Here is a 115,343-nt window from a genome sequence, read left to right as displayed (position 1 = left end):
TCCACAAAATGAACGTTGATGATGGATTCCAGCTCAACCAGGATGGCGCGGGCGGCAGCTTCCTGCTGAACCGTCATCACGGTGCGGCCCTGCGCGGCGATGGCGGTGGCATAATTGGCGTTGTTGGGGGTGGTGGCGTCAAAGCTGTAGGTGATGTTCAGCTGACCGCCGGACGTCGTCACACCGGGCATGCCGACCAGCCATTGGCTATTACCGACGCGAAGGGCGGCGATGTCGTTGCTTAACATGGGGCAAATCCGGCAGCAGGTGAATGTCTCAGCCTGCCAGAAAAGCATTAATAAATGCCACCGGCAAGCGGAAGATAGCGATGGCGGCGGCGCAAGAGCTCTGCTACCCACGGGGCATGACAGCAGCGTTTGACCATGATGTGTTGATTCTGGGTGCCGGGGCGGCGGGGATGATGTGCGCCCTGACGGCAGGGCAGCGCGGCAAACGCGTGCTGCTTTTGGACCATGCGGCCAAGGTGGGGGAGAAGATACGGATCTCCGGCGGGGGGCGGTGCAATTTCACCAATATCCATGCCACGCCGCAGCATTTCCTGTCGGAAAACCCGCATTTCTGCGTTTCCGCGCTTAAGCGCTATACACCGCAGGATTTTTGTCGGATGGTGGAAAAGCACGGCATTGCCTACCATGAAAAGACGTTGGGGCAGTTGTTCTGCGATGGTTCCTCACAGCAGATCATCGACATGCTGCTGGCGGAATGCGCGGCGGGCAAGGTGGAAATACGGCGCCATGCCGCTGTGGCCTCCATCCGCAAAACCGAGAGCGGTTTTGAGCTTGAAACCAACCAGGGGCAGTTTACCGGCAGGGCGCTGGTGGTGGCCACGGGGGGCAAATCCATTCCCAAAATGGGGGCAACGGGTTTTGGGTTTGAGGTTGCCAGACAGTTCGGCCTCAAGGTGACGGAAACGCGCGCGGCGCTAGTGCCGGTGACCTTTGAAGGCGCCATGCTGGATTATGTGCAGGGGCTGGCTGGCGTGGCGGTGCCGGTGGCCACGGCCCGCATGGGGAAAACCGAATTCCGGGAGGCGGTGCTGTTTACCCACCGCGGCATGAGCGGGCCGGCCATTCTCCAAATTTCTTCCTACTGGAAAGAGGGGGAGGCCATAAGCCTTGACCTGTTGCCGGATGAGGACCTGAGCGCCTTGCTGAAAGCGGCCAAACAGGGCAACCCGAAGCAGGAACCCGCCACCGTGCTTGCCCAGCATCTGCCGAAGCGGCTGGCGCAGCGCAAGGTGGCGGATGAGGGAATGGAGGGGGCCAGGCTTGCCGATCTTTCGCATGCGGCATTGCAGAAACTGGCCGACAGGGTTCAACGCTGGGAGCTATACCCTAATGGAACCGAGGGGTATCGCACAGCGGAGGTCACGCTGGGTGGGGTGGATACAAGCGGGCTTTCCTCGCAGACTATGGAAAGCAAACAGGTGCCGGGGCTTTATTTCATCGGCGAAGTGGTGGATGTGACCGGCCATCTGGGCGGGTTTAACTTCCAATGGGCCTGGGCTTCCGGGCGCGCCTCTGGGCAGAGCGTTTAGCGCCGGCTGGTTTTTTAGCCGGGCCGGCCGCTTTTTTCCTGAGGGGGTTCTTATCCAGGATAACGTTGGGAATGTTGGTGTCGCTTCGGCCGTGCTTCAGGCGGTTTCTGGCATGTTCGGCGATATCCTCATAGCGTTCATGCAGCGCTTCCAGTTCCTTTTCGTTTAACTCCTCCAGGTCCAGCAGGACTGTGTGCGCACCTCTCGTGGCGCGGATCAGTTCATCCAGCTTCAGTTGGATGGCGACGCTATCGCGGTTCTGGGTGTTTTGAATGAGGAACACCATCAGAAAGGTGATGATGGTGGTGCCGGTGTTGATGACCAGCTGCCAGGTGTCGGAAAAGCCGAATACCGGGCCGGAAACTACCCATGTCACGATGGTGCCAAAGGCAAGGGCGAAGGCATAAGGGCTGCCTGTCCAGCTGGCGGTTCGTTTGGCGAAACGCTGAAACCAGCCATGATTTTTAGCCATATATCACCCCGCCTTGCGGTGTTCGCCCATTTGGGGAGGTGTATCGGTGATTTTGGCTTTTGCCAAATGAAACAATTGCACCATGGTGCTGGAGGGGGCGTCCCAGTATTCCGCCAGGTGGGCGTCGAATTTCAGCAGGGCGAGGTCGGGATCGCTCTTGCCTTCGGGAAACCAGGCTTCCACGAACATGTTCCAGAATTCATCCATCAGGGCTTTATCGCGGATGATTTCCGCCGTGCCGGAAAGGGAGATATAGGATTCGTTCGCCACATCGGCATAGCTGATGGAAACCTGGTTGTATTTGGCGATTTCCTGCGCTTTACCATGGGTGGCGGAGGTAAAATAATAAAGCGAGCCGTTATCGAACTGCTTGTTGACGTGCTGCATGGGGCGGGAATGGACGAAGGTGCCGTTCCAGGTGGTGAGCATACCCGTTTTGATGGGCTTGATGAGGGACCAGAGTTTTTCTTTTTCCTGTTGGCTTAGCATGGTTATCTCCTGAATAAATCCTGCATCAAGCTTCAGGAAAAGCGGATTAATTTTCTATGCGAATTTAATAGACAAGATCCCAGCCCACGGCTTTGGGGCCTTTGACCGGCGGAGCTTTGTAGATGCCATCATAATAGGCATTCAAGCCTTTGAGGAAGCGCTGCTCGTAAGCGGGCATCATGCCGGGCGTCAGGCGATGGGTGTTGTCGTGAATGGCATCGAACAGGTAATTCACCACCTTGTCAGGGTGATAGTGAACGGGGTCGTAGTAATTGGCGAGGTCGGTGGTGATCCATTGCACATCGTCAAAGCCGAACAGGCGGGCGTTTTCGTAATGCGACAGGCGCTCGACGAAGCAGCGTTCATAGCCGATCTGGATTTCATAGAAATCCTTCTTGAACTTTGCCTGTGCCTTGTCGCGCCGGAGGGACTGAACGGCATAGGCGTAGGGCGGAAAGAGCATGTCCACTTTTGTGCCACGTGCCTGCATGGTTCTGACGAATTGTTCTACGCGGTCGAGCTCGGTTTTATAATCCGTGCAATCCACCTTGGGCGGGGTGAAGGTGAGGTGTGGGTGTTGTTGGATGAAGGCGGCGATGCCGGCGATGTTTTCCGGCGAATTGAAGCGGCGGTAGCCGGATTCGCGATAGCGGTATTGTTTTTCCGGGTAGGCGCTGCTGCGCACCCATAATTTGCCGCTGGTGAGGAGGTAATAGCTGCCGGTGAGTGCCTCGGTGGAATACCAGTAACGGTAATCATCCCACAGGGAATGGTTGTAGAGAAAATCCGTAAAGCGTTTGCGGAGCGTGGTTTCACGGCTGGGAAAGGTGAGATCGAGCGAGAGGTAGACATAGCTTGGCTGCCCGGCGTTTTCCATGGCATCCATGAGTTTGGAAAGCTCGCCGAAAGTAATGCCGTTCATGGAGAAATTGCGCACGGGCACATCACCATAGGCCCGTTGAAAATGTTCCGGCCGGAAGATGATGTTATTGCTGGCGCCGAGCGCCCATACGGCGCCGGGTTTATCGTAAGCGGCGTTCCAGAAAAGGTAGGAGACATTGTGGATGAGTCCGGGCTTCAGCCATTGGTAGGACGCGCGCCAATGGTAGAGGTTAAAGGGATCCAGCCAGATGGTGCCCGCACCCCAGACACCGAGCAGCAGTAGCGGAATGGCATAGCATAACGCGATGCAGAGGCGAAGCTTGCTGGCGGTTGGTTTTGCCGGTTTGGTCATCAGAAGGCGAAATAGATGAAGGGTGAGGTTTCGTGCATGAAGACGCCCGCCATGCCGAGGAAAATCAACAGACCCGCCAGGATGGCCGCGCGCAATGAGCCGACGGCGAAGAATGGGCGAAGGCGCGGATACAGCCATTGCTGCACGCGGTTGTGGGCCTCCAGCGGCATGTAGGCCGTCAGCTGCAGCGCATGGGGCAGCATGTGCAGGCACAGCAGCAGGGCGGCGATGAGCGCACCGTTTTCCAGCATGGCAAGGAAGTGGGTGGAGGTGCCGAGCGCCACCGGATCAAGCCAGGTGTCATAGGGCACGCGTTCGAAAAAATAACCGTCGCGGCTGGGCAGGATGGCGTATTTGCCCATCATGGATTGCAGGATGTTGCCCGCACGGCCAAGGCTATGGGCGCGGAAAAAGACGCAGGCGATGTTGAAGCTCAAGAGCGTCAGCGCATGGGCCAGCAGGTAGGGCAGGCGAAAGCCGATGCGCTTCCAGAGCATCACCCACAGCACACCGCCGCCGTTGAACAGGCCGAAGATAATGGCTTTCAGGCTGCCCTCGTGCCAGAGCCCGATGGTGGTGAACATGACGGCGGTGATGGGGATGGAAAGCAGGAAATGAATATCCGCCGGTTTCATGCCGCGTTTGGAAAGCGGGGCGAACCAGCGGCGGAAAATCCAGAAAGAAAGCGGTGTGAAGAGATAATCGCGGAACCAGCCGGTCATGGTCATGTGCCATCGGCTCCAGAAGCCGACCATATCGCGCGCAATCATCGGGGAATTGAAGTTGATGGGCAGGTGGATGTTGAACATCAGCCCCACGCCGACGGCCATTTCGGAATAACCGGCAAAATCGAAATAAAGCTGAAACGTGTAGCAGAGAGAGCCGACCCAGGCCTCCAGCATGCTTGCATCGGGGCCGTAGTCGAAAAAGAAATCCGCATAGGTGGCGAGGCTGTCGGCGATGATGGATTTTTTAAACAGGCCGATGGCGAAAATGATCAAACCCTGATGGACGTGGTTCCATTTGATGAAATGGTTACGCGGGCTGGCGAATTGCGGAATGATCTGCTTATGGTTGACCAGCGGCCCGGCAAGCAGGTGAGGGAAGAAGGTGACGAAAATGACGTAATTGATGAATTTATATTCATGCGCCTTGTTCTGAAAGCTGTCGATCAGGTAGGCCAGCTGCTGGAAGGTGAAGAAGGAGATGCCGAGCGGGAAAGCCAGCTTCAGCAGGGTGAAATTGGTGCTGATGCTGTGATTGAGGAAATCCAGAAAGGGATCGGTGTATTTGTAAAGTGACAGCAGGCCCAGATTAACCAGGATGGCGCCGATGAAGAGGGTTTTGCGGATGCGCCCTTCCGTTTTTTTCATGCCATGCACGGCAGTGAAGTTGAACAGGATGGAGCCGAGCATCAAGGGCAGAAAGGTGAGATCGGAAATGGCATAGAAGGTGATGTTGGCCAGGCAGAGCCAAAGGCGTGCTGCTTGACTGAGGCGGAGCTTGTAGAACAGAAAATAGCCCGCCACCGCAATGGGAACGAACAGGAAGATATAGGAAGCAGAACTAAACAGCATGTTTCAATGCAGGCGTTGCGGCGCCGTTATCGACATCGATAAAGGTCTTGTGTGGCGTATAGGCATCGGTTTGCAGGTGGTAATGCCCGGCGGGTTTTTCGGTGGGGGCATCGGCCCAGAGTTTGGGGTAGAAATCCTTCACCAGGCCGTTACGCTCGGTGGGAAGGTATATGCCGTCGATGCTCTCGGCGCCTTCCGCACGGGCGGCGGCGATGAGCTCGTTCATGATGGTGTGTTCCACGCCGCGTTCCAGCACCCGGCAGGACATGACCCAGCTGTCGATCTCCCAGTGTTTTTTATCCTTGCGGGCGATGACGACGCCGATCATGCCGTGGTCGCCGAAGGCGTCGCTCAGGCGCACCTGCCAGCCGAGGATGTTTTTGTCCTGCATGAAGGCGGTGATCTGGTCTTCGTTGTAACGGCGGGTGGTGAGGTTGAACTGGTTGGATTTGTTGATGAGCTGCGCGATGCGCGGGCGGCCGATCTCGTCAAAGGGGCGGATGGTCATTTTCATCTGCAGGGAGGCGAGGTAGTCGTCGTAATTCTCGACCCTGGATTTGATCTCGGCGCGTTTGGCTTCGGCCTGATAGGCTTCGGCGCGTTTGAGGTCGTCGTTATTCAGCGGCAGATGCTCGAAATAACCGGCCATGGCGAGGATGCTGGCGAAGTTGGCGGCATTCTCGCCGACTTCCGGCACCTGCACCTGCGGGAATTCCTGCCGCACGCGGGCGCGTTCGGCCGGGTTGTCGTCGACGAAGACGAGGGATTCGAGGCCGAGGCTGAGCTGCTCGGCTATGGCCTGGATGTTGGTGGCCTTGTCCTGCCAATTCGCTTGGAAGACGGCGATATGATCCAGCTTCAGGAGCATGTCGGGGTGTTTTTCGAACGGTTCGCGGGCAATGTGGTCGGTATTTTTGGAGCAGACGGCCAGCACCACACCACGGCGGCGGTATTCCAGCGCCAGCTGGTGGAGCGCGGCATGGGCCTCCCCGGTGGCGGAGCCGCTGCCGATGGCGATGCCTTCCACACCGTCGTCACCGATGACGCCGCCCCATAGGGTGTTGTCGAGATCCAGCACCAGCGCACGCGAGGCCTTGCCGAACATGGCGGCGAGCAGGCGGCAGAGATGGTCGGCCACCACGGGGGAGAGTTCCAGCGCGAAGGGGGTTTTGGCCTGGTAGAAGCGCGTCATGTCGAACCAGTTGCGCGTGCCAATTTCGCTGGCGAGGGTGGCGACGTCCCAGACGATCCATTCTCCTTTCGCGCCCGCCTGATGGATCAGACGGTTGACGGCGTGGATGAAATGCAATGTGCTGCCCGCCATGCCGCCATCCACGGATGTGACGGAATGAATGGGCGGCACCGGCAGGGTGGCCATGATGACGGGCGCCTTGGTCTGGGCTTTTATGCCCTCGGCCAGGCGCAGGAGGAATTCCTCCGCACGGGCGGTGGCGGCCTCGGCTGCCTCAATATCCAGCAATGCAGCGGGAGAAAGAAAGGCGGCGATGTCGAGCATCAGCAGGGTGGCATCCACCGCTTCGCCATCGAAGGCGTTGCCACGGCCCATAGCGAGCGCGGCTGCGGAATCGTAGGGGGCTTCAATGCAATCCACCATCAGGCCGCGGGCTGGGGCGGCGGCGCGGAGTGCATTGGCAAGATAGCTAAGGGTACGGTTGCCCGCCATGCCGAGCTTGACGGGGCGTAGCGAGCCGAAGTTTTTGCGCTGGGGCCAGAGCCTGGCCATGAGCTGTTCCAGCTTGATCTGCTGGAACATGTCCAGCCGTGCGTTGGCCAAGCGGCGAAGGTCCAGCGCCAGCAGCTTGCCCTGCTCAGGCGTGATGTCGGATTTGGCGGCATCCGCCACGTTGTTCAGGCGGGTTTGCCAGTCTTCGGAAGGCAGGGGACGCCATGGGAAATACGTCATGCTTACCTTGACCTGAAGTTAAGCCGCCTTGCGGGTTTTGCTTTCAATCAGCTTAACCAGCGCGCCGACATTTTTGAGATCGCTGAGTTCGGCGGCGGTGAAGCTGATGCCGAAGCTTTGCTCAATCATCACAATCAGCTGCACGTGGGAGAGGCTGTCCCACTGGCCGACGGATTCGGCGGTGAGCTGCTCGTTCACCGGGCCGGTATATTCGTCGAACATGACGCGGAAGATTTCGGTCAGTTTATCAAAAATCTGTTGCTGGCTCATGCTTGTGGCTTTCTGGCGATGACGACGGTTGAGATGGTGAATTTGAGGGCGCGGGCACGCTCCAGCGTGGAACCGATGACGGGGGCCATGAGGACGTCTTCCACTTCCAGCCCGACGGATTTCACCATGTCGATGAATTCCTCCGGCGTGTTGAAGAGGTAGATATGGTCCGGCGCGGGGGAGTTGATAGGGGCGTTGATGAAGAGCCTTCCGCCGGGTGCGGTGAGGTTGGCGAGGATCTTCAGCGCTTCGACCGGTTGTTCCAGGTGCTCCAGCACTTCGGAGAAGACGATGGAATCGAACTCGCCCACAGGATTTGCAAAAAGGTTTTTCAGTTCCAGAGTGATGGGACGTTGCACGCCCATGGCCTTCAGCGTGGCTTCGGTCATTTTCATGCTGGTTTCGCTCACGTCCCAGCCGGCGATGCTGGCGGCGCGTGGATCTTTGGCGGCGCGGTACAGCAGCAGCCCGTGGCCGGGGCCGACTTCCAGATGGCGGTAGCCCTGCTTGTTGCCGGGCAGGAAGGTCTCGATCAAATACTGAATGACCTGGGTGTGGTTGGACCAGAAGAGATGGCTCAACAGCACGCCATGCATGTATCTGGTCATGAAGTCCTTGTTCGCGTAGACCTCTTTCTCGGCCTGCTCGAAGGTGGCGATGCGGTAGCGGCCGTGGCGGCGGAAATAGAGTTCTTCTTCCAGCATGCGGTCGGTCAGCCATTTATAATCTTCGCAATAGGTGCGGAGCGTGGCGTCATTGCCTGCAATGGCGAGGATATTGGCGGAGAGTTCCTCGATCACCGCGCGTTCGGCGGCGGGGGCCTGCATGCGCTTTTCCACCTGGGGGGCATGGGCGGGGAATATTTCCAGCAGCGTTTTGGAAATCTGTTCAAACGGGCTGCCGGTTACGGGCAACGAGGCGGTGGCGGGCTGAGGCAAGAGACATATCCTTTTGTGAAGCATCCCGATTAGGGCAAAGGTAAGGAAATGACAAGAAAATTGATGGAAATGGACGGGTTTGCAGGCCTTATAATCCGCTCGCTTTTGGGTTTGGAATGGGTGTAGATTGCGGCATCGCATTCATGATGAAAGGTGAGGTGGATGGACTACCGTCAGCTCGGCCGCAGCGGCCTGAAAGTTCCCGTTCTCAGCTTTGGCACCGGCACGTTCGGCGGGTCCAACGAGTTTTTCCAGAAATGGGGCGATACGGATGTGAAAGAGGCCACCCGGCTGGTGGATGTGTGCCTGGAGCATGGCGTCAATTTCTTCGATACGGCGGATATCTATTCCGAGGGGGCATCGGAGGAGATTCTCGGCAAGGCCATCAAAGGCAAAAAGCGCGACGAACTGCTGATTTCCACCAAGGCGACATTTGCCATGAGTGCTAGGCCTAATGATGTTGGGTCCTCTCGCTATCATCTTATCAAGGCATGCGAAGCCAGCCTTAAGCGGCTGGGGACGGACCATATCGATGTGTATTTCATGCACGGGTTTGATGCGTTGACGCCGGTGGAGGAAACCTTAAGCGCGCTGGATAATCTGATCATCAGCGGCAAGGTGCGCTATATCGGCTGCTCCAATTTCTCCGGCTGGCATGTGATGAAGTCGCTGGCGACGTCCGAGAAATACGGGCTTGGGCGGTATGTGGCCTATCAGGGCTATTATTCGCTGGTGGGGCGCGATTATGAGTGGGAACTGATGCCGCTTGGCCTTGATCAGGGGCTGGGGCTGATGGTGTGGAGCCCGCTTGGCTGGGGACGCCTGACCGGCAAGATACGTCGCGGGCAGCCGCCGAAGGAAGGACGCCTGGCACAGGGCGGCGATGTGGGCGGGCCGCAGGTGGAAGAGGAGTATCTCTACAATGTCGTGGATGCGCTGGATGAGGTGGCCAAAGAGACCGGCAAAACGGTTTCCCAGGTGGCGCTGAACTGGCTGCTGCAACGCCCGAGCGTGTGTAACATCGTGGTGGGCGCGCGCAATGAAGAGCAGCTGAAGCAGAATCTCGGCGCAATCGGCTGGAACCTGACGCTTGCGCAGGTGGCCAGGCTGGATGCCGCCAGCCATAAGCACCCCGCCTATCCTTATTGGCACCAGATGGGTTTTGATTCCCGCAATCCCAAGCCCGTAGCCTGGTAGGAGACATTATGCCGCATTACCACACGACCTCCTTGATGCTGCAATATTACAAGCTGATGCTTCAGATGCAGCATATGGGCCTGCAAGCGGCGGAGGTGATTTTTTACCGCAGCAACATGATGGCAGAGAGCATGCAGCACCCACATGAAGTGCCTTCCGCCCGGCACATGAACGAGATGCAGCTGATGTGGACGGAAAAGGCGCAAAGCTTTTGGGAGGCCTATTGGCAATCCGCCTCCAGCCTTCAGCAGTCCCAGCTGAAATGGATGGGGCAGGCATTCAATGGCAAGACGTTGCATGGGGAAGAATGGGCTGAGATGACATCCCACCTGATGGATGCGTTCAGCGCGGGCATGAAACCCATTCACCGGGCGGCGCAGTTGAATGCCAGCCGGTTGCGGAAGGATTTCTGATCAGAGGATGGAGCTTTGGGTGTCGGCATTGCGCCACGGGTCGTAGCTGCCGAAGCTCCAGACATAGCCTTCCGGATCGCGGCAGGTATAGCCGCGGCCGCCGTAGCTTTCATCCTTGATGTCGATGATGATTTCCGCCCCGGCTTCCTTGGCGCGGGCGTAATGCGCGTCCACTTCCGGCACGATGATATAGGCCGTCTGGGTATTTTTAGCTCCCGCCTGTGAAGGCGTGGCGGTGAATTTGGCGTAGTCGCCCTGTTTCATGTCCGAGCCGAGCATGATCATGCCGCGTCCGTGGTCGGCGCTTTTGTAGCTAAGCTCGGCATGCAGTATCATGCCATCCTCGCCTTCATACACGGCATGGCGCTGAAAGCCGAAGGCGGCCTCAAGCCAGTCGATCGCGGCGGGTGCGTCCTTGTAACGCAGGCAGGGGATGATGCAGCTTGTCATAGGAGCCTCCTATGGATCGTTGCACATAAAGAATCACGTATTTTCCGGCGTATTTCACCAGATAGTAGAGGGCGAAAATCATATCAGCCCCCCATGCTTAATAGGTGGTGGGCGCATCGCTTGCGGGAAAACTCTCGTCAACCATTTCGTCGACTTGTTTTTCACTCAAGCGATTGCGCATTTTACGCTCCGCCGAAACCAGACGGCTGGGCGTTTTTTGCAGGTTACTGGGATGGCTGCGCCAGCCATCCATGAAGGCGCTGAAACATGACGTGATGAAGGCCATGGGTATCTCCTTGTTGTTTATGCCGCAGGCAAGGGTTTTGCCTGCATTTCATAAACCATAGGGTGACAGCCCATAAAAACGCACCGGGAGAGGGAGTGCTGCGATGTAAAGCTTTGCTAAGGAGGCGTGATTGGGGGGAGCTCCCGTAATCAGGCCGTAATCAGGCCGTAATCAGGATTCTTCCTGCATTTTAGCGAGTTTGAGCTCGTTGATGCGGCTGCCGTCCATGCCCAGCACGGTGATGATGTAGCCCGCATGTTCCAGCGTGGCGCCGCTGGAGGGGATTTCTCCCAGCAGGTGCATCACCAGGCCCGCGAGCGTGTGGAAATCTCCGTCGATTTCGGGGGTGAAGCCGGTGGCGGTTTCCAGGGTCGGCAAGTCGGTGGTGCCATCCACGCGGTAGCTGCCGTCTTTTTGCGGGATGACCAGCGGCTCCTCCTGCTTGTCGGCCTCGGGCATGTCGCCGGCGATGGCTTCCAGAATGTCGGTGGCAGTTACCAGCCCTTCGAAGGTGCCGTATTCATCCACCACCAGGGCCATGTGCGCCTTGTGCTTGCGCATCTGCTCGATGGCGTCCAGCGCGGTGACGTTTTCCGGCAGGTAGAGCGCCTCGCGGGTGATTTCCTTCCAGTTCAGCGCCTTGCCTTTTTTGCCGCCGACGATGGCGGAGAGCACGTATTTTTTGTTGATGATGCCGAGCGGGTTGTCGATGTCGCCATTTTCCACCGCAATCAGGCGGGAATAGGGGGATTTGCACATCTCATCGAGAATGAGGGTATCGTTTTCCGCCACATCCACCCAGGCGACCTCGTGCCGGGGCGTCATGAGGCTGCGGACGGAGCGTTCGCCCAGTTTCAGCACGCCATGGATCATGCTGCGCTCGGTGGCGTCGAACAGCGGCTGTTCGGCATCCTCGTGCACCATGTCGGCGATGGTGTCGCCCACGACAGCGGGTTCCACCCGGCCACCCAGGATGCGGAGCACGGCATCGGCCGTGCGGTCACGCAATGGGCGCTCACCGGCGAAGAAGCGGCGGCGATTGAAGCGGGCCACCTGGTTCAACATCTCGATGAGGATGGAAAAGCCGATGGCGGCGTAGAGATAGCCCTTGGGAATGTGGAAGCCGAAACCGTCCGCCACGAGACTGAAGCCGATCATCAGCAGGAAGCCGAGGCAAAGGATCACCACCGTGGGGTGGCTGTTGACGAACCGGGTGAGCGGTTTGCTGGCCAGCATCATGATGCCGACGGCGATAATCACGGCCATGATCATCAGCGGCAGCTGGTTGACCATGCCGATGGCGGTGATGACCGAATCGATGGAGAAAACGGCATCGAGGATGACGATCTGGAGGATGATGGCCGAAAAACTGGCGTAGACGCGCTGGCCGCCGCTGCCGTGATGGTCGGACTGCTCGCCCTCCAGCCGGTCGTGCAGTTCCATGGTGGCTTTAAAGAGCAGGAAACCGCCGCCGAGCAGCATGATGAGATCCCGCGCGGAGAAGCTGAATTCCTTGTAGGTGAAGAACGGTTCGGTGAGGGTGACCAGCCATGACATGCTGGCCAGCAGAAGGATGCGCATCACCAGCGCCAGGGCGAGGCCGGTGATGCGGCCCTTATCGCGCTGATTAGGGGGGAGTTTGTCCGCCAGAATGGCGACGAAGACCAGATTGTCGATGCCGAGCACCACTTCCAGCACAATCAGCGTCAACAGGCCTACCAGGGCGGTGGGGTCCGTCAGGTGATGCAGCCAGTCTATGGTCATCTCCATTGTCAGGCAGCCTGTGCCAGGGCGTATTTCCGGAGGATATCCTGCATGGCGTCACGCAGGTCGGGGCGCTCCAGCGCATAGGCGATGTTGGCTTCCAGAAAGCCTTCCTTGCTGCCGCAATCGTAGCGGATGCCGTCGAAGCGGAAGCCGAAAAGCGGGCTGCCGGGCAGCATGGCGCGGATGGCATCCGTCAGCTGGATTTCGCCACCGGCGCCTTTTTCATGCTTATCCAGGTAATCAAAAATATCTGGTTGAAGGATATAACGGCCGATCACCGCCAGGGTGGAGGGGGCGTTATCGGGTTTTGGTTTCTCCACCATGTCATATGCGCTGACGAGCTGGGGCTTTTCATCTTTCGTGGCCAGAATGCCGTAGCGGCTGGTATGCTCGCGGGAGACGTTCTGAACAGCCACTAGGTTGCCATCGCCCTTGAGCCCGGCATAGGCTTCCACCATCTGTTTCAGGCAGGGTTTCTGCGGGGCCAGCACCATGTCGTCGGCCAAAAGCACGGCGAATGGCTCATCGCCAATCAGATGGCGGGCGCACCAGACGGCATGGCCGAGGCCGAGCGGCTGCTGCTGGCGGGTGAAGATAAGGTTGCCCGCTTCCGGCAGCCAGCCGATGGTCTGTTCCAGCTCCTGACGCTTGTTTTTCTCACCCAGAATGGTCTGGAGTTCGTAGGCATTGTCGAAATGATTGCTGATAGCGTTCTTGTTGCGGCCCATGATGAAAATGAACTGCTCGATGCCAGCGTCGCGCGCTTCCTCAAAGGCATATTGCACCAGGGGTTTATCCACCACGGGCAGCATTTCCTTGGCCAGCGTTTTGGTGGCGGGTAAAAAGCGCGTGCCCAGCCCGCCCACGGGAAAGACAGCCTTACGAATTTTTTTCATGCGACTTGCTCCGGAATGTAGCCGTGTTGGGTGAAGGCATCGTGCAAGATAGCATCCGCCAGCGCTTTGCCAAGGGCTTTGCCCTGTGCGATGGGTGCAACCTGCCTGCGGCGCACAAGCCAGGCGCCGCTAGGGGCGGCCAGGAGGCCTTCCAGCACCAGCTCATTGGATGCCAGCCGCGTGGCAAAAACCCCAAGCGGGGTGGTGCAACTGCCGTTCATGGCGGCAAGGAAGGCGCGTTCCGCTTCGATGGCCAGGCCTGTTTCGACATCGTGAAGAGGCCCTAGCAACCGGCGTGTGGCGTCGTCGGATGCGCGAATCTCGATGGCAATGGCGCCCTGGCCGCCGCAGGGAAGCATGGTTTGCTTGTCCACGGCCTCGGTCACCCTATCGGCCAGGCCGAGGCGCTTAAGGCCCGCCATGGCCAGAATGATGGCGTCCAGCCCTTCTTCCTCCAGTTTCCTGAGGCGGGTGTCCACATTGCCGCGCAAAGGGACGATTTGCAAATCCGGGCGTAGATACAGCAATTGCGCGGCCCTTCGCGGAGAAGAGCTGCCAATTGTGGCACCCTGCGGCAATTCCCCGAGGGAGGCGTGTTTATGGGAAATGAAGGCGTCGCGGGCATCCTCACGCGGGAGGGTGCAGGTGATTTCCATACCAGGGGGGATAAAGGCGGGCACATCCTTGCAGGAATGGACGGCCAGGTCGATGCGGCCATCCGCCAGCGCTTCTTCCAGCTCCTTGACGAAGAGGGCCTTGCCGCCGATGGCATAAAGCGGGGTTTTTGTGTTGGCATCGCCACTGGTTTTGATGATGACCAGCTGAACAGAAAGGCCCGGCCAGTGTGATTCCAGCCGAGCCTTGACCATGTTCGCCTGAGTCAATGCAAGCGCGCTGCCACGTGTGCCGAGGCGAACGGAAGCGGGCGTGCTGGATGGGCCGGGCGACACCGAAGCCTACTATGACTTCAGTTTTTCTTCCTTGAATTCCACGTGCTTGCGGATCACGGGGTCATATTTGCGGAAGGAGAGCTTTTCCGTCAGTTTGCGCGGGTTTTTCTTTTTCACGTAGAAAAAGCCCGTGCCAGCCGTGCTGGTAAGCTTGAGGTTGATGGTGTTCTTCTTGGCCATGGTAATTCCCCGAGGCAGATACGTAAACTTATAGAATTGAGGGAGGCTTTATCACCACAAGTCGGCCAACTTGTCAAGCGGGGCATCGCCTGAGGAGGGGAATTTGTTAAAAAACGGCAAAAACGAATGACTTTCTTATGCGCCGGAATTTACCAAATCCGGGTGTTCCGCGGAACCTACATAAAAGTTTCACACAAAAAACCATTGCCTGCCGGAGATTGTTCCGTTATAGGAATTAACACTTTTTTAATATAGAAGAGGAATCGCCATGCCTGTTACCGTTAACCAAGCCCTGATCAACGCCGTATTCGGCGCAGGCGCACCCTATAATCTTATTGGCGGGACCGCCGGTAACGATTCCCTGTCCGGCTTGATGAACGGCAAGAACAACTACATGGACGGCGGCGCGGGCAATGACGTGTTCTACGTCAACTCCGCCAAAGCAGCCATCGTGCTGGGCGGCGCAGGCAACGACCTGATGTGGGGCAATGCCGGCAATGATTACTTCGCCGGTGACATCGGTAACGACACCATCCACGGTGGCGACGGCCGCGACACCATCTATGGCGGCGACGGCAACGACTGGCTGGATGGCAACGAAGGCGATGACTACATCGATGCCGGCAATGGCAATGACTATATCAACGGCAGCTTCTTCGGTTGCGACACGCTGATCGGCGGTTGCGGCAATGACACGATTTATGCCGGTGGCGACGGTGACTCCGTCAGCGGCGGCTCTGGTTCCGACCTTATCACCGGTGATGACGGCAACGACACCATCATGGCTGGCGCCGACAATGACTGGGTGTTCGCCGGTAAAGACAATGACAAGGTCTGGGGTGAAGACGGTAACGATTATATTGAAGGTGAAAGCGGCAGCGATACATTGTATGGCGGCAATGGCGATGACACCATTTATGGCGGTTCCGAAAACGACACCATTTTCGGTGACGCGGGCCATGATTACCTGAACGGTGGCAATGGCAACGATGCCCTCGTCGGCGGTGACGGCAACGACACGATCGATGGCTTCAGTGGCAACGACACCATCTGGGGCGGTAACGGCAACGATAATATCTATGGTGGCGATGGCGCGGATAAGATCTCCGCTGATGCTGGCCATGATTATGTTGAAGGCGGCGCTGGCAACGATACGATTTTCGGCAATGCCGGTAACGATACCGTATGGGCCGGTGCTGATAATGACTGGGTGGAAGGCGGCGCCGATAATGACTCCCTCTCCGGTGAAGCCGGCAACGACACGCTGTATGGCCAGGATGGCAATGACTTCATGCAGGGCGGCGACGGTGACGACAAGATCTATGGCGGCATCGGCAATGACGAAGCCCATGGCAACCAAGGCAATGACTATATCCTTGGTGAAGACGGCAACGACCTGCTGAACGGCTGCGCCGGCGACGACACCATTTATGGCGGCAACGGCGACGATACCATTTACGGCGGCACGGAAAACGACCGCCTGTATGGTAATTGCGGCACCGACCTCATCACGGGTGACGAAGGCAATGACTTTATCCACGGCAACGAGGATAATGACAATCTCTTCGGCGGTACCGGCAAGGACATCATTTATGGTGATACCGGCAACGACTGGATCGAAGGTAACGAAAACAACGACACGCTCAATGGCGGTTCCGACTGCGACACGCTGGTCGGCGGTACCGACGACGGCAGCTTCACGGTTGCTTCCTGCGGTTGCGCCAGCAAAAACACCATCGTCATCGGCGATGTGGTCTCCGGCGGCGCTGGCGACGATATCTTCAACTTCGCCAAAGGCGATGGTGTGGATCTCATCAGCGATTTCACCACGAACCACGAAAAAATCTACCTGGATGGCTATGCAGCCGCCGATATCAAAGGCCTGGGCACTTCCACGGTTTACTTCTGGAACGACCATGCCGGCAAATACGAAGCCATCACCTCGCATGGTTCCGTTTCCTACACGGATGCCGACGGCGCTCATACCGTTACCGGCAACGACCATGTCTGGACGCTCAACGACTTCGTGTTCGTCTAAGCTTCCCACTATGGGTACGAAAGGGCGCCTCCGGGCGCCCTTTTTTGTTGGGCAGCCGGGATAGAAAGGCGCTGCCGTTAAGCCTATATAAAGACAGATTTCAAGTTTTCTTCATGCTTTCGGCGTAATTCTGCGGCATGGAGAGAAATCTATGCCTTATCGGGCAGGAAAATTGTTAAAAGGCGTTTCGGGCGTGCTGGCCGCCCTTTTGCTGCTTGGGGCGATAGGCGGCAGCACGGCCAATGCGCCCGCACCGCCCAAACCGGTGAAATGGGTGGTGTATTACGGACAGAAGGCGCTTTCCACCGCGTTCAATCCCTATCAGATGATTGTGCTGGAAACGGTGCGCAACCTGCCGGTGCGCGATTACGTGAATAATAACAAGACCGTGCTTGGTTATGTAAGCCTGGGCGAGGTGCATGAAACCCGCTGGTATTTTGCCGATGCTGAAAAGGCAGGCATGCTGCTTGCGCCGAACGCCAACTGGCCCGAAAGCCGCCTGGTGGATATGCGTAATGCCGACTGGCCGCGTCTGGTGGTGGAGGAGATTATTCCCGAGGTGCTGTTTCGCGGTGTGAACGGCATTTTCATCGATACGATGGATAATGCCAGCTACCTGGAACAGAGGGAGCCTGCGAAATACAAGGGCATGAAAGAAGCGGCCGTGCGGCTGATCCACACGATCAGGCTGCATTATCCGCAGATATTCATTTTGATGAACCGGGGTTTTGATGTGTTGCCTGAAGTGGCGGGCGATATTAACGGCGTGCTGGGTGAGAGCCTCTACACGACCTATGATTTCAAGACCAAGACCTACAGCAAGGTGCCCGCGGCGGAATATCAACAGCGGGTGAGTTACTTGAAGGCCGTGCAGGCGCGTTATCCACACCTGAAGATATTCACGCTGGATTACTGGGACCCCGCTCAACCGGCGGGTATCCGCGAAATTTATGCGGCGCACCGGGCACAGGGGTTCCATCCGTATGTCGCCACGGTTGAGCTTAACCGCATTATACCGGAACCACCGGAAACCCCCGTGGCGCAGCAGGCCGTGCCCGTGAAAGCGGAGGGTAAGCCATGATAAAGCGGCTGCTGATCATTTTCTGCGCGTTTATCATGTTGAATGCCGCGCTTTCGCCCGTGGCGGAAGCAGCCAAGCATGCCAAACAGAAAGCCGTGGTGAAAACGGCGGCTCCGGTAACGCCGGTGCATGCCAAGGCCATGGAGCTGCCGCCCGGCAAGCCGCTGCCACGCACGATTGTGACGCTTTACACGAGTACCGCCAACCCCGACCTGGCGGAGACCTATACCCACCGCATGGCGGAAATGCCGATGAACCACCTCGGCCTGATCGTCAAATATTTCGATATTGAGCATGGGCTGCCGGATTTAAACACGATCGACGGGGTGAGGGGGGTGTTTTTATGGTTCGACCCGGCCTCCCGCGTGCCGGATGCCGAGGCCTATCTGAAATGGATCGAGGCGGCGGCGGATAAGGGGATTCCCATCGTCAGTTTTGGCCATTCCTTTCTGTTCGAAGACAGGAAGGGCAATAAGCCGACGCTTCCGCGTATCAATGCGCTGCTTAACAAGCTCGGTATCAATGTGCGCGACCGCTGGGTGACCGTGACCTACGACGTGAAAGTGGTGCATGAGGACCGGCGGGTATTCGGCTTTGAGCGTCAATTGCCGCCAGTCATCAAATCCTATCAGGGGGTGGATGTGACCGAGGCCGATAGCCAGGTCTACCTGGCCGTGGACAGCAAAGAAGCCACCGACAAGCGAAGCACGCTGGTGATGCAGAATGACCGCTTCAGCTATGTGGCGGAAGGGTATGAAGTATTCTCAGAACTGGAGCAGACCAAGGACGAGGACGAGGTGAAGGCATTCCGCCAGTGGTATGTGAACCCGTTTGAGTTTTTCCGCCGCGCCTACCACACGGATGAATTGCCCAAGCCCGATACTACCACCCAGGCAGGGCGGCGGATTTTCTACCACCATATTGACGGCGACGGCTGGAATAACCTGAGCGACGTGCCCGCCTACAAGGACAGGCATGCGTATGCCGCGCGGGTGGTGCTTGAGGAAATTATCAAAAAATACAATGACCTGCCGGTGACGGTGGCGGCCATCGCGGCCGACCTGGACCCGGCATGGGTGGGAAAACGGGAAAGCCAGGAAGTAGCGCGGGAGATCTATGCCCAGCCTAACGTGGAGCCTGCCTCGCATACCTACAGCCACCCGTTCTATTGGGACTTCTTCGCCAAATACGACCCCAATATCGAGCGGCAGTATTTCAAGAATTACAGCTCCGGCCACTGGGCGGATAATTTTGCCAGCAAGCTGTTCAAGCAGGTGACCTCCATCGGCAATGACCATGACGACCACAATGTGAACATGCAATGCGAGATCGATAACAAGGCGCAGAGCGAGCTGACCGACGTGCCGGGGGCCAAGTCCATTCCCGGGCGTTATTACATTCCGCGCGCTTATGCCAATATGCCCTTTAACCTCGACCAGGAAATGTGCGGCGCAGCCTTTTACATTCAGCAGTTCGTGCCCAAGGGCAAGCAAATCGGCCTGGTGCAGTGGAGCGGTAACACGCGCCCGTTTGAGGCCGCCATTCGCAAGGCGCGCAACCAGGGACTTTTGAACCTGAATGGCGGGGATACACGGTTTGACCCGGAATTTCCTTCCTACGTATGGGTTGCGCCGATCGGCCGTTTGGTGGGAGGGGAGCGACAGATCTACTCATCCAGCAGTAACGAGATCACCTATACGGGGGACTGGTCGGGGCGCTATTACGGCTATAAATACCTGTACCGCACGGTGATGAATACCGAGATGCCGGTGCGGGTGAAGCCGTTCAATATCTATTACCATATGTTCTCCGGCCAGAAGCTGGCCAGCCTGAACGCGGTAAAGGAAAACCTTAATTTTGCACGCCGCAGTCTTATCCATCCCGTGACGGCCACCAATTATTCCAGAATCGCCAACGGGTTTTATACCACCCAGATTATTCCCGACGGTCTAGACCAATGGTTGATAAAAGAGCGCGGTGACCTCCAAACTATCCGGTTCGACAGGGCAGGTGGTAAAACTGTAGATTATCAGCATTCCCGAGGTGTGGTGGGGCACAGTTATCTGCAAGGTTCGCTCTATATTTATCTGGATGCGGCGGTGGAAGAACCGGTCATAAAGTTAACAAAGCTTGATTTATATGGTGAATATGCGTATGCACATTTACCTTATTTAATTAACTCTCGTTGGAAAGTGTGGGGAATTCATAATTCTGAAACAGAGCTAGTGTTTTATGCCCAAGGATTCGGACTCGGAACAATGCGCTGGCGACTGCCAAAAAATGGCAAAGCTACCGTAAGTAGCGAGGGAGGAAAGGTCCTTAATCCTTTAATGGACAACGGATTTTTTACTTTCTCACTGCAAGCTCCAACGAACCAAGCTGTAAAAGTTACCATAACTTACTAAGGCCTTATGAAGCAGTACATCATCATCCTACTCATCTGTCTGGCCGGTTTAGGGCTCGTGTTCTTTCTTCTTCCGCAGGAAAAGGAACTCGCCCTGATGCACATGAAGGACAAGGATTACGACACTGCGAAAAAAGGGTTCGAGCAGATCGCCAAGACGCGCGGTCTGGACACCACCACGGTGGGCACGCTGGCGCAGCTTTACCTGCAGAACGGCGAAGTGAACAAAGCCATTGAGGTGATGGAAGCCTACGTTAAGGAAAATCCTAACAGCGTGGATGCGCGCATCCGCCTGGGGCAATATTACCAATATGCCCAGCGCCCGGAAGATTACCTGCGCAACCTCGAGCAGCTCTCCAAAATGGACAGCCAGAAAACCTACCTGGCCGAATTGTCGCGTATTTATAATTACAATGCCAGCTACCAGCAGCAGATCGACGTGCTTTCCAAACTCGCCGACGGCGGCAAGGAAGCCGAGCCGCAACTGCTGACGCTGGTGCAACTGCTGGCGTCGATGGACCAGAAGTCCGACGCGCTGGCCTATATGAAGCTTTACAAGAGCCGTTACCCGCAATCCATGGGCCGTGACCAGACGCAGCTTCTCTTCAGCCTGCTGGTGGACAATAACCAGGTGGATGAAGCGGTGAAGCTGGCCCAGGATTGGGCTGCCAAGACGAAAGATCCGTCGACCCTGGCTTATTATGCCGCGGCCATCTCGACGCTCGGCCATACGGAAGAAGCCATTGCAATGCTGAAGCCGCACATGGACCAGTTTGACCAATATCCGGATTTGCTGGTTGCCTATATCAACCTGCACCGCGCCATTGCGCATAATGCCGAAGCCTATAAGATTCTGGGCGATTTCTACCGCAAAGGTACGTTGCCGCAGCAATTGCTTCCGACCTATCTCGAACTCGCCGTTGCATTCGGCGATGAAGACATGGTGATGGAGCTGGCCGAGAAAATCGATGTGGAGCAGCTGAACAAGCCGCTCGTGCTGAACATGGTGGATCTGAGCTTCAACGAGCGTCACCAGCTGCTTCGCACTTTCCTGCGCAAAAAGCTCAGCAATGAATATCTTGCCCGCAACCAGGTGATCCATATGGGCCTGCTGGCTGCCTCCGGCGACCGTGCAGGCGCGCAAAAAGTCGCAGCCGGTATCAATACCGACAAGATGGAATATTTCGAGCGCGCGCATTTTGCCGTGTTTCTGGCACGCGTTGGCATGAATGACCGCGCCGTGGCCGTGCTGCGCAGCCTTGATGTGAATAACGAAGCGGTGGACCCGCTGATGCCGCGCGTGGCCAATGCCTATATTCTGGCCGGCGCTCAGAAAGAGGGCCTCACGTTTGCCGAGAATGTGCGCAACAAGCGCATGGAGCTGAACAAGGTGACCACGCCGGTGAATGTCGGCTGGCTGTTGCTTTCCGCCGCCAATGGCCGCGAGAAGGAAGTGTTCGCCTTCCTCGACAAGGAGCCGACCGCGACCAGCAACCGCATTCTGCTTGATCTGTATTATGTTTCCTCCGCCGCCAACCAGCCGCATTTCATGGTGGCCGTGGCCGAGCGTTACCATGCGGCTTACCCGCAGGATGAAATTGGCCTGACCAACCTGATGCAGGCCTATCTGCGTGCAGGTGAGGCGGGCAAGACGATCGCGCTGCTGGAAGGCAAGTATAATTCCGAGCAGCTGGCGAAAAACGATATCTATTTCGCCGCACTCCAGAAAGTGGTGCGCGCGGGACCGAAATCCCCCGGCTATGCCGCTGCGCGTGAGAAATATATCCAGCTGCTTATCGCCCGTTACAACGACCCCAAGCTGGACCAGGATGACCGCGAGGTTGCCATGAACAACCTGCTGGAAATGGGCGCTTACAACGTGGCCCTGCCGATGGTGAAACAGCTGGCTTACAAAAACCCGGCCAAATACGGCCCGCTTTATGTGAACTACGCGCTGAAGGCCAAGCAGACCAAGGATGTGGTGGCCTTCACGGAATTCGCCCTCAAAAGCCCGAGCGTGAGCCAGAACGACAAGAACGGCTATATCGGTTTGCTCATCAAGCATGGCGATGCGTCCAAGGCGCTGCCATATCTCGAATCCCTGGCTGTGAACCAGGGCGGCAACTGGCTGTTTGCCTATGAAGACGCGCTGAAGAAGCGTGGCATCAAGAAAGACCTGGTGCCGCTGTGGAAAGCCCGTGCCGCCAAAACGACCAACGATGCCGAAATGCGCGTGCTGGCTTATAAGCTTTCCGATGCGGGCGAGAAGACCGAGGCTTCCAGGCTCTTCTTTAAACTGGCGCAGAAAGCCCCGAAAAACCAGCCGAACAATAAGGACGTGCAGCAGACTGTGTTTCTTTGGGGCCAGCAACCCCCGGCGGAAGGCGTGAACTGGCTGCTGGCCAATGCCAATGGCAGCGAAGGCAAAGCCCGCGCCGGCTGGCTGAAGCACCTGGTGAGCGTTCGCCGCAACGACCTGGTGGCCGACGTGATGCAAGGGCGTGACCTGACCCGCGAAAGCGAAGAGACGGTGGATATGTACATCACCGCGCTGCAGAACCAGAAAAACAAAGCCGTGCTGGAGCCGATCCTCCGTCAGGCGATGGAACGCGAGAAAAACCCCGAGCGCGTGGCGTTCTATGCCAATGCCGCCAACAGCGCAGGCCTGATGAAGCTGGCGCGCGAGGGTTTCGAGCGCGTGCTGAATACGGATGCGTTTGCGCCGTATATGCTGAAGGAGCTCGGCAATATCTCCTTCTTTGAAGGCGATTTCGACGCAGCCAAAAGCTATTACAACCGTTACCTGAAAGAGACGTCGGATAAAGCAGGCGAGGGCGATTACATCGACCCGGATTACCTGGTGCATCTGCGCCTCGGCATCATCTATCTGCGCAGCGAAGAGCATGAGAATGCCAAAAAGCATCTTGTGCGCACGCTGGAGCTGATCGAAAATGCCCAGGAAAAAGACCGCAACATCTGGCTGGCGGAAGCCAAGGCCCGTTACCTGCTGGGCCGCGAAGGCGAAGCGCTTGAGATTTACAAGTGGCTCAACAGCCAGAACCCCGATGATTACGAAGTTGCGGGTGACTATGCGGAAGTGCTGATCAAGCAGCAGAAATACAATGAAGCCGAAAGGCTCATCAACAGCCTGGCGCCGCTGCCCGATGGGCAGGAGCCGGTGCAACTGCTCGGCGATGATTATGAGCAAGGTGGCAGCGCCATCGGTTCCCAGAAGCTGCGCATCGAACTGCTGCGCGCCGAGCTGATGGTGGGCCGCGGCCAGACCCAGCAGGCGCTTGCCAAATACAAGGCGCTGGAAGCGGAATATCCCGACAGTCCCTATCCGAAAATCGGCCAGGCAAGCATCTACAACTACATGGGCTTCCAGCAGCAGGCGTTGCGCAGCCTGGATGACGCCACCGCCGTTGCGCCGGAGAACAAGGACCTTGCCCGCGTTCGCAAGCGGATTTACGACCGCCAGCGCACGCAGCTGACCGCCGGTGCGGAATGGCGCCAGACGCAGGATGCCGAAGAAGGTATCATGACGACGGTGAAAGGCCACAAGCTGCTGAAAAATTACGACAAGATCGGTTTCGTCTACGACCATTTCTTCTACAAGATGGACAATGCCTATAATCTCGACGGCACGGTCAGCAATGTGGATGACAATGCCTGGATGGCGGAGCTTTACTACCATCACATTTTCGATAACGGGAATGTGGGCGAGCTCGGCGTTATCGGCAGCAACAGCGGCGCCGGTGTGGAAGGTGCTTACAGCGTGCCCGGTTTCCTCGGCGCCCTGCGATTCTTCGGCGAGTATAACAAGCCGTTCTGGATCCTCGGCCAGGGTATCGTGAGCGAAGCCAACCGCGACCGTTACGGCGTGTATCAGGATATGCGCTATGGCGAAAACTGGTTCGGCGGCGTAGGCACCAACTATGTGCGTTATACCGTGGATAGCGGCGACGACGAAGTGGCCGACGGTATGGGCGTGAACGCGCTGGTGGGGTATCGCCTGCCGCAGTTCACCAAGCCCGAGCTTCGCGTGGTTTACGGTTTCGACGGGGAATACCTGTTTGACGATTCCGAGTTCTACAACCGTGGTGGCGCGCGCTTCCGTCCGCTGCCGATCTTCAGCCGTGAGATTCACTCCCTCGCCCTGAACGTGCGCGACGATATCAGCCACGAGAATTTCTGGTGGGAAGCCTATGGCGGTTATGCCTATGACCGACTGGGCGGCCACGGGCCGTTCGCCGGGGGCGAGCTCAATTATCTGCTGACCGATGAATGGCTCGCCACGCTTCGCGGCAGCAGCACCCTCAGCTCCAATGCGACCGGTGACCGTGTCGATCGCGTCGGCGCCTACATCACCAAACGTTTCTAACCCTTATTTCAGACGAAAACCTAAGGAAGACGATCATGAGCAACAGCTTTTCCAACAAACCGGGTTCCGCGCAGTCCAGCTCGGTCTTCCCCGCGGATTTTGGGGCGAACCGCAAGGTTCACTTCCAGTCCAACCAGGCGGAGGAAGAACTGCCCCAGAAGGATCTGCCGCGCATATTCGGCTTCCGTACCTCGGCGGTGATTGAGATCGCGATCTTCTTCGTGCTCGCGCTGATCATCGACTTTTTCTGGCATGGCAACCGATTCGCCGATGTGAACCCGCACCCGTTCTTCATCATCGTGGTGATGATCGCCACGCAATATGGCAGCAGCGAGGGTTTGCTGGCCGCCACGATTGCAACGCTTGCCTTCCTGATCGGCAACCTGCCGGCCAAGACGCTGGACATGACGGATTACGACTTTTTGCTGGCCATGACCAAGTTGCCGATCCTCTGGTTCGTCAGCGCGCTGCTGCTGGGTGAATTGCGCCTGCGCCAGATCCGCGAGCGCGACCTGCTGCGTGAATTCTACGAGAAAGCCAAAGAGCGCGAGGAATTCATCAGCCAGTCCTTCCGCCAGCTTGAGAAGGTGAAGAACAACCTCGAAGTGCAGATGGCTTCCCAGATGAAGAGCGGTCTGTCGCTTTATACCGCCGCCAACAAGCTGGAAAAGCTCGAGCCGCGCGATGTGGTGATGGCGGTGGGCGAGTTCGTGCAGGCATTGATGCATGCCGAGAAATTCTCGCTGTATCTGCTGAACAATAACAAGCTGGAAGTGGTGATCTCCCAGAACTGGGAAGATGACGACCTTTATCAGCCGGTAATCAACAACACGAACCCGCTGTTTGAAGCCGTTGTTTCCAAGCGCGAATTCCTGACCGTCATCAATGATGACCAGCGCGACATTCTGGGCCATGAAGGCCTGATCGCCGGGCCGGTTCTGAACAAGGACACCGGTGAGGTGATCGGCATGCTGAAAGTGGAGAAATGCCACTTCCTTGATATCAACCTGACCACGGTGGAAACCTTCCGTATGCTGTGCGAATGGGTGGGCGCGACCTACACCAACGCACGCCGTTATCAGGATGCGAAGAAGGAAAGCCTCATCAACCCGTCGCTCCAGCTGCTGTCGCAGTCCTTCCTGCGCCGCCAGAGCGATTTCCTTTCCGCCCTTGGCAAACGTGCCGGTTTTGACGTGAGCATGGTGCTGGTGCGTGTGGAAAACGTGGATGAACTGGACCGCGAAGGCCAGCAGCAGGCCGCTGTTGCCCTGGGCGAGGCCGTTCGCTCCAACCTCCGCGCGGTGGACCAGGCGTTTGAATATAACGACAATCACTGGAACTATGCGGTGCTGCTGCCCTATACCCCGGCGCAGAATGCGCATGTAGTGGTGGACAAAATCCAGAAAGCCCTTGGCAAAAAAGCCACCGGCCGCAAAGGCTCCAAGCCGCGCTTCGCCCATGAGGTGCGCAGCCTTTACCGCCATGCTCCCCGCCAGGTCGCTTAACGCATAAAAGAGAATATCCCCATGACGAAGCGTCACGAACAGTTTTTCACCAAGCAGGATGATGATGACACCATCATGATCGTGCCCGAAGGTGGCCCCGGCATCAGCACCCTGCTGCTGTCCGTCATCGCCTTCGTGGTCGAGTTCATCCTTTTTGTCTGGGCCGTAAAGGGTACGTTCCCGTTGCTGTTCGTGCTACTGCTGCATATTGCGGTGACGGCCGTGGCCGCCTTCATGGCGCGCGGCGGCGTGGCACTGGGCCGTCTGTCCCAGGGGCCAATTCTGCTGGCGATGGTGATTGGCGTGATGGGACCGTTCGGTGCCGCGGGCATGGTGATGGCCTCGCTGATCCGCACCGTGATGCGTCCGCGCACGTTCAATGAGTGGTTTGCCTACATGTTCCCGGAAGACCTGGTGACGGAAGGCGAGAAGCTGGCCGATTACCTGGAGCGCTACCAGCAGGACGCGCTGCCGGAATATACGGTGGTGCCGTTCCGTGAGATTCTCCAACTCGGCACCGTGCGCCAGAAACAGGACATGCTCGGCATTCTCGGCCGCCATTTTCAGCCGTCCTTCATGCCCGCGCTGAAGCTTGCGCTGAAGGATGAGAACAACTCCGTGCGCATTCAGGCCGCCACCGCCATGGCGAGTATCGAAAATCGCTTCATGCAGCGCCTGATGTTCCTTAAGGATATCGAGAAAACCCACCCGAATGACCCGCGCCTGCATTATGCGCTGGCACAATTGCATGACGAACATGCCTATGCGGGTCTGACCTCGGTGGATTCCGAGGCGGAAAGCCGCAAGGAAGCCCTGAAACATTACCAACGCTACCTGGAGCGCGAACCCAATGATGCGGGCGCCGTGCTGGCCGTTGGCCGCCTTTATGCCCGCAGCGGGCAGGATGACAAGGCCATCGAGTGGCTGGAATCCGCCATGCAACGCGGCACCTACAACCCCGCGCTGGTGCTGTGGCTGATGGAAAGCTATTTCCGCAAAGGCCGCTTCAAGGCGCTGGGTGAACTCGCCCGCCGCCATGTGGCCTCGATCGAGGCGATCGACACGCTGCCGATGGTGGTGAAGGAAACGGTGCGCAGCTGGGCTGCCATCATCATTGATAACCGTAAGGAGAAGGTCGCATGAGCTCGCGCCCTCAGTCCGATGTCTGTCTGATTCTGGAAGGTACCTACCCGTATGTGGTGGGCGGTGTTTCCGCCTGGGTGCATGACCTGATCCTGAGCCTGCCGGATACGAAATTCTCGCTGCTTTGCATCCAGCCGAAGGATGACGAGCTGGCACGTAAATACGTGCTGCCGAAAAACGTGGTGGATATCGTGGATGTGCGCCTTCAGGTGCTGCCAAAAGGCGCCGAAAAAGTGCCGACCGACCTGTTCGCCCGCATGAAGCCGCATGTGGACGCCATGTTCACCGGCCAGGGCCATATGGACAATCTGCGTGCGATGATCGACCTTATCCGCGCTTATCCGGGCATTGGCTCTCATGTATTGCTCGATTCCGAGGCAAGCTGGGAAATGATGACCGAGATTTACGAAGAGCACCATGCGGAGAGCTCCTTCCTGGACTTTTTCTGGTCCTGGCGCTCGCTGATGGGTGGGTTGTTCTCGCTGCTTCTGGCCGATGCGCCGAAGGCCAAGGTGTATCATGCGCTGTCCACGGGTTTCGCCGGCATCATGGCCGCGCGTCTGGCCCATGAAACGGGCGGCCGCTGCGCGCTGACCGAGCATGGTATTTATACCAACGAACGCCGCATCGAGATCAACATGGCCGACTGGATCGGCGATGAATCCCCGATTCACCTGGGTATGGACCGCCCCATCAAGGACCTGCGCCAGATGTGGATGGATGCTTTCATGAGCTATGCGAACATCTGCTATGAGGCGGCCGATCCGATCGTGACGCTGTTCCAAGGGAATCAGCGCGCGCAGATCGAAGGCGGCGCGGACCCGCGCAAGCTTCAGGTCATCCCGAACGGGATCGATTTCCAGCGTTACAGCAGCCTGGGCCACAGCCCGGCGGAACGCCCCACCGTGGCCTTCATCGGCCGTGTGGTGCCGATTAAGGACGTGAAGACCTTCATCCGCGCCTGCGCGGTGGTGAAGCAGCATATCCCGAACCTGGATGCCTATATCCTCGGCCCGACGGACGAGGACCCCGAATATTTCGAGGAGTGCAAACAGCTCGTCGCCCACCTTATGCTGGAAGGCAACATCACCTTCACCGGCAAGGTGGAAGTGGAAAAATACCTCCCGATGGTCGACCTGATGGTCATGACCAGCATTTCCGAAGCCCAGCCGCTGGTGCTGCTGGAAGCCGGCGCAGCCGGTATCCCCTCCGTGGTGACGGATGTGGGCGCCTGCCGCGAGCTGGTGATGGGCACGGAAGACGAAGACCCCGCATTAGGCGCCGGTGGCGCCGTGACGGGTCTGGCTTCCTCCCAGGAGACGGCGCAGGCCATCATCAGCCTGCTGACGGATGCCGACCGCTACAATGAAGCGAGCAAGGCCATCCGCCGCCGCGTGCAGACCTATTACCGCAAGGATATGCAGATCGAGGCTTACAAAAAGCTCTACAGCGATCTGGTAAGCAAACCGACTATCAGGAAAGTGGCGTAACATGGCTGGTATTGGCTTCGTACTCCGTAAACTGACCCGCAAGGATGACCTTATGGGTGTGGCGCAGGCCTATACCCATGCGGCCATCGCTTCCGCCGGTCCGTGGCTGATGACGGTATTCGCCCTGTATGGCGCCTATTACCTCAGCTCCGATTTCGATTACCTGCCGGGTGTGGAGACGTTCCGTCTCATCATCATTTACAATTTCGCCTTCTCGGTGCTGTTTACCGGGCCGATCTACATGACGGTGACGCGGTATCTGGCGGATTGTATTCACGACAAGAACCTCGACACGCTATCGGGCTCCATGATCGGGGCGTTGTTGCTTGCCTATGCCATCCAGCTACCCATTGTGATCTTTTTCTATGGGTTTTACTGGGATTTTGAGACGCCGGTGCGCATCCTGGCCATCATCAATTACATGCTGGTTTCCAGCATGTGGGTGGTGTGCGTGTTCATCGCCTCGCTGAAGGATTACTGGTCCATCAGCTTCTGGTATTTCGTGGGCATGGCGCTGGCCGTGCTGCTGATGCCCTGGCTCGGCCATACATATGGCGTGGCGGGCATGGTGGCGTCTTTCACCATCGGTCTGACGGTGATCGTGTTTCCGCTCACCGCACTGGTGTTCATGCAATATGGCGCGCCGAACAATGAGCTGTTCGCCTTCACGCCATATTTCCGCCGTTACTGGGAGCTGGCCGCGAGCGGTTTCCTCTACAATTACGGCATCTGGATCGATAAATGGATCATGTGGTTTGCTCCGGATCGCGGTGTGCACCCGAGCGGGATGATCTATCACCAGGCCTATGACGTGGGCATGTTCCTTGCTTACTTCACCATTCTGCCGTCGTTGGCGCTGTTCGTGTTCAGCGTGGAGACCAGCTTCTTCAAAAAGTATCTGCGCTATTTCCGCGATATGCTGCAGCATGCCAACCTGGCGCGTATCAAGCAAAACCAGGAGCAGGTGAAAGCTCACGTGTTCAACAACACGCGCGGGTTCATCGTGCTTCAGGGCAGCATCTGCTTCCTCTGCTTCGTGATGGCGCCGAAGATATTCGAATGGCTGAACCTGGATTACATGGTGATTGGTATCTTCCGCGTGGGTACGCTCGGTACCTTCTTCATGATCCTGTCGGTGTTCCTGATGATCGTGCTCAGCTATTTCGACGACCGTAAGACGGTGGTGATGTTGCAGCTGCTGTTCGCGATTGCCAACACGCTGCTGACGATCATCTCCATGCATATGGGCTTCACTTATTACGGCGTGGGCTTCTTCCTCGCCAGCGTGCTGTCCTTCGGCGTGAGCGCATTCGTGGTGGTGAATTACCTGAAGCGCGTGACGTTCCATGCGTTTGTGACGAACAATCCCGCATTAACAGCGAAACTTTAGTTTCGCTGTTAATGCTCCTTTGAGTGGCCATGCGAAGCATGGCATCACGCGCCAATAAGGCGCGCCCCGTCGCGCGTAGCGCGCTCCGACTTTTGTTTTGTTTCCTGCTCACGGAGTTCGCAATGAAACAGCGCCGTACGCGGTGCGCTCACGGCTGTGACTTTTGTTTTGTTTCCTGCTCACGGTGTTCGCAATGAGACAGCGCCGTATGCGGCGCGCTCACGGCTGTGACTTTTGTTTTGTTTCCTGCTCACGGAGTTCGCAATGAAACAGCGCCGTACGCGGCGCGCTCACGGCTGTGACTTTTGTTTTGTTTCCTGCTCACGGTGTTCGCAATGAGACAGCGCCGTATGCGGCGCGCTCACGGCTGTTTCTTTAAATGGATAAAAGTAGTTAGCTGAATTCCGCGGCGGATTCGGCGGCGACCATGAGGGCTTTGGCTTTGTTGTAGCTTTCCTGGTATTCGCCGTCTGGCGTGCTGTCGGCCACGATGCCGCCGCCTGCCTGGACGTGGATTTTTCCGTCTTTGATGAGGGCGGTGCGCAGCGTGATGCAGCTGTCCATGCTGCCGTCGGCGGCGAAATAGCCGACACCACCGGCGTAGAAGCCGCGTTTTTGCGGTTCCAGCTCGTGGATGATTTCCATGGCGCGGATTTTGGGGGCGCCGCTGACGGTGCCTGCGGGGAAGCCTGCCAGCAGGGCGTCCAGCGCATCGCATTCCGGGCGGATGTCGCCTTCCACGTTGGAGACCACGTGCATGACGTGGGAGTAGCGCTCGATGATCATGCGCTGGGTCACCTGCACGGTGCCGCCTTTGGAGACTTTTCCGGCATCGTTGCGGCCGAGGTCCAGCAGCATGCGGTGTTCGGCGCATTCTTTCTCATCGGCCAAAAGTTCCTCGGCCAGGCGGTTATCCTCTTCCGTGGTTTTGCCGCGGGGCCGGGTGCCAGCGATGGGGCGGACGGTGACCTTGCCATCGCGCAGGCGAACAAGAATTTCGGGGCTGGAGCCGACCAGCTGGAAGCCGCCCATGTTCAGCAGGAACAGGAAGGGCGAGGGGTTGAGGTGGCGAAGCGCCCGGTAGAAGGCGAAGGGGGATTGCTTGAAAGGCGCGGTGAAGCGCTGGCTCAGCACCACCTGGAAGATGTCGCCCGCGCGGATATATTCCTTGGCGCGTTCGACCATATGGTAAAACCCGGCGCGGCTGATGTTGGAGGTGAAGGAATCACTCGCTTTCGGTGTCGGCTTGACGGCGCGAGGGCGGGTGGCGGGCAGGGGAGTGGAGAGCAGCTCGGCCATGGCTTCCAGCCGTTGTTTGGCATCCACATAGGCCTGCTCGGCCAGCACATTCTTGCTGGGGCGCACCACGCGGCCCAGCACCATGGTGCCTTTGACGGCATCGAACACCAGCATGGATTGCGGGCGCATGAGCAGGGCATCAGGGATGTCCTCACCGTCTTTTGGCTCAGGCATTTTTTCCGCCAGGCCGGTCATTTCATAGCCCAGATAGCCGACCATGGCGGTGGGCAATGGGGGCAGGCCGGGGGTGGTTTCCAGGCGGGATTCGTTGAGGAAATGGCGAAGGTCTTCCAGCGCGGTGCGGTCGGACTTTACCCAGTCGGGGGCTTTGTTCGCTTCCAGCACGGCATGTTCGGCCAGTTTGCCGTTGCAACGCCAGAGCAGGTCGGGGTCCATGCCGAGCAGGGAGTAACGCCCACGGGTTTCGCCGCCATGGACGGATTCAAGCAGGAAGCCGTAGCCGTCCTTCGGAAGCAATTTCAGCGCGGCGCTGACCGGGGTTTCTGTGTCCGCGTGCAGTTCCGCCCAGATGACCTGGGGTTTGCCCGCATCGTAGGTCTGGCTGAAGCTATAATGGTCCGGCTGGATATGCATCAGCTATCCTGACCGGCTTCATCCTGCTGCGGTTTGGCCATCTCCGGCAGGTTGATGGTGACATTGTGATGCTGACGGAGGCTTTTTTCGTAATAGGCCAGCACATCCTGATAGAGCGTCGGCAGCATCTGGTTGCCTGCGTTCTGGATTTCCCCCTGCGGAATGTTCTGCGGCACAGTCTGCTTCAGCAGCTTGGCAACCACCCAGTCGCCTTTGGGCGTGGGCTGAGGCTGGGTAACGCCGCCGGTTTTCAGCTCCACGGCCTGGCCCTGGACGGATTGCGGCACGGATTTATCCGGTTCCTTGCGGGTGATGGCGATGACCTGTGGGGTGGTGAGGTCGTATTTGGCGGCGATGTTGCCGATGCCGTTTTCACTGGCCCATTCCTTGGCGATTTTCGCGGCTTTCTCCTGTGCGACTTCGGCGGCGCGGGAGGTTTTCCACGCCGTCACCAGCTTGTCCTTGATCTCGTCCATCGGCGGGATTTTGCTTGCCACCTTGTTGGTGACCTCGATGGCGGCATAGCTGCCGTCATCCAGAGCGACAATGAAACCGCCCTGTGACGGGTCCACGCTCATCACCTTGCCGAGCACGGGCTTGAGTTTGGCCGGAACGTCGGCATCCTTGCCTTCGGGCGTTTTGCCATCGGCATTGACGGCGGCTACGTGATCCAGCTTGAAGCCCAGTTTTTTGGCTTGTTCGGCAAGTTTGGCGCCGCCGCCGAAGCCGTCGTCGAACTTGTTGGCGATGGCGCGCAGCGTGTCGTCATTTTTGAGGTCGCCCAGTTCTTCACGAATACGGCCGCGCACGGCATCCAGCGGCTCCAGCTTGCCATTGTCGTCCTGGAACAGGTCCTTGTGCTCGTCATAATAATGGGCGATGGCTTTTTCATCCACATCGGGGGCGGATTTCACGGCATCGTGGGTGATGAAGCTGACATCAAAGGCGCGGTATTCGCCGGTGGCGAAGCCTTCCTTGTTCTTATCGTAGAAGGCCTTAAGCTGCTCGGCCGTGGGGTCCGCCACGGTGCTGGCCACACCATGGGGAATGGTGATGACGGCAAGTTCGTGTTTGGTGTTCAGAAACTGCTGATAATACATGCCGTGCTGTGGCAGCGGGATGGGGGTGCCGGTCATGTTGCCGATGAACATGCGGGAGAGCATTTCCTGCTTCAGCATAGAGAGGTATTTGGCTTCGCTCAGGTTCACGTTGTTCAGCGCGGCGACGTATTTTTGCGGGCTGTATTTGCCGTTTTCCTGAAAGGCTTCGTCCTTTTGAATGTTTTCCACCACCTGCTGATCGGTCACGGCGATGCCCAGGCGCTCTGCTTCCTGCGAGATGAGGTTTTGCTGCACAAAGCGGCCGATGATGTTCTGCGCCATCATGGGTTGCAGATTGTCCGGGGTTTTCTGACCGGGGAACATCTGCTGGAAGCGGCGCATCTCGTCGTTCAGGGCCATTTGAAACTCGCCCTGGCTCATGCGTGCCTTACCCACCGACGCCACGCTGCCCATGCCGCCCTTGAACACATCGCCAATGCCCCAGAAGGCGAAGCTGCCGATGAGGACAATCAGCAACAGCTTAACAACAAAGGACTGGGAGGCATCGCGCATGAAATTGAGCATGGGGAATCCTTAATGCGAATAAACACATGTTGGTTTTAGCGGCTGCATAGTAGCGCGGGGGATGCCTGCTTCAATGGAAAATTGCAGAGCCAAAAGGATTCTGGCCAGATGCGGGACCGTGTGCTACAAGCGCCGCTTGTTTTAACGCCGGGCCGGTTCCATGCTGATTGTCGCCAATTGGAAAATGTACGGAAGCGCCGCGATGATCGCGGAATTCGCCAGGGCCACCCCTCCCTACATGCCTGCCGTCACCCGCGTGGTATGCCCACCTTCCATCTGGTTGGCTGAATTGCGCAGCAAGCTGGCGCATACGGATATTCGCCTTGGCGGGCAGGATTGCCATGAGAAGCCCGAAGGCGCCTATACGGGTGATGTGGCGGCCGCCATGCTGCGCGAACTGGGTGCAGGCTATGTGATCGTCGGCCATTCGGAGCGTCGGCAATATCACGGTGAGACGGATGCGGTGGTGGCGCAGAAGATGCAGGCCGCCATGCAGGCCGGGTTGAATCCCATTGTTTGCGTGGGTGAAAGCCGCGCCCAGCGGGAAGATGGAAGGGCCTGGGAGGTGGTTAAGGCATCGCTTGAGGCATTGGCGGCCGCCAGACCGGCAAAAAGCTTCGTGATTGCCTATGAGCCCGTGTGGGCCATCGGTACCGGGTTGATCCCGACCCTTGAGGATGTGGCGGATATGCATGGCAGGATAGCGGCTTATGCAAAAAGTGCTGGTCTGGATGTGGCCGTGCTTTATGGCGGTTCCGTCAAGCCTGACAATGCGTTGGGCCTTGCCGGGGTGGAGCATGTGGACGGTTTTTTAATTGGCGGTGCCAGCTTGCAGGCGGCGTCGTTTCAGGCTATTGCTCAGATAAGTTCGGAAGCGGCGGTCCCTGTTCCGTCGCCCATTTCATGATGATTCGTTAGGATTTACCCATGCATACATTCTTGTTGGTGGTTCAAGCTTTGTTGGCGCTCGCCATTGTCGGGCTGGTGCTGATCCAGCGCAGCGACAGCGACGGTTTCGGCCTGAGCGGCGGTGGCGGTAACTTCCTGAGCGGCCGCGCCAAGGCGAATTTGCTGACACGCGCCACGGCCGTCATCGCGGGGCTGTTTTTCATCAACAGCCTGGTGCTCACCATGGTGGTGCATCACGGCGGCGGCAGTTCCATTGCCGACCAGCTTCGTCAGGAAGCGCCCGCGGATGCTGCGGCCCCGGCCATGATTCCCGCCAATGAAAACAAACCGGCAGCCGATGCGAAGCCTGCCGAAGCGCCTGCCGCCGATGTTCAGAAGCCCGCGGCGAAGGCAGAAGCGCCCGCAGCCCAGGATAAGCCTGCTTCTGAAGCGGATAAAGGTAAGGCGGCTCCCGCTTCCAGCGTGCCGTTGGCAGAGTAGGAAAGCGACGGCATCTATGGCACGGTTCATTTTCATTACGGGCGGCGTGGTTTCATCCTTAGGCAAGGGGCTAGCATCCGCATCCCTTGGCGCATTGCTTCAGGCGCGTGGTTTCAAGGTGCGTCTGCGCAAGCTGGACCCTTACCTGAACGTCGACCCCGGCACGATGAGCCCGACGCAGCATGGCGAGGTGTTCGTGACCGATGACGGCGCGGAGACGGACCTGGACCTGGGCCATTATGAGCGTTTTACCGGCGTGGATGCCAAGAAGTCCGACAATGTGACGACGGGCAAGATCTATTCCGAACTGCTGACCAAGGAACGCCGCGGGGATTACCTGGGCGGAACGGTGCAGGTGATCCCGCATGTGACGGACCTGATCAAGGAATTCATCCTGCGCGATACGGAAAAAGAGGATTTCGTGCTGTGCGAGATCGGCGGGACGGTCGGCGATATCGAAGGGTTGCCCTATTTCGAGGCGATCCGCCAGCTTGGCTATGAGATGGGGCGCGACAAGGTGTGTTTCATGCACCTGACGCTGGTGCCTTACATTGCCGCGGCCGGTGAGCTGAAGACCAAGCCGACGCAGCATTCGGTGAAAGAACTGCGCTCCATTGGTATTCAGCCTGACATCCTGCTGTGCCGCGCGGAACTGCCGATTCCCGTTTCGCAGCGCCAGAAGATTGCGCTTTTCTGTAATCTGCCTGAGCATCGGGTGATTCAGGCCATCGACCTGCCGAGCATCTATGACGCACCGCAGGCCTATCATAAAGAAGGGCTGGATCGTCAGGTGCTGGAATATTTCGGCATTCCTACCAACATGGCGATCGACCTCAAGCGCTGGGAAGATATCTGCGAACGTCACCATAACCCGGCGGGTGAGGTGAATGTGGCCATCGTCGGCAAATACACGACGCTTGCAGATGCGTATAAATCCCTAACTGAGGCGCTTGGCCACGCGGGCATGGCGCACCGGCTCAAGGTGAAGGTGCATTGGGTGAATGCCCGGGCCTTCACGGGTGAGGACAGCGACGTGAAGCTGTCGCAGATGGATGCCATCCTGGTGCCGGGCGGTTTTGGCGAAGGCGGCGTGGAAGGCAAGATCGCCGCGGCGCAATATGCGCGTGAGAATAATATTCCCTATCTCGGCATCTGCTTCGGTATGCAGGTGGCGGTGATCGAGGCGGCGCGCAACCTGCTTGGGCTGAAAGAGGCATCCTCCAGCGAATTCGGCGAGACGAGCGAGCCGGTGGTTGGCCTGATGACCGAATGGCAGCAGGACGGACAGGCGCAGAAGCGCAAAAAAGGCGGCGACCTTGGCGGCACCATGCGTCTGGGCGCTTATGCGTGCGAAGTGGTCAAAGGCACCCGCGCGCATGATGCCTATGCGCAGGACCATATCAGCGAGCGCCATCGCCACCGTTATGAGGTGAATATCGGCTATCGCGACCGTCTGGAAAGCAAGGGCATGGTGTTTTCCGGTCTTTCGCCGGATGGCAGGCTGCCGGAGATGGTGGAATATAAGAACCATCCCTGGTTTGTGGGTGTGCAGTTCCACCCAGAATTCAAATCCCGTCCGTTTGCTCCGCACCCGTTGTTTGCAGCCTATGTGAAGGCGGCGGCGGAATATGCGTCGGGCAAGAACAAGCGTAAGAAAGCCGCGTAACATGGTGAAGACTGTCAGCATCGGCACATGGACCATTGCCAATAATAAGCCGTTTGCGCTGATTGCCGGGCCGTGTCAGATGGAAAACCGTGACCATGCAATGATGGTGGCGGAGCGGCTGGTAAAGATGACCGAGAAGCTCGGCATTCCGCTGATTTTTAAGACCTCGTTCGACAAGGCCAACCGCACTTCTGCCAAGGCGGAACGCGGTATCGGCCTGGCGGGGGCGCAGCCCGTATTCGCCGAGATCCGCAAGGCGTTCGGCATTCCGGTGCTGACGGATGTGCATCTGCCCGAGCATTGCGCCGAGCTGAAAGAGGTGGTGGATGTGCTGCAGATTCCGGCATTCCTGTGCCGCCAGACGGACCTGCTGCTGGCCGCGGGCAATACGGGCCTGGCCATCAATGTGAAGAAGGGGCAGTTTCTCGCCCCGTGGGACATGGTGAACGTGGCGGCCAAGATCGCTTCCACCGGCAATGAACGCATTCTGCTGACGGACCGTGGCGCGAGCTTTGGCTATAACACGCTGGTGAGCGACATGCGCGCGCTGCCCATCATGGCGCAGACGGGCTATCCGGTGGTGTTTGACGCCACCCATTCCGTGCAGCAGCCGGGCGGACTTGGCGGTGCGAGCGGCGGGCAGCGGGAATTTGTGCCCGTGCTGGCGCGCGCGGCGGTGGCCGTGGGCGTGGCCGCGCTGTTCATGGAAACGCATGACGACCCGGACCAAGCACCGAGCGATGGACCCTGCATGGTGAAGCTGGATGCGATGGAAGAGCTGCTGAAGCAGTTGCAGGCTTACGATAATATTACCAAAGGCCTTTAAGCCTTTTTCTTGCCTATACGCAAACGCGGCTTGGGATCCTCCACGGGGGGAGTGCCGCCGCTGAGGAGCACGGCGAGTGCGTTGGAGCGAAATTCGCGCCGGTAGATGACCCACATGACCCAGCCAAGCGTGGCGATGAAGACCAGCGGGTGCAGGAACCAGCTGAGCGTGGCAAGGCCGTAATAGTAGGAACGCAGGCCGACATTGAAGTGACGCGCGGCGTTCATGGAAAGTTCGGCGATTTTATGGGCAAAGGCATTGTGGGTTTCCGGCTTGTCGTCCGGCGCGGGGGCGGCGCCTACCATGATGCAGGTGTAATGGTGCGTGCGCAGCGACCAGGTGTATTTGAAGAAAGCGTGCGTGAAAATCAGGATGAGGATCAGCAGCTTGAGTTCCCACATGAAGGCATCGGTCTTCACGGCAAAGGGAAGCCGGTCGATGATGGAGACGGCGACATCGATATGCGTTAGCGCGCCCACCAGACCGGCGACGATGAGGATGGAGGTGGAAGCGAAGAAGGTGATGCTTTTGATGAGGTTGCCAAGGATAGCGGCATCTACCATGCGGTTTTCGCGCTTCAGCATCTGGCGCATCCATTCCAGCCGGTAGCTGTTCATCACCGGGATGATGCTCTGGTGAGAGCCGGCTTTAAACTGCTGGCTGTAAAGTGAATAGCCCAGCACGCAGACGAAAAGCCAGGCGAGCGCGGCGGCATCCAGCAGCAGCATGGGATTGCCAAACAGCGTGATGGTGCGATCGGCGATCATGCCGCTTCTCCCAGCAGCAGGCGGGTGGCCTTGGTGACATTGTCCTGCTGCATCAGGCTTTCGCCGACGAGGAAGGCATGCACGTCGTGCTGTTTCATGAAGGCGATGTCGCCATGCGTGTGGATGCCGCTTTCGCAGATCACCGTGTAATCCTTGCCGATGAGAGGGCGGAGCTGGGTGGTGGTTTCCAGTGAGATGTCGAGCGTTTTCAGGTTGCGGTTGTTGATGCCGATGAGGCGGGATTTCATGGAGAGCGCGCGGGCGAGTTCCTTATGGTCATGCACTTCGAGCAGCACATCCATGCCCAGCGAAAGGGCGACGCTTTCAAGCTCCTCGGCTTCCTCCTGCTTCAACGCGGCGAGGATGAGCAGCACGCAATCTGCGCCCAGCACACGGGATTCAACAATTTGGTAGGGATCGATCATGAAATCCTTGCGGAGCACGGGCAGCTGGCTGGCATTGCGGGCGGCCTGGAGGAATTCATCGCTGCCCTGGAAATAGGGGATATCCGTCAGCACGGAAAGGCAGGTGGCGCCGCCCATCTCATAGGCCTTGGCGAGGGCGGGGGGGTAGAAATCCTTGCGGATGACGCCCTTGCTGGGGGAGGCTTTTTTGAGTTCGGCAATCAAAGCAGGGCGACCGGTGGCGACCGTGGTTTCAATGGCCTTCAGGAAGCCGCGCGGGGCGGAGGCCTTGGGCAGGAGCTGGCGAAGATCGTTTAAGGAAATGCGCGCCTTGTTGCGCTCCACGTGCTGGCGCTTCTGGTCGCAGATTTGCGTGAGGATGTCTTTCTTTTCGGCGGTGGTGGTCATAACGTCCCTGTTGCCTGAACCAGCTCAATTAATGCCGCTTTTGCCGCGCCGCTGTCAATGGCGGCGGCGGCGAGGTTCCATGCATTTGCCCAGTCCTGTGTTGTTTCCGCCACAAGCAGGCAAGCGGCAGCGTTCAGCAGCACGGCATCACGGTAGGCACCGGTTTCGCCATCCAGCAGGCGGGTGAGGGCGGCTGCGTTGAAGGCGGCATCGCCGCCTTCCAGTGCGTTGGCGGCGGGTGGGGTGATGTTGAGTTGGGCGGGGCTGAATTCCACCTCAAGGATGCGGCCCTGTTTCAGTTCCACCAGTCTGGAAGGGCCGTTGGTGCTGAGTTCGTCCAGCCCGCCATGGCCATGGACGATGAGGGCATGCTGGCAGCCGAGCATCCGCAGGGCTTCGGCCATGGGCAGCATGACCTGCTCGCTGTAGGTGCCGATAAGCTGGCGTGTGACGCCGGCAGGGTTGCAGATGGGGCCGAGCAGGTTGAAGATGGTGCGGAAGCCGAGCTGCTTGCGGATGGCGGCGACTCGCTTCAGCGAAGGATGATGTTCCGGCGCGAACATGAAGCAGATGCCCGCCTGTTTGATGATGTGCGTCAATTGATATGGCGAGGCGATGAGGCGGATGCCGAGGGCTTCCAGCACATCGGCGGAGCCGGAGCGTGAGGTGATGGAACGGTTGCCGTGCTTGGCCACCGGCACGCCCGTGCCCGCCACGACGAAGGCGGCGGCGGTGGAGATGTTCAGGCTATGGCTGCCGTCGCCGCCGGTGCCGCAATTGTCGATGGCATTGGCGGGGGCCTGGACGGGGACCATGCGGGCACGCATGGCCTGTGCCGCGCCGGCAAGCTGAGGGGCGGTGATGGGGTGTTCGAAGCTGGCGGTCAGGTAGTCGGCAATGCGGCTGTCATCCCATGCGCCGTCGAGGATGGCGCCCATATCGGCGCAAGCCTGTGCCTGCTCGCTCAAGCCGCATGCTCCCGGCAGAGGGTGAGGAAGTTGCCGAGCATCTGGTGGCCGTGCTCGGAGGCGATGCTTTCCGGATGGAACTGCACGCCATGCACGGGATGCTCCTTATGCTGAAGGCCCATGATGGTGCCGTCAGCCGTTTCGGCGGTGACTTCCAGGCAGGCGGGGAGGGTGGAGCGATCCACGATCAGAGAGTGGTAGCGCGTCGCATTAAAAGGGGATGGGATGTTTTTGAAAATACCAATATTTTTATGCGTGAGTGCGCTGATTTTTCCATGCATCGGGCTGGCGCCGCGCACAACCTTGCCGCCATAGACCTGACCAATGGCCTGATGGCCAAGGCAGACACCGAAAATGGGGATGGTGGGGCCGAGTTCACGGATTACGGCTTCACTGATGCCAGCATCTTCAGGGCGGCCGGGGCCGGGGGAGATGACGATGCCGTCATAGCCTGCCTTGGCTATGTCCACCGTGGTCAGGGCATCGTTGCGCTTTACCTCTACCTCCGCGCCCAGTTCCTGCAGGTAATGGACGAGGTTGTAAGTGAAGCTGTCGTAATTATCGATGAGGAGAATGCGCGTCATGCGCGCACTATAGCCATTTGTTGTTTGCCCGCAACCTGTCTGGGGCGCAACTATTCCGGGAGCGTTTCAGGCTTGTGCAGCGCAGCAAAACAGGGTAGTTTACAGGCCCTTTGACTATCCGGAGATGCGCGATGAAGCTGCTCATGGTGGCCGACCAGCAGAATTCGCCCACGACCTATACCTACCTGAAGAAGCTGGCCCGTCAGCTGGACAAGGCGGGCATCAAGGTGAAAAGCCACACGGAAAAGCTTGGCGATATCGAGCAAACGCTCAAGGGCAGAAAATTTGATCTGGTGCATGTCCATTACCATCCGCATGCACGGAAAATCCGCCATGTAATGCGCGTGTGCGAGGCGGAAGGAATACCCGTTGTCGTGACGTTTCATGAAGTGCTGCGTGTGCCGCCGGAGCGCGTGGACCATGTGCGCAAATGCATCGAACGCGCGCGTTATGCCTATTTCCTGAATGAAGATGATCGCCAGCATGCGCTTGGGCTGAACCCGCGCCTGACGGATGCCAGCGAAGTGGTGCGCATTCCCGCGCCGAATGATCTTGGGCCAGAATTCACTGCCACCAAAGAGCAACTGCTGGGCGATTTCGGTCAATCACAGGGCATTGGCACCGTATTATACCTCACAGCCGTTGAGCCGGAGCAGGGGATTGAAGAGGTGATGGAGCTTTCCGCCAGCCTGCCGGATGGCGTGACGCTGCGGGTGATGGGCACGGTGCCGCCGGGGCAGGGGAGCTATGCGAAATACCTGAAAGCCAAGGCGCATTTCAGCCATTATCCGGTAACCCTGGAGATATCCAAGCGGCGCATCGGCAAGAAGCAACTGTGCGACGCGCTGCAGGATGTGCTGTTTGCCTATCTGCCGGAGGGGATTCCCGGAAGCCCGGGCTATTCCGGCATATCGGAGCATTCGATGCAGGTGCCGTTTCTGAACGTGGCGCAGACGCTGGTATTCGCCCATGCGGGGGAGCATACGTCGCCCGCCATGAAGCACGTGACGCATATCCTGAAAAAACCGGAGGACCTGGCCAAGGCTCTGGTGCATTACCGTCAGCACCCGCAATTGCTGCGCGACAAGCTGCTGAACGCCGCGCATTATGCCAGCGCCTTCACATGGGGGGACCTTGCCCGCCAGTCCATTGCGTCTTATAAGCTGATTACGCAATAGGCCCGTTGGTTTTCATTCATGCTGTTCATTCTCTCCCCCGCCAAAACGCTGGACGGCAACCCGCCGAAGCCGGCAATGCCGCCCACCCAGCCGGAATTTTTGAAGGAAGCCGAGGCATTGGTGAAGATTTTGCGCAAAAAAAGCGCGGCGCAGCTGGGCAGGCTGATGGATATCAGCCCCAAGCTGGCGGAGCTGAACCATGCCCGGTACCAGCGGTTTTCCACGCCATTTACTACGGAAAATGCCCAGGCGGCGCTGACGCTGTTCAAGGGCGATGTGTATCAGGGTATGGAGGTGAAGGATTACGGCAAGAAGGACTGGGCCTTCGCGCAGGCGCATGGGCGGATTCTATCAGGCCTTTACGGGTTGTTGCGTCCGCTGGACCTGATGCAGCCCTACCGGCTGGAGATGGGCACGGCGCTGGCTAGCCCGAAAGGGGAGAATTTGTATGATTTCTGGAAAAAGGCGGTGACGGCCAAGCTGGCCTCGGAACTGGGCGATGCCAAGCAACATCCGGAGCCGGTGCTGCTGAACCTGGCCAGCCAGGAATATGCCGGGGCGGTGGATGCGAAGGCGCTGGCGAAAAAGGGCATCCGCGTGATTGAGGTGCAGTTCAAGGAAGAAAAGAACGGCAAGCTGGCGACCATCGGGCTGCTGGCCAAGCGGGCGCGGGGCATGATGGCCAACCATATCATCCGTGGGCAGATCAATGAACCGGAGGCGTTGAAGCGCTTTACCGAGGGCGGGTACCGCTTCCGTAAGGAACTGTCCGACGAAGCACATATGATTTTTACGAGGAAGGCAGGAAAATCATGATTGCTTCCTGCTCGGGCCTGCTTGCCCTCGCAATGAAGCGTGCTCAAGGCTGTGGCGCGACGTACTGTCGCGCATGGGAAATGTGAGGGTTAGGGTATCTATGTTTTATGAGCATCATGCATTCGTCTGCACCAATGAGCGCCCGGAAGGGCACAAGCGCGGTTCCTGCGCGCGCAAGGGCAGCGAGGATATTCGTAACTATATGAAATCACTCACAAAAGAGCTTGGGTTGAAGGGCGATGTGCGCATCAATGGCGCGGGTTGCCTGGACCGGTGTGAGCTGGGGCCGGTGGTGGTGGTTTACCCTGAAGGGATATGGTACCGCGTGCCTGACCGCAAGGCGGCGGACCGGATTGTGCGCGAGCATTTACTTGAAGGAAAAATTATTAAGGAATTTCAATTAGCTGACTCCGACCGGTAGGTGGTGGAAGCATTGTTATAAACTAACACTATCGCCAATGGGCGGATTGGCATAAAATACAAGGACGGTTAACGAATGAGCAGCCCGGCATTGGCCAACCCCTCTATCAGCCAGACAAACAAGGCAATGGATAAGAAGAAAATCCATATCAAGACCTATGGCTGCCAGATGAATTTCTACGATTCGTCCCGCATGGCGGAACTGATGAAGCCGCTTGGCTACGAGCTGAGCGAAAAACCGGACGATGCCGACATGGTGGTGCTTAACACCTGCCATATCCGCGAAAAGGCCTCCGAAAAAATGTATTCCGACCTTGGGCGCATCAAGCGGGCCAAGCAGAAGCTCGGCAAAAACGGCAAGCGCATGCTGGTGGCCGTGGCCGGGTGCGTGGCGCAGGCGGAGGGCGAGGAGATTACCAGGCGCGCGCCTTATGTGGATATTGTGGTGGGGCCTCAGACCTTCCAGCGGTTGCCGGACCTGGTAGCCAAGAGTTTGCGTGACCACGCGATAAAGGGTGGGGGCGAGAAGATCCATGAGCTGGATTTCGCGGTGGAAGAGAAGTTTGATAAACTCGCTATCCAACCGCCGGAAGGGGCGACGCAGGCGTTTTTGACCATTCAGGAAGGGTGCGACAAATTCTGCACCTTTTGCGTGGTGCCCTATACGCGGGGCGGGGAATATTCACGCCCGGTGAATGACGTGCTGGCAGAGGCGCGGACGATGGCGGCGGGCGGCGTGGTGGAAGTGACCTTGCTCGGGCAGAATGTGAATGCGTATCACGGCATGGCTGGGGGCGGGGAGTGGAACCTGGCGAAGCTGTGCCATGCATTGGCCGAGATTCCAGGGATTACGCGTATCCGTTACACCACCTCGCACCCGCGCGATATGGATGATGCACTGATTCAGGCGCATGCGGATTTGCCGCAATTGATGCCCTATCTGCACCTGCCGGTGCAATCTGGATCGGACAGGATCCTGGCGGCGATGAACCGCAAGCATACGGCGAAACATTACCTGAATATCATTGAGAAACTGCGCAAGGCGCGGCCGGATATCGCCTTGTCCACCGATATCATTGTCGGGTTTCCCGGTGAGACGGATGAGGATTTCGAGGCGACCATGCAGCTGGTGCGCAAGGTGGGCTATGCGCAGAGCTATTCCTTCAAATACAGTATCCGCCCCGGCACGCCTGCGGCGAGCGTGGAGGAGCAGGTGCCCGAAGAGGTAAAGGATGCGCGGCTGCAGGCGCTGCAGGCATTGCTGAACCAGCAGCTGATTGATTTCAATCAATCCATGGTCGGGCAACGTATGGAAATATTGATTGAGAAGCCGGGCAAGCATGCGGGGCAGATGGTCGGGCGCAGCCCCTACCTGCAATCGGTGCATGTGGATGATTGCGATCTCAAGCCGGGGCAACTGGCTGAGGTCATCGTGACCGGCACGACGCATTTCGGGCTCCGTGCCGTGCTGGCGGAAACCATGCCTAACCCACTCTCTCAGGAGGATACGCACCTTGGCCACGCATGAATTCACCGCTGAGAACCCGCTTTATCTGTCGTTTGACAATAACCGGCTCCTGCCGAGCCTGTATGGCGATTGCGACCGGCACCTGGAGGCGATCGAAAAGCATATTCATGTGAAGGCGGCGTCACGCGGGAATATGGTGGCGATTCTCGGCAAGAAAAAGGATGCTGAACGGGCACGCATCGTGCTGGAGCATCTGTATCAGCAGCTGGAACAAGGCGTAAGCGTAACCGACAAGGAAGTGGAGGCGGCCATTCGCATGGTATCAGAAAAACAGGGCATGACGGCGGACGATCAACGGCGTTTGCTGGATGATAACGGGCGTCTGGAGATCAAAACGCGCAAAAAGGCCATTCACCCGTACACCAACCGTCAGGCGGATTATGCCAAGCAATTGCGTGACCATGATGTGTGTTTTGCCGTCGGCCCGGCCGGTACGGGCAAAACCTACATGGCGGTGGCCATTGCGGTGGCGCTGTTCCTGGAAGGAAAAGTGAACCGTATCGTGCTGACGCGCCCGGCGGTGGAAGCGGGGGAAAAGCTTGGCTTTCTACCCGGTGACCTGAAAGAGAAGATCGACCCCTATCTGCGCCCGCTTTACGATGCGCTGCAGGAAATGCTGCCCGCCGAAAAAGTGATGGAATATATGGAGAACGGCACGTTTGAGGTGGCGCCGCTGGCCTTCATGCGCGGGCGCACGCTGAGCTCGGCTTTTGTAATCCTAGATGAGGCGCAAAACACCACGCCGACACAGATGAAGATGTTTCTGACGCGTCTGGGCGAGAACTCCCGCATGGCGATCACGGGTGACGTGTCGCAGACGGATTTGCCCGCAGGCATGCTGTCCGGCCTGACGGATGCCATCACGCGGCTGGAAGGGATCGACGGCATTGCCATCACCCGCTTCCTGGATACGGATGTGGTGCGTCATCCGCTGGCCGCACGCATCATCCAGGCCTATGACAAGGCGGATAAAGCCAAGGCCAAAGCCGCGAAAAAGCCGGAATAACCCATGGCCCATTGCACCACCCAGCTTGAGATTGCGCATGGGGCCTGGGCGGGCGCCATGGCAGGCTGGCCACGCGATATCGGCGCGGTGGTGAAAGAGGCGTGGGAAGCGCTGGAGAAAAAGCATAAGCTGAAAGTGGATGTGGAAGTGTCCGTCGCGTTGATCGCTGACCGCGCCATGCAGGCGCTCAACCGGCAGCACCGCAAGAAGAACAAGCCGACCAATGTGCTGTCCTTCCCGATGTATGAAGGCATCGACGCTATCAAGGAAGCCGTGGAGCCGCCGCCGCTGATGCTGGGCGATATCAGCATGGCCTATGAGACGCTGGTCAAGGAAGCGGATGAGCAGGGCAAGAGCCTTTATGCCCATACGGCGCACATGCTGGTGCATGGGGTGCTGCATCTGGCCGGATACGACCATGAAGACGATGCCGATGCCGAGGCCATGGAGGCATTCGAAACAGAGATTCTCTCAACCTTATCCATCGATAATCCATATGAAGCCGTCACCTGAACCTAAAAAGGGATCTGACATGTCCGTCAACGCACCGCAACTGGCGCCCGCCAACGACGCTAAAGAGGACGCGCCCGTAAGCGAGGGCCGATCTAGGAAGAATGGCGACCAACCGTCGCTGTTCAAAGGATTGAAGGAATGGGTGAAGGACAGTTTCGGCATGCGCGGGCGGGAGCATTTCCGCGCGGCAGTGGAAGAGGTGCTGGACCAGAATGAGGACGACCCCGCGCTGACGAGTGAAGAGCGCAGCATGTTTTTAAACCTGCTGGATTTCGGCGATCTCAGCGTGAGCGATATCATGGTCAACCGCACGGGTGTGGTGGCGGTACCGTCTGACACGAGCCTGGAGCATCTGCGTCAGACCATCATCACCAGCGCGCACAGCCGGGTGCTGGTGTTTGAGAACACGCTGGATATGATCATCGGCATGGTGCATGCGAAGGATCTGGTGCAGTTTCTGAACCAGGAATACGGATTTTCGCTGAATAAGGTGTTGCGCCCGGTATTCGCCGTGCCGCCGAGCATGAAGGCCATCAACCTGCTTGCCAACATGCGCTCCAACGGGATGCATCTGGCCGTGGTGGTGGATGAATATGGCGGCACCGACGGACTGGTGACGCTGGAGGATGTGTTTGAGCGCATTGTCGGTGATATCCAGGACGAGCATGACGAAGGGGAAACAAAGGATGAAAGCTTTGTGTGGCTGACGCCACGCCAGGCTGTGGCCGATGCGAAAATCGACATGGAAGCGCTGGAAGAGCACCTCAAGCTTGTGCTGCGCAGCCCGGGTGATGAGGAGCACTACGACACGCTCGGCGGGTTTTTGATGCAGCAGTTCGGCCATGTGCCCGCCAAGGGCGAAAAATTGGTGGCCCAGCAGGTGCTGTTTGAGATCATCGAAGCCGATGCGCGGCGCATATTGGAAGTGCGCATGACCCTGCCGGATGAAGATTAGGGCCGACGCGCCGTTCTTTCACGCAAGCATATGCACATCCCGCTTTCGCGGGAATGGCGATGGTTTATAGTCTGCCCGAAGTTTCTTAAGAGTTCGGTATGAGATTCCTCAAGAACATTATTGACCGCTGGCGCCAGCCGCGTGGGCGTGACCAATGGGTTGCGGGTGCGCTGGCGGTGCTGGCCCTGCCACCGTTTTTCTTCTGGCCGGTGTTGCCTTTCAGCCTTGGCATGCTGTGGAATGGCGTGCGTCAGGCGGTGAACCGCAAGCAATTGTTCGTGCAGGGCTGGTGGTGGGGTTTCGGCTATTTCATGGCGGGGCTTTACTGGTTTGCCTGTGCGTTGTTGACGGATGCGGCGCAGTTCGGCTGGCTGATACCGTTTGCGCTTACCATCATTCCCGCCGTGCTTGCCATCTATACCGGGATCACCTGCCTGCTGGCCGGGTGGTTTAAGCCGCGCGGGGTGGCTGGTACGGTGTGTTTCGCCGCAAGCTGGGTGCTGCTGGAGTGGCTGCGCGGCATGTTGTTTACCGGTTTTCCCTGGAACCTTATCGGCTACAGCCTGAGCGGCACGCTGGCCACCCTGCAGCTGGCCAGCCTGGGCGGCGTGTGGGGAATGGGGTTTGCGGCCGTGTTCCTTTCCCTGCTGCCATGGCTGGGCAGCAGGGAAGAAGGATGGCGGAAAGGCAAAGGGCTTGGCACGGCATTGGCCGTGCTGGCGCTGTTGATGGCCGGTGGCCAGGCCCGGCTGGCGCAGCACCCGTTAAAGCAGGATGGGCCGGTGGTGCGCATTGTGCAGCCTAACATCCAGCAGCACATGAAATGGTCGCCGGAGATGCGGGCCAAGGCGGTGTTTGAGCAGATGCGCATGAGCCGCATGGGGGAGAATGAACAGCCGAGCCATATTCCCAGGCTGGTGGTATGGCCTGAGACGGCGGTGCCTTATATCTGGTCGGAAGGATTCTTCTTGAGACCGGTATTGGCGCAAGCCGTGCCGCCGAACGGAGGCGCGCTGCTGACGGGCATCATCCGCGAGGCGCATGAGGACCTGTATAACGCCATGCTGGTGTTGAAGCAGGATGCGCGGCTAGAGGGAAGTTATGAAAAGCGGCATCTGGTGCCGTTTGGCGAGTTCGTGCCGTTTAGGAACATCCTGCCGCTGGTGGCGATGGTTTATGGCGGAAAGGATTTCAGCCGGGGCGAGGGGGGCGCGGTGCTGACGCTGCCCGGCATCCCGCCGGTGAGGCCGTTGATCTGCTATGAGGCTATTTTTCCCGAAGACATCTGGGATGGTCAAGGAACAAGGCCTGAATGGCTGGTCAATATCACCAACGATGCCTGGTTTGGCGACAGTACGGGACCACACCAGCATTTTGAGGCGGCACGTCTGCGCGCGGTGGAGCAGGGGGTGCCGCTGGTGCGGGCGGCCAATACCGGCATCAGCGCGGTGGTGGACGGGAACGGGCGAATCGTCCGGATGCTGTCCATTGGGGTTAAAGGAACCATTACCGAAAGCATGCCTGCCATGCTTGAGGCGCCTCTTTACGCCCGCCATTCCTACCTTATAATTAATCTTATCGTCATCTTACTGACAGGTAGTCTCTGCTATCTTTATCGGGCTGATTTAAAGACAATATAAAATTAACAGCCAAGAGTAAAAATTAGGACACTTGCGGTTCGCTAATTTGTCTCTAAATAGAACAGATGTCATGCCAGTGACATTGAAACTGCATGATTTTGTAACAAGCACCTGTCATATCGACGCCATTATCAACGGATAGAATATTCAGAAAGCGGCATATGCCTCATCCAGTAGACGCCCATGTAGGTAAACGGCTTCGTCAACGCCGGAACTTGCTTAATGTCAGCCAGCAGGACCTGGCCGAGCAGGTGGGCATCACCTTTCAGCAGGTGCAGAAATACGAGCATGGGGTGAACCGTGTAAGCTCCAGCCGTTTGTACGAATTCGCCAAGGTGCTGGCGGTGGATATTCCTTATTTCTTTGAAGGGCTGCCTTCCACGGTGCAGGAAATGCATTATGGTGTTTCCGATCAGGATCAGGCAGGGTTTTCAGGGCCGGATCATCTAATTACCGACGAGCACGACCTGGTGGCGGCCTATCGCCGCATCAAGGACAAGGGATTGCGGGAGCATGTGCTTGAGCTGGTGAAAAATCTCGCGCCGACCGGTAGCAAAAAATAATCCGTCCGCGCGGATTGGCCGCATCCGTCTTGTAAAATTATTTTTGCTGCATCCGGATGGCGCTTGCGCTAATCCATAGAGCCTGATGTTTTTTTGACAAAAAGGCCGTTATGCAGCAAGCAGCTCTCCGCAAGACCTTATCCAACCGCCCCCCGCTTCCTTTGCTCGACAAGAATCATTTTCTGTTCACCAGCGAGTCGGTGTCCGAAGGGCATCCCGATAAAATCTGCGATCAGATTTCCGATCATATTGTCGATGCGTTTTTGCGCGAAGACCCCTATGCCCGCACGGCGGTGGAAACGATGGCGACCACCAATGCCGTGGTGATCGCCGGTGAGGTGCGCGGCCCGGCCAAGCTGATGGAAAAAAGCTATATTGAGCAGATCGTGCGCGATACGGTGAAGCATATCGGCTACGAGCAGGAAGGCTTTCACTGGAAGAACATGAAAGTGGACGTGCTGCTGCACGCGCAATCCGCCGATATCGCCCAGGGCGTGGATGCCGCCGCCAGCAAGGAAGAAGGCGCGGGCGACCAGGGGATTATGTTCGGTTATGCCTGCCGCGAGACCGAAAGCCTGATGCCTGCGGCTATTCATTATTCCCATAAGATTCTGCGTTTGCTTTCCGAGGCGCGCCACAGCGGCAAAGCGCCCCAGCTCGGCCCGGATGCCAAGAGCCAGGTGACGCTGATGTATGAAAACGAGATGCCGGTGCGCGCCACTTCCGTGGTGGTTTCCACCCAGCATGTTGACGGGCTGACGCAGCAGCAGGTGCGCGATATCGTGCGTCCCTATGTGCTGGAAGCGCTGCCAAAGGGCTGGATGTGCGACGAGGAGCATTTCTATGTTAACCCGACCGGCAAATTCGTGATCGGCGGGCCGGATGGCGATGCGGGGCTGACAGGCCGCAAGATCATCGTGGATACCTATGGCGGCGCGGCCCCGCATGGCGGCGGCGCGTTCTCCGGCAAGGACCCCACGAAGGTGGATCGTTCGGCAGCCTATATGGCGCGCTACCTGGCCAAGAACGTGGTGGCCTCCGGGCTTGCCAATCGTTGCACGCTCCAGCTTTCCTATGCCATCGGCGTGTCTTATCCGCTGTCGCTTTATGTGAACATGCACGACACCGGTAAAGTGCCGGAAAGCGAAGTGGTGAAGGCGCTGTGGGATATGGTGGATCTTTCCCCGCGTGGTATTCGTGAGCATCTGAAACTGAACCGTCCCATCTACGCGCCGACGGCGGCCTATGGCCATTTTGGCCGTGAGCCGACGGCCGAAGGGCATTTCAGCTGGGAAAAGACCGACCTGGTGGACGAGCTGAAGAAGATTTTCTAGCTATTCTTCTTTTCGCCATTCCAACGAAAGCTGGAATCCATGGGAGGGGGGATTCTCCTGCCTGTGTTGTTGCGCTGTCTGCTGGATTCCAGCTATTGCTGGAATGATGAGTTCATGGTGGTTTATGCATGTCCATACCCAATAAGACCGCGTTTCGCGACAAGCCGTGGGAATGTTCGTTCGCACGGGTTCGGGGCGGCAGGCCGCTGAAAGACAGCCAGGCCGCCCTGATGCGCGATATGCTGCCGAAGCGCAGCGTGCGTTTGCCGGAAAAACAGGCGGAAAGCCTGGAAGAGCTGGTGGCCGGTGCTTCGACGTTTCCGCAGGGCTGTGGGGTGGAGATCGGCTTCGGCGCGGGCGAGCATGTGCTGGCCATGGCGCGACAGCAGCCGGGGCGCCTCTGGATCGGCTGCGAGCCTTACCTGCATGGCATGGCGAGTTGCCTTTCGGCTTTGGAAAAGGAACATGCGCCCAATCTCTGGCTGCATCATGGCGATGGGCGGGATGTGCTGTGCCTGATGCCCGATGCCTGTGTGGATGAGGCTTATATCCTGTTTCCCGACCCATGGCCCAAGAAGCGGCACCATAAGCGCCGCATCGTGGAACCCGCCCTTTTGTGCGTGCTGGCGCGGGTGATGAAACCGGGCGGGGTGCTGTGGCTGGCCACGGATATTGAGGATTATGCCGAATGGATGATGGAAAAATTCCTGCAGGAGCCGGAATTCCGCTGGGATGCGCCGTATCCGGTCCATTGCCGCATCCAGCCGGAGGGGTGGGTGGTGACGCGGTATCAGGCCTGGGCGCAGGAGGAAGGGCGGCAGCCGTGGTTTTTTCGGCTGGTTCGGCAATAATCCGCTTGTTTTTCTCAAAATCAGGGGGTATAAGGCCTTCAGAAAGTGGGCCGCGGCCCGCTTTTTTTTGTACCAAAATTCTGTTTGCCTCCGGCGAAATCCTTCTTGATTTCGCCGTGAGGCGCGCTCAGGGCTGACCAGCGCGACGTACTGTCGCGTTAACAGGGATAGGGCGCGTTTCGGGGCAGCGATATGGAACCTGATGGCAGATATTGAGACCAAAGTGACCGACCTTATTACCCCGACGCTGGATGCGATGGGGCTGGAGATCGTGTCGCTGCGGATTCACGGTGCCGGTGTGGGCCAAAGCCAGCTGCAGATATTGCTGGACCATACGGACGGAACGCCCGTGACGCTGGAGGATTGCACCCAGGCCAGCCGCTCCATCGCCATGCTGATGGAAGTGCATGATCCGATCAGCAGCGCCTATGTGCTGGAAATCAGTTCCGCCGGGGTGGACCGGCCGCTGACCAAGCCGAGCCATTACCCGACCTATATCGGGCATGAAGTGAAGATGCAGACCCAGCCGCTTGATGGCCGCAGCCGCTACCGTGGCATCATCTGCCAGACGACCGACCGCATGGTGGCGGTGGAGGACGGCAATGTGTGCTGGATGATCCCCTTTGCGCAGATCACCGAGTCACGCCTGGTGCTGACCGATGCGCTGCTCAAGAAATTCCGCCCCAAAGCCGAGCCGAAAGCCAACCCCTGGGAAGGCAAGAAGCAAAGCCAGCGTGGCAAAAGAGATCCTATTTAACCCAAGGAGTAATAAACATGGTCGCTGAACCAGCAATTGTCGGCAATTCGGAAATCCTGCAGGTGGCCGAGGCCGTCTCCCGCGAGAAGGGCATTGACCGCGAAGCGGTGATCGAGGCGCTGGAACAGGCTATCCAGGTGGCCGCGCGCCGCAAATACGGCCATGAGATGCAGATCATCTCCCAGATCAGCCGCAAGACGGGCATGATCTCGCTGTACCGCCAGCGCAATATCGTGGAAGTGGTGGAAAACTACGCCACGGAAATGGACCTGGAAGATGCCAAGAAGCGCGACCCCAAGGCCGAGCTTGGCGGGGTTGTGAGCGAAGCCCTGCCGCCGATCGATTTCGGCCGCGTGGTGGCACAGACGGCCAAACAGGTAATCATCCAGAAAGTGCGCGACGCCGAGCGCGATGTGCAGTTCAACGAATTCCGCGACCGTGTGGGCACCATCATCAACGGCGTGGTCAAGCGTGTAGAATATGGCAACGTGGTGATCGACCTTGGCCGCAGCGAAGCGGTGATCTACCGCGAGCGTTGCATCCCTCGCGAAATGTTCAAGCAGGGCGACCGCGTGCGCGCCTATGTGGAGGATGTCCGCCGCGAGCGCAGCGGCCCGCAGATTTTCCTGTCCCGCGTGCATCCGCAATTCATTGCCAAGCTGTTTGAGCAGGAAGTGCCGGAAGTGTATGACGGTATCATCGAGATCAAGGCCGTGGCGCGTGATCCCGGCTCCCGCGCGAAAATGTGCGTGTCTTCCAACGACCCGAGCATCGATCCGGTCGGCTCCTGCGTGGGTGTTCGCGGTTCCCGCGTGCAGGCCGTGATCCAGGAGATTCAGGGCGAGAAAATCGACATCATCCCCTGGTCGCCGGACCCTGCCACGCTGGTGGTGAACGCCCTGGCCCCGGCCGAGGTCGCCAAGGTGGTGATCGACGAGAACCGCGGCCGCATCGAAGTGGTGGTGCCGGACGAGCAGCTTTCCATCGCCATCGGCCGTCGTGGCCAGAACGTGCGCCTGGCCGCCGATGTGACGGGCTGGGAAATCGACATCCTGACCGAGGAAACCTCGACCAAGAAACGTCAGGAAGAATTCGCCCGCCTGTCCCGCCTGTTCATTGAGGCGCTGGATGTGGAGGATGTTATCGGCGAGCTGCTGGTGACGGAAGGCTTCCAGTCCGTTGAGGAAGTGGCGTTCGTTTCCACCGAGGATCTGGCAAGCATTGAAGGATTTGACGCCGACGTGGCTGAGGAACTGCAGCGCCGTGCCAAAGCCTATCTCGACAACCGTGAACAGAACCTGAAGAACAAGCTGAAGGAACTGGGCATGGAAGCCAGCATCGCCACCGTGCCGCACCTGATGCCAGAAATGCTTGCCCCGCTTCAGCAGGGCGGCGTGAAAACGCTGGATGATCTGGCCGATCTGGCGCGGGATGAGTTCAATGAACTCGTGCCGGGCAGCACGCTCAACGCCGCGCAGGTGGATGAGATGATCATGAAAGCACGCGAACACTGGTTTAAGGAATAACCGGGTTAGCCGCTGTAGCTGGAGGGCCAGTCATGCCCGATAGTGACCATGAACTGGCCGATGAATCGTTCCTGAACGAGAAAGGCCCTGACAGACGCTGCCTGGTAACAGGCAGCGTGCTGCCGAAAGAGGCGATGCTGCGCTTTGTGATGTCGCCCGACGGCGGTGTGGCGTTTGATGTGCGGGAAAGCCTGCCCGGGCGCGGCGCCTGGGTAGTTTCCAGCCGTGGATGCGTGGTGGAAGCCTGCAGGAAGCAGGTTTTTTCCAAAGGGTTTAAACGCAAACTGAAGGTGGATGACGCGTTGCCGGACAAGGTGCGCGCATTGCTGGAGGCACAATTTCTTGCCCAGCTGGGCTTGGCAAGGCGCACAGGAAACCTATATCTGGGAGCGGACCAGGTGCAGCCACTGGTGGCAAAGCACCAGGTTGGGCTTCTGGTCATTGCTTCCGACGTAGCGCCCGCGCAACGTTCCAAATGGCCCGAAGCCAGCGAATTAAACGCGCCCTTGGTGGAACTTATCGACCGGAATGCGCTGAGTCGGGCGGTTGGGGGTGAAAATACCGTTTATCTTGCGGTAAAATCGTCTATAGTGCCCGCCTTGGCGAAAGCCGCCAAACGGCTTATCGCCTATGAAAACGCATGAGCGCCGCGCTGTACCGGAAACCTTTTGACAGATAGAAGTGACGAGTAACAAGACCATGTCCGACAACAATGATAATTCCGGCAATGCCACGCTGACCGCGCCCAAGCCGCTGAAGCTCTCGCTCAATCGCGGTGCCGACGCAGGCCGCGTGACGCAGAATATCCAGCAAGGCCGCAGCAAAACGGTGACGGTGGAAGTGCGTAAGACGCGCAGCTTCTCGCGCGATGAATCCGGCAAACTGGTTCAGGTTTCCCGCCAGGCGCCCGCGCCGGCCGCTGCGCCCGAGGCTGCACCCGCGCCGACCCCGGTCCATGACGATGCGCCCAGCCTTACCAAGAGTGAGATGGAACGCCGCAAACGCGTGCTTGAGCGTGCCAATGAAAATAAGGGCGCCGATGCCCAGAAACGCGAGGAAGAGCGCCGCCAGATGGATGAGCGCCAGCGCCGCCGCGTGGAAGAGGTGGACCGCAAGCGAGATGAAGAGCAGCGCATAGCCCTGGAAGCCGCTGCTGCCGCATCCACCGCCCTGGTGGAAAAACCAGCCCGCCAGGTGGATGTGACCGATGCCGCTATCAAGAATAAGCATAAGCGCCGCATTGAAGACGAACTGGAAGAAGGTGAAGATGACGCGCTGAAGAAAAGCGCCGCCCTCAAGAAAAAACGCAGCAAGGTGCGGGGCATTGACGAGGACGACGACCTGCCTTCCTACAACCTTCAAAAGGAGGAGGAAGAGGAGTATTACATCCCGCGTCAGGCCTTGCTGGAAGGCGATGAATTCGAAGATTATTCCGACGATGTGATTCCCGATGACGGTGAAGACGACATCGTGGCGGTGGCCATTCCGAAAGCGAATGACAAGCGCGATGACGTGGTGCGCCGCGTGCAGTCCTCCAGCCGGGTAATCATGGCCGCGCCGGATCCCAATAAAATCCGCAAATACCTGTTGAGCGAGGCCCCGGTTTCGCCCAAGCGCGCGCGCCGCATTGATTCCATGGAAGCGCAGCCGAGCGCGGTGGCTTCCGGCGACAAGAAAATCGGCACCAACAAGCGCCGCCGCGGCCATAAGCCGACCGTGCAGGAGCAGAATATCGTGCTGGATGTGACCATTCCCGAGCAGATCAGCGTGGCCGACCTGGCCAACCGCATGGCGGTGCGTGGGGTGGATGTGATCAAATCGCTCATGAAAATGGGCGTGATGGCAACCCCGGCTCAGATGATCGATGCCGACACGGCGGAGCTGATCGTCAGCGAATTCGGCCATCATCCGCAACGCGTGACGGATGCGGATGTGGAGCAGGAGCTATTCGGCGAAACGGAAGGCTCCGGCACGCTGAAGCCCCGCGCCCCGGTGGTGACGGTGATGGGCCATGTGGACCATGGTAAAACCTCGCTGCTCGACCGTATCCGCCAGACCAACGTGGTTTCCGGTGAGGCGGGCGGTATTACGCAGCATATCGGCGCTTATCAGGTGACGGTGCCTTCGGGACAGAAAATCACCTTCCTCGATACGCCGGGCCACGCGGCTTTCACGGCCATGCGTGCACGCGGCGCGAAGGTTACCGATGTGGTTATCCTCGTGGTGGCGGCCGATGACGGCATCATGCCGCAGACGGTGGAAGCCATCAACCATGCCAAGGCCGCCGGTGTGCCTATCGTGGTGGCCTGTAATAAAATGGACAAGCCGGATGCCAACCCGCAGCGCGTGCGTCAGGAACTGATGCAGTATGAGCTGATCGGCGAGGAATTCGGCGGCGACATCATGATCATCGACGTGTCCGCCAAAGCAGGCACGAATATCGATGCGCTGCTGGATGCGGTGCTGCTGCAAGCGGAAGTGCTTGATCTTAAGGCGGATTACGACGCGCCCGCGCGCGGTGTGGTGATCGAATCCCGCATGGATAAGGGGCGCGGCACGGTGGCGACACTGCTGATGCAGAACGGCACGCTGAAGCAGGGCGACCTGGTGGTGGCGGGTGCGGCTGCGGGCTATGTGCGCGCCATACTGAACGATCGCGGCGAGCAGCTGCAAGAGGCCGGGCCCGCGCTTCCGGTGGAAGTGCTTGGGCTGGATGAAACCCCGGTGGCGGGTGAATTGTTCGCCGTGGCCGAGGATGAAAAACAGGCCCGCGACATCACCGAATACCGCAAGCAGAAGATGAAACTGCAAAAAACGGTGGACGCGCCGCGCATCACGCTGGACCAGCTCTTTACCGACGGCCGCGCCAAGGTGAAGGAACTGCCGCTGATTGTGAAGGCGGATGTGCATGGTTCGCTGGAAGCCATCGTCGGTAGCCTCGAGAAAATCGAGAGCGACGAGGTGAAGGTGCGCGTGGTGCATTCCGGCGTGGGGGCCATCACGGAATCCGACATCGTGCTGGCCAAGGCTTCCAACGCGGTGATCATCGGCTTTAACGTGCGCGCCAACAGCCAGGCCAAGGTGCTGGCCGAGCGCGAAAAAATCGATGTTCAGTATTTCTCCATCATCTATGAACTGATCGATAATGTGAAGAAGGCCCTCAGCGGTATGCTGTCGCCCGAGTTCAAGGAGATCATGCTCGGCTACGCCGAAATCCGCCAGGTGTTCAACATCACCAAGGTGGGCAAGGTGGCGGGTGCGATGGTCACGCAAGGGCTCATTAAGCGCAACGCCAAGTGCCGTCTGCTGCGCGATAATGTGGTGATTCACGAAGGCAGCCTGAAGACGCTCAAGCGTTTCAAGGATGACGTGAAGGAAGTGCGCGAGGGCTTTGAGTGCGGTATCGCCTTTGAGAATTACGACGATATCCGCGAGAATGACCAGGTGGAAGCCTTCGAGCTGGAGCAGGTGACGCGCAGCATTACCTAGCTGCCGCTGCCGGAGAGTGAGAACCTATGGTGATGCAAGCCGCTAAACCGCCGAGCCAGCGCCAGTTGCGCGTGGGGGAGGTCGTCCGTCAGGCCGTGTATGAGATGCTGGTGCGGGGGGATATCATCTCCGCTTCCATCGATATGGCATCGGTTACGGTGAGCCAGGTTTCCATCAGCCCGGATTTAAAGAACGCCACGGTGTTTCTCGCGCCGCTGGCGGGGCGGGATTCGCAGCAGGTTCTCAATGAAATCCGTGCCCAGGGGGACCATATCCGCCGGGTGATCGGCAAGAAAGTGTATCTGCGCTTTGTGCCGAGGCTGCATTTCAAGATCGACGATTCCTTTGACAAGGCCAGCCGGGTGCATGAAATCCTGTTGAGCGAGCGCGTTCAGCGCGACATCCAGCTTCAAGGGCATCATGCCGCGGACGAGGATGAATAGGCCCATTTCATGAACGGCCTTCTGCTGATCGATAAGCCTTACGGCATGGGTTCCACCGATGCGGTGACACAGGTTAAGCGCGTCTTGCCACGTGGTATCAAGGTGGGGCATGCGGGCACGCTGGACCCGCTGGCCACCGGGTTGTTGCCCATTGCGGTAGGTGAGGCCACCAAACTGCTGCGTTTTATCGTGGATGCCAGCAAGACCTATGATTTCACGATCACCTGGGGGGAGCGGCGCAGCACGGCGGATGCCGAGGGCGAGGTGCTGGAAACCAGCGATGCGAGGCCCACGGAAGCACAATTAAAGACGGTTTTGCCAAGATTTCTGGGAGAAATTATGCAGCGGCCGCCTGCCTACTCAGCCATCAAGGTTGGTGGGGAACGGGCCTATGACCTTGCACGGGCGGGGGAGGCGGTGGAACTGGCCGCACGGCCCTTTCATATCCGCGAACTGTCCGTTTTAGCTGCGGATGCGGCATCCGCCACGCTCAGGGTAGGGTGCGGCAAGGGGACCTATGTGCGCAGCCTGGCTGAGGATATTGCCCGGGAACTGGGCGCGGTGGGCTATGTCAGCATGTTGCGGCGTGTGAAAGTGGGGAAATTTTCGGTGGATGATGCGTTTTTACTGGAAAATACCCGCGAAAAAGCCTATACACACGCCCTTTCCGAGCGTTTGCCAATGCTTATGCTCGGGTTGCTCCAGGCGCTGGACGGCGTCCCGGCTCTGGAAATCACCGAAAGCGAGGCTGCAGCATTGCGGCATGGGCAATCGGTGAGGCGGCAAGGCCTTGCTGCCACGAATGCGGAGGAAATGGTTGCATTTTCATCCGGCAAAGTGGTGGCCATCGTGCAATGCATATCGTGCAATGCAGGGGAGGAAGGGTTCAAGCCGCTGCGCATTATTCATGACGTTTGAGGAGTTTATCATGTCCATTACCGCCGCTAAAAAGCAAGAACTGGTCAAAAAATACGCTACCAACGCGAATGACACCGGTTCCCCCGAAGTTCAGGTTGCCCTGCTGACCGAGCGCATCAACAACCTGACCGAGCATTTCAAAACGCACAGCAAAGACGTGCATTCCCGCCGTGGTCTGCTGAAGCTGGTTTCCAACCGCCGCAGCCTGCTGGATTATCTGAAGAACAACGATGCTTCCCGCTATGAGAAGCTGATCGCTTCCCTGGGTATCCGCAAGTAATTCCGCCCGCAGGCCGGAATAACCGAAAAACCCCGCCTTTGGCGGGGTTTTGTCGTTTAAGGGCCGTTTCCTCGTTGCAGTGAAGGGGCGGGCGCTTAAGAAATAAAACTGGTTTAAAGCTGGTTTTTTGCTACAAGGTCTGCGGGCTGTCTTGCATGGCGGGTCCGTTTGTTTTCTTTGCTGTTTTAATGCCATGTAGAAGGGCGCGAGAGGCGCCAGTAGGAAATGGAAAATATGTTCAATATCACGAAAAAGCAAACCATGTGGGGCGGCCGTCCGCTTATCCTGGAAACCGGTAAAGTCGCCCGTCAGGCCGACGGCACCGTGATCGCCACCTATGGCGACACCATCGTTATGGCCGCCGTTGTGGCCGCCAAAGCCGCCAAGCCGGATCAGGACTTCTTCCCGCTGACGGTTCATTACATCGAAAAATTCTATGCCGCCGGCAAGATTCCGGGCGGTTATTTCCGTCGCGAAGCCAAGCCGACCGAGCGTGAGACGCTGATCGCCCGTCTGATCGACCGTCCGATCCGTCCGCTGTTTGCCGACGAATTCAAAAACGAAACGCAGGTTGTGTGCACCGTGCTGCAGCATGACGGCGTGAACGACCCGGATGTGGTGGCGCTGATTGCCGCTTCCGCCGCGCTGACGATTTCCGGCATTCCGTTCCTTGGCCCAATCGGCGCGGCCAAGGTCGGTTACATCAATGGTGAGTATGTGCTGAACCCAAGCATTATGGAAATGCCGGAAAGCAAGCTGGACCTCGTGGTGGCCGGTACGGAAGAATCCGTACTGATGGTTGAATCCGAAGCGCAGGAACTGAGCGAGGAAGTAATGCTCGGCGCGGTGAATTTCGGCCTAAAGAACAGCAAAACGGCGATTGACCTCATCATCGCGCTGGCGGATGAAGCGGCCAAAGAACCCTGGGCTCTGCCGGAAATCGATAATAGCGAGCTGTACAAAGCCGTTAAGAAGATTGCCGAGAAGCCCATTCGCGAAGCCTATGGCATTGTGAACAAGCAGGAACGCGTTGCCGCTCTTTCCGCTGCCAAAAAAGAGGTGCTGGAGAAGCTGGTGAACGAGACGACCAGCGCCGTGCTGGTTGGCGGCCTGCTTAAGAAGCTGGAAATGGACGTGGTGCGCGGCGGTCTGATCGAGACCGGCAAGCGTATCGACGGCCGTGATGTGAAGAAAGTCCGCCCCATTGAAGCGGAAGTGGACATTCTGCCACGCACGCATGGCAGCGCGCTCTTCACGCGTGGTGAGACGCAGGCACTTGTGGTGGCCACGCTCGGCACCAGCCAGGACGAGCAAATGCTCGATGAGCTGGATGGCGACAAGCGCGACCGTTTCATGTTGCATTACAACTTCCCGCCATACTCCGTGGGTGAAGCCACCCCGCTGCGTCCGCCAGGGCGCCGCGAGATTGGCCATGGCCGTCTTGCCAAGCGCGCCATTCTGCCGTTGCTGCCTTCGAAAGAAGAATTCCCTTATGCCATCCGTCTGGTTTCGGAAATCACCGAGTCCAACGGTTCCTCCTACATGGCCTCCGTGTGCGGTGGTTCGATGGCGCTGATGGCGGCGGGCGTTCCGCTGGCGCGCCCGGTTGCGGGCATTGCCATGGGCCTGATTCTGGAAGGCAAAAAATACGTCGTGCTTTCCGACATCATGGGCGATGAGGATCACCTTGGCGACATGGACTTCAAAGTAGCCGGTACCGATGAGGGCATCACCGCGCTGCAGATGGACATCAAGGTGCGCGGTATTACAGAAGAGATCATGAAAGTGGCTCTTGAGCAGGCGCATGAAGGCCGCAAGCATATTCTGGGTGAGATGTCGAAAGCCATCACCGGTGCGCGCGGCGGTGTGAGCCAGCATGCACCGAAGGTGACCACCATCCAGATCCCGAAAGATAAGATCCGTGAAGTGATCGGCACAGGCGGCAAGGTGATTCGCGAGCTTTGCGAAGAGACCGGCACCAAGATCGACATCGAGCAGGACGGTACGGTTCGTATCGCCTCCACCGATGCCGAGAAGGCACAGATTGCCGTGGATCGCATCATGGGCATCGTGGCCGAGCCGGAAATGGGCATGATCTATGACGGCAAGGTTGTGGACATTGTTGATTTCGGTGCGTTTGTGCAGTTCCTTGGCGCGCGCCAGGGGCTGGTGCATATCAGCGAGCTGGCCTTCAGCCGCGTCGAAAAAGTCGGCGATGTGCTGAAAGTGGGCGATGAGGTGAAGGTGAAATGCATCGGCATGGACCGCGGCAAAGTACGCCTGAGCTACCGCATGGTGAACCAGGAGACCGGCGAAGATGCCGAGCTGCCGGAAGGTTTTGAAGTGCGTGCCCCGCGCAGCGACAACGACCGTGGCGAACGCCGTGGTGGTCGTGACCGTGGCGATCGTGGTGACCGTGGCGGTGATCGCGGTGAACGCCGCGAGCGCAGCAACGATGATGGTGAGGATCGCGGTGAAGACCGTCCTCGTCGTCGCCGTCCGTTCTAAAACAGCGTTGCTGTTTTAGAATAAAAGGAAAAGCCCGTGGTACTGCCACGGGCTTTTTGTTTTGAATGGGAGTTTATGCCAACCATTGCCGATATAAGCGCCGTTATTGAAGCATCCGAGCTTTATGCCGATATTGTGGATGAGGATGCGTTGGGTGGGGAGTGTTTGCCATCCTCCCTGCAAATCCAGAACGAGTTGAGAGCGGCCGGTATTCTTTCCATCGCCATTTCCCATAATGGCGATGGCCATGTGTTTTTGATTGCCGAGAGTGAAGAGGGGCCGGTGCTGGTGGATGTCACGGCCTCCCAATTTCAAAATGATAGCTTGGGTTTTGCCGCGCCGACGACCTATCTGCTGGGGCCGTTGAAGGGCATGCTGACATGGCTGCTGGAGGTTTGCCCAAAGGTTGCCGAGAACTGGACGGAAAAGCTGGTGGCTACCAAGCTGGTGCCGACCGCCGAGACGCTTTATGAACTGGATGCAGCCGAAGAATTACTGTGGCAACAGGCGGCGGCAATTTATGCCGAGCTGGGGCTTGAGCTTGGCCATGAGCATAAGGATACGGCTGGGATGCAGCGGGAGGCGGAGTGGTTGATTTTTCACTATTGCCGGCGCGAGGCTGACCTGGATTTAAGCGATGGCCGCATGCAGGGCCAATATAAACCAGATGAATATGTGGCCTTACTTGCAGAGGAAGCGGCTATTCATGTCCCATCGCACACGGTTGAGCATGCGTTGCCGGTGCTGGCCAGCGCATTCTGCCCGGATATGCTGAAAGGAAAACCGGTGGTGGTGCATTAAGTCCGGCAGGCAATGCCGGATGCAATCATCACTTCTTCCATAGCTGCACTGAGGAGCTCTTTATGCTGCCCGTTGCCTTGGCTTATATGGTCTACCCGTGAGTCTTCCAGCCATCTTTTAATGCCGGGAACATGGTCATAATTGAAGATAGAATAAACCAGATAGATCTTATCGGGTAAGGGGATCTGGTGCTCTTCCATCCAGTTCAGCAATGGCACGGCATGATAAGGGCAAGCAAAGATCTCCTTCGGATGGTCTCCCTGTTGGTGGCGAGCACTTATTTGCGCCAATACTGGTTTCAACGTATTGAGTTCTATTTGCTGGTCACGCGTGGTGTTGTGGTTGTCAAAATGGATAAGGCTGCCGTTTTCAGCGAGTTCTGAACTAATCTGATCGGCCATTTGCAGGCTCATTTCATAGCTTTGTTCCGCCAGATGGCTGGAAGCCTGAGCACAGGCATTCAGGATATGTGGATCGTCAGTGCTTATCCATGGCACCATGTTGTAGCTACCGACCACCAATACATAATCAGACATGACCATTCCCTGTATTTTCAATTACAGCATTGATAAATAATGGAAATATGTGACGTGGTTATGACAATGCATGCCTTAGGGTTTTTAAGGCTTCCAGCGGGTTTTGCGCCTGCGTGACAGGACGGCCGACGACGAGGTAGTCGGCACCGGCCTTGACGGCTTCAGCGGCGCTGAGGGTGCGGGTCTGGTCGTCGCCGCCGGACTGGGCGCGGATGCCGGGGACGACGAGTTTGACGTCGTGGCCGAAGCGGGCGCGGATGGGGGCGATCTCCAGCGGGGAGCAGACGAGGCCCTTGATGCCTGCGCCGATGGCGAGTTCGGCGAGTTTGAGCACCTGGGTTTCAATGTTGCCGTAGCCAATCTGGGTGGCTTCCTGCTGGCTGAGGCTGGTGAGCAGGGTGACGGCGAGCACGAGCGGGGCTTTGGTGTTGCGTTTGTCAGCCTCTTCCATCGCGGTTTCGGCAGCAGCTTTGCACATGCTGTGGCCGCCGGATGCATGGATGGTGAGCATCTCGCAGCCCGTTGCCATAGCGCTGCGGATGGCACCTTTGACGGTGTTGGGGATGTCGTGGAATTTCAGATCGAGGAAGAGGCCGCAGGGGAGTTCCAGCTTCTGCACACCGGCGATGCCGTGCATGGTAAAGAATTCAAGGCCGAGTTTCACAAGGCCTGCTTCATGCGCGAAGCTGTTCACCCAGCTCTTTACGGTAGCCGGGTCGTTGCTGTCGAGGGCGATGATAAAAGGGTTATGTGGCATGGGTATTGTGTGAAGATACTCCCTCACCCCAACCCTCTCCCTCAAGGGGAGAGGGGGATAAGAGAGTGATTGAGACTAAAGCCCTATAGCTTGTTTTTGTAGGCTGGTGGAGTTTTTTGTGTGAGGGGTTACCCCCTCTCCCCTTGAGGGAGAGGGTTGGGGTGAGGGGGTATCTTAAAAGTTGAGGTGAGAGGTTTTATGAGAGGCTGTACACCACTTCCCCCGCCACCACGGTATGAATGGCGCGCCCTTTGACCTTGCGGCCATGGAAAGGGGTGTTGGTGGAGGTGCTGCTGAATTTCGTGTGGTCGATGGTCCAGGGCGTGTCGAGGTCGATCACGACGAGGTCCGCAGGGTAACCTTTGGCGAGGCGGCCGGTCTTCTGTTTAATGATGTCGGCGGCCTGGTTGGTCATTTTGGCGAGCAGGTCGCGCAGGCTGAGGAGCTTATTGTGGTAAAGCTCGAGCGAGATGGGCAGCATGGTTTCCACACCCACGATGCCGAAGGTGGCGGAGGGAAGGGGCAGGGCCTTGCTGTCGGGGTCGTGCGGGGCATGGTCGGTGGCGATGGCGTCCACCGTGCCGTCCTTCAGGCCTTCCAGCAGGGCGGCGACGTCTTCCTTGCTGCGGAGCGGCGGGTTCATTTTGGCGAGTGTGCCATGTTCCAGCACGGCGGATTCATCCAGCGTGAAATGGTGGGGGGAGACCTCGCAGGTGACGTGCTGGCCCTTGGCCTTGGCGCGGCGCACCGCGTCCAGCGCCTCACGCGTGGAGACGTGCAGCACGTGGTAATGGCCGCCGACGAGGGCGTTGAGCAGAATGTCGCGCTCCACGCACACGGCTTCGGACGCATTGGGGATGCCGCCGACGCCAAGCTGGGCGGAGACATACCCTTCGTTGATGCAGCCTTTGTTGGTGAGGGAGAGATCCTCGGCATGCTGGGCGACGACGAGGCCAAGGTCCTTGGCATATTCCATCACGCGGCGCATCAGCAGGCTGTTGCCGAGCGGCAGGCCGTCGTCGGTGAAGCCCACCACGCCCGCCTTGGCCATGCCGGAAAGATCGGCCAGCTGTTCGCCCTTGAGGCCTTCGGTCATGGAGCCGTACATGCGGATGTGGTTGTAGCTGGTTTCACGCGCGCGGCTTTTGATGAATTCCACCACCGTGGCATCCTGGATGGTCGGCTTTGTGTTGGGCTGGCACACGACCATAGTGATGCCGCCCGCCACTGCCGAGCGGCTACCGCTCTCGATGGTTTCCTTGTGCTCCTGGCCGGGTTCGCGAAAATGCACCTGGATGTCCACCAGGCCGGGGGCGAGGACGTGACCGCCGCAATCGATCACTTCCGCACCTTCGGGCGTGGCGCCTTTTTTGATGTGTGGGCCGAGGTCGGTAATCAGGCCGTCCTGCGCGATGAGGCCGCCGGTTTCGTCGCGGCCGGATTCGGGGTCCACAAGGCGGGCATTAATGAAGGCCAGTGTTTTGGCCTGTTTGCCGGTAGGCTTGGTGAAGGTCTGTTTCATTGTTTTTTTTCCGAGTAGATATCGGGCCGGTGGAGCTCCAGCCAGTTTTCGGGGTTTTGCAGCGGGGTGAAGCCCAGCTCGCGGTAGAAATTATGCGCCTTGGAGGTGTAAAGCGCAAGCTTGCGTAACCCCTGAAGCGCCGGATGCTCGATCATCTCGCGCATCAGCCAGCGGGCGAGGCCGAAGCCGCGATGCTCGTCCATCACAAACACATCGCACCAATAGGCGAAGGTGGAATAATCCGTCACGATGCGGGCGAAGCCGACCTGCTTTAGTTTTTCACCGCTGGTCTGGAATGCGCCGAAGCAAAGGGAGTTTTCGATGGCGCGTTCAACGATCTCACGCGGGATGTCATGCGCCCATTTGGAATTCTTGCTCAGGTAGCCATGGATGAAATCCACATCGAGCAGTTTCTTCTCGTTGGTGATGACGTAGCCTTGCAGGCGTTCGTCGTCCGGTTCGGTGTCATACAGCGGGGCGGCGATCATAGGAGCCCCGCTTTCTGCCGTGCTTCCGCCAGCCAGAGCAGGATGGCCTGACGCATGGCGACGCCGTGTTCCACCTGGTCAAGAATGAGGCTGAGGTCCAGGTCGTCGGCCAGTTCGCTGGTGATCTCGATGCCGCGGTTCATCGGGCCGGGGTGGAGCACGCGGGCTTTTTTGCCGGCAAGCTTCATGCGCGCATGCGTGAGGCCGAAACGGTCGAAATAGCTGGTGAGGGAGGGGACGTAACCGCCATGCATGCGCTCTTTCTGCAGGCGCAGCATGATGATGGCGTCGGTACCTTTGATGCCGCTTTCCATGTCGGTATGGATGGTGCAGGGGGCAAGGGTTTCGATGCCGCGGGGCATGAGGCTGCTTGGGCCGACCAAGCGCACCTTTGCGCCAAGCTGGTTCAGCAGCAGCAGGTTGGAGCGCGCCACGCGGCTGTGAAGGATGTCGCCGCAGATGGCGATGTTCAGGCCTTTGAACTCACCGAAATGCCGCTGGATGGTGAGGGCATCGAGCAATGCCTGGGTCGGGTGTTCGTGGCAGCCGTCGCCAGCGTTGATGACGCTGGCTTTCACGTTATCCGCCACCAGCTTCACCCCGCCGGATTCGCCATGGCGCACCACGATGAAGCCGGGGTTCATGGCCATCAGCGTGCGGGCGGTATCGATGATGGTTTCGCCCTTGGCGACAGAGGATTGGGCAATGGCGATGTTGACCACATCCGCCCCGAGGCGTTTGCCCGCCAGCTCAAATGAGGTGCGCGTGCGGGTGGAGTTTTCGAAAAAGACGTTCAGCAGCGTGATGCCCTTCAAGTCGTCACGGCGGGCGCGGGGCTGGCGGTTGAAGGAAATAAGCGATGCGGCGGATTCCAACAGTTTGTGGGTATCCGCGATTTTCAAGCCCTGTATCCCCAACAGATGGGGGATCGCTTGTGGTTGTTGCATTGCCAGCTGCTTCGCATTCATGATAAGGATGTGCAGGTGTGTAGAGCTTTTGAAGGGGAATGCAACCCAATGATGCGAAAATCCCTTATCCTTCCTGCGATTGCTATCGCAGGTGTGACGTTTTTGTCATCCTGCCAGCAGATGACGCAGACCTTTCCCTCGCTCGACAATGATGTGACGCCCGAGGTGCTGGTCGAGAAAAGCGGCAAGGATGTGAAGTTCGAGGGCGTGAACGCGTCCCTGCTCAAGACCGCGCAAAAGGCGATGGAAGACGGCAATTACGCCAAGGCGGCGCAATTCTACAAGCAATTGATGAACGAGGACCCCAAGGGCGACCTCTACCAGCTGGCCTATGCCGAGGCGCTTCGCCGCAGCGGGGATTACGGCATGGCGCTGAACACCTATGAGGCTTTCATCCGCAAACATCCTGACAGCCTGGTGGCGCATGAAGGGCGGGGGTTGACCTTGCTGGCGCAGGATGACGTGACGCGCGCGCTGGAGGTGCTGGACACGGTGCGCCAGCGCGACGGCACCCGCTGGCGCACGCTGAACGGCATCGGCGTGGGGCTGGCGATCCAGAAGAAGAATGAAGACGCGCTGCAATATTTCCGCGAAGCCCTGAAATATAACGAGAATAATTCATCCGTGCTGAACAATATCGGCCTGACGCTGGCCATCATGGATGATTACCCACGTGCCCTGAAGGCGCTGGACCTTGCCGTGCGCATGCACAAAGGCCCGACGAAGGACCTGGAGCGCATCGACCTGAACCGGGCGATGGTGATGGGGATTTCCGGCGATCTGGACGGGGCGGAGAAGGTGGCCGGACAGTATCTGAAGAAACCCGAGCTTTACAACAACCTCGGTTATTACGCCTATCTTGCCAATGACCGGGAGCTGGCCAAGACCTACCTGAACATGGCGCTGACCCAGAGCCCGGAATATTATAAAAAGGCGTGGGATAATCTGCAGCAGGTGATGAAGAAGTAACGCTTACAGCGTTACTTCTTCTGGCTTTTATTGGCTCGCTCCGCTCGCTAATTGCGCGCCAATAAGGCGCGGGCCGCGGTCGGGCCCAGTCGCTGTGCTCCAGGTTACTTTTTCTCTAATTGTTTTGCCTGTTGCCAGAGTGCTTCCTGCTCAACAAGCGAGAGCTTGCTGAAGGTTTTGCCGTTTGTTTTGGCGAATTGTTCCATCTGGCGGAAGCGGCGCTCGAATTTGGAATTGGCGTTTTTCAGGGCGGTTTCGGGGTCCAGTTTCAGGTGGCGGGCGAGGTTGGCCATGACGAACATCAGGTCGCCGAATTCTTCCTCGATATGGGCCTGGTTATTGGGGCGTGAGGCGGCTTCTTTCAGTTCGTCTAGCTCTTCGTGGAGCTTGTCCCAGACAGGGGCGATGCTCGGCCAGTCGAAGCCGGTTTTGGCGGCGCGTTTTTGCAGTTTTTCTGCACGCATGAGGGCGGGCAGGCCGAGGGTGACACCGTCCAGCGCACTGGCATCGGGGTTTTGTTGTTCGCGTTTGGCTTTTTTCATGTCCTCCCAGGCGGTGAGCTGGGCATCGGCGGTTTTGATGTCGGCCTCTCCGAGCTTTTGGTTCATTTCGGCTCCGCCGAAGACATGGGGGTGGCGTTCCACCATCTTGTCGCTGATGCTGCCCGCGACATCGTCAAAATCAAACAGTTTTTCTTCTTTCGCCATTTGCGCGTGGAAGACCACCTGCAACAGCAGGTCGCCGAGTTCTTCCTTCAGGTGCTCCATATCGCCCCGCTCAATGGCGTCGGCCACTTCGTAGGCTTCCTCGATGGTGTAAGGGGCGATGGAGGCGAAATCCTGTTCCAGGTCCCACGGGCAGCCGGTGACGGGCGTGCGCAGGCGGACCATGATTTCCAGCAATCTGTCGATAGCGGGACTGGCGGGCAGGGGGGCGGCGGCAGGTTTGGTCATGTGGCTTGTATCCCGTAATATGCTGCGGTAAGCAGGTATAATTGATTCATCCATAAAGGCCAATGCCGTGACCCATGAATTCGCCAGCCCGCACCGTTTCGCCGCCATTGCCCGTGCGGCATTGCCGGTGGCGGCTATCGCCGCGGCGCTGCTGCTGGGGCTTGGGTTGTGGCTGGCGCTTGGGCATTCGCCAGCAGATTATCAGCAGGGGGATTTTGTGCGCATCATGTATGTGCATGTGCCAGCTGCCTGGCTGGCGATGGGGATTTATTCCGCCATGGTGGCTTCCAGCATCGCCTGGCTCATCTGGCGGCACCCGATTGCGGATATGATTGCGCGCAACAGCGCGCCCATCGGCACCGTGTTTTGCGGCATCTGCCTGTTGACAGGCATGATCTGGGCGCGGCCCATGTGGGGCGCCTGGTGGGTGTGGGATGCGCGGCTGACCTCCATGCTGGTGCTGTTCTTTATATATGTGGGCTATCTGCTGCTGGCCAAGGCGGCGGACGATGCGGAAAAATCCGCCATGCCGCTGGCATGCTTGGCGCTGGTGGGGGGCGTGAACCTGCCCATTATCAAATTTTCCGTAGAGTGGTGGAATAGTTTGCACCAGCCTGCGAGTGTGTTTCGCAGCGGGGGGAGTTCACTCCATCCTGATATGCTGGCGCCGCTGATGGTAATGGGGCTGGCATTCCTGCTCATCTATATCGCGCTGCTGCTGGCGGCGGTGCAGACGGAGCTGTGGGAGAGAAAATACAAACGGGCGATGCGCAAGCTCCAGCGCAGCGTTTAAAGCCCCTGCCAGCGTTTGATGCCCTTTACCTCCAGCCCAAAGAGTTCCAGCGCGCGGCCTACGCTGTGGGTGACGATGTCGTCCAGCGATTGCGGGTTGTTGTAGAAGGCCGGGACGGGGGGGGCGATGATGCCGCCCATCTGGGTGACGGTGAGCATGTTCTGGATATGCACCTGCGTCAGTGGGGTTTCGCGCACCATCAGCACCAGCTTGCGGCGTTCTTTAAGAATGACGTCGGCGGCGCGGGGCAGGAGCCCTGCGGTGAGGCCGGTGGCGATTTCCGCCAGGGCTTTCATGGAGCACGGGGCGACCAGCATGCCATCCGTATGGAAGGAGCCGCTGGAAATTTTTGCGGCGATGTCACCGGGGGCGTAATGATGGTCCGCCAGTTTTTTTACATCTTCAGCGGTCATGCCGAGTTCCTGCTGAAGGGTGATATAACCCGATTTGCTGACAACCAGATGCGTTTCGACCTTTGATTGGCGCAACAGTTCCAGCGCTTTGGTGCCATAGGTAGCGCCCGATGCGCCGCTGATGCCCAGAATGATGCGTTTAGCTGTCATTATTCTCATTCCATATTATGCGGCAAGAAGCATGCCAAGGCGTGTAAGGATTGCGTAAAAAATGCTTTATTGCCAACAAATTATCTAAAATTGTCCACATATTTTGGTTGAAGGGAAGGCCCTTTTGCGCTATGTTCAAAAACCTAACACTGCACTGCAACATACAGGAGGAATGGCATGACGCTGACTGCTCATATCAAGACACTGGAACAGCGTAAAGTCGAACTGGAGCGCCAGATTCAGGAAGAAGCTACCCGACCGCTGCCAAACCTCATGCTGATTCAGGATTTGAAGAAGAAAAAGCTGCGTACCAAGGAAAAGATCTATTCCCTCGTGACGCAGAAACCGGTGGAACTGGATTGCGCCTAGCCTAACCAACCCAGAAATAAAAAGACGGCCCGTCATGTTTGAACGGGCCGTTTTTTATTGGCAAAAAACGGGCCGGAATGAACCGGCCCAGCTTTTACTAAGCGGCTTCCAGCTCGCTTTCGCGTTCAAATGCCGGAACCAGGCCAAGGGCGGCCTTATAGGTATCCAGCAGATGTTCCTGCTCGTCGCGCTCGTTCTTGTCCATTTTGCGGATGCGGACGACCTGGCGCATGATCTTGGGATCGTAGCCGTTGGCTTTCGCTTCCGAATAAACATCGCGGATATCGCCACCGAGCGCGGCTTTTTCTTCTTCCAGTTTCTCAATGCGCTCAATGAATTGCTTCAGCTGTTCAGCCTGAACGCCACCGTGAAATGTCATGTGTATCTCCTCTATAGGGCCATCGTTGGGGAGTGGTAGTCTGCCCTGTTGCGCGGGGATACGCAAGTGTTGTTGATAAGTTTCTGAGATTCGGCGCTAACCGGCCAAGGCGGCTTCCGGCTGGGCGGCGATGTGCGGCACGGCCATGACGTAGCGGCTCGGAATGGTGAGGCTGCAGCCTGCATCCACCATGGCTAGGCGTACGCCGTATTCAGCCAGTGGGCAGAGCGTGTTAAGCAGCTCGGTGTGGTCATTGTCACTGCGGCGTGCATTCAGGCGGCCATGGTCGAGCAGGGAGGCCATGTCGTGCAGCCAGGCCGTATCGGCGGCAGAAAATGTTGCGGTCAGGCCGTTTTCCAGCTGCCATTGCCAGTCCACCGATTGCGCGCCGGAATGGTGCAGCAGCATTTCCAGCAGCTTTTGAAACGGAGAGGCGGGCAGGAAAAGCCACAGGCTTTCGGGTAAAGCGGCAAGGCCGTGACGCGCCTCGGCACCCAGCTGGTTCAGCCCCGCTTCCAGCAGAAAGGGCTCGTTGGCTTCGGGCGATTCGGCGGTGGAAAACGGCAAATCTGCCATTTGCCTCAGGTGGTGTTCCATCTGCCGCGCGGCGCGGCGGATGCTGGCGATGGCCTCGCCGGTATTGTAAACCCATTTGCCGCTGGCGACCCATTCCGCGCAGAGGGAAATGGCGTTGAGGGAATCCAGCATGTCGTGATGCAGCTGCCCCCAGGCGCCTTGGCGCAGGCGTGCAACCAGTGATTTTTCCGTGCCAGTGCGGGCGGTGGGGAAGCAAAGCATTTTCCATCCGTCCTGCATGTGCAGCAAGGACGTGTGATAGAGGCCGTTATTGCCGTGCAGAAGCTGAGGATATGTGAGGTAATGCTCGGGATTTCCGTGGCTTTCCAGGCGCCTGGAAAGCCAGTTTTCCACGCTGGCGACATCCAACCCATGCGGGCCGTTATACTGCATGCGCTGCGGAGAAGCCGGGTTGTGTAATGGCACGCATATACCGCCCATCTGCTGGCAGAGCTGGAGCAAGGTGTCGGCGGGAATGGCAGGGTCGGCAGATGATTCGGCGGTTTTTTTTCTGAACCAGTTCACTGTCGGGTTTGCCTTAAGGATGCCTGCGCTTTTGCCCTCATACCACTAAGCATGGTATTTGGAAAGGGAATAACCACAATCCGTTGCGTTCAATTGCCGGTGAACAGCGCGATGTTTCCGCCCACGGCGGCCGTGTTTACGGTGAGGGTTTTTTCCGTCAGGAAACGCAGCAGGTAATGCGGGCCGCCCGCCTTGAAGCCGGTGCCGGAAAGGCCCATGCCGCCGAACGGCTGCACGCCCACCACCGCGCCGATCATGCTGCGGTTGACATAGACATTGCCTGCGTTCACACGCCCGGCGATGTATTGCGCCGTGCCGTCGATGCGGCTATGCACGCCAAGCGTCAGGCCGTAGCCCGTGCGGTTGATGCTGTCGATCACCTTGTCCAGCTCGCCCGCTTCGTAACGCACCACGTGCAGGATGGGGCCGAAGACTTCGCTTTTCAACATCTCGGCGTTGGGCAGTTCAAAGATGGTGGGGGCGACGTAATGGCCCATCTGGCCCACCCGCGTGCCAAGGCTGTATTCAAACACCAGTTTTGCGGATTTTTTGAACGCGGTTTTGTGTTTTTCCAGCATGTTTTTGGCATCGGCATCGATGACGGGGCCGATGTCGGTTTTCAGTTCCCACGGCAGGCCGACCATGCGTGTCTGCAGGCTGCCTGCGATCATGTGGATCATCTCGCTGGCCGTGTCGCTTTGAACGAATAACAGCCGTAGGGCGGAGCAACGCTGTCCCGCGCTGCCGAAGGCGGAAAGCACCACGTCATCGGCCACCTGCTCGGGCAGGGCGGTGGAATCGACAATCATGGCGTTCATGCCGCCCGTCTCGGCGATGAGGGGCAGAATGGCGCCGGGACGTTCGGCGAGTTTGCGTTGGAGCAGTTTGCCCACCTCGGTGGAACCGGTGAAGCAGATGCCCGCCAGGGCGGGATGTTCCAGCACGGCCTGGCCGATGGTCGGGCCGTCGCCGGGGATGAGCGCCAGCGCCTGCGGCGGAATGCCCGCCTCGTGCAGCAGTTTGACGGCATGCCAGGCGATGATGGGCGTCTGTTCCGCCGGTTTGGCGACCACGGTATTGCCGGTGGCCAGCGCGGCGGCTATCTGGCCAATGAAAATGGCAAGCGGGAAGTTCCACGGGCTGATGCAGCAAAATACGCCGCGGCCTTGAAGCAGCAAATGGTTGGATTCGCCGGTTGGCCCGGGAAGCTGAACGGGAGCGCCGCACAGGCGCTCGGCCTCGGCGGCGTAATAGCGGCAGAAATCCACCGCTTCACGGATTTCGTCCATGGCGTCCTGAAGCGTGCGACCACCTTCGCGCAGGATGAGCGCCATCAGCACGTCGCGCTCTTCCTCCATTTTATCCGCGGCGTTGCGGAGCAGGCGTGCGCGCAGGGCCACCTCGGTCTGCGCCCAGCGGGGAAAATAATGGCCCGCGATATCCATCGCCTTTTTGGCGTCGGCGGCGTCGCATTCCATTATCTGGCCGACACGGTCGTTCAGGTTGCCGGGGTTGACGATGTCGCGCGCATGTTTGCCGACCGGCTTGCCGTCAATGAGGCCGGTGGCCTGCCAGTAGCGGTCTCCCTGCTGGCCGAGGCCTTCGTAAAGGCGCTCGATATGCAGGTAATAGCCCAGATCAACGCCTTTTGAATTGGGGCGTTTAGGGCCGTACATCTCAACAGGCAGGGGGATGTAGGGTGGCTGGGATGCCTTTTCCCGATGAAGCGAAACGGGGTCGGCGATCAGGCGTTCCAGCGAGGTGTTTTTATCGCCCAGCTGATTGATGAAAGAGCTGTTGGCGCCGTTTTCCAGCAGGCGGCGCACGAGGTAGGCCAGCAGGTCCTTGTGCACGCCGATAGGGGCGTAGATACGGCAGCGGATCTGGGCTTTTTTGGACATCAGCTGGTCATAGAGCGTGCCGCCCATGCCCTGAAGGCGCTGGAATTCGTAATGGGCGTCCTTGGGGGCCATTTCCAGGATGCTGGCGACGGTGTGCGCGTTGTGCGTGGCGAATTGCGGATACAGTAGCTTGCCGTAATCCAGCAGCGTGCGGGCGCAGGCGAGGTAGGAGAGATCGGTGGCGTATTTGCGGGTGTAGACGGGATAGCCTTCCAGCCCGTGCACCTGGGCGTGCTTGACCTCGGAATCCCAATAGGCGCCTTTCACGAGGCGGATGGGAATCTGCTTGCCGGTCGATCTGGCCAGCGCGGCCGTCCAGTGGATGACGTGGAGCGCGCGTTTCTGGTAGGCCTGCACCACCAGCGACACGCCGTCCCATGCGCCGATATCAGGATCGCGGATCAGGGCCTCGAAAATGTCGAGCGAAAGATCGAGCCGGGCGGCTTCCTCGGCGTCGATGGCGGCCATGAGGTTGTATTTTTTTGCGGCGAGCATCAGTTTTTTCAGCTCGGGCACCAGTTCGTCCATCACGGCCTGTTTGTGCTTGCTGTGATAGGCGGGGTGAAGGGCGGAAAGCTTGATGGAAATGCTCGGGCGGTCGTGCAGTTCCAGGTTGGAGGGGGCGTTTTTGCCGATCACCTCGATGGCATGCAGGTAGCGCGCGGCATATTCTGCGGCATAGGCACGGGTGCGCGCGCCTTCACCCAGCATGTCGTAGCTGTGCATGTAGCCGTTGGTCTCGTTTTCACGCGCGGCCTTCACGCCGCTTTCGATGGAGGTGCCCAGAATGAACTGCGTGCCCATCCATTCCATCGCCTTGCTCAGAACCTGGCGGATGATGGGGGCGCCCATTTTCTGCACCAGTTTGCGGAGCGTCACCAGCGGGGCTTCGGATTCGCGGTCGAAATCCATGATCTTGCCGGTGAGCATCAAGCCCCAGCTGGAGGCATTGACGAGGATGGACTCGCTGCCGCCAAGGTAGCGTTCCCAGTCGGTGTTGGTGAATTTATCCTCGATCAGCCGGTTGGCGGTGTTGCTGTCCGGCACGCGGAGGAGGGCTTCGGCCAGGCACATGATGAGCACGCCTTCGCGCTGGTCCAGCCGGTATTCCTGCAGCAGGGCTTCCACACCCGTGTGGCCGCTGGCGCGGATGCCGGCGACGAGATCCTCGGCACGGTCATGCACGCGGCGTTTCAGTTCATCGCTTCTGGCGTCCAGAATGGCAATCAGGGGTTCGAGGGCGAGTTCCTCGTCTATCAGGGCATGCTCAACAATTTTACGCCGAAGGCGGGAGAGTTCATCCTCGCCGGTTTGCGCAGGAGTGCGTGCCGTCTTTGCCATGCTTCAACCCGTATTGTGAAAGACCGGCAAGCAATCTAGCAAGCTATGAATGGATAAACAAGCAGCCTCCCATGCAGGGTAGGGCTGCAAGGGAGGTATTTTATCCACCCGCCAGGCCTGGCGGGCCCCACGCGGATGCCGGGGGTTTTTATGAACGGCTGAATTTATCGGTGAGCATGGTCAGGTTGGTGAGCAGTTCCTTGCCCATTTTACCCCCGTCGCCACGTATATTGTGGGTGAAAATGCTTTTGAGCGCCAGGGCATAGGCGCGGATGACCTTGAGCTCGGCGGCGTGCATCTGGTGGTGTTTCACCACGTAATCATGCCCCTGGTTGGCCACGCGGCTTGCGAGCATGTAACCAAAGGTGCCGGCCGTGCTCATGATGCGGAAAAAGGCGTTTTCCATGCTGGTGATCAGGTTCAGGTCGCCGCTGTAGCCCTGTTCGATCTCTTCCAGCAGCAGCTCGATGGATTTTATGTCCGTCTGGGTCTGGTTCAGAAACTGGTCAAGATTATTGAATACCGCCTGCTGCGCGGATTCCACGCGGTCGGCATCGACGAGGGTTTCAAGCGGACGGTTGCCGATTTTCTGTTTTAGCGACGTGTCAGGCGGCAGGATGGTGGCCTTGGATGGTTTCTTCATGGCCGTTAATCCGTCTCGCGTTTTTTCATGCCGTCGGGCGGCATGCCGCTGCGGCGGCGGCGGTCCGGCCCGGTATAGGCGGTGGACATGACGAAGCCGCGCGGGTTATCCACCACGGCCTTGATGCGGGAAAAGAGGGTGTCGGCCGTAAAGGGCTTGAGCAGGTATTCGGTGATGCCGGAATCCCGCGCGAGCTTGACGTCGTTTTCCTCCCCTTTGCCCGTCAGCATGATGATGGGGGTAAAGCGCTTGCCGCCACTCAACTGGGTGCGCACGGCGCGTGTCATTTCAATGCCGTCCATCGGCGCCATTTTCCAGTCGCAAATAATGATATCCACCGGATTGAAGGCGATGTAATCAAGCGCAGCGCGGCCGTTCGGCTCAATCTGCACATTGGAAAAACCAAGAATTTTCAACAGATCATGCACCAGGCGACGCGTAATACGGTCGTCATCCACAATCAGGAGGTGGATGTTGCTCAACACATCTTCGGCGGTGAGCCGTGGTGGAAGCATGTTGGGTGGCAGGTTCATTTTTTCACTTTTACCGGTCAGGGTTTACCAAAGTGTAAACACAGCCGGTGGCAGGCGAGGCATAATTGCCTGTATCCAAAAGAAAAGGGGCGGGCCGAGGCCCGCCCCTTTGGTTTGCTCGGGCAAGCTTAGTGTTTGTTATGTTTTTTACGTGCAATGTTATGGTTTGCCTTGTTTTGCTTGTGCTGAATGCGGGCGCGTTCCTTTTTGGTCACCTCACCATCGGCTTTTGCTTTGGTTTCGGCATTTTCAATACGGTCCTGCTGGCGCTCAAGGCGGTTGGCCTCATGTTCGTTCAGCTGGCCGGATTCCACGCCATTTTCAATGCGCTGGTTCTGCCGGGCCTCGCGGTTGTCGATGCCCGGAGTCTCAGCCGAAACGCCCGCCTTAGCATTGGCGTTGATGTCCAGGCCTTCGCCAACCGGGGGAATGGCGGGGGGCGCCACACCGGCGGAGGATTCGCTGTTGCTGGCACCAACCTGAGCATAGGCGCTGGTGGAAATGGTGGCGAGCGCCACCGCGGTGATGAGAAGTTTCTTCATGTCTGTTTCCTTTGATTAATTGGCGGTGGGGGCACCGGTGTTTTCAGCCGGGGCCTGTTTGTTGATCAGCGTTTCCTGACGGGCCTTTATCTTGGCGCGGTTGGCATCGATGCGCTTTTGCGTGGGGTTGGCGGGTTTTTCGGCTTCCACATCGGCCTGGATACGCGAACTGTCATTGATGGGCGGGTTGCCGATGGCCGGGTTCAGCGTGCCGCTGCGGGTGTTGAGGTCCATATCCACATTGCTGCCTGCGGAGCCAGCGCCGCTGACCACCACATTGCTCTGCGCAAGGACGGGAGAGGCAAGCAGGGCGGCAAACAACGCCGTGCCGATAAGTTTTTGGGCGGATTTCATGGGGATCTCCATTATCTATCTGTGATGAAGGCACCATAAGCGGGTGGATCTAAAAATGCGCGTGAATAATGAATGATTCTGATTAAATCTTGGCAAGGTTGACGCCCGGGCGATTAGACACCATACAAAAGGCAGCTGGAGGATTGATATGGATGTCGTGCTGCATTGTTTTGCCTGGATCGCGCTTGCGGAAATGGGCGATAAAACCCAGTTGCTCTCCATCATGCTGGCGGCACGCTACCGCACATTCTGGCCCATTTTGATCGGGGTGCTGATCGCCACGTTGGTGAACCACGGCGTTACGTCATGGCTGGGCATCTGGCTTTCCGAGCTGGTGGCGGGCGGCTGGCTCGGGTTGATCACGGGCGTGTTGTTCATTGCGGTCGGGTTATGGACGCTTTTGCCGGATGACGCGCCGGATGAAAGCAAGCATCACACGTCCTATGGCGCCTTCTTCGCCAGCCTGGTGGCTTTCTTTTTTGCCGAGATCGGCGATAAAACCCAGCTGGCAACGCTGACGCTGGCGGCGGATTATCAGAATATATGGCTGGTGACGGTGGGTACCACGCTTGGGATGCTGGCGGCGAATATTCCCGCCATTCTGCTTGGCGACACGCTGCTGGCCAAACTGCCGCTAAAGGCTTTGCGGTATGCCACCTGCGCGTTGTTTGCGGCGACCGGGCTGTGGCAGATTTATTCCTGGGTGGTGGCGGTGCAGTGATGGGCATGCTGGCGCTTCAGTTTATTCTTTTGGCCGCCATCATCTGGCTGGCCGGGATTCACCTGACGCGCAGCGTGGACGTGCTTTCGCGACGCATGGGCATGGAACAGGCGCTGGGCGGCATGGTGCTGCTGGCGATTGTCACCAACCTGCCGGAAGTGGCGATTGCCGTGACCGCAGGGCTGCACCATGCCCCCGAGCTGGCAGTGGGCAATATCCTTGGCGGCATCGCCATCCAGACGGTCGTCATTGCCCTGATGGACCGGTTCCGCCCTGAAAAGCACAAGCCGCTCAGCCATTATGCCTCCAGCGGGCAGTTGATACTGGAGGGGCTTTTTCTGCTGGGTATTCTGGCACTGGTGGTGATGGGCAATACCATGCCGGCCGCGCTGGTGTGGCACGGCATTGCCCCGGCGGAGCTGGCCATCGTGCTATGCTGGCTGGTGGGGCTGGTGGTGGTGCGCAATGCACGTGGCCCTAAAACGGCACGTTACACCGATGAGCATGCCGCCGTGCACGAGGCGGATACCTGGAAGGTGGTGGCGGTGTTTCTGGCGGCATCGTCCGCCACCTTGTTCGCGGGATATGCGATTGAAGGCGTGAGCAGCGGCATGGCCAAGGAACTGGGCATGGACGGGGCGATTTTTGGCGCCACCTTTCTGGCGCTGGCGACGTCCATGCCGGAAATTTCCACCGGCATTGAGGCCGTGCGGATGCGGAAGTACCAGCTCGCCATCAGCGATATCCTGGGCGGCAACGCGTTTCTGCCGTGCCTGCTGCTGCTGACATCCTTTTGCGCGGGTGTGCCGGCTTTATCATCCGCCAAGCCGAGCGACCTGTATGTGGTGGCGCTCGGGGCGCTGCTGACGGTGCTTTATACCGGCGCGCTTTATCTCAAGCCCTCGCGAACGGTCGTCGGCATCGGGCTGGAAAGCCTGCTGCTGGTGGTGGTGTATCTGATAGGGCTGTTCGGCCTGGCGGCCCATTAGGCAAAGGTAATGGGTTGAGGAGAGCCGACGGATCAACGGGCGAGTGCGGGTTGAGGCGCGGTTTTTTCGAACGCGCGAATCTGCTCCTGGATCATCTCGGCAATGCGCTCCCGGCTTTCGCCGACATGGGATTGCTTGGCGGTATAAATGGCGGCCTGATTGACCGCGGCATCGCGCATCTCCGCCGGGATACTCGCCAGCGTTTTGGCGGAGATGTTGACAACCTCGCTGGCGATGGCCTGTTCCTCGGCCGAGGTTGCGGGCTTGTTGCCGCCGCTGGAAATGCCGAACAGGTAATTGGCCATCAGAAAGCTGCAGGCGGAGACCATGTTCCAGATGTAATCATGCTGTTTCAGCCTGGCGATGCGGAGCTTTTCCGTCGCGGTGCCGGCTTCCTCGGCGGTGGCGGTTTGCAGGGCAGCCTCGGCTGCGTGTACCTCGCCCATGAAGCGTTTGCGCTCGTTCACCGCGCCGATAAAGTTTGAGATGTTATTGCCGATGGCCGCCGGGCGGGCGATCCAACCCTTGGGGTTGTCGCGGATTTTATCCGGCAGGCTGCTGGCGGCATCCGGCGGAGGCAGGTGGTTCATCAGCAAGGTGGAAAACCAGCCGGTGGAAACCAGCAGACCGGCCGCCAGCTTACCCTTGTTGAGGTTGCCCTTTTTGGTGGCCGCGTTGATCATGAACAGCCCGGCCGTGCCTTCCGTGATGCATTTGATGGAGACGATGTTGTTTTTGATAAAATCATACACAGCGGGCAGGGCGCCGCTTTTGTGGATGTTCTCGGCGTTGGGCTGGGCGGGAAGTTTGATGCGGTGGCGCTGAAGGTGGTCCTTCAGGCCGTGCTCCAGCCGTTCAATTTCGGATGGGGCGTCCTTGCTTACGGCGGCCATCAGAACATCGCCCACGCTAAAGCTGACGCCGACCATGAGCTCGGAAATATCGTTCATGGTGAATTTGCCGTCCGGATTATGGCGGCCACGCTGAATGCCGGAGACGATGCAGGAGATATTGCCCAAGTTGTACAGCAGCGAAGAGAGAAAACGGGTGTTCGGGGTAGCTTTGGCCGGGGTGCGGTCGGCTTCCTGCGCTCCGCGGGCGAGGGCGAGATTAAACATGTCCGCCTGTTGCGCCTTGGCGCCGCGTATCATCTGTGAAGCCTGGTTATCCAGCAGGTTATCGGCCATCCCTGTTTATCCGATCTGTCGTGGATTGTTGTTTTGCATTGCACAATAATTATGTGAAAGAATTGTGACAGCCTTGTGAAGCACCCTACATGAACAAAACTTAACTGGTTCATATGGGTTTTTTAGATCATAGGTCGCAGAGAAAGATGTTCAACGCATGATGGAGAAAACGGATGCGCATTAACGGTTTGGGGCTTGTTTCCGCCTTGGGACTGGCTGTTTGCCTGGCGGCTTCGCCTGTTTTGGCAAAAGATGGCCATGGAAATGGCAAAGGGCATGGCAAGGGGCATAAGAGCCTGGAAAAACGGCTGGAGGAATATGATCGCCGCCATGCCGACGATCATCAACATGGCGACTATCATGGCGACCGGCGCCTTGTGGTGCTGAAAGGGGATGAGCGGGAGGCCATCGGCAACCGCCTCCGCCCGTATTACCGAGAGCATTGCCCTCCCGGGTTGGCCAAGAAATATGGCTGCATGCCCCCTGGCCATGTGAAGCATTATGTCGTGGGCGAAGTGCTGCCTGCCACCACCACCTATTGGGAAGTGCCGCGGGATGTGGTGGTGATGTTGCCGCCGCCACCGCCGCGTGCTCAGTATATCTGGGTCGATAAGGATATCCTGCTGATTTCAGAGGCTACCAAAAAGGTACTCGATGCAGCCGTTATCCTCTCGGCTCTGGAATAATAACGCCTAATTTTTGGCATAAAACCTGCATAGCCCCTTCTGTCATGACAGGAGGGGCTTTTTTATGGCGGGTATGTCCATTCAGGGCGATAATGCAATGGGGCTTGGCCAAAGCGCCAAGCGCAACAAGGAAACGCTGGACCAGGCGATGGATTTCGCCAGCCGCATGGAAGAGCTGATCGCCAAGACCAACGCGCCGATCCTCCAGAAAAAAGCCTGGCAGGAAAAGCAGGGCGAAATCATGAAGCAGCGGATGCTCGAGGTGGGCATCGAGCGCTTCATCCAGGAGCAGGTCGAAGTCAAAAAACTCATGAAAGTCATGAAGCTGGTGCGAGATACGGCTCCGAAAGACGAAAAAGAGATTCTGGACAAGGTGATCGACCATTTTGAGAAAGAGCCGGCCAAGAATGTGGACGAGATCTATAGCTACATCGCCGAATATGTGGCCGCGATTCCATCCAACACCAACCACATCAAGGAACGGATGGAAGCCCTGCTGCTGACCATGCGGGATATGATGGGCATGGATGATAAGGAATTGTCCGAAAGGCTGAAGGATGCAGAGAAGCCGAGGATTCAGGCCACGTCGCTGCTGTAGATCGTAAAACAGGCGCCTTTATCGGCGGCGTCCAAACGGATGTCGGCATGGTGGGCGTTCAGCATGGCGCGGATGATGACCAGCCCGAGCCCCGTGCCGCCATGCTCGCGCCGCGTGGTGAAGAATGGGGTGAATAATTTGCCAGCATTGGTGGCGGAGATGCCCTTGCCGTCATCCTGAAAACGCAGGCTGTAGCCGCTGACCTCCCGCTTGGCGGTGACGGTCATGGTGCGGGCGCCATGCTGGATGCTGTTGTCGATCAGGCTGCCGAAAATGCTGCGGGCGATGTCGCCGGGCATGGGAAGGGTCAGTTCCGTATCGCCCGAAAGAGTGAGGGCGATACCCTTGTCCTGGGAATCGCTTTGAAGACCGGTGATGACGGTTTGCAGACAGGCATTTCCTTCGGTGGTTTCCATCACATCGGCACGGGCGAGTTCCAGCAGGCGGGTGACCAGTATTTTCAGCCGATCCGTATCTTTTACAATGTTGGCGAGGAATTTGCGGAACTGCGCTTTTGGCATGGTGTTGCCATGTTCCTGGATCAGCTCGATGGCACCCTGGATGGCAGTGAGCGGCGTTTTAAACTCGTGTGAGACATGCATGGCGAAATTGCGGATATAGTCCGACCGGCTGGCGATGGTATCGGCCATCACGGAGATCTGCTGGGAGAGCATGGCGAATTCCTGCGTGGCCGGGGAGGCGATGGGTGGGATATGTTTTTCCCCCGCGGCCACACGGCGCGTCTGTTCCATCAGGGCATGGATGGGTCGGCTGATGAAATGGGAGGTGAGCAACGCCAGCAGGATGGTGATACCGAGGATCATGCCGCCCGCGACGGCGACCATCAGACGATTGTCATACAGTGCCTTGACGAGGTTGCGGGGTGAACGTGAAAGCAGCACCGTGCCCAGAAGATGATCGCCATCCATCACCGGGATGGCGACGAACACGCGGATGCCCGCCGCACGGCTGATAGAGGTGACGGAAGGATCGGGCTGATCGGAGATACGCTGGCGGATGGAGGCGGCATAGCGGCCTTTCATGGCCTCGGCGGTTTCGGGGACATCCGCGATGGAAAGGCCCGTTTCATCATGGCCGATGAGGATGGTGCCGTGTTCGTCCGTCACGCGCAATCCGGCCAGGGTGGTGAGCAGGGCTTCTTCCAGTATGGGGGTGATGGTCTCCGCGGCTTTCAATGCATAGGGGGAAGCAGGCGGATGGCCTGCTTTGGCTTCTGCCCGCGGGGGATGGATGTGTGTGGTGGCAAAGCTCAGTGCGGGCTGGATGGGGGTGTATCTCTCATCGGCCCTGGGAGGCAGGTCGGTCAGGCGCGTGCCATATAACTGGTCGGGTGGAAGGCTGTTCAGCAGCGTGTGTTTGTAAATAGAGGCGACGTAGGCCCCCTGGGCAATGAGTTCGGATTCCGTCTGGCGGAGCAGCTCGTTTTCGTAAATACGAAAGGTGTAGATGCTGCCGATGGGAATCACCAGCACCAGTAGGTGCACGAGCAGCAAAATGGTGCGCAGCTGCCAGCGCGGGAGCGAGTGAAACCTCACTCGCACGGGCCGAGCCTATAGCCGATGCCGTGCATGGTCTCGATGACTTCTTCCGCACCGCTGGCGGCGAATTTCTGGCGGATGCGGCGAATGTGGCTGTCGATGGTTCGGTCGCTGACGGTGATGTCGCCATAGGCGCCGTCCATCAGTTCATCGCGCTGAAAGACTTTGGAGGGATGTTTCAGCAGCGCGGCCAGCAGGGCGAATTCCGTGGCGGTGAGGGGGAGGGTTTCCTTACCGTGCCAGTAGGCGGTGTAGCGGTCATGGTCCAGCTTCAGGGCGCCTTTCTGCAGCGGCGCGTTGCTGACGGGCGTGGCGGTGCCGTGGCTGCGCTTAAGCACGGCCTTGATGCGTGCTACCAGCTCCCGCGGGCTGAAGGGCTTGGTAATGTAATCATCTCCGCCAACTTCGAAACCGATGATACGGTCGATCTCCTCATCGCGGGAGGAGAGGAACAGGATTGGAAGCTCGGAGGTTTTGCGGAGTTCCTTGCAGAGTTCCAGCCCGTCCATTTCCGGCATGGTGATGTCGAGCACCAAGGCATCGAAGGCTTGCTTGCTTAGCTTCTCCAGCGCATCCCGGCCATGGAGGGCGGTTGCGGTGGTGTAGCCGGCCTTATTGAGCGCGAATTGAAGCACCTCGCGGATATGCGGGTCGTCATCCACGATGAGGATCTGTTTGGGCATAATGGCGGTTCCATTCCAGAAAGGCGATGAGGATTATCAGTAGTTCCAGCAGGAAAGTCCAGTGCAGGAGGAAGTTCCATACCCACCAGCCGTGACGAGCGGGGACATGCACCAAGTTAAGTTCCATGTCGGAAAAGGGATAGAGCCACAGAATGCCTGCGGCGACGGAATCCAACACCATGTGCAGCATGGCATTGGCGAGGATGGTGATGCAGACGAGCGTGGTCTGCCGCATGCCGAGCATCCAGCTGCTGAGTATGCTCAGGCCACCCGCCAGCAGCCATGCCATGGGCAGATGCGTGATGTAATGATGGTGCAGCGTCTGGCCCCGATCAATGAGGTAAAAATAGAGCAGATCGATATCGGGAAAAATGCTGGCGGCAAGGCCTGTGGCCAGCAAGGCGCCCGAATGGTTGCCGCTTTGGCGCTGGATACGACGGGTGAGCAGGTAGCCTGCGGGAAGGTGGGCGATGAACATGGTTAATTCGCCTTATAAACGCGAAGGCGGGTGATGACGGGAAGATGGTCAGAATCCATGTCGTGCTCCACGGTGCGGGAGAGGATTTCGATAGGGGCCGACACTAACAACTGATCGATCGGGATACGCATGAAGAAAGGCATGAAGCTCGGCCAGGTGGGCATGAGGCTGACGCCGCGCATGGCGTTACTCAGGCCGGACTGGCGCTCCAGGCGGCGGAACCAGGGGGAATAGGGGGAGATGTTCAGGTCTCCCACCAGGATCTTATGCATATTGTTCTGCTGCAGAAGGATGGTGGCGATCTGTTCCAGCTCATGGTTCCGCTGACGGGCTTTGCGTGTACCGGTAGGGTTGACCGCGTGCAGTTCCGTCAGTTGAACATGCATGTGGTAGGTGGGGGTGGAAAGCGTGAGAGTGGAATATTCGTTCCAGCCGTTGTCGGGCAGATGCAGCCGTTTGGAGGCGATGATCGGGAGTTTGCTGTAGATGGCTGAGCCGAAGGCGCCGCCGTCTTTCGGCGAAAGCAGGTGGTAGGGGTATTGTTGTTTCAAGGATTCTAGCTTGGCGATAAGGTCCGCTCCTGTTTCCTGCAGCACGACTATGTCGGGCTGAGTCTTTTCGACGGTGGATTTTACGTTGCGGTCGATGGTGGCGTAATTATTGATCCACCCGGCGAGTTTTTCCATGTTGGGGTTGCTGTAATTGACGTTGAACTGCAGCAGCGTGATGTCCTCATAACGGTCGCCACGATGGACCTGGCCAGGCCAGAAGGCTTGCAGTACGGGGATGCTGAAAGCCAGAAACAGAAAGGCGGCAATAAGGCAGCGGGTTTTGTCTGCACGTAATAGGGGGTAAAGCAGCGTAAGGGTGAGGGATGCCACTGCGTATTGTAGCATAAAGTGCGTGAACAGCTCTGCGCGTGTATCCCATTTTGCTAGGCTGCAGATCAGGAAGACGCAGCCTAGCAATGTCAGGCAGAAATCCATTGGTTTGATAATGTAGGGAAGCTGGAAGATGGGTAGCTTAAGTGGTGGAAGGTTCATCGCTTTACTCTGCATTGTCGTTGTCGATGGTGGGGAGCAGGCGCAGGTTGCGGTAGGTCCAACTTTTCCAGTTTTCCATTCTGCTGCGCAGTTCCCACTCCAGCTGGTAATCGGTTTCGGTTACGCGGTTCAACACAAAGGCGTTGGTGCCATTATGCTCAAACCAGCGCAGCGCGGGCAGGGCATCCACCCCTACCTTATGATAGAGGTAACTTACGTCCAATGAGGCACCTTTGCCGTCAATCTCCCTGCAATGTTTCACGTTATAGTCTGCCATGATGCCGCCGATATTGACGAAGCAACAGATATATAACAGGCCGTAAAGGGTGGCGAGGTTGCTGTTGATGAGCCAGATATTGTTTTTGCGCAGCATGTTGCCGAGGACGATCAACGCCAGTCCGACACCGACCAGCACCATCCAGAGGAGTGCGGCCACGCGCAGATAGGTGAGGGAATAGGCCTCGATGTAACTCAAAAGGCGAAGCGCGGCGGAAGTGACGAGGAAGATGTTCTGCGCCACCCAGGCGTAAACCAGCGCGCGGATGGCTGGGATGGCTGCGATTGCGCTGCCGGGACGCAGGGTCGCCAGGGTGAAGCCGCCCGTCATCAGGGCGGTGATGATAAGCGGGTAGGCGCCCTGCTGCGCATATTGGGCATGGGTGATGCCTTCCGGGAGTTCCGACCCGGTCCAGATGAAGAGAATATCCATGATGTTCTGCAGCAGGAACAAACCGTTAAACAGCAGGAGCGAGGTGATGATGGAGCGTGGATTGAAGATTGTCTTCAGAAAGCCGATTTCCTCTTCGTGCAGCAGGTAATTGAGCCTGAATACCGGCATGCGCGTCAGCTTGGGACGGATGACTGCCCAGCCGACCGCCGCGATGGCCAACCAGAAGGCCATGCGCTGGAAGGAAATATATTCCCCTAAACTCTGCCAATTAACCTGGCGAATGGTTAGGGCAATCAGTGGGTTGGCCTGGAAAAAAAGCAGCATGAAAAGGGCGGTAAGCGTGAGAGGCATCAACCAGTGCAGCACAAAATGACGCTGCCTGCCGTTGCGGCGCTTCATGTGCCGGTAGAGATAAAGCCACAGACGAGTCTGGCGGAAAAAGCGCCACCATCCGGTCAGAAGATGGAAAAGGGAGGATTTGAGGGTGATCCATGTGTTTTCCGTGCTACCCAGCTGCGGCAGCAGGGCATAAGCCGTCAGGCTGATGCCATATAGCAGGGCCGACAGGATGCCTGGACTTTCCACCATTGCCAGCGCAAGGCCGGCGGTGGCGAAAAAGGCGGCATCGCCCATGCGGGTACGGCGCTCGTGGCAGTTGTGCGCGTGCACCGCCAGCAGCATGAGCAGGCCGAAAAGCCCAAGCGTCCAGCCAAGGGCATGGTTGTAGAGAAGCATGTCGCCAACGGTGACAAGGCCTGTCAGGCTAAGAAGTTTGTAGCTCGCCCGGCTTTGCAGGGACTGGGCGATGGGCTGGGCGTGCATAGGAGCCTCCATGGGTGAACATGGCGGTATGATTCCATATGCCTGTGCAGCCGTGATGGCGGCAATGTGCAAAGTTTCCGGATTGTTTGTGCAAAAATTGTGCAGACCCTGCGGCGATGGAATCTACGGCTTCTGGCAAATGAATTGAGTGACCGCGGCCGACCCGGTGTGGTGAGTTCCTTCAACCACATCGCGCGCCAGTGATTGGGCATGGATTATGTTAAAACCGGTAAATTCCTGCTGCAATTCGTCCAGTGTTACCAGCCAGGTAACGTCTTTGGGGCCACCGGTATTTTGCAACAGCTGATCCGGGGAGTAGGATTCAATGATGTATAAACCGCCCTTTCTCAGCGATTTCCTGATGCTGGAATGAACCTTGTTTCTCAGTTGCTGGGGCAGGTGGCAAAAGATGGATATGATGGCGTCGTAACGTTGCTCACCAAAGTCAAACTCTGCAAGATCCGACGCAATGGTGGTTATTGCGCAGCCGGATTGCTCGGCCAGCTTGTGAGCTTTCGCCATGCCGATGTCGGATTGGTCTGTCGCGACGACATGGTGACCCAAGGTGGCTAGGAATACGGCATTTCGTCCTTCCCCCTCGCCGATGCTGAGAATATCGCTGTTTGGAGGGATGCGGGATGCCGTCTCGGCAAGAAAATCATTCGGCCTCGTGCCATAGGCGAAGGAGTCCTGGCTATACCGGTCATCCCAGAATTTCTTCATGTATCTAGCCTGATTCTAAAGATTACCGGTATGCCTATGGCGGAGAGGGGGGGATTCGAACCCCCGAGACGCTTACACGCCTAACGGTTTTCGAGACCGCCGCATTCGACCACTCTGCCACCTCTCCGCAGCCCGTGGAGGAAGCTATTTAGCGGCAGAGTGGCCGGACGTCCATAATTTTGCGCGGGGCAGACTGTTTAAGAGGGCTATCCTCTTAATATGCCGCCAATAACGTTGGTGAGGGTTGTCAGGATGTTATCGGGGCACTGACCCAGTTCATCAATTTGAATGGGAGGGTAATCCTGTTTTTTTACAATCCGCGTTTCAATGTGCCTGGTGATATCGCTAAATAGATCGGGGTTTTCGCGTACAAAATCCACCGCATTTGAAAGCCACTCGCCTTCATGGCCTTGTTGGGTGCAGGTTTCGCTAACCCCTGCCATGGTTTTTTGGATATGTGCCTTCGCCGGGCAGACAAAATGGATATCGGGCGGGTTATCTTTGACAGGGAAATAGGCGTCTTCCGGAACCGGATTCCTGGCCAATGCTTCTGCAAGCTGGGGATGGGCAGCCTGGTGCGTGATGGTATCAAACAGGTCCAGTTCATTAATTTCGACCATTGCCAGCTGGATGGCGCAGCGCATCCGTTTGGCCGGGTCCATTTCCTGAATGGTAGGGGAGGCGTATTCGGCACAGATAAGCGGGATAATGATGGTAAAAAGATTATCCAGGCGCAGGTTGAAGTCGATACGCTCGTTACTGCCATTCTCTCCGCTGAAGAAATCCGCGATGTTTGCTTTCTGGTCTTCGCGCAGGTTGGATTGTTCGGTGTGTTTTAGTAATTCGGCAATGAAACGTCGATGCGCGGTTCCATAGGCAATCATGGTGATGGCGAGTTCAGGGAAATTCGCCACATAAGGGCGGGTGTCCAGCTCGTTTAAAGCATCCCGTACCGCACGGCCGTTTTTTTCTTTAGCAAGGCTGCGAAGCTGAAACATCGTGTCACGGGTGATGGGAATGGGGCGTTCTATGTCGCGAATGGCACTGCGGCAGGCGAACATGTAGGATTCGGTGTAGGCTTCGTAATCGGCGTCTTTCTTGCTCAAGCCCTGGCGGATGGAGTGATCTGTAAAGAGCTGAACGGCTTCGGGCGGCATTAATTTAGCCATTCCATGTTTTAATGCGCTCATGCTGTTTTGCACGTCTTTCTGCGTGAAGGGGATGCCGATCACTTCCAGCAAGAACGTTTCGCTTCTGCCGTTATAAAAGCTGCGTCCATGATAATGGGCGGGGCAGGCCACGCTGGTGATGTGGTATTGATGGCTGTCGAATGAGTTTCGGATGATGGGGCTGTACAGCGTGCCCTGGAGATCGGGGTTATCAAGTACGCTGGGGCGAATAGGCTCTTCCAGGGTTTGCATGGCATGTGTGTCTGCCACGTCCTGAAGGATCGTTTCAAACATCGTATCAAGTTCGTAGGTGGGTTCTTTCGGCATGGCATGCCTTTCAAATGGCTTAACTGCTGGCCTTTGCGTGATGCGAAAAATAATGGCGGATGGCGTTTTCGAACTGCTGGGTCACCATGATGCTGAGATGGTCGCTCGGGCTGGTGCGGTTCTCGGCGTAAACGGCGTGGATGGAGCTGCAGAGGTTATCGATGATGGCGCAGGCCTCGCGGTCCAGCTTGCGGATGCTTTTGCTGAAGAGAAACAGAATCTGCGCCAGATCGCGCGCAATGGGGAAGCCCGCCATATCGGACGTGCAGCGGGTGTTGAGCGCCAGGCCCATGATTTCGTCGATGTTGCGCTGGGTGTCGTGCGGTTGTTTCTCCACCAGATCGCGAATGCGCTGCACATGGGCGACGCAATCCAGGTGAAGGCTGTGGCGGCCTTCGTCAAACACCATTTGCGCGGCGCGGATGCGGGCGGGGGTGAAGATATATTTCAGCTCGATGCCGATTTTTTTCTTCAGTTTATAGTCTGGCGGAATGAACCTTACATCGTCATCAGGCGGGGTCATGGTCAGCTGCCCGCCTTGGCGTCAGTGATGGGAGAGGGGCGTGTGCGGCGTTCGCTTTTTACCTGTTTGCCCTTGGTGCGGCGGCGGTCGGGGCCGATAAATTGCGGGGCCACCACGAACATGCGCGGTTTTTCCACCACGGCCACGATGCGATCGCAGATATCCTGGAGGCTGAAGGGTTTGGCGACGAATTCGGTAATGCCGGCATCGCGGGCATGCTGAATATCCTCCACCGTGTTGCGGCCGGAAATCATGATGATGGGAACAGTGGAGAGCATGGCGTCCGTGCTGGCGCGGATGGCCTTGGTGAGCGAGATGCCGTCGCCATGGCCGAGCATCCAGTCGGTCAGAATAAGGTCGGGTATTTTTTTGCGGATGGCTTCCATCGCGTGGTAGGCGTCGTTGGCGATGGTGATTTGTTCGAAACCGAGACGGCGCAGGGCGCGTTCCAGCAGGGTGCAAAGCGCTTCCTGATCCTCGACGATCAGCAATTGAACCGCGCCGAGGCCCTTGCTGGTAATGTGTCCTGCGTATTGAGGCATGTTTTTCTCCGGCGATAGCGCTCAACCTGAAGCCTTTTGCGCCACATGTCACCGCTAACGGCGATACTATCGCTGGAAAGACTTAATAAATCCTTGCGGAATTAATTATTCCGTAGCCGAGTCCATGCTTGATGGCATTAGCAATGCAACCAATGCGGCAAGGACGTAGATGCCGAACCAGGCAAGGGAGAGGGCCACGCCCGTAGCGGCATCCAGCAGCAGATAAGGCGCGGCGAGGGCATAGACGGCCTCCCGCACGCCGACGCCGGCGACGCTGATGGGGAGGATGCCCGCTACGGCGGCGGCCATGAAGAGCACGCCATAGGCGCTCCATTCATGCAGGGGTACCTGCATGGCCAGCAGCATGGCGGCGACGGAAGCCAAGACGGACAGTTGCGACCAGAAGGACCACCAGCCCGCGGCGATGCAGGTTTCAGGAAGTTCGCCCGTGAGGCGACGACCGATACTCCAATAAACGCTGGTGGCGCTGAAACAGAGCAGGAAAGCCGCCATCCAGCACCAGGTGGAACCAATACCCGAGATATGCAGGGAGGGCAGCAGCATGGCGGTGATAAGCAGCAACAGCCAGAGGCCGTTGGCGCGCTCGGCCAGCATCAGACGGCCCGCAGTGATGAGGGGGATGCCGTAGCGTTGCTTCAGCATGAAGGCCTTGTAGGCATCACCGCCGATGCCCCCGGGGAGGGCGAGGTTATAGAGCATGCCCTTATAATAAAGGCCGATGGCGGCAGGCCTGCCAAGGGAGACCCGCTGGCTTGCGGCATAGACCTGCATGCGGCGGGCACTGGTTAGTTGGGCGAGGTGGATGAGGAGCCATACGGCGATCAGCCAGGGCCAGTTGGCCTGTTTCAGTTTGTCTGTAATCGTATCCAGCGGGACCTGATGCAGCACCAGGGCGAGCAATAAAGCCGCCCCGCAGAGTTTCAGCACTAGCTTAATCCGCGGCGGGAGCGTCACCGAAATGCTCGATATGGGCGATGATGTAGGGCTTTTTCTGCTGGGATTCGAAATAGGTGCGCATGATGAGTTCCGCCAGGAAGCCGGCGGTGACGAACTGCACCGACATGATCAGCAGCAGAATGCCGACATAGAAAATGGGGCGCTGGCCGATGTCATGGCCGAAGAGCTTTTCCAGAAACAGGTAGAAGGCGATCAGCCCGCCCAGGCCGAACATGCCGATGCCGATGGAGCCGAACAGGTGCATGGGGCGCTGGCGGTAACGCATGAAAAACAGCATGAGCAGCAAATCGCTCATCACTTTCAGCGTGCGATTGAGGCCGTATTTGGAGGTGCCGAAACGGCGTGCATGGTGACGCACCGGCATTTCGGCGATCTTGGCGCCCTTGATGACGCTGAGGATGGGGATGAAGCGGTGGAGTTCGCCATAAAGGTCCAGCTGCTTGGCGATCTGACGGCGGAAGATCTTCAGCGTGCAGCCATAGTCGCTGGCCTGAACGCCCGTCATGCGGCGGATGAGCTTGTTGGCAAGCTTGCTCGGGATTTTGCGGAGGAACATGCCGTCCTGCCGCTTCTGGCGGATGCCCATGACCACGTCGAGCTTCTCGCTTTTCAGCTTTTCCAGCATGGCGGGAATGTCGGCGGGGTCGTTCTGAAGGTCGCCATCCAGCGTGGCGATATAGTCGCCATGGGCATTGTCGATGCCGGCGGCGATGGCGGATGTCTGGCCGAAATTGGTGGCGAGCTTCACCAGCACGGTCTGTTTGTCGGCGGATTTTTCCACGGAATGGATGGTGGTGTCCGACGAGCCGTCATCCACCAGCACCAGTTCATAGCTGTGACCCTTCAGGGCATCGCTCACGGCGCGGATGAGGTGGGGGACGTTTTCTTCCTCGTTATAGAGGGGAACGACGATGGAGATGGAGGGGCGTTTGCTCATTTTACTTTACCCAGAAGCCGGTAAGTTCTTTGGTTTTACGCAGGATGGGCTGCGCGATGGCGTCGGCCTTTTCGGCGCCACTTTTCAGCACACTGTCGAGGTAGCTCTTGTCCGCCATGTAATCGCGCATTCTCTGCGTGATGGGGGAGAGTTTCTCCACGGCCAGATCGGCGAGGGATTTTTTGAAATTGGCGAAGCCCTGGCCGTCGAATTCCGCCACGACCTGTTCACTCGTTTTGCCGGAAAGGGCGGCGTAGATGGTGATGAGGTTGGCGACTTCCGGGCGGTTTTCCTCATCGTAGGTGATGGTGGGGTGGGAATCGCTGGTGGCTTTTTTGAATTTCTGCGCGATTTCGTCCGCGGTGTCGGTGAGGTTGATGCGCGAATAGTCGGACGGGTCGGATTTGCTCATTTTCTTCTTTCCGTCGCGCAGGCTCATGACGCGGGTGGCCTCGCCCTGGATGACGGGCTCGGGTAGGGGGAAGAATTCCTGATTGCAGGCACGGTTGAAGGCGCCGGCAATATCGCGCGCGAGTTCCAGGTGCTGTTTCTGGTCTTCACCCACGGGAACATGGGTGCCGTGGTAGGTGAGGATGTCGGCGGCCATCAGCACGGGGTAGCCATAGAGGCCGAGCCCAGCTTTCTCTTTGTCCTTGCCCGCCTTGTCCTTGAACTGGGTCATGCGGTTGAGCCAGCCGAGCGGCGTGTGGCAGCCGAGGATCCAGGCCAGCTCGCTATGCGCGGTGACCGTGCTTTGCGCCACGATGATGGCTTTTGCCGGGTCCACGCCTGCGGCCATGATGGCGGCGCAGGTCTCGTAGGTGGCGGCACGGAGGTCGTCCGGATTTTGCGGCACGGTGATGGCGTGCAGGTCCATGATGCCGTGGATGGCCTCGTAATCATGCTGCATGTCCGCCCAATGGCGGATGGCGCCCAGGTAGTTGCCCAGATGCATGTGGCCGGTCGGCTGGATGCCGGAAAAGATGCGCCCTTTTTTCATATTACGCCAGGCCCCGGCTGCCGGGTTTCACGGCGGGGATGTTGGTCAGCTCGGGCGGAAGGTCATCGGGGCTGTAGGTCGGGATGTCGATTTCCATGATGGAAATGAGCGGCACGGGCAGGCCGGGGTTGCCGCCGCTGCGGTCGATGAGGCAGGCCTCGCCGATGACCTCGCCGCCGAATTTCTCAACGCATTCGATGGCCTCGCGGGAGGATTTGCCGGTGGTGACCACGTCTTCCACGATCAGCACTTTCGCGCCGAGGGGAATCTCGAACCCGCGGCGGATCTGGAAGGTGCCTTCCACACGCTCGCAGAAGAGGGAGGGCACGCCAAGGGCGCGGGCCACCTCGTAGCCGATGATGATGCCGCCCATGGCGGGGGCGACGACGGCATCCACCTTGCCGAGGCGTTCCTGCACCAGTTTGGCGATGCCCTTGGCGCAGCGTTCGGCGCGCGCCGGGTGCATCAGCAGGCGCGCGCATTGCAGATAGGTGGCGCTGCGGCGGCCGGAGGAAAGAATGAAATGACCATGCAGAATGGCCTTTGAGGCTTCCAGCTCGGCGAGGAATTCGTCTTGTTTCATGGTGGGACCCGTATTCGACTGTGTGGCGTGAAGTTACGCAGCCGCCTGCCTAAATCAACTAAATTATCGGCCATTATGCGGCAAGCCCTGCAAACCGGGCAGGCAGGCCATGCGCCCCATTATGGCATGGCAAGGGGTGACGGCAGGGCCAAAACAAGCTAAAAGGTGGCCGACTGGAAGGATATGTATGCGTAAAGCCCTGACACTTTCCCTTGTTGTTACCTGTTTGGCCAGCCCGGCCCTTGCACGTGATTATGTCCGCATGGCGGGGTCATCCACCGTGTTTCCCTTCGCGGCCATGGCGAGCGAGGAATTCAGCCGCATTACGCGGTATAAAAACCCGATTGTGGAATCCACCGGCACGGGGGGCGGGTTTAAGTTTTTTTGTGAAGGCATCGGGCAGGATTACCCGGATTTTGCCAATGCATCGCGCCCTATTACCGAGGGCGAACGCGAAAATTGTAAAAAACACGGTGTGAACCGGATTATTGAGCTGCCGCTCGGTTATGACGGCATTGTGCTGGCCAATAAACGCGGCGCGGCGCATTACAACCTTTCGCAAAAGCAGATGTTCCTGGCACTGGCGGCCAAGGTGCCGGTGAATGGCAAGCTGGTGAATAACCCCTACCGTCGCTGGAAGGAGGTGGATGCCAGCCTGCCGGATGCGCCGATTGAGGTCTATGGACCATCGACTACTTCCGGCACGCGGGATGCGTTTGTGGAACTGGTGATGCATAAGGGGTGCGAGGAATTTTCCGAATTCGAGAAGGAATATCCGGATAAGAAGAACCGCAAGGCGGCCTGCGGGATGATTCGTGAAGATGAGGCCTATCTGGTGACGGGGGAGAATGACAACCTCATCATCCAGAAGCTGAATGCCAACCCGGATGGGCTTGGGATTTTCGGCTACAGCTTTCTGGAAGAGAACCAGGGTTTTGTGCAGGGCAGCCGTATCAATGGCGTGGAGCCGAGCGCGGAGACGATCGCTTCCGGCCAATATGCCATGTCACGCATCATCTATACCTATGCGAAAGGTGAACACCTGACGCTGATTCCCGGCATGAAAGAGTTTATGCAGGAGCTGACCAGCGAACGCGCGCTGGACCCGGTGGATGGGTATATGGTGGAGAAGGGGTTGATTCCGTTGCCGACGGAGAAGCGGGAAGAGGTGCGGGCGGGGTTGCCGAGGTAACTGTCATGCAAAAGGCCGGTTATGTTTACATTATGGCCAGCCGAAAGCATGGAACCCTTTTATATCGGGGTAACTTCGGATCTCGTTTCCCGGGTATGGCAGCATAGGGAAGGCATGTTTGACGGATTTACCAAGCGTTATGGTGTGAAGACGCTGGTGTATTATGAAGCATATGATGGCATTGATGATGCGATCGTGCGTGAGAAGAAGCTGAAACAATTTCTTCGTGCATGGAAGATTGAGCTGGTCGAGAAGCATAATCCTGCATGGCGGGATTTATATGACGATATCATCGCATGATTTCCGTCATTCTCGGGCGCGTAGCGAACCGAGAATCCATAGGGAGGTGAGGGGTGTTGTGGATTCCCGGCTCATGCGATGCATGCCCGAGAATGACGGATATTTGTTATATTGTATACATGTGTCACCCTCGGGGCCGCGCAGCGCGAACCGGGGATCCATAGTGGATGCGTGCTGGGTGGGGAAGTTATAGGGACTTGCGGGAGGAGGATAGATGGATCCCCGGTTCGCGCTGCGCGCGCCCGAGGATGACAGGTTGGCTAAGTTCGGCTGCGCCTCACTAAGCAACCTGTCACTTCGGTGCGATCATTCCGTCCGGCTTCACCCATTCGTCGAACTGCTTTTCGGTGAGCAGTTTTAATTCCAGCGCGGCCTGTTTCAGCGTTTTGTTTTCCTTATGGGCCTTTTTGGCGATCTTGGCGGCATTGTCGTAGCCGATATGCGGGTTGAGGGCGGTCACCAGCATGAGGGATTCGTTCATCAGCTTGGTGATGCGCACCACATCGGCCTCAATGCCGACCACGCAATTGTCGGTGAAGCTGCGGCAGCCATCGGCGATGAGGCGGATGGATTGCAGCACGTTGTGGATGATAACCGGCTTGAAGACGTTGAGCTCAAAATGGCCGTTGCTGCCGCCGATGGTGACGGCCACGTGGTTGCCTATCACCTGGGCGCAAAGCATGGTCATGGCTTCGCTCTGGGTGGGGTTTACCTTGCCGGGCATGATGGAGGAGCCGGGTTCATTCTCCGGCAGCTTGATTTCGCCGAAGCCGCAACGCGGGCCGCTGCCGAGCAGGCGGATGTCGTTGGCGATTTTCATGAGGCTGGCGGCAAGGGTGTTGAGCACGCCGCTGATTTCCACCATCGCATCGTGGGAGGCGAGGGCCTCGAACTTGTTTTTGGCGGTGACGAAGGGAAGCTTGGTGTTGGCGGCGACTTCCTTGGCGAAGGCAACATCAAATCCTTTTTTGCTGTTGATGCCGGTGCCGACCGCCGTGCCACCCTGGGCCAGCGGATAGAGGCGCGGCAGGGCGGCCTTCACGCGGTCAATACCCAGCGCCATTTGCGTAACGTAGCCGGAGAATTCCTGCCCGAGCGTCAGAGGTGTGGCATCCTGCAAATGGGTGCGGCCGATCTTGATGATCTTGGCGAACTGCTTTTCCTTTTTCGCCAGCGCATCGTGCAGGTGTTTCAGCGCGGGCAGCAGGCGGTGGTGAATTTCCATCACCGTGGCGATGTGCATGGCGGTGGGGAATGAGTCATTCGACGACTGGCCCATGTTCACATGGTCGTTGGGGTGGACGGGTTTTTTGCTGCCCATCTCGCCGCCGAGCAGCTCGATGGCGCGGTTGCTGATGACCTCGTTGGCATTCATGTTGGTTTGCGTGCCGGAGCCGGTCTGCCAGACCACCAGCGGAAATTCGCCGTCCATCTTGCCTTCGGCGACTTCTTTCGCTGCATTGACGATGGCGTTGCCGATTTTTTTCTCAAGCACGCCCATGGCCATGTTGGCTTTGGCAGCGGAGAGCTTCAGGATGCCGAGCGCGCGGATGAGCGGCACGGGCATGGTCTGCCCGCCGATGTCGAAATTCTGGATGCTGCGTTGCGTCTGCGCGCCCCAATAGTGGTTGGCGGGGACGTTGATGGGGCCGAAGCTGTCGGTTTCCACGCGGATTTTTTCGGCTTTTGTTACCAGTTTGGCTGCGGTCTTCGCGGCGGCTTTGGTGGTTTTCTTCGCGGATGGTTTGACAGCGGCTTTGGCCATGATGCTCTCCAGAAAATTGTGCTATTGATGTAGACCAACTTCAGCATGAAATAAAGCGCCATGAGCAAGCCACATTATTGGGACGAAGCCAGCGAGCTTCTCGCCAGCAAGGACAAGAAACTCGCACCCGTCATCGTACAGTTTGCGGGCGAGCATATGGGGCATAAGAGCAACGCGCTGCACACGCTGGTGCGCGCGGTGGTGGGGCAGCAGATTTCGGTGAAGGCCGCCGATGCCATCTGGGGCAGGCTGGATGCGCTGTGTCCAGGCATGGAGGCCTCCATCATTCTGTCGCATGCGCCGGAGGTATTGCGCGGTGCGGGGCTTTCCGAGCGCAAGGTGGTGTATGTGCGTGGCATTGCGCAGGCATTTCATGATAAAATCATTGTGCCGGAAGAGATTGCGCGCATGGAGGCCGAACCGGCGATCAAAGAGCTTTCCAAACTGCCGGGCATCGGCCGCTGGACGGCGGAGATGTTTCTGATGTTCCATCTGCACCATCCGGATGTGTTTCCGCTCGGGGATTTGGGCTTAATCAAAGCCATACAGCGTCTTTATGGCCCGGCTGCTAAACCGGGGACAGCTTCCATGGAGCGTCTCAGCAAGCGGTGGCAGCCCTACCGCAGCGTTGCGACATGGTATTTATGGCGAAGCCTGGACCCCGTTCCGGTGCAATATTAGCGCCATACCATGCTTGCAGGGCTGTTTGGGCCATATTGCATGCTGCATATGCTTTGTATGGATAAGAATCGGTGCTATAATCAAAGAAAATCATAGGAGTTAGATATGTCCGTCCTTCCCCTCAGCAAGCCCAGCAACAACAATGTAAGCAGCACCCTGAAAGACAAGGATGCCAAAGCCCTGGCCGAAAAGCTCACCCCGCTGCTGGCCAATAACTACGCGCTTTACCTGAAGACCCAGGGCTATCACTGGAACGTGACCGGGCCGCATTTCTACGGGCTGCACAAGATGTTCGAGGAACAGTATATCAGCCTGGCGGAAGCCAATGACGCACTGGCCGAGCGCATCCGCAGCATCGGTTATTTTGCCCCGGCGAGCTTCAGCGCCCTCAGCCAGCTCAGCTCCATTGCCGAGGATAACAGCGTTCCGGAGGATTCCAACGTGATGCTGAAGAATCTGGCCACGGCGCATGGCGTGGTGATCAAGCAGTTGAAAGACATCATCGAGCTGGCCAGCGAGCATGGCGACGAAGCCACGGCGGACCTGGCCACCGAGCGGCTGGACTGGCATGAAAAGACGCTCTGGATGCTAAACAGCAGCCTCGCCTAGATGCACTCCCCATCACTACTAGGCTGGCCTGCAAATGGCGGTTTTTCTGTGCTCCGATGCTCACGTACTTAAGTACGCTCCGCTTCGGTGCTCGCAAACCCACCATTTTCGGCTCAGCCTAGCGTGATGGATGAGCGCATCTAACCCCAAAGCCCCCGCAGGTTTTCTGCCCTGCGGGGGCTTTTTTTGTGTGCCGCCTTGACTTTTGACGGGGGGTGTGGCAATCGGTCTGCCTCGCATGAAATGCGTTTCCGGTGCGGAGAGGTGGCCGAGTGGTTGAAGGCGCACGCCTGGAAAGTGTGTATACGGGGAACCGTATCGTGAGTTCGAATCTCATCCTCTCCGCCATGTTAAGTGGGTTTGTGCTTATAAATCAACGGATTGCCTTTATGGCTAAGAAGATTTTCTCAGTTGGTTATGAAATTCCCGGTGATCAGGCTGAATGTATAGAGTTCTCCTCTGAGAAATCATTGATGGATGCAGATATTTTGTTAATTAACCCAGACTCGATTTGTCCTAGCGGGGATTGGGTTAGTTTTACTAGCAGTGATGGAGGTTGTTATAATGTAGATGCATCTCGAAAATATAAGCAGAAAGTATCTAATTTAAGGAAAGAAATAAAAGATCATTTAGACAATGGGCAAAACGTTTTTATCCTTTTGTCAAAAGAAAGAAAATATAGTTTAGCTAGCCGTGTGTCTTCTCCAAGAAAAGGGCAAAATACATACGATACGGAATTATGTAGCAATTATGATTTTTTGCCGATTCACATTGGAACTTTAGTTTCTGGAACTGGTAAGCATGTACAACCTTCTGGGAATCCATTATTTGCTGATTTTTATAAAAAATTTAAAGAATATTTGCAGTATCAGCTCTATATAGAAAATATAAATAGCGCCCAAATTATTTTTAATGGAAAGGATAAAAATAAAATACTAGGGTCACTTATTAAAGTTGGGGCTGGAAATCTGGTAATGCTTCCATTTATAAATTATGACGATAAAAATTTTACCGAGGTTAAAAAAAATAAGAAGGGAGAGGGTGAGTATTACTGGACGAGTGATGCTTTAAAGTTTGGTCATGAGTTAGTTGATTGTATTGTTCAAATAGCTGATGGTTTAAATAAGTTAACTGAGAAAACCCCGCCACCCCAATGGATTAATGATGGTGATTTTGTTAGTAACAAAGAGGTGGAAATCATTGATTTAATTAAGAAAGAAGAGGAGCTAATAGTTATTAGCACTAAAACAATCGGTGCTTTAAAAGCCAATCTTTCAGAAGAGGTGCGACTAAAGGACTTGCTTTTTGAGCAAGGAAAGTCACTTGAGGACGCTGTTATTAGAGCATTAAAAATTTTAGGGTATAAAGCTGAAGGCTATGATGATGGAGTTTTAGAATTAGACCAAGTTATTGTTTCACCAGAGGGGTATAGATACATAGGTGAATGTGAAGGAAAGAACGAGAAAGACATTGATATTACAAAATTCCGTCAATTAATGGATTCCATAAACGCAGATTTCGCTAGAGATGAAATTGAAGATAAGGCTTTTGGCATTTTATTTGGAAATCCTCAGCGTTTGACTGATCCGAATAAAAGATCTTTGGATTTTACTAATAAGTGTAAAATTAGTGCTGAGCGTGATAAAATTGCTCTTATAAAAACGCCAGATCTTTTTAAAGTTGCTAAATATCTTGCTGAAAATACTGACGATGCATTTAAGGCAGAATGCCGAGATGCAATCCACAATGGCCTGGGAGCTATTGTAATTTTTCCAAAAGTCCCAGCTTAAAATTTAGTCTATTATAAAAAGAGGCAGTTTAGGTCTTGACATGCAACCAAATGGTTGCTTATTATGTGGCATGGTTGCTAATGACGATAAGGTGTTCAAGGCGCTTGCGGATTCCAGCCGGCGGGGGTTGCTTGACCGGCTGCGGGAAGAGGGCGGGTTGAGTTTGAATGAGCTTTGTCGGAAGCATGAGATGAGCCGGCAGGCGGTGGCCAAGCATCTGGCGCTGCTGGAGGAGGCGAACCTTGTGGTGACCGAGAAGAAGGGGCGCGAGAAGCTTCATTATCTCAACCCCGTGCCGATTCATGAGATTTACGTGCGGTGGATCGGCAAATTCGACAAGGAGCGGCTTGCCGCGCTTGATAATTTGAAACATGCATTAGAGGAGAAACGCGATGGCTGATTCCAGCTTTATCTACACGACCTACATCAAAACCACGCCCGAAAAGCTGTGGGAGGCACTGACCACGCCGGAATTCATGAAGCAATATTGGTCGGGCTGTTCCATCAACACCGATTGGAAAGAAGGCTCCGCCTGGCAATTGACCTTCCCCGACGGCATGGTGGCGGATGCAGGCAAGGTGCTGGAGGCAAAGCCCTTTTCACGGCTGGTGCTTTCCTGGCAAAACCAGTTTAAGCCGGAATTTCAGGAAGAAGGCTTTTCCGAATGTCGTTTCGAGATCGAGCAGGTTATCGAAGCCGTTAAACTGACGGTGACGCACAGCATCAACAAGGCCGAATCCAAGCTTATCCAGGGCGTTTCCGGCGGCTGGCCGCTCATCCTTTCCAGTCTCAAGAGCTTTTTGGAAGGGGGCGGGGTTATCGATACCAATTGTTCCCGGCAGAAATCCAAAGCGGCCTAAGCATGCACATTGCCCGTAATTTGCGCCAATATGGCCGGATTTCGGGCAATTGGAGGCCTTGTGGAAGGGGCCACATGGCCATTACCGGCTTGATTAACGGGCATGTTAAATTTAACATATTGTTATATATATATAGAAAATCTTTGCGTGGCTTTATTCTATGTTAAGGAAAATGGCGTTTAATGGGAGGGTATAAGTGTTTTTTGTCCCATGTCGTTACGCCATCACGTATCCACCGCCGCATTGCTGCTTGCTTTGATACCCGATGCCGTGCTTGCCAACCCGATGGGTGGGCAAGTGGTGGCGGGGCAGGCTGGCATCAGTGCGCGACCGGGATTTTTACAGATCAACCAGTCCAGCAACCGGGCGGTGATCGACTGGCGCAGCTTCGACCTGGCGCCCGGAGACATCACACGGTTTAACCAGCCCAATGCCGGTGCATGGACACTCAACCGGGTGAATGCGGCGGACCCAAGCCGAATATTCGGTACGATCCAGGCCAATGGGCGCATTGCCATCATCAACCCGAACGGGGTGGTATTCGGCCCCGGCTCGCATGTGGATGCCGCCGGGATTGTTGCCAGCACGGCGGATACGACCAATGCGCGCTTCATGGCCGGTGGAAAGGTTGTGTTCGACCGCCCGGGCGACCCGCACGCATCCATCGTCAATGAAGGGACCATTACCGCGAGAGATGCCGGGCTGGTGGGGTTGGTCGCCCCGAATGTGGAAAACAGCGGTGTGATAACGGCACGGCTTGGCAAGGTTCAGCTGGCGGCGGGTGAAACCTTTACGCTGGATATGGCGGGAGACCGGCTGCTTGAGGTTGCGATAAGCGATGGCGTGGCGGCCCGGTTAAAGAATAGCGGGACCATTCGCGCCGATGGTGGAGACATTGTGCTGACGGCCGCCGCCGGGCGGCATGTGGTGGATGCGCTGATTGAACAAAGTGGGGTGATTTCGGCCAACCGGGTTGGGCTCAAAGGTGGTCATATCACGCTGTATGCGGCAGGCAGTAATGCCGTGTCCGGTAATCGCTCCGGTGATAAGGGTGTCAAAACCGGTTCCAGCAGGGTGAATGTTTCCGGTGTGATACAGGCGAGTGACAGCGCCAACCTCAACAGCCAGGGCGGCAGCATCGACATATGGGGCGATTATGTTCACGTGGCCCATGCGCGGCTTGATGCATCGGGCAATGCCGGGGGGGGCGTTATCCGTATCGGCGGGGATTATCATGGCGAGGGCCTAACGCCGACGGCGCTGCAAACCTATGTTGAGACGGATGTGGGTATCTATGCGGATGCATTTGTTTCCGGCCATGGCGGAAATGTCACGCTTTGGGCGGATGGGCAGACGGATTTCTACGGAAATATCAGCACACGGGGCGGTGAGCGGGGCGGAGATGGCGGGTTTGTTGAGGTTTCCGGCCATGATCTTCTCAACTTCAGCGGCACGGTGGACACGTTGGCGCCGCGTGGCAATACCGGTATCCTGTTGCTCGATCCGAACGATATCAACATCACCGCGGCGGATTCCAATATCAATTGTACGGCGGGTACATGTTCAGCGGCAGGCGCAGGTGCCTCAACCTTAAATGTTGCCACACTCGTGGCCGCGCTTGGCGCCAGCAACGTCATTGTCACCACCGCGCCCGGCACAGGCGGCAGCGGCGACATTACCGTGACCAGCGCCATCAATTGGAATACCGGTTTTAACCTCACGCTCAATGCCAGCCGCAACATTACCATCAATAATACCATCACCGGCACAGGCGCCGGTGCCTTGACCCTGACGGCGGGCGGGGCGGGGAATATCGATATCAACAACAATATCAGCGTGGGCGGATTGCTGACCACCAATGCGGGAACGGGCAACACGTTGTTGAGCGCCAACATGACATCCTACGGAATGACGCTCAATGCACCCGTCGTCATGGATGGCGCTCTGGGTACTCGCATATTGAATGCCAAAACAGGCGTGCTGACCATCAATGGGGCTGTGTCGGACAGTAATGGCAATAATAATCTTTCATTGCTAACGGATAACGATATCGCCTTGAATGCAAATTTGGGGGGCACAACCAGCCGCAGCTTATTCATTGCTTCCGATACGGCTGGGCATACCATCGGTTTGGCCGGGCAGGCGGGGGTAGTCAATCTTACCACCGCTGAACTAAACCGGATACAGAGCAACTGGGGGGCCATTGTATTCGGCAGTACGGGGGCTAACAGTTCCGCTATCAATGCGGGGGCCTATGCCTGGCAGAGCGCGCTGACCTTCAACAGCAATGCCGATAGTATCACAATTGCGGGCAATACATCCACATCCGGCGCTGGTCATAGCCTATCGATCATTTCCAACGCGGATCCGATCATTAATGCGAATTTGAGTACCTCCGGCAACAATAGCGCACTTTTCCTGTCAACGGCATCTGCGGGTACTACGCTAGGGATTGCAGGCGGTGCGGGCACGTTCAATATTTCTGCCGCTGAATTGGCCATGATATTGCCCAGCAACTTTATCTATGTGCAGATCGGTAACTCCAGCGCCATGACCAATGCCATTGAGCTCAATGGATATACGGCCTGGAACCTTCCTTTCCGGCTGCAGGCCCCTAACGGCATTAATATTAACGGGGCGCAGACCAGCACGAGCACGATGAGTTTTTCCACCGGAGTGGACATCAATTTCAACCAGCTTATAACCGCCACCCAGATCAGCGTGAATGGCATAGGCAACACCAGCATCGGCATTGCAGGGCAGGCGGGCGCCATTACGATCGACAACACGGAACTGAGTAATTTAAGCGCATCCAGCTATACATTCACAAATGGCAACACTGCCACCAATGCCGCTATTGATTTAGGCGCGCATAGCTGGGGCAGCGCTTCGCTGACCATTGATTCGGGCAATGCGACCAATGCGGGCAATTTGATCGTCAGCGGCGCGCAGAGCTTCACAACAGGTAACTTTACCCTGGCAACGGGAACCGGTGATATTGTTTTCAATGACAATGTCGCTGGGGGTGCTACCGATACATTGACCGTATCAAGCCGCGCCGCGGCGGGCGGCAGTATCGTATGGAACGGAACCGGCGGCACGACCAATCTGGACAGTACGGATCTATCGCATATTTCCGGTTTCCAGCTGGTTCAGTTCGGCCAGAACGTAGGGGGCATATTTTCCACCCCCATCACGGTGAACGCCTATACCTGGTCACGTCGGGCCACGTTTATCTCCACCGCAACCATTACCGTGGATGGCGCGCAGGAATTCGGGAACAATTCCGTCCAATTTCAAATCGGTTCCACGCCGGTATTCAATGCGGATATCAATGGTACGTCGGCGCTTTCTTTCCTTTGCAATATCGGTATGTGCTCCGGCAAATCCATGGGGATTGCAGGCGGCGCGGGAACCATCCAGCTAGATGACCCATTGCTGGACCATATTACAAGCAACTGGAGCACGCTGAATATAGGTGGACCGTCTTCAAACGGTAATACCGGCTATCACCCCACGACCATTGATGTGGGGGCGTATACCTGGCGGTGGAACACGCAGTTCAACTCTGGGTACACCACGCCCATCACCTTCAGTGGCGCGGCGGATTTCAGCAATAAAAACATTACGATCAATGCCGGTAATGATGTAATCATCGGCGCCAATCTCAGCGGTACCGGTGCGCTGACCATTCGTGCGTTTGACAATACAGTTGCCGGAATAGGGCTTGCCGGCGGCACCGGCATTGTAAATATAAGCGCGGCGGAGCTGGATTTTCTACAAAACGGATTTTCTTCCATCAAATTCGGCCTCAGTAGCCAGGCCCAGGCGATCGATCTTGGTGCATACAGCAACTGGAAAGACCCGCTTGAATTTTATACCACATCCCTCGGCACCATCACGGTCAGCGGGGCACAGGCCACATCTGTGGGAAACAACGCCAGTTTCTCCTTTCAGGGACCGACGACATTCAATGCCGGGGTGAGCACGAATAATTCCACCTCTGGCACCGGCACCATCACGCTGGGTAACTTCTCGCATGTGCTGAAGGCGAACCTGCTTACCAATAACAGCAATATCACCATTAACGGCGCGACCACCCTCAGCGGTGCAGCCTTGAAATCCATCAGTGCCGGTTCCGGCACCATCACCACCACGGCGGCGATCAACAGCGCGGCCAGCAGCCTTTCCCTGACGGCGAATACGCTGACGCTCGGCGCCAATATTACCGGCGCCAGCACGCGAGCGCTGCTTATCACCGCAGGCAGCGCCGGGCGCGCTGTTTATATAGGTGGCGGCAGCGGTGGGCTGGATTTGGATGATACAACACTTTCGCGTCTGGATACGGGCTGGGCGCAGATCAATATCTATAACCTGGGCGCTAGCGGCGCGGGCGGTATCTATGTTGACAGCACGACCCTGCACAGCAACCTGCGCCTGCAAGGGCTGGCTGACGGCATAACCATCACGGGGCCTCTGGATGTGCAGGGGCATGACCTGTTCCTTTATGCCAATGGCGGCGATATTGCCATCAATGGCGCGGTTACATCCGCCGGAGGGCACCTGACCATCGGTACGATGGAATCCGCCACGGGGAATGAGTTTGTCTCTCTGGGGGGTGGAGGGGTTTATAACCGAACCAGCGTCGGCACAACGACCATCGGTGTGGGCGGGGCGGCGGGCACCATTACCCTTTCCGACGCAGAGCTGGATAATATCACCGACGGCTGGAGCAGTATCGAAATAGGGGATGTGGATGATATTGGCGGAACGCCTTTTACCATCGCCATCAATGTGGATGCCTACAGCAACTGGAAAGACCCGATTACGTTTAACGCGGCCTCAACCGGAGCCATTACGGTCAGTGGGGCACAGACCACGCTGGCGGCCAGCAATGGCGGTTTTACCTTCAACGGCCCCACCACTTTCAATGCCAGCATCAATACCAGTAATTCCAGCGCGGCGACCGGGACGATCACCCTCAATAATTTCCTGCATGTATTGGGTGCCGACCTGATCACGGACGATAGCAACATCACCATCCACGGGCAGGTCGATGCCTCTGCAGATTTCACCATCAATGCGGGAACGGGCAACCTGACCCTTGGGGCGACCTCTTCCATCACATCGCTCGGCCATGGCGTGACCTTGACGGCCGATAACATGGATATTCAAGGCGACCTGACCGGTAATGCCACCGCACAGCTGAATATCGGGCCATCAACGATCACCCGCAATATGCAGCTTGCCACCGGCTCTGGAACGGAATTGTATCTTACCGCTGCGGAGCTTGATCATATCCAGGATGGTTGGGGGACCGTTTACTTTGGGGGTAATACCATTTCCGGCTTAAATGCGAATGCCGCCATCGGTAATTATGCATGGGGCGATTATGGTGTCGTATTCAATTTCAGGCCAACCAGATTAATCAGCATAGCAGGTGGGACGTTTCAGAATGATGTCCAGTTCGTGGGGAACATGGATATCAGCGGCAGTTTGAATGGAAGCGGCAGTCTGCTGTTCAACAATTACAGCGGGGCTGCCATCGGCCTGGCCGGGGCCGCCGGTACCGTTCAGCTTTCCGTGGCAGAACTGGATTTCATCGCCGACGGCTGGGGCAGCATTCAATTCGGCGATAATCTTGTACCTTTTTCCACTTCCAACATCGTGGTGAACGGATATTCGAACTGGAAAGACGACGTTATTTTTGCCGCAAGGACAGGCCATACCATCACCATCAGCGGGAATCAGTCCACAGCGGTTGGCACCGATGGCAACTTCACGTTTGATGGTCCAACGACATTTAATGCAAATGTCGATACATCCAATTCCACCGCGGGCACTGGCACCATCACCCTTGGCAATTTCAGCCATGCACTTAATGGAGACCTGACAACCAATAACAGCGATATCACCATCAACGGCGCCACTACCCTGAGCGGCGCTACCCGCAGCATCAATGCCGGAACCGGTGCGTTCAATACCACGGCGACGATCAGCAGCACGGCCAGTAACCTGATATTGACGGCTGACAGCATGTCCATCGGCGCGGATATTACAGGTGCCGCCGCGCGTTACCTGTCCGTGAGGACCGGCACGGCCGGGCGTGCCATCAACCTGGGCGGAGGTGTAGGTGGACTCGACCTGGATGATACCGAGCTTGACCATCTGGACAATGGATGGACGGGGGCGGGGTCGGTAAGGATCGGTGATTATCTCAGCGGCACCATTACGCTTGATGGCTTCAGCTTTCATTCAAACATGAACGTGCTGCGTAACGCAAACGGCGTGGTGGTGGACAATGCGCTGGATTTCAACGGAAATGACCTGTCATTCTGGGGCGATACCGGGGAAATTACCTTAAACGGCACTCTTGCGTCCGCCGGGGGTGATCTGCATGTCGGTCTCGCTGGAAACGGTCTGTCCATCGGTCTTGGTGGTGCGGTTGGAACGGGCACCAGTTTATCCGACGCGGAACTGGATAATATTCTCGACGGGTGGAATTCCATTCAATTTGGTAATTTTGACGGTACCAAGAATATCCTCATTAACATTGACGGATACAATAACTGGAGAGATCCGATCTCTTTTGGGACGAGCAGTCTTGGGCTTATTACGGTAAGCGGCGTTCAGGCCACGGCGGCTGGCAGCAACGGCAGCTTCACGTTTAGCGGGCCAACCCAGTTTGATGCAAATGTGGATACAACCAATTCCAGTGCGGGGGCAGGGACCATTACCCTCAGCAATTACACCCATGCATTGAATGCCAACCTGATCACCGATGACAGCGATATCACCATCAACGGTTCCGTGACTACCGGCGGTGCGGGCAACCGGCTTATCACGGCTGGAACCGGCACCATCATCACCGGCGCCGGTGGAACTATCAGCAGCCCCGGTAATGATCTGGTGATGACGGCGGATAATATGACTATCGGGGCGGCCATGTCGGGTGGTTGGCTCTATCTTCGTGCCAGTACGGCGGGGCGGGCCGTCAACGTGGGCGGCCCTACCGGCGGGCTTGATCTCAGCGATGCCGAACTTGGGTTTATCGATGGTGGCTGGACGCGCGTGACCATCGGCAATTATCAGGCGGGCGTCGTTACGCTGGATGCCTTCACTTTCAACGATGCCCTGGCCGTGCGCGGCGGTTCTGGAGGGGTTGTCGTTTCCGGCCCGGTGAACCTGAGCGGCAATTCGCTTTATTTTGACATGCAGGGCGGGGATTTACAGCTTAACAGCACCATTGCCTCCAACGGTGCTAACCTGAGTATTACCAATACCAATAATGCCACCACCATCGGTCTGGGCGGCGCGGCGGGTGTGGTTGCGCTTTCGGACGCGGAGCTGGATAATATCAGCGATGGCTGGTCAAGCATCAATATTGGCAGCGGAAGCCTCAATACCGTCATCAATATGGGGGCTTATAATAACTGGAAAGACCGGGTCATTCTGCAGGCCGCAGCAGGCGGCGGCATTACGGTTAGCGGCGCGCAAACCACGGCTGCAGGCACGAATGGGCGCTTTACCTTTGATGGGCCGACCACGTTCAATGCCAATGTCGATACCAGTAATTCTTCCGCCACCAACGGCGCCATTGTGCTGAACAATCATGCTTACACACTTGGGGCCGATCTGATTACCGATGACAGTCTTATCAACATCAACGGAACGGTTGCGCTATCGGGCGGCGCAGGGGTGACACGCCTGATCAACGCAGGCACCGCCACCGTATCGACCAGCGTGACCGGCATTATCAATGCGGGGGTGCAAAACCTGCTGCTGCGCGGGGGCGATCTTGCCATCGGCGCCAATATTAGCGGGACCGGCGCTCTGATTTTGCGCGGGGCGGGTGCGATCATGAATATCGCGACCGGAGCGGGTGGATGGAACCTGGATGCGGCGGAGATTGGCAGGCTGCAGAATGGCTTCAGCAGCATCCTGATCGACAGCAACAGCAACGCGGCGATGAATATCGGTGCTTCAACCTGGAACGATGCGGTCACCTTCAAGACCGGTACCGGCGACATCACCCTGTCCGGCACGCTCACCAGCGTGGGCACGGCGGGAAACAGCCTGGTGCTGGCCACCCAGGGCAATTTCGTCAATATGGCGGGGGCCGGTGCGCTTGCCCCCGGCGCAGGCCGCTACCTTGTGTATTCCACCAGCCCGTCGTTGAACGCCATGGGTGGCATTGGCGGCTACAGCAAACAATACGGAAAGAATTACGCCAGCAACCTGCCCGCCACCATTCCGGCGGGGAGCAATTATTTCCTCTATAGCATCGCGCCGACCGTCACCCTTACCGCCCATGACGTGACGCGCTATGACAATGAGCCCAACCCCGCCTTCAGTTATCAGGTGAGCGGGCTGATCGACGGGGATATGTTCGCGCAGGCATTTACCGGCACGCCGGTTATCAACACCACGCTTGGCAGCTCTTCACCCGCAGGGGTTTATTTGAACGGCCTTGTCATCTCCGCGGGAGCGATGGTGCCGACGGCGCTTGGTTACCTGGTGCAGTTCGTGCATGGCACCATGACCATTCTGGCAAGCGATCCCGCTCCGCCAGTGGCACCTCCTCCCCAGCAATACACATTGCCGCCCTCCGTCACTTCAGGCCTGACAACGGGCATGGATTATCTGGAGCGTCCGGCCCCACTATTGGTGCGCGTTACCGAGCCTAGCCAGGAAGGCAATACAACGGAAGAATCCGCCATAATGGTCAGTTACGGCTATGGTGACATCAAGACCGAATACCAATCTGACTTTGATCTTATCGTGCATGAAGCGAAACCCATGCCACAGATCGTGGAGGCACGAGGAACGAATACCAGCAAAGTGTTCATCATCTGCAATGCCAGCAGCAACCGGAAGAGCAAGGATTGCGTGGGCGCCAGCCGTTAAGCGCGTATTACGACCGTTTTAGCGGGCAATTCAGCATCCAGTGAAAGCCGTATTTATCTGTCAGCATGGCGAAGCGGTTGCCCCAGAAGGCATCATGCGGGGGAAATACGGGCTTACCGCCTGCGCTGAGTTTCTGAAAAAAGCTTTCGAGCTGTTCCACCGAATCGGCATTGATATTGATGGTAACGTTATCCCCGGTAACGGTTTTGCCGCTTGGGTTGTCGGATCCCATGATGCCGAATTTTTCACCCATGATGCAGGCATGCATGACCTTGTCTTTCATGGTTTCCATATCCAATGCACCGTCTGGGCAGCCGCCCTTGTCTGCGGGTGGGGCATCGGCATAGGTCATGATCTGCAGTTCGCCGCCAAGGCAGTTTTTGTAAAACTCCATCGCTTCGCGGCAATTGCCGTTGAAGAAAAGATAGGGGTTTGTGGTGGGCATGGCTCGCTCCTTCATGGATGTGTGATGTCCATTACAGGTGGCGGCATAAAAAGTCCATTCCGTCACATCCCCGTGCCGCTTGCTTATCGACTTCTTATATTTTGGAACTGTCCATCCTGTCACGAATTGAGGAGGGGAGGGCTATGGTTGGGTTGCTCGGCGACACGCCAGAGTTAATGATAAATATCAACATGATATCTACAGGAGTTGTTATGAATAATGAACGTCAGAACGAACGTGCAGGCAGCCAATCCCAGAGCGGCCAGCGCCAGAGCGAGCGCAGTAACCAGACGGGTTCTGCCCCCAAGAAAAACATTGGTGAGCGCAGCAGCGAGCGCCAGAGCGGCAGCGAGCAAAGCAACAAAAACGTCTAATCCGGCGTTTTTGAGAAAACCCCGGCGGCTCTCCCTCCGCCGGGGTTTTTTGCGTTTAGCGGGTGGATTGAATGACGCCATCCACGATGACAATGGAATGGTCGGCCGTGGCGGCAAATTCCGGATCATGCGTGACGGCGATGACGGCGCGGTTATGCTGGTGGGCGACATCGCGCAGGATTTTTTGCACATTGGCGCTGGAGGCGGTGTCGAGGTTACCGGTGGGCTCATCGGCCAGAATCAGAAGCGGCTCGTTGGCCAGCGCCCGGGCAATGGCCACACGCTGGGCCTGGCCGCCGGACATCTGCCGGGGTAGTTTATGGCGCTGTTCGGCAAGGCCGAGGCTTTCAAGAAGTTCCTCTCCCCGCTTTCTCATGGTGGCTTCGGACCGCTTGCCCAGGCGCTGCATGGGAAGCATGACATTTTCCAGCGCGGTAAATTCGGGCAAAAGGAAATGGAACTGGAAAACAAAGCCGAGTTCCGCCAAGCGCAGGTCGGCGCGCGCGTCATCGGTGAGGGCGGTGGTTTCCTGCCCATTGAGCCAGAGCTTGCCGCCGCTGGGTTTATCCAGCAGGCCGAGAAGGTAGAGCAGGGAGGATTTGCCGGAGCCGGACGGGCCGGTGATGGCGGTGAATTCGCCCTTGCGTATCTGCAGCGTGGCATCCTTCACCAGGGTGACGGGTACATCGCCTTCCAATGTGCGTTTGAGGTTTTCGACACGGATAATGACCTCGTTCATCAGCTGCCCCGCAGGATGTCGACCGGTTGCACCAGCGCTCCCTTGCGGGCGGGCAGCAGGGCTGCAATCACAGCGGATAACATGGCGAAACCCGCGGCGATGAGAAATTGCGTGAGGCCCCAGTCGATCGGCATCTGCACCACTTCTGTGCTGCCGGGGGGCTTGAAGCGTATCTGCATGAGCGCCAGCATGAGGCCCATGCCAAGCGGCAGGCCGGTGACGCAGCCGCACGCACCGAGGATGGCGCCCTGAATGACGAAAATGCGCTGAATATCCCGCGCATGGAAGCCCATGGATTTCATGATGGCGATGTCGCGGTGCTTTTCCATCACCACGGTGGAAATGACGTTGTAGATGCCGAAACCCGCCACCACCAGCACGGCGCTGACGACCGTGTACATGATGATGTTGCGGATGGTGAGGGTGCTCATGATGTCCTCGGAGGCTTCCTGCCAGGAAACGCATTTGTAGCCGATGCGGTTCTCTATCCGCTGAGCCACGGCGCGGGCTTCAGTGGGGGTGGGAAGCTTGACGATGATGCTGTTGATGCGGTTGGGGCGGTTGAGCAGGGCCTGCACGCGCTTGAGGCTGACGAAGGCCTGGCTTTCGTCGTAACTGGCGCGCCCGGTGCGGAAGAGGCCGAGAATCTTGAACACGCGGCGCTGGCCGGTGGTGGAGGCGATGAGGATGTTGTCGTTGCGTTTGACGGAAAGTTTGCGCGCCAGCTCGGTGCCGATGACGATGCCGTCTGGATTGGCGATGAGCTCGTCCATCGTGCCTTCGATCATGTATTGCTGGATGGTGGTGACGTCGCGGATTTCCTCCGGCACCATGCCGTTGAGGGTGATGCCGAGATCCTTGCCCGCATAGCTGACCAGCGCCTGCCCAGCCAGCACGGGGGAAGCACGCAGGCCGGGCACGGTGGCGCGCAGGCTTTCAAGAATCTGCTCGTAACCGCGTATGCCACGTGTTTCGGTGACGGGTTTGACGTTGCTGAGCTCCACCGCGCCGCTGGTATAGATCTGCTGCAGCGGCTGCATGCGCGGGTTGCGGAATTCATCCTCGATGGTGATGTGGGGGGAGTTATCCACCAGGCGGCGGATGAAATCCTTTTCCGAGCCTTGCATGAGCGATGAGATGGCCAGGAAAAACGCCACGCCCAGCACAATGCCGAGCAGAGAGACGACGCTTTGCCGCTTGCGCGCCAGCAGATGTTTGACGGCAATGGAAGCCAGCAGCGGCATCAGGGAGTGCCTTTCACCAGCCTGGCGCGCACGTGCTCGCCTTCCTTAAGCGTGTCGTAGGGTTTGAGCACCACGAGGCTGTCATCCTTCAGGCCGCCGCGTATCTCGATTTGCGAAGGGCCTTTGGCGCCGATCTGGGGCTTGCGTTTCACCAGTTTTCCATCCTCGATCAGCCAGATGCTGTCCTCGATCACGGCGCCCGAGGGGATGAGCAGGGCGTTTTTCGTTTCCCGCAGAATGATGTTGGTTTCCGCCGTCATGCCGATGCGGAGCGGCACTTCACCGTCGAACTGGATGCGCACACGGTAGCTGCGCGCCACGGGGTCGCCCATCGGGGTGATGGCCTGCACCTTGCCGTTGAAGGTTTTTCCCGGAAAGGCATCGGCGCGAATCAGCACCGGCTGGCCGGGGACGACGCGGGAGATATCTTCCTCATCCACCTCGGCGGAGATACGCAGCGGCGCGCAGCAGGAAATCCAGAAAACCGGCGGGTTGGCTGAAATAAGCTGGCCGATCTCGCCATCGCGCTTGATGACCAGCCCATCCGCCGGGGCGACGAGCTTCATGAAATTGGCCTGCGCCGTTGCCTGAGAGACGGCCGCCTTGGCGGATTCCAGGTTGGCCTTGGCGACGTCGTAATTCTCCTTGGTCACCAGATGTTTTTTGACCAGCACGGCGCTGCGGGCATATTCCTTCTCGGCCAGTTCCTGCTTGGCACGAAGCGCCCCCAGCGCGTGCTGCAGGTCGTCATCCTCCAGGCGGGCCATCACCTGATCCTTGGTGACGTTGAAGCCCTCATCCACGTTGAGTTCCGCCAGGCGCGCAGCCACGCGGGGGGCGATGGGCATCATCACGGTGGCCTCCACCGTGCCGGTGGCGTAGACGGCCTCTACGGCGGGGCCGTGCACCGGGTGCACTGCATCGATATGTTTGCCGCCGACCACTCGGACGACGAGCATCCATGCCAGCACGAGCACCACGCATGGGATGAGGATAAGCGAATATTTCTTGATGGGAACGGGCATGGAACCGTTAAAGGCTTTGGGTGAGCTTGTGCCTTTGTCTCTAGCGCATTGTGTTGTTCTTTCCTATAGGTTTTGCTGAGTTGAGCATGGCAACAGGCAGCCATGCGTTTGGCGCCATTGCAAAATATGGCCGGGCATGCCAAAACTAGGTGCCTGATCCGAGGCATGGCAATAAGCATATCGAGGTGCCCATGTTTGCGTTAGATCCCGTGTTGCTGGCGCGCATCCAGTTCGCGTTCACCATTAGTTTCCATATCGTATTCCCTGCGTTCAGCATCGGGCTGGCCAGCTTTCTGGCCGTGGTGGAATGGCGGTGGCTCAGCACGGGGGACGACCGCTACCGGGATATCTATAAATTCTGGGTGAAGATCTTCGCGGTGGCTTTTGGCATGGGGGTGGTGTCGGGCGTGGTGATGTCGTACCAGTTCGGCACCAACTGGTCGGTTTTCGCGGACCAGACGGCGAATGTGCTGGGGCCGCTGCTCGGGTTTGAGGTGCTGACGGCGTTTTTTCTGGAGGCATCGTTCCTCGGCATCATGCTGTTCGGCATGAACCGCGTCAGCCCGCGCATGCATTTCGTCTCCACCTGTATTGTTGCTGTGGGAACGCTGATCTCGGCCTTCTGGATTCTGGCGGCGAACAGCTGGATGCAGACGCCGCAGGGGTTTGAGCTGGGGCCGGACGGGCGGCTGAACCCGCTCAACTGGCTGGCGATCATCTTCAACCCCTCGTTCCCATACCGATTCATGCATATGGTGACGGCGGCCTATCTCAGCACGGCGTTCGTGGTAGGGGGCGTCGGGGCCTTTTACCTGTGGAACAAACGGCATGTGCCACATGCGCGCATCATGCTCGGCATGGCGACGCTGATGGCTGTGTTCGTTGCGCCATTGCAATTGTTCATCGGCGATTTGCACGGGTTGAACACATTGAAGCACCAGCCCGCCAAGGTGGCGGCGATGGAAGGCGTGTGGGAGACGGAAAAAGGCGCGCCGCTTCGCCTGTTCGCCTGGCCCGATCAGAATAAGGAGATGAACCATTACGAGGTGAGCATCCCCAAGCTGGCAAGCATCATCCTGACCCATAGCGAGGATGGCGAGATTCGCGGCCTCAAGGCCTGGCAGCCGCAGGACCGGCCTCCGGTGGTGTGGGTGTTCTGGTCCTTCCGGGTGATGGTGGGGCTCGGGATGCTGATGATCCTGATCGGCGCGGTGAGCGGTGTGCAGCATCTGCGCGGAAAGCTGTTCAACAGCCGCTGGCTTCAGGGCTGGTGGATGCTGATGATGCCTTCTGGCTTCATCGCGCTGCTGGCGGGGTGGTTCGTAACCGAGATCGGCCGGCAGCCCTTTACGGTTTATGGCGTCATCCGCACAGAGCATTCCGTTTCCCCTGCCGTTCTAGGGCCGCAGGTGGCATGGTCGCTGCTGGCGTTTGTGGTGGTGTATACGCTCGTGTTCGGCGCGGGCAGCTATTACATCCTGAAACTCATCGGCAAGGGCATCCACCAGCGGCAGGATAAGGACCAGTATTACGGGCATAGCAAGGAGGCCGCCGCGGTGAAGGCGGCTGGCAAAGGAGGCAAGCATGTTTGATTTCTCATCCTGGCTGGATCTTCCGCTGATCTGGGGCGTGCTGATCGGCACGGCCATTTTCCTGTATGTGCTGCTGGACGGGTTCGACCTGGGCATCGGCGTGCTGTTTCCCTTCGCGCCGTCGGACAAGTGCCGCGACCGGATGATGAATTCCATCGCGCCTTTCTGGGATGGCAACGAAACCTGGCTGGTGCTGGGCGGTGGCGGGTTGTTCGCGGCCTTTCCGCTGGCTTATTCGATTTTGCTGCCCGCGTTTTATATCCCCATCATCGTGATGCTGCTTGGGCTGATCATGCGCGGGGTGGCGTTTGAGTTCCGCTTCAAGGCGGACAAGGGAAGAAGGCTCTGGGATTATGTGTTTCATTTTGGCTCGCTCGGGGCCTGTTTCAGCCAGGGCGTCATCCTTGGGTCCTTCGTGCAGGGTGTGACGGTGCAGGGGCGTGATTTTGCCGGAGGGCCGTTTGACTGGGCCACGGGCTTCAGCATGATGACGGGCATGGCGGTGGTGTTTGGCTATGCATTGCTGGGCTCCACCTGGCTGGTGATGAAAACGGAGGATGTGACGCAGAAATGGGCGCGCCAGGTGGCGGGGTATGTGCTGATTCTGGTTGGGGTATTTGCTGTTGTCGTGAGCGCGGCCATGCCGATCATGAATGCGGGCGTGCGGGACTTCTGGTTCTCACGGCCGAATGTCTACTGGCTGCTGCCGATTCCTTTCGTCACCGCGTTTCTGTTCGGCATGATCTGGCGGGACCTGCACAAAGGCAAGCGCGAGTGGCGGCCGTTTCTAGCCGGTAT

The 115,343-nt window shown here is 57.7% G+C and carries 104 protein-coding genes, 2 tRNA genes and 1 pseudogene (1 of these 107 running past the window's edge); 53 read left to right on the top strand and 54 right to left on the bottom strand.

The genetic code is table 11. The features are described 5' to 3' along the window. A protein-coding gene (locus GC177_04230) for a hypothetical protein (protein ID MBI1275161.1) crosses the window boundary here: on the bottom strand, positions 1 to 296 show its 5' portion. Its footprint begins 1,456 nt before the window's first position; the window shows 296 of its 1,752 coding nt (coding positions 1-296); its start codon is at positions 294 to 296; its stop codon lies off the left edge, out of view. A gap of 68 nt (positions 297 to 364) precedes the next feature. Between GC177_04230 and GC177_04225 the strand changes: the two genes are divergently transcribed. Continuing rightward, positions 365 to 1,558, top strand: a complete 1,194-nt coding sequence (locus GC177_04225; protein MBI1275160.1) for an aminoacetone oxidase family FAD-binding enzyme — start codon at positions 365 to 367, stop codon at positions 1,556 to 1,558. Here GC177_04225 and GC177_04220 read toward each other — a convergent pair. The 7 genes from GC177_04220 to GC177_04190 all read right to left on the bottom strand — a co-directional run bounded on the left by GC177_04220 (position 1,506) and on the right by GC177_04190 (position 8,603). Next, a complete protein-coding gene (locus tag GC177_04220; GenBank protein ID MBI1275159.1) occupies positions 1,506 to 2,030 on the bottom strand; it encodes a low affinity iron permease family protein in 525 nt (174 codons plus the stop codon). The two genes, GC177_04225 and GC177_04220, sit on opposite strands and share 53 nt — an antisense overlap. A gap of 3 nt (positions 2,031 to 2,033) precedes the next feature. Further along, complete coding sequence (locus GC177_04215) at positions 2,034 to 2,519, bottom strand: pyridoxamine 5'-phosphate oxidase (protein MBI1275158.1); 486 nt, start codon at positions 2,517 to 2,519, stop codon at positions 2,034 to 2,036. Positions 2,520 to 2,583: 64 nt separating this feature from the next. Beyond that, entirely contained in the window at positions 2,584 to 3,753 is a 1,170-nt protein-coding gene (locus GC177_04210) for a hypothetical protein (GenBank protein ID MBI1275157.1), read from the bottom strand. Next, positions 3,753 to 5,330: an MBOAT family protein gene (locus GC177_04205; GenBank protein ID MBI1275156.1), complete on the bottom strand. Its 1,578-nt coding sequence runs from the start codon at positions 5,328 to 5,330 to the stop codon at positions 3,753 to 3,755. The genes GC177_04210 and GC177_04205 overlap by 1 nt, the downstream gene beginning before the upstream one ends. Next, complete coding sequence (locus GC177_04200; protein ID MBI1275155.1) at positions 5,320 to 7,254, bottom strand: HAD-IIIC family phosphatase; 1,935 nt, start codon at positions 7,252 to 7,254, stop codon at positions 5,320 to 5,322. Before GC177_04200 ends, GC177_04205 begins: the two co-directional genes overlap by 11 nt. A gap of 18 nt (positions 7,255 to 7,272) precedes the next feature. Beyond that, entirely contained in the window at positions 7,273 to 7,524 is a 252-nt protein-coding gene (locus GC177_04195; protein MBI1275154.1) for an acyl carrier protein, read from the bottom strand. Further along, positions 7,521 to 8,603: a methyltransferase domain-containing protein gene (locus GC177_04190; protein ID MBI1275153.1), complete on the bottom strand. Its 1,083-nt coding sequence runs from the start codon at positions 8,601 to 8,603 to the stop codon at positions 7,521 to 7,523. Before GC177_04190 ends, GC177_04195 begins: the two co-directional genes overlap by 4 nt. A 21-nt stretch (positions 8,604 to 8,624) precedes the next feature. Here GC177_04190 and GC177_04185 point away from each other — a divergent pair, with 21 nt between their 5' ends. Both GC177_04185 and GC177_04180 read left to right on the top strand, forming a co-directional pair. Next, positions 8,625 to 9,659 (top strand): aldo/keto reductase, encoded by a 1,035-nt coding sequence (locus GC177_04185; protein ID MBI1275152.1) that lies wholly within the window; start codon positions 8,625 to 8,627, stop codon positions 9,657 to 9,659. An 8-nt stretch (positions 9,660 to 9,667) separates the two neighbouring features. Further along, positions 9,668 to 10,072: a hypothetical protein gene (locus tag GC177_04180; GenBank protein MBI1275151.1), complete on the top strand. Its 405-nt coding sequence runs from the start codon at positions 9,668 to 9,670 to the stop codon at positions 10,070 to 10,072. On the opposite strand, the gene GC177_04175 is transcribed toward GC177_04180, so the two are convergent. From GC177_04175 to rpmG, 6 genes are all read right to left on the bottom strand, one after another. Then, positions 10,073 to 10,522 (bottom strand): glyoxalase, encoded by a 450-nt coding sequence (locus tag GC177_04175; GenBank protein ID MBI1275150.1) that lies wholly within the window; start codon positions 10,520 to 10,522, stop codon positions 10,073 to 10,075. A 97-nt stretch (positions 10,523 to 10,619) separates the two neighbouring features. Then, positions 10,620 to 10,808 (bottom strand): hypothetical protein, encoded by a 189-nt coding sequence (locus GC177_04170; protein ID MBI1275149.1) that lies wholly within the window; start codon positions 10,806 to 10,808, stop codon positions 10,620 to 10,622. A gap of 171 nt (positions 10,809 to 10,979) precedes the next feature. Next, positions 10,980 to 12,566 (bottom strand): CBS domain-containing protein, encoded by a 1,587-nt coding sequence (locus GC177_04165; protein MBI1275148.1) that lies wholly within the window; start codon positions 12,564 to 12,566, stop codon positions 10,980 to 10,982. 14 nt (positions 12,567 to 12,580) lie between these two features. Beyond that, complete coding sequence (galU, locus tag GC177_04160; GenBank protein ID MBI1275147.1) at positions 12,581 to 13,471, bottom strand: UTP--glucose-1-phosphate uridylyltransferase GalU; 891 nt, start codon at positions 13,469 to 13,471, stop codon at positions 12,581 to 12,583. Continuing rightward, positions 13,468 to 14,421 carry a hydroxymethylbilane synthase gene (gene hemC, locus GC177_04155; GenBank protein ID MBI1275146.1) on the bottom strand — a complete coding sequence of 318 codons (954 nt, stop codon included), beginning with the start codon at positions 14,419 to 14,421 and terminating at the stop codon, positions 13,468 to 13,470. The genes galU and hemC overlap by 4 nt, the downstream gene beginning before the upstream one ends. A gap of 9 nt (positions 14,422 to 14,430) precedes the next feature. Next, positions 14,431 to 14,601 carry a 50S ribosomal protein L33 gene (gene rpmG, locus GC177_04150; GenBank protein ID MBI1275145.1) on the bottom strand — a complete coding sequence of 57 codons (171 nt, stop codon included), beginning with the start codon at positions 14,599 to 14,601 and terminating at the stop codon, positions 14,431 to 14,433. 268 nt (positions 14,602 to 14,869) lie between these two features. On the opposite strand from rpmG, the gene GC177_04145 reads away from it, so the two are divergent. The 8 genes from GC177_04145 (at position 14,870) to GC177_04110 (ending at position 30,036) form a co-directional block, all read left to right on the top strand. Continuing rightward, the gene (locus tag GC177_04145; protein ID MBI1275144.1) at positions 14,870 to 16,639 is read left to right on the top strand and encodes a hypothetical protein; all 1,770 of its coding nucleotides are present in this window, start codon (positions 14,870 to 14,872) and stop codon (positions 16,637 to 16,639) included. Between the two features lie 151 nt (positions 16,640 to 16,790). Then, on the top strand, positions 16,791 to 17,720 hold the full coding sequence (locus GC177_04140; GenBank protein MBI1275143.1) for a hypothetical protein: 930 nt from the start codon (positions 16,791 to 16,793) through the stop codon (positions 17,718 to 17,720). Further along, positions 17,717 to 20,125, top strand: a complete 2,409-nt coding sequence (locus GC177_04135; GenBank protein ID MBI1275142.1) for a hypothetical protein — start codon at positions 17,717 to 17,719, stop codon at positions 20,123 to 20,125. Before GC177_04140 ends, GC177_04135 begins: the two co-directional genes overlap by 4 nt. Positions 20,126 to 20,131: 6 nt before the next feature. Next, complete coding sequence (locus GC177_04130; GenBank protein ID MBI1275141.1) at positions 20,132 to 24,508, top strand: tetratricopeptide repeat protein; 4,377 nt, start codon at positions 20,132 to 20,134, stop codon at positions 24,506 to 24,508. Positions 24,509 to 24,543: 35 nt separating this feature from the next. Next, positions 24,544 to 26,013, top strand: a complete 1,470-nt coding sequence (locus tag GC177_04125) for a hypothetical protein (protein MBI1275140.1) — start codon at positions 24,544 to 24,546, stop codon at positions 26,011 to 26,013. A gap of 21 nt (positions 26,014 to 26,034) precedes the next feature. Next, positions 26,035 to 27,156: a hypothetical protein gene (locus GC177_04120; GenBank protein ID MBI1275139.1), complete on the top strand. Its 1,122-nt coding sequence runs from the start codon at positions 26,035 to 26,037 to the stop codon at positions 27,154 to 27,156. After that, complete coding sequence (locus tag GC177_04115) at positions 27,153 to 28,646, top strand: DUF3492 domain-containing protein (protein MBI1275138.1); 1,494 nt, start codon at positions 27,153 to 27,155, stop codon at positions 28,644 to 28,646. Before GC177_04120 ends, GC177_04115 begins: the two co-directional genes overlap by 4 nt. 1 nt (position 28,647) lies before the next feature. Beyond that, complete coding sequence (locus GC177_04110; protein MBI1275137.1) at positions 28,648 to 30,036, top strand: hypothetical protein; 1,389 nt, start codon at positions 28,648 to 28,650, stop codon at positions 30,034 to 30,036. Between the two features lie 393 nt (positions 30,037 to 30,429). Here the strand turns inward: GC177_04110 and trpE are convergent, their stop codons facing one another. Both trpE and GC177_04100 read right to left on the bottom strand, forming a co-directional pair. Beyond that, positions 30,430 to 31,929 carry an anthranilate synthase component I gene (gene trpE, locus GC177_04105; protein MBI1275136.1) on the bottom strand — a complete coding sequence of 500 codons (1,500 nt, stop codon included), beginning with the start codon at positions 31,927 to 31,929 and terminating at the stop codon, positions 30,430 to 30,432. Beyond that, a complete protein-coding gene (locus tag GC177_04100; protein ID MBI1275135.1) occupies positions 31,929 to 33,554 on the bottom strand; it encodes a hypothetical protein in 1,626 nt (541 codons plus the stop codon). Before GC177_04100 ends, trpE begins: the two co-directional genes overlap by 1 nt. Before the next feature lie 160 nt (positions 33,555 to 33,714). Here GC177_04100 and GC177_04095 point away from each other — a divergent pair, with 160 nt between their 5' ends. From GC177_04095 to kdsA, 4 genes are read left to right on the top strand one after another with little or no spacing between them, the layout of a single operon-like run. Then, the gene (locus GC177_04095; protein MBI1275134.1) at positions 33,715 to 34,461 is read left to right on the top strand and encodes a triose-phosphate isomerase; all 747 of its coding nucleotides are present in this window, start codon (positions 33,715 to 33,717) and stop codon (positions 34,459 to 34,461) included. Positions 34,462 to 34,481: 20 nt separating this feature from the next. Continuing rightward, on the top strand, positions 34,482 to 34,943 hold the full coding sequence (gene secG / locus GC177_04090) for a preprotein translocase subunit SecG (GenBank protein ID MBI1275133.1): 462 nt from the start codon (positions 34,482 to 34,484) through the stop codon (positions 34,941 to 34,943). 16 nt (positions 34,944 to 34,959) lie between these two features. After that, entirely contained in the window at positions 34,960 to 36,609 is a 1,650-nt protein-coding gene (locus GC177_04085) for a CTP synthase (protein ID MBI1275132.1), read from the top strand. Between the two features lies 1 nt (position 36,610). Then, on the top strand, positions 36,611 to 37,435 hold the full coding sequence (gene kdsA, locus GC177_04080; GenBank protein MBI1275131.1) for a 3-deoxy-8-phosphooctulonate synthase: 825 nt from the start codon (positions 36,611 to 36,613) through the stop codon (positions 37,433 to 37,435). On the opposite strand, the gene GC177_04075 is transcribed toward kdsA, so the two are convergent. The 4 genes from GC177_04075 to GC177_04060 are packed head-to-tail and all read right to left on the bottom strand — an operon-like array spanning position 37,432 to position 40,566. Next, positions 37,432 to 38,202, bottom strand: coding sequence for a DUF599 family protein (locus GC177_04075; GenBank protein ID MBI1275130.1), 771 nt, complete (start codon positions 38,200 to 38,202; stop codon positions 37,432 to 37,434). The genes kdsA and GC177_04075 overlap by 4 nt on opposite strands. Beyond that, a complete protein-coding gene (gene trpC / locus GC177_04070) occupies positions 38,199 to 39,014 on the bottom strand; it encodes an indole-3-glycerol phosphate synthase TrpC (protein MBI1275129.1) in 816 nt (271 codons plus the stop codon). Before trpC ends, GC177_04075 begins: the two co-directional genes overlap by 4 nt. Beyond that, positions 39,011 to 39,952 carry an anthranilate phosphoribosyltransferase gene (gene trpD, locus GC177_04065; protein MBI1275128.1) on the bottom strand — a complete coding sequence of 314 codons (942 nt, stop codon included), beginning with the start codon at positions 39,950 to 39,952 and terminating at the stop codon, positions 39,011 to 39,013. Before trpD ends, trpC begins: the two co-directional genes overlap by 4 nt. A 26-nt stretch (positions 39,953 to 39,978) precedes the next feature. Beyond that, entirely contained in the window at positions 39,979 to 40,566 is a 588-nt protein-coding gene (locus tag GC177_04060) for an aminodeoxychorismate/anthranilate synthase component II (protein MBI1275127.1), read from the bottom strand. Positions 40,567 to 40,697: 131 nt separating this feature from the next. On the opposite strand from GC177_04060, the gene GC177_04055 reads away from it, so the two are divergent. The 20 genes from GC177_04055 to GC177_03960 all read left to right on the top strand — a co-directional run bounded on the left by GC177_04055 (position 40,698) and on the right by GC177_03960 (position 62,092). After that, positions 40,698 to 41,744, top strand: coding sequence for a hypothetical protein (locus GC177_04055; GenBank protein ID MBI1275126.1), 1,047 nt, complete (start codon positions 40,698 to 40,700; stop codon positions 41,742 to 41,744). Positions 41,745 to 41,762: 18 nt separating this feature from the next. Beyond that, on the top strand, positions 41,763 to 42,560 hold the full coding sequence (yaaA, locus tag GC177_04050; protein MBI1275125.1) for a peroxide stress protein YaaA: 798 nt from the start codon (positions 41,763 to 41,765) through the stop codon (positions 42,558 to 42,560). Between the two features lie 73 nt (positions 42,561 to 42,633). Beyond that, on the top strand, positions 42,634 to 42,981 hold the full coding sequence (locus GC177_04045; GenBank protein MBI1275124.1) for a (2Fe-2S) ferredoxin domain-containing protein: 348 nt from the start codon (positions 42,634 to 42,636) through the stop codon (positions 42,979 to 42,981). 75 nt (positions 42,982 to 43,056) lie between these two features. Beyond that, positions 43,057 to 44,508, top strand: a complete 1,452-nt coding sequence (miaB, locus tag GC177_04040) for a tRNA (N6-isopentenyl adenosine(37)-C2)-methylthiotransferase MiaB (GenBank protein MBI1275123.1) — start codon at positions 43,057 to 43,059, stop codon at positions 44,506 to 44,508. Continuing rightward, the gene (locus tag GC177_04035; protein ID MBI1275122.1) at positions 44,495 to 45,514 is read left to right on the top strand and encodes an AAA family ATPase; all 1,020 of its coding nucleotides are present in this window, start codon (positions 44,495 to 44,497) and stop codon (positions 45,512 to 45,514) included. The genes miaB and GC177_04035 overlap by 14 nt, the downstream gene beginning before the upstream one ends. Positions 45,515 to 45,517: 3 nt before the next feature. Further along, positions 45,518 to 46,027: an rRNA maturation RNase YbeY gene (ybeY, locus tag GC177_04030; protein ID MBI1275121.1), complete on the top strand. Its 510-nt coding sequence runs from the start codon at positions 45,518 to 45,520 to the stop codon at positions 46,025 to 46,027. Further along, positions 45,876 to 46,982 (top strand): CBS domain-containing protein, encoded by a 1,107-nt coding sequence (locus GC177_04025; GenBank protein ID MBI1275120.1) that lies wholly within the window; start codon positions 45,876 to 45,878, stop codon positions 46,980 to 46,982. Before ybeY ends, GC177_04025 begins: the two co-directional genes overlap by 152 nt. Before the next feature lie 98 nt (positions 46,983 to 47,080). Next, the gene (gene lnt, locus GC177_04020; protein ID MBI1275119.1) at positions 47,081 to 48,622 is read left to right on the top strand and encodes an apolipoprotein N-acyltransferase; all 1,542 of its coding nucleotides are present in this window, start codon (positions 47,081 to 47,083) and stop codon (positions 48,620 to 48,622) included. Positions 48,623 to 48,783: 161 nt separating this feature from the next. Further along, positions 48,784 to 49,185, top strand: coding sequence for a helix-turn-helix domain-containing protein (locus tag GC177_04015; protein MBI1275118.1), 402 nt, complete (start codon positions 48,784 to 48,786; stop codon positions 49,183 to 49,185). Between the two features lie 110 nt (positions 49,186 to 49,295). Continuing rightward, positions 49,296 to 50,519: a methionine adenosyltransferase gene (locus GC177_04010; GenBank protein MBI1275117.1), complete on the top strand. Its 1,224-nt coding sequence runs from the start codon at positions 49,296 to 49,298 to the stop codon at positions 50,517 to 50,519. A 128-nt stretch (positions 50,520 to 50,647) separates the two neighbouring features. Next, positions 50,648 to 51,370 (top strand): tRNA (guanosine(46)-N7)-methyltransferase TrmB, encoded by a 723-nt coding sequence (gene trmB, locus GC177_04005; GenBank protein MBI1275116.1) that lies wholly within the window; start codon positions 50,648 to 50,650, stop codon positions 51,368 to 51,370. Positions 51,371 to 51,572: 202 nt separating this feature from the next. Next, positions 51,573 to 52,127 carry a ribosome maturation factor RimP gene (locus tag GC177_04000; GenBank protein MBI1275115.1) on the top strand — a complete coding sequence of 185 codons (555 nt, stop codon included), beginning with the start codon at positions 51,573 to 51,575 and terminating at the stop codon, positions 52,125 to 52,127. 17 nt (positions 52,128 to 52,144) lie between these two features. Next, positions 52,145 to 53,653: a transcription termination/antitermination protein NusA gene (gene nusA / locus GC177_03995; GenBank protein MBI1275114.1), complete on the top strand. Its 1,509-nt coding sequence runs from the start codon at positions 52,145 to 52,147 to the stop codon at positions 53,651 to 53,653. A gap of 32 nt (positions 53,654 to 53,685) precedes the next feature. Further along, the gene (locus tag GC177_03990) at positions 53,686 to 54,297 is read left to right on the top strand and encodes a DUF448 domain-containing protein (protein MBI1275113.1); all 612 of its coding nucleotides are present in this window, start codon (positions 53,686 to 53,688) and stop codon (positions 54,295 to 54,297) included. Between the two features lie 55 nt (positions 54,298 to 54,352). Continuing rightward, a complete protein-coding gene (gene infB, locus GC177_03985; GenBank protein MBI1275112.1) occupies positions 54,353 to 57,142 on the top strand; it encodes a translation initiation factor IF-2 in 2,790 nt (929 codons plus the stop codon). Positions 57,143 to 57,168: 26 nt separating this feature from the next. Next, positions 57,169 to 57,585: a 30S ribosome-binding factor RbfA gene (rbfA, locus tag GC177_03980; protein MBI1275111.1), complete on the top strand. Its 417-nt coding sequence runs from the start codon at positions 57,169 to 57,171 to the stop codon at positions 57,583 to 57,585. A 9-nt stretch (positions 57,586 to 57,594) separates the two neighbouring features. Then, a complete protein-coding gene (gene truB, locus GC177_03975) occupies positions 57,595 to 58,503 on the top strand; it encodes a tRNA pseudouridine(55) synthase TruB (protein MBI1275110.1) in 909 nt (302 codons plus the stop codon). 10 nt (positions 58,504 to 58,513) lie between these two features. After that, positions 58,514 to 58,783, top strand: coding sequence for a 30S ribosomal protein S15 (gene rpsO / locus GC177_03970; protein ID MBI1275109.1), 270 nt, complete (start codon positions 58,514 to 58,516; stop codon positions 58,781 to 58,783). A gap of 234 nt (positions 58,784 to 59,017) precedes the next feature. Then, entirely contained in the window at positions 59,018 to 61,291 is a 2,274-nt protein-coding gene (gene pnp / locus GC177_03965) for a polyribonucleotide nucleotidyltransferase (GenBank protein ID MBI1275108.1), read from the top strand. A 75-nt stretch (positions 61,292 to 61,366) separates the two neighbouring features. Next, entirely contained in the window at positions 61,367 to 62,092 is a 726-nt protein-coding gene (locus tag GC177_03960; GenBank protein MBI1275107.1) for a hypothetical protein, read from the top strand. Here the strand turns inward: GC177_03960 and GC177_03955 are convergent. The 5 genes from GC177_03955 to GC177_03935 all read right to left on the bottom strand — a co-directional run bounded on the left by GC177_03955 (position 62,089) and on the right by GC177_03935 (position 66,342). Then, positions 62,089 to 62,628, bottom strand: a complete 540-nt coding sequence (locus tag GC177_03955) for a hypothetical protein (protein MBI1275106.1) — start codon at positions 62,626 to 62,628, stop codon at positions 62,089 to 62,091. The genes GC177_03960 and GC177_03955 overlap by 4 nt on opposite strands. 58 nt (positions 62,629 to 62,686) lie before the next feature. Then, on the bottom strand, positions 62,687 to 63,385 hold the full coding sequence (gene pyrF, locus GC177_03950) for an orotidine-5'-phosphate decarboxylase (protein MBI1275105.1): 699 nt from the start codon (positions 63,383 to 63,385) through the stop codon (positions 62,687 to 62,689). Positions 63,386 to 63,581: 196 nt separating this feature from the next. Beyond that, on the bottom strand, positions 63,582 to 64,907 hold the full coding sequence (locus GC177_03945) for an amidohydrolase family protein (protein ID MBI1275104.1): 1,326 nt from the start codon (positions 64,905 to 64,907) through the stop codon (positions 63,582 to 63,584). Next, positions 64,904 to 65,395: a GNAT family N-acetyltransferase gene (locus tag GC177_03940; GenBank protein ID MBI1275103.1), complete on the bottom strand. Its 492-nt coding sequence runs from the start codon at positions 65,393 to 65,395 to the stop codon at positions 64,904 to 64,906. Before GC177_03940 ends, GC177_03945 begins: the two co-directional genes overlap by 4 nt. Then, a complete protein-coding gene (locus GC177_03935) occupies positions 65,392 to 66,342 on the bottom strand; it encodes an aspartate carbamoyltransferase catalytic subunit (protein ID MBI1275102.1) in 951 nt (316 codons plus the stop codon). Before GC177_03935 ends, GC177_03940 begins: the two co-directional genes overlap by 4 nt. Here GC177_03935 and GC177_03930 point away from each other — a divergent pair. Next, entirely contained in the window at positions 66,316 to 67,332 is a 1,017-nt protein-coding gene (locus GC177_03930; protein ID MBI1275101.1) for a tetratricopeptide repeat protein, read from the top strand. The two genes, GC177_03935 and GC177_03930, sit on opposite strands and share 27 nt — an antisense overlap. 104 nt (positions 67,333 to 67,436) lie before the next feature. Here the strand turns inward: GC177_03930 and mazG are convergent, their stop codons facing one another. Next, complete coding sequence (gene mazG / locus GC177_03925) at positions 67,437 to 68,285, bottom strand: nucleoside triphosphate pyrophosphohydrolase (GenBank protein ID MBI1275100.1); 849 nt, start codon at positions 68,283 to 68,285, stop codon at positions 67,437 to 67,439. Between the two features lie 52 nt (positions 68,286 to 68,337). Between mazG and GC177_03920 the strand changes: the two genes are divergently transcribed. Continuing rightward, positions 68,338 to 69,078, top strand: coding sequence for a heme transporter HemC (locus GC177_03920; protein MBI1275099.1), 741 nt, complete (start codon positions 68,338 to 68,340; stop codon positions 69,076 to 69,078). Here GC177_03920 and GC177_03915 read toward each other — a convergent pair. Further along, on the bottom strand, positions 69,075 to 69,641 hold the full coding sequence (locus tag GC177_03915; protein MBI1275098.1) for a UbiX family flavin prenyltransferase: 567 nt from the start codon (positions 69,639 to 69,641) through the stop codon (positions 69,075 to 69,077). The two genes, GC177_03920 and GC177_03915, sit on opposite strands and share 4 nt — an antisense overlap. Before the next feature lie 177 nt (positions 69,642 to 69,818). Here GC177_03915 and GC177_03910 point away from each other — a divergent pair, with 177 nt between their 5' ends. Further along, entirely contained in the window at positions 69,819 to 70,010 is a 192-nt protein-coding gene (locus GC177_03910; GenBank protein ID MBI1275097.1) for a DUF465 domain-containing protein, read from the top strand. A gap of 97 nt (positions 70,011 to 70,107) precedes the next feature. Here GC177_03910 and GC177_03905 read toward each other — a convergent pair whose 3' ends face one another. The 7 genes from GC177_03905 to GC177_03875 all read right to left on the bottom strand — a co-directional run bounded on the left by GC177_03905 (position 70,108) and on the right by GC177_03875 (position 76,804). Continuing rightward, a complete protein-coding gene (locus GC177_03905) occupies positions 70,108 to 70,389 on the bottom strand; it encodes a DUF2312 domain-containing protein (GenBank protein ID MBI1275096.1) in 282 nt (93 codons plus the stop codon). A 96-nt stretch (positions 70,390 to 70,485) separates the two neighbouring features. Next, a complete protein-coding gene (locus GC177_03900; GenBank protein ID MBI1275095.1) occupies positions 70,486 to 71,490 on the bottom strand; it encodes a hypothetical protein in 1,005 nt (334 codons plus the stop codon). A gap of 89 nt (positions 71,491 to 71,579) precedes the next feature. Then, positions 71,580 to 74,732 (bottom strand): bifunctional proline dehydrogenase/L-glutamate gamma-semialdehyde dehydrogenase PutA, encoded by a 3,153-nt coding sequence (putA, locus tag GC177_03895; protein ID MBI1275094.1) that lies wholly within the window; start codon positions 74,730 to 74,732, stop codon positions 71,580 to 71,582. Positions 74,733 to 74,880: 148 nt separating this feature from the next. Continuing rightward, positions 74,881 to 75,375, bottom strand: coding sequence for a hypothetical protein (locus GC177_03890; GenBank protein MBI1275093.1), 495 nt, complete (start codon positions 75,373 to 75,375; stop codon positions 74,881 to 74,883). 5 nt (positions 75,376 to 75,380) lie between these two features. After that, a complete protein-coding gene (locus tag GC177_03885; GenBank protein MBI1275092.1) occupies positions 75,381 to 75,908 on the bottom strand; it encodes a response regulator in 528 nt (175 codons plus the stop codon). Positions 75,909 to 76,036: 128 nt separating this feature from the next. Beyond that, positions 76,037 to 76,318, bottom strand: a complete 282-nt coding sequence (locus GC177_03880; protein MBI1275091.1) for a hypothetical protein — start codon at positions 76,316 to 76,318, stop codon at positions 76,037 to 76,039. 147 nt (positions 76,319 to 76,465) lie between these two features. Beyond that, entirely contained in the window at positions 76,466 to 76,804 is a 339-nt protein-coding gene (locus tag GC177_03875) for a hypothetical protein (protein ID MBI1275090.1), read from the bottom strand. 148 nt (positions 76,805 to 76,952) lie between these two features. On the opposite strand from GC177_03875, the gene GC177_03870 reads away from it, so the two are divergent. Next, positions 76,953 to 77,525, top strand: coding sequence for a UPF0016 domain-containing protein (locus GC177_03870; GenBank protein MBI1275089.1), 573 nt, complete (start codon positions 76,953 to 76,955; stop codon positions 77,523 to 77,525). Further along, positions 77,489 to 78,514: a sodium:calcium antiporter gene (locus GC177_03865; GenBank protein ID MBI1275088.1), complete on the top strand. Its 1,026-nt coding sequence runs from the start codon at positions 77,489 to 77,491 to the stop codon at positions 78,512 to 78,514. The genes GC177_03870 and GC177_03865 overlap by 37 nt, the downstream gene beginning before the upstream one ends. Before the next feature lie 32 nt (positions 78,515 to 78,546). Here GC177_03865 and GC177_03860 read toward each other — a convergent pair whose 3' ends face one another. Beyond that, entirely contained in the window at positions 78,547 to 79,701 is a 1,155-nt protein-coding gene (locus tag GC177_03860) for a hypothetical protein (protein MBI1275087.1), read from the bottom strand. Between the two features lie 173 nt (positions 79,702 to 79,874). On the opposite strand from GC177_03860, the gene GC177_03855 reads away from it, so the two are divergent. Beyond that, positions 79,875 to 80,387, top strand: a complete 513-nt coding sequence (locus tag GC177_03855; GenBank protein MBI1275086.1) for a hypothetical protein — start codon at positions 79,875 to 79,877, stop codon at positions 80,385 to 80,387. 64 nt (positions 80,388 to 80,451) lie between these two features. Next, positions 80,452 to 80,985, top strand: a complete 534-nt coding sequence (locus tag GC177_03850; protein ID MBI1275085.1) for a hypothetical protein — start codon at positions 80,452 to 80,454, stop codon at positions 80,983 to 80,985. On the opposite strand, the gene GC177_03845 is transcribed toward GC177_03850, so the two are convergent. The 14 genes from GC177_03845 to GC177_03780 form a co-directional block, all read right to left on the bottom strand. Next, positions 80,964 to 82,547 (bottom strand): HAMP domain-containing protein, encoded by a 1,584-nt coding sequence (locus GC177_03845; GenBank protein ID MBI1275084.1) that lies wholly within the window; start codon positions 82,545 to 82,547, stop codon positions 80,964 to 80,966. The two genes, GC177_03850 and GC177_03845, sit on opposite strands and share 22 nt — an antisense overlap. Further along, entirely contained in the window at positions 82,538 to 83,227 is a 690-nt protein-coding gene (locus tag GC177_03840) for a response regulator (GenBank protein MBI1275083.1), read from the bottom strand. The genes GC177_03845 and GC177_03840 overlap by 10 nt, the downstream gene beginning before the upstream one ends. Continuing rightward, the gene (locus GC177_03835; protein ID MBI1275082.1) at positions 83,199 to 83,705 is read right to left on the bottom strand and encodes a metal-dependent hydrolase; all 507 of its coding nucleotides are present in this window, start codon (positions 83,703 to 83,705) and stop codon (positions 83,199 to 83,201) included. The genes GC177_03840 and GC177_03835 overlap by 29 nt, the downstream gene beginning before the upstream one ends. 2 nt (positions 83,706 to 83,707) lie before the next feature. Further along, a complete protein-coding gene (locus GC177_03830) occupies positions 83,708 to 84,763 on the bottom strand; it encodes a hypothetical protein (protein ID MBI1275081.1) in 1,056 nt (351 codons plus the stop codon). After that, the gene (locus GC177_03825) at positions 84,753 to 86,252 is read right to left on the bottom strand and encodes a DUF4173 domain-containing protein (GenBank protein MBI1275080.1); all 1,500 of its coding nucleotides are present in this window, start codon (positions 86,250 to 86,252) and stop codon (positions 84,753 to 84,755) included. Before GC177_03825 ends, GC177_03830 begins: the two co-directional genes overlap by 11 nt. Before the next feature lie 111 nt (positions 86,253 to 86,363). Continuing rightward, entirely contained in the window at positions 86,364 to 86,963 is a 600-nt protein-coding gene (locus GC177_03820; GenBank protein MBI1275079.1) for a methyltransferase domain-containing protein, read from the bottom strand. 37 nt (positions 86,964 to 87,000) lie between these two features. After that, positions 87,001 to 87,090, bottom strand: a tRNA-Ser gene (locus GC177_03815). Between the two features lie 79 nt (positions 87,091 to 87,169). Further along, the gene (locus GC177_03810) at positions 87,170 to 88,459 is read right to left on the bottom strand and encodes a hypothetical protein (protein MBI1275078.1); all 1,290 of its coding nucleotides are present in this window, start codon (positions 88,457 to 88,459) and stop codon (positions 87,170 to 87,172) included. 19 nt (positions 88,460 to 88,478) lie between these two features. Continuing rightward, positions 88,479 to 88,982: a hypothetical protein gene (locus GC177_03805; protein ID MBI1275077.1), complete on the bottom strand. Its 504-nt coding sequence runs from the start codon at positions 88,980 to 88,982 to the stop codon at positions 88,479 to 88,481. A gap of 2 nt (positions 88,983 to 88,984) precedes the next feature. Continuing rightward, a complete protein-coding gene (locus GC177_03800) occupies positions 88,985 to 89,524 on the bottom strand; it encodes a response regulator (GenBank protein ID MBI1275076.1) in 540 nt (179 codons plus the stop codon). 105 nt (positions 89,525 to 89,629) lie between these two features. Then, complete coding sequence (locus GC177_03795; protein ID MBI1275075.1) at positions 89,630 to 90,553, bottom strand: hypothetical protein; 924 nt, start codon at positions 90,551 to 90,553, stop codon at positions 89,630 to 89,632. Next, complete coding sequence (locus tag GC177_03790; protein ID MBI1275074.1) at positions 90,477 to 91,439, bottom strand: glycosyltransferase; 963 nt, start codon at positions 91,437 to 91,439, stop codon at positions 90,477 to 90,479. The genes GC177_03795 and GC177_03790 overlap by 77 nt, the downstream gene beginning before the upstream one ends. A gap of 1 nt (position 91,440) precedes the next feature. Beyond that, complete coding sequence (gene trpS, locus GC177_03785; protein MBI1275073.1) at positions 91,441 to 92,439, bottom strand: tryptophan--tRNA ligase; 999 nt, start codon at positions 92,437 to 92,439, stop codon at positions 91,441 to 91,443. Between the two features lies 1 nt (position 92,440). Next, positions 92,441 to 93,022, bottom strand: a complete 582-nt coding sequence (locus GC177_03780) for an orotate phosphoribosyltransferase (protein MBI1275072.1) — start codon at positions 93,020 to 93,022, stop codon at positions 92,441 to 92,443. A gap of 187 nt (positions 93,023 to 93,209) precedes the next feature. Between GC177_03780 and GC177_03775 the strand changes: the two genes are divergently transcribed. Together GC177_03775 and GC177_03770 are read left to right on the top strand one after the other, a co-directional pair. Then, entirely contained in the window at positions 93,210 to 94,214 is a 1,005-nt protein-coding gene (locus tag GC177_03775; GenBank protein ID MBI1275071.1) for a phosphate ABC transporter substrate-binding protein, read from the top strand. Positions 94,215 to 94,219: 5 nt separating this feature from the next. Beyond that, a pseudogene (locus GC177_03770) lies at positions 94,220 to 94,514 on the top strand (GIY-YIG nuclease family protein). A 292-nt stretch (positions 94,515 to 94,806) separates the two neighbouring features. Here GC177_03770 and fumC read toward each other — a convergent pair. After that, positions 94,807 to 96,279, bottom strand: coding sequence for a class II fumarate hydratase (gene fumC / locus GC177_03765; GenBank protein ID MBI1275070.1), 1,473 nt, complete (start codon positions 96,277 to 96,279; stop codon positions 94,807 to 94,809). Positions 96,280 to 96,339: 60 nt separating this feature from the next. Here fumC and GC177_03760 point away from each other — a divergent pair, with 60 nt between their 5' ends. From GC177_03760 to GC177_03730, 7 genes are all read left to right on the top strand, one after another. After that, a complete protein-coding gene (locus GC177_03760; protein ID MBI1275069.1) occupies positions 96,340 to 96,960 on the top strand; it encodes a DNA-3-methyladenine glycosylase 2 family protein in 621 nt (206 codons plus the stop codon). A gap of 105 nt (positions 96,961 to 97,065) precedes the next feature. Further along, positions 97,066 to 97,569, top strand: coding sequence for a DNA starvation/stationary phase protection protein (locus GC177_03755; GenBank protein ID MBI1275068.1), 504 nt, complete (start codon positions 97,066 to 97,068; stop codon positions 97,567 to 97,569). A 258-nt stretch (positions 97,570 to 97,827) separates the two neighbouring features. Next, positions 97,828 to 97,917: transfer RNA gene (locus GC177_03750), tRNA-Ser, on the top strand. Next, on the top strand, positions 97,890 to 99,359 hold the full coding sequence (locus GC177_03745; GenBank protein ID MBI1275067.1) for a hypothetical protein: 1,470 nt from the start codon (positions 97,890 to 97,892) through the stop codon (positions 99,357 to 99,359). The genes GC177_03750 and GC177_03745 overlap by 28 nt, the downstream gene beginning before the upstream one ends. A gap of 70 nt (positions 99,360 to 99,429) precedes the next feature. Next, positions 99,430 to 99,759, top strand: coding sequence for a metalloregulator ArsR/SmtB family transcription factor (locus tag GC177_03740; protein MBI1275066.1), 330 nt, complete (start codon positions 99,430 to 99,432; stop codon positions 99,757 to 99,759). Beyond that, on the top strand, positions 99,752 to 100,219 hold the full coding sequence (locus GC177_03735; protein MBI1275065.1) for an ATPase: 468 nt from the start codon (positions 99,752 to 99,754) through the stop codon (positions 100,217 to 100,219). Before GC177_03740 ends, GC177_03735 begins: the two co-directional genes overlap by 8 nt. Positions 100,220 to 100,429: 210 nt before the next feature. Further along, positions 100,430 to 109,126 (top strand): filamentous hemagglutinin N-terminal domain-containing protein, encoded by an 8,697-nt coding sequence (locus GC177_03730; GenBank protein ID MBI1275064.1) that lies wholly within the window; start codon positions 100,430 to 100,432, stop codon positions 109,124 to 109,126. Between the two features lie 7 nt (positions 109,127 to 109,133). Here the strand turns inward: GC177_03730 and GC177_03725 are convergent, their stop codons facing one another. From GC177_03725 to GC177_03710, 4 genes are all read right to left on the bottom strand, one after another. Continuing rightward, positions 109,134 to 109,571 carry a VOC family protein gene (locus GC177_03725; GenBank protein MBI1275063.1) on the bottom strand — a complete coding sequence of 146 codons (438 nt, stop codon included), beginning with the start codon at positions 109,569 to 109,571 and terminating at the stop codon, positions 109,134 to 109,136. Between the two features lie 429 nt (positions 109,572 to 110,000). Then, positions 110,001 to 110,684, bottom strand: coding sequence for an ATP-binding cassette domain-containing protein (locus GC177_03720; protein MBI1275062.1), 684 nt, complete (start codon positions 110,682 to 110,684; stop codon positions 110,001 to 110,003). Further along, on the bottom strand, positions 110,684 to 111,928 hold the full coding sequence (locus tag GC177_03715; protein MBI1275061.1) for an FtsX-like permease family protein: 1,245 nt from the start codon (positions 111,926 to 111,928) through the stop codon (positions 110,684 to 110,686). The genes GC177_03720 and GC177_03715 overlap by 1 nt, the downstream gene beginning before the upstream one ends. Beyond that, on the bottom strand, positions 111,928 to 112,941 hold the full coding sequence (locus GC177_03710) for an efflux RND transporter periplasmic adaptor subunit (GenBank protein ID MBI1275060.1): 1,014 nt from the start codon (positions 112,939 to 112,941) through the stop codon (positions 111,928 to 111,930). The genes GC177_03715 and GC177_03710 overlap by 1 nt, the downstream gene beginning before the upstream one ends. A gap of 203 nt (positions 112,942 to 113,144) precedes the next feature. Between GC177_03710 and GC177_03705 the strand changes: the two genes are divergently transcribed. Both GC177_03705 and cydB read left to right on the top strand, forming a co-directional pair. Continuing rightward, a complete protein-coding gene (locus tag GC177_03705) occupies positions 113,145 to 114,545 on the top strand; it encodes a cytochrome ubiquinol oxidase subunit I (protein MBI1275059.1) in 1,401 nt (466 codons plus the stop codon). Further along, positions 114,538 to 115,343: cytochrome d ubiquinol oxidase subunit II (cydB, locus tag GC177_03700; protein MBI1275058.1), on the top strand; the 806-nt coding region annotated here is incomplete at its 3' end. The genes GC177_03705 and cydB, both read left to right, overlap by 8 nt.

This window comes from bacterium, from assembly GCA_016124905.1.
In the GTDB taxonomy this organism is placed as follows: domain Bacteria; phylum Pseudomonadota; class Alphaproteobacteria; order Rickettsiales; family RI-342; genus RI-342.
Note: the sequence above shows the minus strand (reverse complement) of the source record. Positions and strands in the feature narration are given on the sequence as shown.

Coding starts and splice junctions, on each gene's coding strand:
- trpC (MBI1275129.1), bottom strand. CDS start 39,014: ATGACCACCACCGCCGAAAAGAAAGACATCCTCACGCAAATCTGCGAC.
- GC177_03740 (MBI1275066.1), top strand. CDS start 99,430: ATGGTTGCTAATGACGATAAGGTGTTCAAGGCGCTTGCGGATTCCAGC.
- GC177_04015 (MBI1275118.1), top strand. CDS start 48,784: ATGCCTCATCCAGTAGACGCCCATGTAGGTAAACGGCTTCGTCAACGC.
- ybeY (MBI1275121.1), top strand. CDS start 45,518: ATGGCCCATTGCACCACCCAGCTTGAGATTGCGCATGGGGCCTGGGCG.
- GC177_04190 (MBI1275153.1), bottom strand. CDS start 8,603: ATGCGATGCCGCAATCTACACCCATTCCAAACCCAAAAGCGAGCGGAT.
- putA (MBI1275094.1), bottom strand. CDS start 74,732: ATGGCAAAGACGGCACGCACTCCTGCGCAAACCGGCGAGGATGAACTC.
- GC177_04180 (MBI1275151.1), top strand. CDS start 9,668: ATGCCGCATTACCACACGACCTCCTTGATGCTGCAATATTACAAGCTG.
- galU (MBI1275147.1), bottom strand. CDS start 13,471: ATGAAAAAAATTCGTAAGGCTGTCTTTCCCGTGGGCGGGCTGGGCACG.
- GC177_04085 (MBI1275132.1), top strand. CDS start 34,960: ATGGCACGGTTCATTTTCATTACGGGCGGCGTGGTTTCATCCTTAGGC.
- GC177_04140 (MBI1275143.1), top strand. CDS start 16,791: ATGCCTTATCGGGCAGGAAAATTGTTAAAAGGCGTTTCGGGCGTGCTG.
- lnt (MBI1275119.1), top strand. CDS start 47,081: ATGAGATTCCTCAAGAACATTATTGACCGCTGGCGCCAGCCGCGTGGG.
- GC177_04225 (MBI1275160.1), top strand. CDS start 365: ATGACAGCAGCGTTTGACCATGATGTGTTGATTCTGGGTGCCGGGGCG.
- GC177_04210 (MBI1275157.1), bottom strand. CDS start 3,753: ATGACCAAACCGGCAAAACCAACCGCCAGCAAGCTTCGCCTCTGCATC.
- trpE (MBI1275136.1), bottom strand. CDS start 31,929: ATGCATATCCAGCCGGACCATTATAGCTTCAGCCAGACCTACGATGCG.
- GC177_04010 (MBI1275117.1), top strand. CDS start 49,296: ATGCAGCAAGCAGCTCTCCGCAAGACCTTATCCAACCGCCCCCCGCTT.
- rpmG (MBI1275145.1), bottom strand. CDS start 14,601: ATGGCCAAGAAGAACACCATCAACCTCAAGCTTACCAGCACGGCTGGC.
- nusA (MBI1275114.1), top strand. CDS start 52,145: ATGGTCGCTGAACCAGCAATTGTCGGCAATTCGGAAATCCTGCAGGTG.
- GC177_04215 (MBI1275158.1), bottom strand. CDS start 2,519: ATGCTAAGCCAACAGGAAAAAGAAAAACTCTGGTCCCTCATCAAGCCC.
- GC177_03725 (MBI1275063.1), bottom strand. CDS start 109,571: ATGCCCACCACAAACCCCTATCTTTTCTTCAACGGCAATTGCCGCGAA.
- GC177_03990 (MBI1275113.1), top strand. CDS start 53,686: ATGCCCGATAGTGACCATGAACTGGCCGATGAATCGTTCCTGAACGAG.
- GC177_03930 (MBI1275101.1), top strand. CDS start 66,316: ATGGGGGATCGCTTGTGGTTGTTGCATTGCCAGCTGCTTCGCATTCAT.
- GC177_04120 (MBI1275139.1), top strand. CDS start 26,035: ATGACGAAGCGTCACGAACAGTTTTTCACCAAGCAGGATGATGATGAC.
- GC177_03935 (MBI1275102.1), bottom strand. CDS start 66,342: ATGCAACAACCACAAGCGATCCCCCATCTGTTGGGGATACAGGGCTTG.
- pnp (MBI1275108.1), top strand. CDS start 59,018: ATGTTCAATATCACGAAAAAGCAAACCATGTGGGGCGGCCGTCCGCTT.
- GC177_03825 (MBI1275080.1), bottom strand. CDS start 86,252: ATGGAGGCTCCTATGCACGCCCAGCCCATCGCCCAGTCCCTGCAAAGC.
- GC177_03715 (MBI1275061.1), bottom strand. CDS start 111,928: ATGCCGCTGCTGGCTTCCATTGCCGTCAAACATCTGCTGGCGCGCAAG.
- yaaA (MBI1275125.1), top strand. CDS start 41,763: ATGCTGTTCATTCTCTCCCCCGCCAAAACGCTGGACGGCAACCCGCCG.
- GC177_03805 (MBI1275077.1), bottom strand. CDS start 88,982: ATGACCCCGCCTGATGACGATGTAAGGTTCATTCCGCCAGACTATAAA.
- GC177_03855 (MBI1275086.1), top strand. CDS start 79,875: ATGCGCATTAACGGTTTGGGGCTTGTTTCCGCCTTGGGACTGGCTGTT.
- GC177_04205 (MBI1275156.1), bottom strand. CDS start 5,330: ATGCTGTTTAGTTCTGCTTCCTATATCTTCCTGTTCGTTCCCATTGCG.
- trpS (MBI1275073.1), bottom strand. CDS start 92,439: ATGAAAAAAGGGCGCATCTTTTCCGGCATCCAGCCGACCGGCCACATG.
- GC177_03940 (MBI1275103.1), bottom strand. CDS start 65,395: ATGATCGCCGCCCCGCTGTATGACACCGAACCGGACGACGAACGCCTG.
- GC177_04115 (MBI1275138.1), top strand. CDS start 27,153: ATGAGCTCGCGCCCTCAGTCCGATGTCTGTCTGATTCTGGAAGGTACC.
- GC177_03885 (MBI1275092.1), bottom strand. CDS start 75,908: ATGAACCTGCCACCCAACATGCTTCCACCACGGCTCACCGCCGAAGAT.
- GC177_04220 (MBI1275159.1), bottom strand. CDS start 2,030: ATGGCTAAAAATCATGGCTGGTTTCAGCGTTTCGCCAAACGAACCGCC.
- trmB (MBI1275116.1), top strand. CDS start 50,648: ATGTCCATACCCAATAAGACCGCGTTTCGCGACAAGCCGTGGGAATGT.
- GC177_04095 (MBI1275134.1), top strand. CDS start 33,715: ATGCTGATTGTCGCCAATTGGAAAATGTACGGAAGCGCCGCGATGATC.
- GC177_03830 (MBI1275081.1), bottom strand. CDS start 84,763: ATGCAGAGTAAAGCGATGAACCTTCCACCACTTAAGCTACCCATCTTC.
- GC177_03840 (MBI1275083.1), bottom strand. CDS start 83,227: ATGCCCAAACAGATCCTCATCGTGGATGACGACCCGCATATCCGCGAG.
- GC177_03780 (MBI1275072.1), bottom strand. CDS start 93,022: ATGAAACAAGACGAATTCCTCGCCGAGCTGGAAGCCTCAAAGGCCATT.
- GC177_03870 (MBI1275089.1), top strand. CDS start 76,953: ATGGATGTCGTGCTGCATTGTTTTGCCTGGATCGCGCTTGCGGAAATG.
- GC177_03875 (MBI1275090.1), bottom strand. CDS start 76,804: ATGAAATCCGCCCAAAAACTTATCGGCACGGCGTTGTTTGCCGCCCTG.
- GC177_04175 (MBI1275150.1), bottom strand. CDS start 10,522: ATGACAAGCTGCATCATCCCCTGCCTGCGTTACAAGGACGCACCCGCC.
- GC177_03755 (MBI1275068.1), top strand. CDS start 97,066: ATGTCCGTCCTTCCCCTCAGCAAGCCCAGCAACAACAATGTAAGCAGC.
- GC177_03705 (MBI1275059.1), top strand. CDS start 113,145: ATGTTTGCGTTAGATCCCGTGTTGCTGGCGCGCATCCAGTTCGCGTTC.
- GC177_04125 (MBI1275140.1), top strand. CDS start 24,544: ATGAGCAACAGCTTTTCCAACAAACCGGGTTCCGCGCAGTCCAGCTCG.
- rbfA (MBI1275111.1), top strand. CDS start 57,169: ATGGTGATGCAAGCCGCTAAACCGCCGAGCCAGCGCCAGTTGCGCGTG.
- GC177_03915 (MBI1275098.1), bottom strand. CDS start 69,641: ATGACAGCTAAACGCATCATTCTGGGCATCAGCGGCGCATCGGGCGCT.
- GC177_03790 (MBI1275074.1), bottom strand. CDS start 91,439: ATGAGCAAACGCCCCTCCATCTCCATCGTCGTTCCCCTCTATAACGAG.
- GC177_03730 (MBI1275064.1), top strand. CDS start 100,430: ATGTCGTTACGCCATCACGTATCCACCGCCGCATTGCTGCTTGCTTTG.
- GC177_03890 (MBI1275093.1), bottom strand. CDS start 75,375: ATGAAGAAACCATCCAAGGCCACCATCCTGCCGCCTGACACGTCGCTA.
- GC177_03945 (MBI1275104.1), bottom strand. CDS start 64,907: ATGAAACAGACCTTCACCAAGCCTACCGGCAAACAGGCCAAAACACTG.
- GC177_03835 (MBI1275082.1), bottom strand. CDS start 83,705: ATGTTCATCGCCCACCTTCCCGCAGGCTACCTGCTCACCCGTCGTATC.
- GC177_04145 (MBI1275144.1), top strand. CDS start 14,870: ATGCCTGTTACCGTTAACCAAGCCCTGATCAACGCCGTATTCGGCGCA.
- GC177_03850 (MBI1275085.1), top strand. CDS start 80,452: ATGGCGGGTATGTCCATTCAGGGCGATAATGCAATGGGGCTTGGCCAA.
- GC177_04185 (MBI1275152.1), top strand. CDS start 8,625: ATGGACTACCGTCAGCTCGGCCGCAGCGGCCTGAAAGTTCCCGTTCTC.
- GC177_04130 (MBI1275141.1), top strand. CDS start 20,132: ATGAAGCAGTACATCATCATCCTACTCATCTGTCTGGCCGGTTTAGGG.
- GC177_04000 (MBI1275115.1), top strand. CDS start 51,573: ATGGCAGATATTGAGACCAAAGTGACCGACCTTATTACCCCGACGCTG.
- infB (MBI1275112.1), top strand. CDS start 54,353: ATGTCCGACAACAATGATAATTCCGGCAATGCCACGCTGACCGCGCCC.
- GC177_03735 (MBI1275065.1), top strand. CDS start 99,752: ATGGCTGATTCCAGCTTTATCTACACGACCTACATCAAAACCACGCCC.
- GC177_03910 (MBI1275097.1), top strand. CDS start 69,819: ATGACGCTGACTGCTCATATCAAGACACTGGAACAGCGTAAAGTCGAA.
- mazG (MBI1275100.1), bottom strand. CDS start 68,285: ATGACCAAACCTGCCGCCGCCCCCCTGCCCGCCAGTCCCGCTATCGAC.
- GC177_03775 (MBI1275071.1), top strand. CDS start 93,210: ATGCGTAAAGCCCTGACACTTTCCCTTGTTGTTACCTGTTTGGCCAGC.
- GC177_04045 (MBI1275124.1), top strand. CDS start 42,634: ATGGGAAATGTGAGGGTTAGGGTATCTATGTTTTATGAGCATCATGCA.
- GC177_04110 (MBI1275137.1), top strand. CDS start 28,648: ATGGCTGGTATTGGCTTCGTACTCCGTAAACTGACCCGCAAGGATGAC.
- GC177_04075 (MBI1275130.1), bottom strand. CDS start 38,202: ATGATCGCCGATCGCACCATCACGCTGTTTGGCAATCCCATGCTGCTG.
- GC177_04055 (MBI1275126.1), top strand. CDS start 40,698: ATGAAGCTGCTCATGGTGGCCGACCAGCAGAATTCGCCCACGACCTAT.
- fumC (MBI1275070.1), bottom strand. CDS start 96,279: ATGGCCAAAGCCGCTGTCAAACCATCCGCGAAGAAAACCACCAAAGCC.
- GC177_03905 (MBI1275096.1), bottom strand. CDS start 70,389: ATGACATTTCACGGTGGCGTTCAGGCTGAACAGCTGAAGCAATTCATT.
- GC177_03820 (MBI1275079.1), bottom strand. CDS start 86,963: ATGAAGAAATTCTGGGATGACCGGTATAGCCAGGACTCCTTCGCCTAT.
- GC177_04135 (MBI1275142.1), top strand. CDS start 17,717: ATGATAAAGCGGCTGCTGATCATTTTCTGCGCGTTTATCATGTTGAAT.
- miaB (MBI1275123.1), top strand. CDS start 43,057: ATGAGCAGCCCGGCATTGGCCAACCCCTCTATCAGCCAGACAAACAAG.
- kdsA (MBI1275131.1), top strand. CDS start 36,611: ATGGTGAAGACTGTCAGCATCGGCACATGGACCATTGCCAATAATAAG.
- pyrF (MBI1275105.1), bottom strand. CDS start 63,385: ATGCCACATAACCCTTTTATCATCGCCCTCGACAGCAACGACCCGGCT.
- GC177_03810 (MBI1275078.1), bottom strand. CDS start 88,459: ATGCCGAAAGAACCCACCTACGAACTTGATACGATGTTTGAAACGATC.
- GC177_04200 (MBI1275155.1), bottom strand. CDS start 7,254: ATGACGTATTTCCCATGGCGTCCCCTGCCTTCCGAAGACTGGCAAACC.
- GC177_03860 (MBI1275087.1), bottom strand. CDS start 79,701: ATGGCCGATAACCTGCTGGATAACCAGGCTTCACAGATGATACGCGGC.
- GC177_03955 (MBI1275106.1), bottom strand. CDS start 62,628: ATGTCTGATTATGTATTGGTGGTCGGTAGCTACAACATGGTGCCATGG.
- rpsO (MBI1275109.1), top strand. CDS start 58,514: ATGTCCATTACCGCCGCTAAAAAGCAAGAACTGGTCAAAAAATACGCT.
- GC177_03760 (MBI1275069.1), top strand. CDS start 96,340: ATGAGCAAGCCACATTATTGGGACGAAGCCAGCGAGCTTCTCGCCAGC.
- GC177_03720 (MBI1275062.1), bottom strand. CDS start 110,684: ATGAACGAGGTCATTATCCGTGTCGAAAACCTCAAACGCACATTGGAA.
- GC177_04100 (MBI1275135.1), bottom strand. CDS start 33,554: ATGCTCAATTTCATGCGCGATGCCTCCCAGTCCTTTGTTGTTAAGCTG.
- GC177_04060 (MBI1275127.1), bottom strand. CDS start 40,566: ATGACGCGCATTCTCCTCATCGATAATTACGACAGCTTCACTTACAAC.
- GC177_03960 (MBI1275107.1), top strand. CDS start 61,367: ATGCCAACCATTGCCGATATAAGCGCCGTTATTGAAGCATCCGAGCTT.
- trpD (MBI1275128.1), bottom strand. CDS start 39,952: ATGGGCGCCATCCTCGACGGCGCATGGGATGACAGCCGCATTGCCGAC.
- secG (MBI1275133.1), top strand. CDS start 34,482: ATGCATACATTCTTGTTGGTGGTTCAAGCTTTGTTGGCGCTCGCCATT.
- GC177_04195 (MBI1275154.1), bottom strand. CDS start 7,524: ATGAGCCAGCAACAGATTTTTGATAAACTGACCGAAATCTTCCGCGTC.
- GC177_04170 (MBI1275149.1), bottom strand. CDS start 10,808: ATGGCCTTCATCACGTCATGTTTCAGCGCCTTCATGGATGGCTGGCGC.
- truB (MBI1275110.1), top strand. CDS start 57,595: ATGAACGGCCTTCTGCTGATCGATAAGCCTTACGGCATGGGTTCCACC.
- GC177_04025 (MBI1275120.1), top strand. CDS start 45,876: ATGCCCATACGGCGCACATGCTGGTGCATGGGGTGCTGCATCTGGCCG.
- GC177_03800 (MBI1275076.1), bottom strand. CDS start 89,524: ATGCCTCAATACGCAGGACACATTACCAGCAAGGGCCTCGGCGCGGTT.